General features: G+C 60.4%; 115 protein-coding genes, 2 tRNA genes and 2 pseudogenes (1 of these 119 cut by a window edge). 57 read left to right on the top strand and 62 right to left on the bottom strand.

Annotated elements, in window-relative coordinates; genetic code table 11:
* Positions 1-413: IS110 family transposase (locus A3C3_RS0119760; protein WP_033419736.1), on the bottom strand; the 413-nt coding region annotated here is incomplete at its 3' end.
* Between the two features lie 295 nt (positions 414-708).
* Between A3C3_RS0119760 and A3C3_RS0119765 the strand changes: the two genes are divergently transcribed.
* Positions 709-1,938, top strand: a complete 1,230-nt coding sequence (locus A3C3_RS0119765; protein WP_022716316.1) for an MFS transporter — start codon at positions 709-711, stop codon at positions 1,936-1,938.
* A 150-nt stretch (positions 1,939-2,088) separates the two neighbouring features.
* Here A3C3_RS0119765 and A3C3_RS0119770 read toward each other — a convergent pair whose 3' ends face one another.
* The gene (locus tag A3C3_RS0119770; protein ID WP_022716317.1) at positions 2,089-4,182 is read right to left on the bottom strand and encodes a catalase; all 2,094 of its coding nucleotides are present in this window, start codon (positions 4,180-4,182) and stop codon (positions 2,089-2,091) included.
* Positions 4,183-4,648: 466 nt separating this feature from the next.
* Between A3C3_RS0119770 and A3C3_RS38780 the strand changes: the two genes are divergently transcribed.
* Entirely contained in the window at positions 4,649-5,917 is a 1,269-nt protein-coding gene (locus A3C3_RS38780; protein ID WP_022716318.1) for an adenylate/guanylate cyclase domain-containing protein, read from the top strand.
* A gap of 24 nt (positions 5,918-5,941) precedes the next feature.
* Positions 5,942-6,520 carry a hypothetical protein gene (locus A3C3_RS0119780; protein WP_022716319.1) on the top strand — a complete coding sequence of 193 codons (579 nt, stop codon included), beginning with the start codon at positions 5,942-5,944 and terminating at the stop codon, positions 6,518-6,520.
* Between the two features lie 37 nt (positions 6,521-6,557).
* Here A3C3_RS0119780 and A3C3_RS0119785 read toward each other — a convergent pair whose 3' ends face one another.
* Positions 6,558-7,451, bottom strand: a complete 894-nt coding sequence (locus A3C3_RS0119785) for a branched-chain amino acid aminotransferase (protein ID WP_022716320.1) — start codon at positions 7,449-7,451, stop codon at positions 6,558-6,560.
* Between the two features lie 252 nt (positions 7,452-7,703).
* On the opposite strand from A3C3_RS0119785, the gene A3C3_RS0119795 reads away from it, so the two are divergent.
* Genes A3C3_RS0119795 through A3C3_RS46165 form a run of 3 tightly spaced genes read left to right on the top strand, consistent with a single transcriptional unit; the run spans position 7,704 to position 9,437 of the window.
* A complete protein-coding gene (locus A3C3_RS0119795; protein ID WP_022716322.1) occupies positions 7,704-8,744 on the top strand; it encodes a zinc-dependent alcohol dehydrogenase family protein in 1,041 nt (346 codons plus the stop codon).
* Between the two features lie 13 nt (positions 8,745-8,757).
* Positions 8,758-9,255, top strand: a complete 498-nt coding sequence (locus A3C3_RS48620) for a metallophosphoesterase (protein WP_198019864.1) — start codon at positions 8,758-8,760, stop codon at positions 9,253-9,255.
* Complete coding sequence (locus tag A3C3_RS46165; protein WP_198019865.1) at positions 9,231-9,437, top strand: metallophosphoesterase family protein; 207 nt, start codon at positions 9,231-9,233, stop codon at positions 9,435-9,437. The genes A3C3_RS48620 and A3C3_RS46165 overlap by 25 nt, the downstream gene beginning before the upstream one ends.
* A 141-nt stretch (positions 9,438-9,578) precedes the next feature.
* Here the strand turns inward: A3C3_RS46165 and A3C3_RS0119805 are convergent, their stop codons facing one another.
* The gene (locus A3C3_RS0119805; RefSeq protein WP_022716323.1) at positions 9,579-10,463 is read right to left on the bottom strand and encodes a LysR family transcriptional regulator; all 885 of its coding nucleotides are present in this window, start codon (positions 10,461-10,463) and stop codon (positions 9,579-9,581) included.
* A gap of 79 nt (positions 10,464-10,542) precedes the next feature.
* On the opposite strand from A3C3_RS0119805, the gene A3C3_RS0119810 reads away from it, so the two are divergent.
* Positions 10,543-11,169: an isochorismatase family protein gene (locus A3C3_RS0119810; RefSeq protein ID WP_022716324.1), complete on the top strand. Its 627-nt coding sequence runs from the start codon at positions 10,543-10,545 to the stop codon at positions 11,167-11,169.
* A gap of 24 nt (positions 11,170-11,193) precedes the next feature.
* Here the strand turns inward: A3C3_RS0119810 and A3C3_RS0119815 are convergent, their stop codons facing one another.
* The gene (locus A3C3_RS0119815; protein WP_022716325.1) at positions 11,194-11,856 is read right to left on the bottom strand and encodes an EF-hand domain-containing protein; all 663 of its coding nucleotides are present in this window, start codon (positions 11,854-11,856) and stop codon (positions 11,194-11,196) included.
* Positions 11,857-12,016: 160 nt separating this feature from the next.
* On the opposite strand from A3C3_RS0119815, the gene tam reads away from it, so the two are divergent.
* Positions 12,017-12,787 carry a trans-aconitate 2-methyltransferase gene (tam, locus tag A3C3_RS0119820; RefSeq protein WP_022716326.1) on the top strand — a complete coding sequence of 257 codons (771 nt, stop codon included), beginning with the start codon at positions 12,017-12,019 and terminating at the stop codon, positions 12,785-12,787.
* Between the two features lie 409 nt (positions 12,788-13,196).
* Complete coding sequence (zwf, locus tag A3C3_RS0119825; RefSeq protein ID WP_022716327.1) at positions 13,197-14,705, top strand: glucose-6-phosphate dehydrogenase; 1,509 nt, start codon at positions 13,197-13,199, stop codon at positions 14,703-14,705.
* 54 nt (positions 14,706-14,759) lie between these two features.
* Here zwf and A3C3_RS0119830 read toward each other — a convergent pair whose 3' ends face one another.
* Positions 14,760-15,152: a hypothetical protein gene (locus A3C3_RS0119830; RefSeq protein ID WP_022716328.1), complete on the bottom strand. Its 393-nt coding sequence runs from the start codon at positions 15,150-15,152 to the stop codon at positions 14,760-14,762.
* 232 nt (positions 15,153-15,384) lie between these two features.
* On the opposite strand from A3C3_RS0119830, the gene A3C3_RS0119835 reads away from it, so the two are divergent.
* A complete protein-coding gene (locus tag A3C3_RS0119835) occupies positions 15,385-16,953 on the top strand; it encodes a helicase HerA-like C-terminal domain-containing protein (RefSeq protein WP_028739815.1) in 1,569 nt (522 codons plus the stop codon).
* Positions 16,954-17,064: 111 nt separating this feature from the next.
* Here A3C3_RS0119835 and A3C3_RS41660 read toward each other — a convergent pair.
* A pseudogene (locus A3C3_RS41660) lies at positions 17,065-17,366 on the bottom strand (alkylphosphonate utilization protein).
* A 414-nt stretch (positions 17,367-17,780) separates the two neighbouring features.
* On the opposite strand from A3C3_RS41660, the gene A3C3_RS0119845 reads away from it, so the two are divergent.
* Positions 17,781-19,322 carry an ABC-F family ATP-binding cassette domain-containing protein gene (locus A3C3_RS0119845; RefSeq protein WP_022716330.1) on the top strand — a complete coding sequence of 514 codons (1,542 nt, stop codon included), beginning with the start codon at positions 17,781-17,783 and terminating at the stop codon, positions 19,320-19,322.
* A gap of 267 nt (positions 19,323-19,589) precedes the next feature.
* Here A3C3_RS0119845 and A3C3_RS0119850 read toward each other — a convergent pair whose 3' ends face one another.
* From A3C3_RS0119850 to A3C3_RS0119860, 3 genes are read right to left on the bottom strand one after another with little or no spacing between them, the layout of a single operon-like run.
* Positions 19,590-20,378 carry a VOC family protein gene (locus A3C3_RS0119850; protein WP_022716331.1) on the bottom strand — a complete coding sequence of 263 codons (789 nt, stop codon included), beginning with the start codon at positions 20,376-20,378 and terminating at the stop codon, positions 19,590-19,592.
* 45 nt (positions 20,379-20,423) lie between these two features.
* Positions 20,424-20,888, bottom strand: coding sequence for a DUF1579 domain-containing protein (locus tag A3C3_RS0119855; RefSeq protein WP_022716332.1), 465 nt, complete (start codon positions 20,886-20,888; stop codon positions 20,424-20,426).
* 32 nt (positions 20,889-20,920) lie between these two features.
* Complete coding sequence (locus A3C3_RS0119860) at positions 20,921-21,646, bottom strand: DUF899 domain-containing protein (RefSeq protein ID WP_022716333.1); 726 nt, start codon at positions 21,644-21,646, stop codon at positions 20,921-20,923.
* 89 nt (positions 21,647-21,735) lie between these two features.
* On the opposite strand from A3C3_RS0119860, the gene A3C3_RS0119865 reads away from it, so the two are divergent.
* Complete coding sequence (locus tag A3C3_RS0119865) at positions 21,736-22,182, top strand: MarR family winged helix-turn-helix transcriptional regulator (protein WP_022716334.1); 447 nt, start codon at positions 21,736-21,738, stop codon at positions 22,180-22,182.
* A gap of 316 nt (positions 22,183-22,498) precedes the next feature.
* On the opposite strand, the gene A3C3_RS0119875 is transcribed toward A3C3_RS0119865, so the two are convergent.
* A complete protein-coding gene (locus A3C3_RS0119875) occupies positions 22,499-22,921 on the bottom strand; it encodes an organic hydroperoxide resistance protein (protein ID WP_022716336.1) in 423 nt (140 codons plus the stop codon).
* Positions 22,922-23,045: 124 nt separating this feature from the next.
* On the opposite strand from A3C3_RS0119875, the gene A3C3_RS0119880 reads away from it, so the two are divergent.
* Positions 23,046-23,513: a MarR family winged helix-turn-helix transcriptional regulator gene (locus A3C3_RS0119880; protein ID WP_022716337.1), complete on the top strand. Its 468-nt coding sequence runs from the start codon at positions 23,046-23,048 to the stop codon at positions 23,511-23,513.
* A 38-nt stretch (positions 23,514-23,551) separates the two neighbouring features.
* Here the strand turns inward: A3C3_RS0119880 and A3C3_RS0119885 are convergent, their stop codons facing one another.
* Positions 23,552-24,952, bottom strand: a complete 1,401-nt coding sequence (locus tag A3C3_RS0119885; RefSeq protein ID WP_028739816.1) for an MFS transporter — start codon at positions 24,950-24,952, stop codon at positions 23,552-23,554.
* 116 nt (positions 24,953-25,068) lie between these two features.
* On the opposite strand from A3C3_RS0119885, the gene A3C3_RS0119890 reads away from it, so the two are divergent.
* Positions 25,069-26,034, top strand: a complete 966-nt coding sequence (locus tag A3C3_RS0119890) for a LysR family transcriptional regulator (RefSeq protein ID WP_022716339.1) — start codon at positions 25,069-25,071, stop codon at positions 26,032-26,034.
* Between the two features lie 149 nt (positions 26,035-26,183).
* Positions 26,184-27,056, top strand: coding sequence for a cell wall hydrolase (locus tag A3C3_RS38795; protein WP_022716340.1), 873 nt, complete (start codon positions 26,184-26,186; stop codon positions 27,054-27,056).
* Between the two features lie 51 nt (positions 27,057-27,107).
* On the opposite strand, the gene A3C3_RS0119900 is transcribed toward A3C3_RS38795, so the two are convergent.
* The 6 genes from A3C3_RS0119900 to A3C3_RS0119925 form a co-directional block, all read right to left on the bottom strand.
* On the bottom strand, positions 27,108-27,821 hold the full coding sequence (locus tag A3C3_RS0119900; protein WP_022716341.1) for a L,D-transpeptidase: 714 nt from the start codon (positions 27,819-27,821) through the stop codon (positions 27,108-27,110).
* 176 nt (positions 27,822-27,997) lie between these two features.
* The gene (locus A3C3_RS0119905; RefSeq protein WP_022716342.1) at positions 27,998-28,804 is read right to left on the bottom strand and encodes a L,D-transpeptidase; all 807 of its coding nucleotides are present in this window, start codon (positions 28,802-28,804) and stop codon (positions 27,998-28,000) included.
* 116 nt (positions 28,805-28,920) lie between these two features.
* Positions 28,921-29,142, bottom strand: coding sequence for a hypothetical protein (locus A3C3_RS0119910; RefSeq protein ID WP_028739817.1), 222 nt, complete (start codon positions 29,140-29,142; stop codon positions 28,921-28,923).
* A gap of 41 nt (positions 29,143-29,183) precedes the next feature.
* Complete coding sequence (locus A3C3_RS0119915; RefSeq protein ID WP_022716344.1) at positions 29,184-30,110, bottom strand: alpha/beta fold hydrolase; 927 nt, start codon at positions 30,108-30,110, stop codon at positions 29,184-29,186.
* A gap of 91 nt (positions 30,111-30,201) precedes the next feature.
* Positions 30,202-31,848 carry a cisplatin damage response ATP-dependent DNA ligase gene (locus tag A3C3_RS0119920; protein WP_022716345.1) on the bottom strand — a complete coding sequence of 549 codons (1,647 nt, stop codon included), beginning with the start codon at positions 31,846-31,848 and terminating at the stop codon, positions 30,202-30,204.
* A gap of 223 nt (positions 31,849-32,071) precedes the next feature.
* The gene (locus A3C3_RS0119925) at positions 32,072-33,082 is read right to left on the bottom strand and encodes a ligase-associated DNA damage response exonuclease (protein ID WP_028739818.1); all 1,011 of its coding nucleotides are present in this window, start codon (positions 33,080-33,082) and stop codon (positions 32,072-32,074) included.
* Between the two features lie 134 nt (positions 33,083-33,216).
* Between A3C3_RS0119925 and A3C3_RS0119930 the strand changes: the two genes are divergently transcribed.
* From A3C3_RS0119930 to A3C3_RS0119940, 3 genes are all read left to right on the top strand, one after another.
* Positions 33,217-34,191 (top strand): glycerophosphodiester phosphodiesterase family protein, encoded by a 975-nt coding sequence (locus A3C3_RS0119930; RefSeq protein ID WP_022716347.1) that lies wholly within the window; start codon positions 33,217-33,219, stop codon positions 34,189-34,191.
* An 88-nt stretch (positions 34,192-34,279) separates the two neighbouring features.
* Positions 34,280-35,605 (top strand): TIGR03808 family TAT-translocated repetitive protein, encoded by a 1,326-nt coding sequence (locus A3C3_RS0119935; RefSeq protein WP_022716348.1) that lies wholly within the window; start codon positions 34,280-34,282, stop codon positions 35,603-35,605.
* A gap of 97 nt (positions 35,606-35,702) precedes the next feature.
* On the top strand, positions 35,703-36,362 hold the full coding sequence (locus A3C3_RS0119940) for a glutathione S-transferase family protein (RefSeq protein WP_022716349.1): 660 nt from the start codon (positions 35,703-35,705) through the stop codon (positions 36,360-36,362).
* Between the two features lie 21 nt (positions 36,363-36,383).
* On the opposite strand, the gene nadC is transcribed toward A3C3_RS0119940, so the two are convergent.
* The 5 genes from nadC to A3C3_RS0119965 form a co-directional block, all read right to left on the bottom strand.
* Complete coding sequence (gene nadC, locus A3C3_RS0119945; protein ID WP_022716350.1) at positions 36,384-37,247, bottom strand: carboxylating nicotinate-nucleotide diphosphorylase; 864 nt, start codon at positions 37,245-37,247, stop codon at positions 36,384-36,386.
* A 1-nt stretch (position 37,248) separates the two neighbouring features.
* Complete coding sequence (locus tag A3C3_RS0119950) at positions 37,249-38,787, bottom strand: L-aspartate oxidase (RefSeq protein ID WP_022716351.1); 1,539 nt, start codon at positions 38,785-38,787, stop codon at positions 37,249-37,251.
* Positions 38,784-39,755, bottom strand: coding sequence for a quinolinate synthase NadA (nadA, locus tag A3C3_RS0119955; RefSeq protein WP_022716352.1), 972 nt, complete (start codon positions 39,753-39,755; stop codon positions 38,784-38,786). Before nadA ends, A3C3_RS0119950 begins: the two co-directional genes overlap by 4 nt.
* 68 nt (positions 39,756-39,823) lie before the next feature.
* A complete protein-coding gene (locus A3C3_RS0119960; RefSeq protein ID WP_022716353.1) occupies positions 39,824-40,711 on the bottom strand; it encodes an NUDIX hydrolase in 888 nt (295 codons plus the stop codon).
* Positions 40,712-40,815: 104 nt separating this feature from the next.
* The gene (locus A3C3_RS0119965) at positions 40,816-41,712 is read right to left on the bottom strand and encodes a LysR substrate-binding domain-containing protein (RefSeq protein WP_022716354.1); all 897 of its coding nucleotides are present in this window, start codon (positions 41,710-41,712) and stop codon (positions 40,816-40,818) included.
* 137 nt (positions 41,713-41,849) lie between these two features.
* Here A3C3_RS0119965 and A3C3_RS45365 point away from each other — a divergent pair, with 137 nt between their 5' ends.
* The gene (locus A3C3_RS45365; protein ID WP_145611889.1) at positions 41,850-42,059 is read left to right on the top strand and encodes a hypothetical protein; all 210 of its coding nucleotides are present in this window, start codon (positions 41,850-41,852) and stop codon (positions 42,057-42,059) included.
* A gap of 104 nt (positions 42,060-42,163) precedes the next feature.
* Here the strand turns inward: A3C3_RS45365 and A3C3_RS0119975 are convergent, their stop codons facing one another.
* Complete coding sequence (locus tag A3C3_RS0119975; RefSeq protein WP_022716356.1) at positions 42,164-42,784, bottom strand: glutathione S-transferase family protein; 621 nt, start codon at positions 42,782-42,784, stop codon at positions 42,164-42,166.
* A 90-nt stretch (positions 42,785-42,874) separates the two neighbouring features.
* Entirely contained in the window at positions 42,875-43,240 is a 366-nt protein-coding gene (locus A3C3_RS0119980) for a hypothetical protein (protein ID WP_022716357.1), read from the bottom strand.
* Positions 43,241-43,358: 118 nt separating this feature from the next.
* Between A3C3_RS0119980 and A3C3_RS0119985 the strand changes: the two genes are divergently transcribed.
* On the top strand, positions 43,359-44,114 hold the full coding sequence (locus A3C3_RS0119985; RefSeq protein ID WP_022716358.1) for a DeoR/GlpR family DNA-binding transcription regulator: 756 nt from the start codon (positions 43,359-43,361) through the stop codon (positions 44,112-44,114).
* Here A3C3_RS0119985 and A3C3_RS0119990 read toward each other — a convergent pair.
* From A3C3_RS0119990 to A3C3_RS0120000, 3 genes are all read right to left on the bottom strand, one after another.
* Positions 44,089-44,823 carry a hypothetical protein gene (locus A3C3_RS0119990; protein WP_022716359.1) on the bottom strand — a complete coding sequence of 245 codons (735 nt, stop codon included), beginning with the start codon at positions 44,821-44,823 and terminating at the stop codon, positions 44,089-44,091. The two genes, A3C3_RS0119985 and A3C3_RS0119990, sit on opposite strands and share 26 nt — an antisense overlap.
* A gap of 141 nt (positions 44,824-44,964) precedes the next feature.
* Positions 44,965-45,972 (bottom strand): asparaginase, encoded by a 1,008-nt coding sequence (locus tag A3C3_RS0119995; RefSeq protein ID WP_022716360.1) that lies wholly within the window; start codon positions 45,970-45,972, stop codon positions 44,965-44,967.
* A 115-nt stretch (positions 45,973-46,087) separates the two neighbouring features.
* Positions 46,088-46,708: a helix-turn-helix transcriptional regulator gene (locus A3C3_RS0120000; protein WP_022716361.1), complete on the bottom strand. Its 621-nt coding sequence runs from the start codon at positions 46,706-46,708 to the stop codon at positions 46,088-46,090.
* Positions 46,709-46,811: 103 nt separating this feature from the next.
* On the opposite strand from A3C3_RS0120000, the gene A3C3_RS0120005 reads away from it, so the two are divergent.
* Positions 46,812-48,233, top strand: coding sequence for an MFS transporter (locus A3C3_RS0120005; protein ID WP_028739819.1), 1,422 nt, complete (start codon positions 46,812-46,814; stop codon positions 48,231-48,233).
* 48 nt (positions 48,234-48,281) lie between these two features.
* Here the strand turns inward: A3C3_RS0120005 and A3C3_RS0120010 are convergent, their stop codons facing one another.
* The 5 genes from A3C3_RS0120010 to A3C3_RS0120030 all read right to left on the bottom strand — a co-directional run bounded on the left by A3C3_RS0120010 (position 48,282) and on the right by A3C3_RS0120030 (position 53,219).
* Positions 48,282-49,055, bottom strand: a complete 774-nt coding sequence (locus A3C3_RS0120010; protein ID WP_022716363.1) for a class I SAM-dependent methyltransferase — start codon at positions 49,053-49,055, stop codon at positions 48,282-48,284.
* 160 nt (positions 49,056-49,215) lie between these two features.
* A complete protein-coding gene (locus tag A3C3_RS0120015; protein WP_022716364.1) occupies positions 49,216-50,214 on the bottom strand; it encodes an NAD(P)H-quinone oxidoreductase in 999 nt (332 codons plus the stop codon).
* Between the two features lie 76 nt (positions 50,215-50,290).
* Entirely contained in the window at positions 50,291-52,096 is a 1,806-nt protein-coding gene (locus tag A3C3_RS0120020; protein WP_022716365.1) for a GGDEF domain-containing protein, read from the bottom strand.
* A gap of 145 nt (positions 52,097-52,241) precedes the next feature.
* Entirely contained in the window at positions 52,242-52,484 is a 243-nt protein-coding gene (locus tag A3C3_RS0120025) for a ribbon-helix-helix domain-containing protein (RefSeq protein ID WP_022716366.1), read from the bottom strand.
* A 180-nt stretch (positions 52,485-52,664) separates the two neighbouring features.
* Positions 52,665-53,219 (bottom strand): HdeD family acid-resistance protein, encoded by a 555-nt coding sequence (locus A3C3_RS0120030; RefSeq protein WP_022716367.1) that lies wholly within the window; start codon positions 53,217-53,219, stop codon positions 52,665-52,667.
* A gap of 142 nt (positions 53,220-53,361) precedes the next feature.
* Between A3C3_RS0120030 and betI the strand changes: the two genes are divergently transcribed.
* The 4 genes from betI (at position 53,362) to A3C3_RS48210 (ending at position 57,606) form a co-directional block, all read left to right on the top strand.
* Positions 53,362-53,946: a transcriptional regulator BetI gene (gene betI / locus A3C3_RS0120035; RefSeq protein ID WP_022716368.1), complete on the top strand. Its 585-nt coding sequence runs from the start codon at positions 53,362-53,364 to the stop codon at positions 53,944-53,946.
* Between the two features lie 64 nt (positions 53,947-54,010).
* Positions 54,011-55,474: a betaine-aldehyde dehydrogenase gene (gene betB, locus A3C3_RS0120040; RefSeq protein ID WP_022716369.1), complete on the top strand. Its 1,464-nt coding sequence runs from the start codon at positions 54,011-54,013 to the stop codon at positions 55,472-55,474.
* Between the two features lie 61 nt (positions 55,475-55,535).
* On the top strand, positions 55,536-57,185 hold the full coding sequence (betA, locus tag A3C3_RS0120045; protein WP_028739820.1) for a choline dehydrogenase: 1,650 nt from the start codon (positions 55,536-55,538) through the stop codon (positions 57,183-57,185).
* 121 nt (positions 57,186-57,306) lie between these two features.
* Positions 57,307-57,606: a hypothetical protein gene (locus tag A3C3_RS48210; RefSeq protein WP_312866124.1), complete on the top strand. Its 300-nt coding sequence runs from the start codon at positions 57,307-57,309 to the stop codon at positions 57,604-57,606.
* Positions 57,607-57,705: 99 nt separating this feature from the next.
* On the opposite strand, the gene A3C3_RS0120055 is transcribed toward A3C3_RS48210, so the two are convergent.
* The 6 genes from A3C3_RS0120055 to A3C3_RS0120080 all read right to left on the bottom strand — a co-directional run bounded on the left by A3C3_RS0120055 (position 57,706) and on the right by A3C3_RS0120080 (position 60,121).
* Positions 57,706-57,978 carry a YlcI/YnfO family protein gene (locus A3C3_RS0120055; RefSeq protein ID WP_022716372.1) on the bottom strand — a complete coding sequence of 91 codons (273 nt, stop codon included), beginning with the start codon at positions 57,976-57,978 and terminating at the stop codon, positions 57,706-57,708.
* 58 nt (positions 57,979-58,036) lie between these two features.
* The gene (locus tag A3C3_RS0120060) at positions 58,037-58,402 is read right to left on the bottom strand and encodes a type II toxin-antitoxin system VapC family toxin (protein WP_022716373.1); all 366 of its coding nucleotides are present in this window, start codon (positions 58,400-58,402) and stop codon (positions 58,037-58,039) included.
* Positions 58,396-58,611 carry a ribbon-helix-helix protein, CopG family gene (locus tag A3C3_RS0120065; protein WP_022716374.1) on the bottom strand — a complete coding sequence of 72 codons (216 nt, stop codon included), beginning with the start codon at positions 58,609-58,611 and terminating at the stop codon, positions 58,396-58,398. Before A3C3_RS0120065 ends, A3C3_RS0120060 begins: the two co-directional genes overlap by 7 nt.
* Before the next feature lie 52 nt (positions 58,612-58,663).
* Complete coding sequence (locus A3C3_RS0120070; protein ID WP_022716375.1) at positions 58,664-59,146, bottom strand: DUF6644 family protein; 483 nt, start codon at positions 59,144-59,146, stop codon at positions 58,664-58,666.
* A 4-nt stretch (positions 59,147-59,150) separates the two neighbouring features.
* A complete protein-coding gene (locus A3C3_RS0120075) occupies positions 59,151-59,537 on the bottom strand; it encodes a DUF6152 family protein (RefSeq protein ID WP_028739821.1) in 387 nt (128 codons plus the stop codon).
* 137 nt (positions 59,538-59,674) lie between these two features.
* Entirely contained in the window at positions 59,675-60,121 is a 447-nt protein-coding gene (locus A3C3_RS0120080; protein ID WP_022716377.1) for an RrF2 family transcriptional regulator, read from the bottom strand.
* Positions 60,122-60,543: 422 nt separating this feature from the next.
* Between A3C3_RS0120080 and A3C3_RS0120090 the strand changes: the two genes are divergently transcribed.
* The 6 genes from A3C3_RS0120090 to A3C3_RS0120120 all read left to right on the top strand — a co-directional run bounded on the left by A3C3_RS0120090 (position 60,544) and on the right by A3C3_RS0120120 (position 66,329).
* Positions 60,544-61,284: a phosphoadenylyl-sulfate reductase gene (locus tag A3C3_RS0120090; protein WP_022716379.1), complete on the top strand. Its 741-nt coding sequence runs from the start codon at positions 60,544-60,546 to the stop codon at positions 61,282-61,284.
* 154 nt (positions 61,285-61,438) lie between these two features.
* On the top strand, positions 61,439-62,392 hold the full coding sequence (gene cysD, locus A3C3_RS0120095; RefSeq protein ID WP_022716380.1) for a sulfate adenylyltransferase subunit CysD: 954 nt from the start codon (positions 61,439-61,441) through the stop codon (positions 62,390-62,392).
* Between the two features lies 1 nt (position 62,393).
* Positions 62,394-63,878 carry a sulfate adenylyltransferase subunit CysN gene (gene cysN / locus A3C3_RS0120100; RefSeq protein ID WP_028739822.1) on the top strand — a complete coding sequence of 495 codons (1,485 nt, stop codon included), beginning with the start codon at positions 62,394-62,396 and terminating at the stop codon, positions 63,876-63,878.
* Positions 63,879-64,238: 360 nt separating this feature from the next.
* Positions 64,239-64,562 (top strand): hypothetical protein, encoded by a 324-nt coding sequence (locus tag A3C3_RS45375; RefSeq protein WP_145611891.1) that lies wholly within the window; start codon positions 64,239-64,241, stop codon positions 64,560-64,562.
* 123 nt (positions 64,563-64,685) lie between these two features.
* Complete coding sequence (locus A3C3_RS47160; protein ID WP_233450648.1) at positions 64,686-65,201, top strand: hypothetical protein; 516 nt, start codon at positions 64,686-64,688, stop codon at positions 65,199-65,201.
* 825 nt (positions 65,202-66,026) lie between these two features.
* A complete protein-coding gene (locus A3C3_RS0120120; protein ID WP_280752710.1) occupies positions 66,027-66,329 on the top strand; it encodes a dehydroquinate synthase/iron-containing alcohol dehydrogenase family protein in 303 nt (100 codons plus the stop codon).
* Between the two features lie 164 nt (positions 66,330-66,493).
* Here A3C3_RS0120120 and A3C3_RS0120125 read toward each other — a convergent pair whose 3' ends face one another.
* The 7 genes from A3C3_RS0120125 to A3C3_RS0120155 form a co-directional block, all read right to left on the bottom strand.
* The gene (locus tag A3C3_RS0120125) at positions 66,494-68,485 is read right to left on the bottom strand and encodes an ATP-binding protein (RefSeq protein ID WP_022716386.1); all 1,992 of its coding nucleotides are present in this window, start codon (positions 68,483-68,485) and stop codon (positions 66,494-66,496) included.
* On the bottom strand, positions 68,475-69,779 hold the full coding sequence (locus A3C3_RS0120130) for an SIR2 family protein (protein ID WP_022716387.1): 1,305 nt from the start codon (positions 69,777-69,779) through the stop codon (positions 68,475-68,477). The genes A3C3_RS0120125 and A3C3_RS0120130 overlap by 11 nt, the downstream gene beginning before the upstream one ends.
* A gap of 379 nt (positions 69,780-70,158) precedes the next feature.
* Positions 70,159-72,108, bottom strand: a complete 1,950-nt coding sequence (acs, locus tag A3C3_RS0120135) for an acetate--CoA ligase (RefSeq protein ID WP_425337563.1) — start codon at positions 72,106-72,108, stop codon at positions 70,159-70,161.
* A gap of 44 nt (positions 72,109-72,152) precedes the next feature.
* Positions 72,153-72,719, bottom strand: coding sequence for a glucose-6-phosphate isomerase family protein (locus tag A3C3_RS0120140; RefSeq protein WP_022716389.1), 567 nt, complete (start codon positions 72,717-72,719; stop codon positions 72,153-72,155).
* Positions 72,706-73,530, bottom strand: a complete 825-nt coding sequence (locus A3C3_RS0120145; RefSeq protein ID WP_022716390.1) for an ATP-binding cassette domain-containing protein — start codon at positions 73,528-73,530, stop codon at positions 72,706-72,708. The genes A3C3_RS0120140 and A3C3_RS0120145 overlap by 14 nt, the downstream gene beginning before the upstream one ends.
* Positions 73,527-74,594: an ABC transporter permease gene (locus A3C3_RS0120150; protein WP_022716391.1), complete on the bottom strand. Its 1,068-nt coding sequence runs from the start codon at positions 74,592-74,594 to the stop codon at positions 73,527-73,529. The genes A3C3_RS0120145 and A3C3_RS0120150 overlap by 4 nt, the downstream gene beginning before the upstream one ends.
* A gap of 60 nt (positions 74,595-74,654) precedes the next feature.
* Complete coding sequence (locus tag A3C3_RS0120155) at positions 74,655-75,668, bottom strand: sugar ABC transporter substrate-binding protein (RefSeq protein ID WP_084796990.1); 1,014 nt, start codon at positions 75,666-75,668, stop codon at positions 74,655-74,657.
* A 215-nt stretch (positions 75,669-75,883) separates the two neighbouring features.
* Between A3C3_RS0120155 and A3C3_RS0120160 the strand changes: the two genes are divergently transcribed.
* A complete protein-coding gene (locus A3C3_RS0120160) occupies positions 75,884-77,092 on the top strand; it encodes an ROK family transcriptional regulator (protein ID WP_022716393.1) in 1,209 nt (402 codons plus the stop codon).
* Between the two features lie 26 nt (positions 77,093-77,118).
* Entirely contained in the window at positions 77,119-77,760 is a 642-nt protein-coding gene (locus A3C3_RS38800) for an HAD family hydrolase (protein ID WP_022716394.1), read from the top strand.
* Here A3C3_RS38800 and A3C3_RS0120170 read toward each other — a convergent pair.
* The 6 genes from A3C3_RS0120170 to A3C3_RS38815 form a co-directional block, all read right to left on the bottom strand.
* Complete coding sequence (locus tag A3C3_RS0120170) at positions 77,741-78,811, bottom strand: hypothetical protein (RefSeq protein WP_022716395.1); 1,071 nt, start codon at positions 78,809-78,811, stop codon at positions 77,741-77,743. The genes A3C3_RS38800 and A3C3_RS0120170 overlap by 20 nt on opposite strands.
* An 8-nt stretch (positions 78,812-78,819) precedes the next feature.
* Positions 78,820-79,608, bottom strand: a complete 789-nt coding sequence (locus A3C3_RS0120175; RefSeq protein WP_022716396.1) for a hypothetical protein — start codon at positions 79,606-79,608, stop codon at positions 78,820-78,822.
* A 164-nt stretch (positions 79,609-79,772) separates the two neighbouring features.
* Positions 79,773-80,846, bottom strand: coding sequence for a DUF4432 family protein (locus A3C3_RS38805; RefSeq protein ID WP_022716397.1), 1,074 nt, complete (start codon positions 80,844-80,846; stop codon positions 79,773-79,775).
* A gap of 55 nt (positions 80,847-80,901) precedes the next feature.
* Positions 80,902-81,915, bottom strand: a complete 1,014-nt coding sequence (locus A3C3_RS38810) for an ABC transporter permease (protein WP_022716398.1) — start codon at positions 81,913-81,915, stop codon at positions 80,902-80,904.
* On the bottom strand, positions 81,912-83,456 hold the full coding sequence (locus A3C3_RS0120190) for a sugar ABC transporter ATP-binding protein (protein ID WP_084796993.1): 1,545 nt from the start codon (positions 83,454-83,456) through the stop codon (positions 81,912-81,914). Before A3C3_RS0120190 ends, A3C3_RS38810 begins: the two co-directional genes overlap by 4 nt.
* An 8-nt stretch (positions 83,457-83,464) precedes the next feature.
* Positions 83,465-84,421, bottom strand: a complete 957-nt coding sequence (locus A3C3_RS38815; protein ID WP_022716400.1) for a substrate-binding domain-containing protein — start codon at positions 84,419-84,421, stop codon at positions 83,465-83,467.
* Between the two features lie 273 nt (positions 84,422-84,694).
* Between A3C3_RS38815 and A3C3_RS38820 the strand changes: the two genes are divergently transcribed.
* The 11 genes from A3C3_RS38820 to A3C3_RS0120250 all read left to right on the top strand — a co-directional run bounded on the left by A3C3_RS38820 (position 84,695) and on the right by A3C3_RS0120250 (position 96,948).
* Positions 84,695-87,229 carry an ATP-binding cassette domain-containing protein gene (locus tag A3C3_RS38820; protein WP_022716401.1) on the top strand — a complete coding sequence of 845 codons (2,535 nt, stop codon included), beginning with the start codon at positions 84,695-84,697 and terminating at the stop codon, positions 87,227-87,229.
* Positions 87,230-87,241: 12 nt separating this feature from the next.
* Positions 87,242-88,264: an ABC transporter permease gene (locus A3C3_RS38825; protein WP_022716402.1), complete on the top strand. Its 1,023-nt coding sequence runs from the start codon at positions 87,242-87,244 to the stop codon at positions 88,262-88,264.
* The gene (locus A3C3_RS0120210) at positions 88,261-89,262 is read left to right on the top strand and encodes a rhamnose ABC transporter substrate-binding protein (RefSeq protein WP_022716403.1); all 1,002 of its coding nucleotides are present in this window, start codon (positions 88,261-88,263) and stop codon (positions 89,260-89,262) included. The genes A3C3_RS38825 and A3C3_RS0120210 overlap by 4 nt, the downstream gene beginning before the upstream one ends.
* A 140-nt stretch (positions 89,263-89,402) precedes the next feature.
* Positions 89,403-90,920, top strand: a complete 1,518-nt coding sequence (locus A3C3_RS0120215; RefSeq protein ID WP_022716404.1) for a mannitol dehydrogenase family protein — start codon at positions 89,403-89,405, stop codon at positions 90,918-90,920.
* Between the two features lie 108 nt (positions 90,921-91,028).
* Complete coding sequence (locus tag A3C3_RS0120220; RefSeq protein WP_022716405.1) at positions 91,029-92,102, top strand: Gfo/Idh/MocA family protein; 1,074 nt, start codon at positions 91,029-91,031, stop codon at positions 92,100-92,102.
* Positions 92,102-92,929, top strand: a complete 828-nt coding sequence (locus tag A3C3_RS0120225) for a sugar phosphate isomerase/epimerase family protein (protein ID WP_022716406.1) — start codon at positions 92,102-92,104, stop codon at positions 92,927-92,929. The genes A3C3_RS0120220 and A3C3_RS0120225 overlap by 1 nt, the downstream gene beginning before the upstream one ends.
* Complete coding sequence (locus A3C3_RS0120230; protein ID WP_022716407.1) at positions 92,926-93,729, top strand: alpha/beta fold hydrolase; 804 nt, start codon at positions 92,926-92,928, stop codon at positions 93,727-93,729. Before A3C3_RS0120225 ends, A3C3_RS0120230 begins: the two co-directional genes overlap by 4 nt.
* A 1-nt stretch (position 93,730) precedes the next feature.
* Positions 93,731-94,435 (top strand): ribulose-phosphate 3-epimerase, encoded by a 705-nt coding sequence (locus A3C3_RS0120235; protein ID WP_022716408.1) that lies wholly within the window; start codon positions 93,731-93,733, stop codon positions 94,433-94,435.
* Entirely contained in the window at positions 94,416-95,402 is a 987-nt protein-coding gene (locus A3C3_RS0120240; RefSeq protein ID WP_022716409.1) for an ROK family protein, read from the top strand. Before A3C3_RS0120235 ends, A3C3_RS0120240 begins: the two co-directional genes overlap by 20 nt.
* Before the next feature lie 13 nt (positions 95,403-95,415).
* A complete protein-coding gene (locus tag A3C3_RS0120245) occupies positions 95,416-96,174 on the top strand; it encodes an SDR family NAD(P)-dependent oxidoreductase (RefSeq protein WP_022716410.1) in 759 nt (252 codons plus the stop codon).
* 6 nt (positions 96,175-96,180) lie between these two features.
* Complete coding sequence (locus A3C3_RS0120250) at positions 96,181-96,948, top strand: SDR family oxidoreductase (RefSeq protein ID WP_022716411.1); 768 nt, start codon at positions 96,181-96,183, stop codon at positions 96,946-96,948.
* Positions 96,949-97,009: 61 nt separating this feature from the next.
* Here the strand turns inward: A3C3_RS0120250 and A3C3_RS0120255 are convergent, their stop codons facing one another.
* Positions 97,010-97,408: a hypothetical protein gene (locus A3C3_RS0120255; protein ID WP_022716412.1), complete on the bottom strand. Its 399-nt coding sequence runs from the start codon at positions 97,406-97,408 to the stop codon at positions 97,010-97,012.
* Between the two features lie 454 nt (positions 97,409-97,862).
* On the opposite strand from A3C3_RS0120255, the gene A3C3_RS0120260 reads away from it, so the two are divergent.
* Together A3C3_RS0120260 and A3C3_RS0120265 are read left to right on the top strand one after the other, a co-directional pair.
* Positions 97,863-98,906 (top strand): YaaC family protein, encoded by a 1,044-nt coding sequence (locus A3C3_RS0120260; protein WP_022716413.1) that lies wholly within the window; start codon positions 97,863-97,865, stop codon positions 98,904-98,906.
* Positions 98,903-99,442, top strand: a complete 540-nt coding sequence (locus A3C3_RS0120265) for a nucleoside 2-deoxyribosyltransferase (protein ID WP_022716414.1) — start codon at positions 98,903-98,905, stop codon at positions 99,440-99,442. Before A3C3_RS0120260 ends, A3C3_RS0120265 begins: the two co-directional genes overlap by 4 nt.
* Before the next feature lie 248 nt (positions 99,443-99,690).
* On the opposite strand, the pseudogene A3C3_RS43830 reads toward A3C3_RS0120265, so the two are convergent.
* From A3C3_RS43830 to A3C3_RS0120285, 3 genes and pseudogenes are all read right to left on the bottom strand, one after another.
* Positions 99,691-99,972: pseudogene (locus A3C3_RS43830) on the bottom strand (ATP-binding protein); the annotation flags it as partial.
* 242 nt (positions 99,973-100,214) lie between these two features.
* Positions 100,215-100,898: a DUF6339 family protein gene (locus A3C3_RS38835; protein ID WP_145611899.1), complete on the bottom strand. Its 684-nt coding sequence runs from the start codon at positions 100,896-100,898 to the stop codon at positions 100,215-100,217.
* 398 nt (positions 100,899-101,296) lie between these two features.
* A protein-coding gene (locus tag A3C3_RS0120285) for an IS3 family transposase (RefSeq protein ID WP_145611901.1) occupies positions 101,297-102,444 on the bottom strand; the annotation gives its coding sequence in 2 pieces (ribosomal slippage) (positions 101,297-102,198 and positions 102,198-102,444; 1,149 coding nt in all).
* Between the two features lie 122 nt (positions 102,445-102,566).
* Between A3C3_RS0120285 and A3C3_RS0120295 the strand changes: the two genes are divergently transcribed.
* The 3 genes from A3C3_RS0120295 (at position 102,567) to A3C3_RS0120305 (ending at position 104,079) form a co-directional block, all read left to right on the top strand.
* Positions 102,567-102,920 carry a hypothetical protein gene (locus tag A3C3_RS0120295; protein ID WP_145611903.1) on the top strand — a complete coding sequence of 118 codons (354 nt, stop codon included), beginning with the start codon at positions 102,567-102,569 and terminating at the stop codon, positions 102,918-102,920.
* 185 nt (positions 102,921-103,105) lie between these two features.
* A complete protein-coding gene (locus tag A3C3_RS0120300; protein WP_022716421.1) occupies positions 103,106-103,324 on the top strand; it encodes a hypothetical protein in 219 nt (72 codons plus the stop codon).
* A gap of 191 nt (positions 103,325-103,515) precedes the next feature.
* Positions 103,516-104,079 (top strand): hypothetical protein, encoded by a 564-nt coding sequence (locus A3C3_RS0120305; protein WP_022716422.1) that lies wholly within the window; start codon positions 103,516-103,518, stop codon positions 104,077-104,079.
* Between the two features lie 29 nt (positions 104,080-104,108).
* Here A3C3_RS0120305 and A3C3_RS47945 read toward each other — a convergent pair whose 3' ends face one another.
* The 3 genes from A3C3_RS47945 to A3C3_RS0120320 all read right to left on the bottom strand — a co-directional run bounded on the left by A3C3_RS47945 (position 104,109) and on the right by A3C3_RS0120320 (position 105,306).
* Complete coding sequence (locus A3C3_RS47945) at positions 104,109-104,234, bottom strand: hypothetical protein (RefSeq protein ID WP_022716423.1); 126 nt, start codon at positions 104,232-104,234, stop codon at positions 104,109-104,111.
* Positions 104,231-104,542 carry a hypothetical protein gene (locus A3C3_RS0120315; RefSeq protein WP_022716424.1) on the bottom strand — a complete coding sequence of 104 codons (312 nt, stop codon included), beginning with the start codon at positions 104,540-104,542 and terminating at the stop codon, positions 104,231-104,233. The genes A3C3_RS47945 and A3C3_RS0120315 overlap by 4 nt, the downstream gene beginning before the upstream one ends.
* A gap of 155 nt (positions 104,543-104,697) precedes the next feature.
* Positions 104,698-105,306 (bottom strand): hypothetical protein, encoded by a 609-nt coding sequence (locus A3C3_RS0120320; RefSeq protein ID WP_145611905.1) that lies wholly within the window; start codon positions 105,304-105,306, stop codon positions 104,698-104,700.
* A gap of 185 nt (positions 105,307-105,491) precedes the next feature.
* Between A3C3_RS0120320 and A3C3_RS45380 the strand changes: the two genes are divergently transcribed.
* Positions 105,492-105,632, top strand: coding sequence for a hypothetical protein (locus A3C3_RS45380; protein WP_156890790.1), 141 nt, complete (start codon positions 105,492-105,494; stop codon positions 105,630-105,632).
* 193 nt (positions 105,633-105,825) lie between these two features.
* On the opposite strand, the gene A3C3_RS0120325 is transcribed toward A3C3_RS45380, so the two are convergent.
* Positions 105,826-105,902 (bottom strand) — tRNA-Pro (locus A3C3_RS0120325).
* Between the two features lie 269 nt (positions 105,903-106,171).
* Here A3C3_RS0120325 and A3C3_RS0120330 point away from each other — a divergent pair.
* The gene (locus tag A3C3_RS0120330; protein WP_028739831.1) at positions 106,172-106,582 is read left to right on the top strand and encodes a hypothetical protein; all 411 of its coding nucleotides are present in this window, start codon (positions 106,172-106,174) and stop codon (positions 106,580-106,582) included.
* Between the two features lie 184 nt (positions 106,583-106,766).
* Here A3C3_RS0120330 and A3C3_RS0120335 read toward each other — a convergent pair.
* A tRNA-Gln gene (locus A3C3_RS0120335) sits at positions 106,767-106,841 on the bottom strand.
* A 162-nt stretch (positions 106,842-107,003) separates the two neighbouring features.
* Between A3C3_RS0120335 and A3C3_RS0120340 the strand changes: the two genes are divergently transcribed.
* From A3C3_RS0120340 to A3C3_RS0120355, 4 genes are read left to right on the top strand one after another with little or no spacing between them, the layout of a single operon-like run.
* Positions 107,004-107,300 (top strand): cupin domain-containing protein, encoded by a 297-nt coding sequence (locus A3C3_RS0120340; RefSeq protein ID WP_022716426.1) that lies wholly within the window; start codon positions 107,004-107,006, stop codon positions 107,298-107,300.
* A gap of 3 nt (positions 107,301-107,303) precedes the next feature.
* The gene (locus A3C3_RS0120345) at positions 107,304-108,227 is read left to right on the top strand and encodes an MBL fold metallo-hydrolase (RefSeq protein ID WP_022716427.1); all 924 of its coding nucleotides are present in this window, start codon (positions 107,304-107,306) and stop codon (positions 108,225-108,227) included.
* On the top strand, positions 108,224-108,676 hold the full coding sequence (locus tag A3C3_RS0120350) for a thiol-disulfide oxidoreductase DCC family protein (protein ID WP_022716428.1): 453 nt from the start codon (positions 108,224-108,226) through the stop codon (positions 108,674-108,676). The genes A3C3_RS0120345 and A3C3_RS0120350 overlap by 4 nt, the downstream gene beginning before the upstream one ends.
* A 3-nt stretch (positions 108,677-108,679) precedes the next feature.
* Positions 108,680-108,979: a DUF4166 domain-containing protein gene (locus tag A3C3_RS0120355; RefSeq protein ID WP_233450649.1), complete on the top strand. Its 300-nt coding sequence runs from the start codon at positions 108,680-108,682 to the stop codon at positions 108,977-108,979.
* A gap of 9 nt (positions 108,980-108,988) precedes the next feature.
* Here the strand turns inward: A3C3_RS0120355 and A3C3_RS0120360 are convergent, their stop codons facing one another.
* Entirely contained in the window at positions 108,989-109,894 is a 906-nt protein-coding gene (locus tag A3C3_RS0120360) for a DUF1499 domain-containing protein (RefSeq protein ID WP_022716430.1), read from the bottom strand.
* Positions 109,895-110,115: 221 nt separating this feature from the next.
* Here A3C3_RS0120360 and A3C3_RS0120365 point away from each other — a divergent pair, with 221 nt between their 5' ends.
* Both A3C3_RS0120365 and A3C3_RS38840 read left to right on the top strand, forming a co-directional pair.
* Positions 110,116-110,505, top strand: a complete 390-nt coding sequence (locus A3C3_RS0120365; protein WP_022716431.1) for a hypothetical protein — start codon at positions 110,116-110,118, stop codon at positions 110,503-110,505.
* An 87-nt stretch (positions 110,506-110,592) separates the two neighbouring features.
* A protein-coding gene (locus A3C3_RS38840; RefSeq protein WP_022716432.1) for a hypothetical protein crosses the window boundary here: on the top strand, positions 110,593-110,707 show its 5' portion. The gene runs 155 nt beyond the window's last position; only the first 115 of its 270 coding nucleotides appear in the window; the start codon lies at positions 110,593-110,595; its stop codon lies off the right edge, out of view.

Below are 110,707 nucleotides of genomic sequence, written 5' to 3' on the forward strand. Positions count from 1 at the left end.
AGCCGCACGTAAAACATCCGCTCACGCAGGGCGACGCGCAGCTCGCGGGCTCGCTCTCCAGGCGCCCAGGCCTCCGGCACCAGGTCGGCTCTGAGCAGATGCGCCAGCACCGTCGCATCGATCTTGTCGGTCTTGATCTTGGCGTCGGCAATNGCCTTGACCTTCCAGGGATGGGCGAGAACGACATCATCACAAATGTCGTCGAGCCAATCGTAGATCACCATCCAGTTGCGGGTCGCCTCGACAACCGCATGCGAATTCTCCCGGTAGCGTTCCAGAAACCCACCCAGAGACTGGCGGTCGTTCTTCACCCGGCCGGATCGTAGCGTCTTGCCGCTGCTGTCCTGCACCACCAGGTGGCTGTAGGATTTGTGGTAGTCGACGCCGATATGGTATTCATAAGAGGCAGTCATGCTTCCAACTCCCTTATTGAGATCTTCGAAACCCCAATAGGATAAGCCGAAAGGCTGGAAGTGTGACTGTCCCTCGATCATCACCTGCATCTCAGTGATCCGTTCTCTCAGCGGGCGCGCACTCTTTCATACCACCTCCTTTTGAAGTCCGATTGCAAACTGCAATCAGTTTATAACAAGAAACGGGGCGGAATGCAAATTGCCGGACGGTTGAAGCCCGATCCGTCCTTGGCACCGGAGCCGGCGGGGCGTAGGTTTCCGCTTCCTCCAAACCGGTACCCATAGAGATCCCGACATGACAGAGACGCAGATGGACGCGGCAGATGCGGCGGCCGGGTCAGCCTACTGGAAACGAAACCTCGCGATTTCGCTGACCGGCTCCTTCACCACCATCGTGGCAATGACGCTGCTGCTTCCCTTCCTGCCGCTCTATGTCGCGGAACTCGGCATCAGCGAGCATGCCGCGATCGTGCAGTGGTCGGGCATCGCCTATGGCGCGACCTTCTTTGCCGCCGCGCTCGTCGCGCCGCTCTGGGGCCGGCTCGGCGATATCTACGGGCGAAAGCTGATGCTGGTGCGCGCCAGCCTCGGCATGACGATCGCAATCTCGCTGATGGGCATGGCGGAGAACGTCTGGCAGCTGGTGGCGCTCCGGCTCTTCGTCGGACTTGCAGGCGGCTATGCCTCGGGCTCCATGGTGCTGGTCGCGACGCAGACGCCGAAGGACCGCTCGGCCTGGGCACTCGGCGTACTGTCGTCGGGCATCATGGGGGGCAATCTCGTCGGACCGCTGATCGGCGGAGCGCTGCCGCCCATCATCGGCATCCGCGGCACGTTCCTGGCAGCGGGCGGCGTCATCTTCCTCGCCTTTCTGGCGACCACCTTCCTGATCAAGGAGGAGAAGTCCCCTGCCCGCAGACAAGCGGCGAAGGCAAGCGGAGGCTGGCGCGCGATACCGGACAAGCGCCCGGTGGTCGCGATGCTGGCGACCGGCCTGCTTCTGATGCTCGCCAACATGTCGATCGAACCGATCATAACCGTCTACGTGGCGCAACTGGTCGAAGACCAGGGACGCGTAACAATGACCGCCGGCATCGTCATGTCGGCAACAGCACTCGGCAGCATCCTTTCGGCGTCGCGCCTCGGCAAGCTCGCCGATAGGATCGGGCATTGGCCGGTGATTGCGGGTGCGCTTGCTGTTGCGGCGCTGCTCCTGATCCCGCAGGCCTTCGTCACCAATTCGTGGCAGCTGATTGCGCTGCGCTTCCTGATGGGAATTGCGCTCGGCGGGCTGTTGCCCTGCATCACCGCCGTCATCCGCCACAGCGTGCCGGACAGTGCAGCAGGCAGCATACTCGGCTACTCCATCTCGACGCAATATGTCGGCCAGGTCGCAGGCCCGGTGCTCGGTGGCTTCGTGGGCGGACATATCGGCATGCGGGCGGTCTTTCTCGGCACCTGCGTGCTGCTGTTGGCGGGTGCTGCCTATGCGTGGATGGTGCGGCCGAGGGAGGAAACGAGCTAGCTCTATTGGCTGCTTGTGCGTCGCCTACTGTAAGGCTCGAGGAGCCGCCGCTCATCCGCCCTTTAGGCACCTTCTCCCCGGGGAGAAGGTGATTTGACGTGACATTCCGTGACTTGCCCACGGCAGAAAGCGCTCCGCGGCGCGACACATCTATGCCAGCATGCGCACATTCGGCTCGCGGTACCAGTAGCGCTTGGCGGCGGCCTCGAAGAAAGCGCCGTCCAACGCGACGACGCCTTCGTCGGGTTCGACGCCGGCCCTTTGAAGCAGGGGCAAGGCTTCCGGCGTGTGGCCGATCGCCTTCAGATGCACGAAGGCATTCATCACCCATTGCACGGCGGCACCTTCCTTCAGCAGTATCCCGGTGCCCTCCCCCGACAGAAGAACCGCGACCGCATCGAATATCTGCGACGGGGAACCGGCGAGCTGGCCATCGGCCTTGATCGTGCTGCCGTCCGACAGCCTCGCCTTCCCGACCTTCGGGGCAACGACGAAAGCCGTGGCATTCGCGTCCTCGATCGAGTTCACCAGGGATTGCAGGGCGTGAGCGTCGCTGCCATCGGCGATCAGGATGCCGATCTTGCGGCCCTCGATCGTCTGCTTCATGTTTTTCTGGATCGAAAGCGCCGGCGACGGGGCCATGTCGATCGGCTCGCGGGCGGCCGGGTTCTTCTGCGGCAGATCGATACCGAGGCCCTCGGCGACACGTTTGGCAAGCTCCGGATCGACGTTCAGCAGGTTGCCGACCATGCGTGGTGGCACCTGCTTCAGACCGACCTTGGAAAGCTCGAAGACGAAGGAAGAGGCGATATGGGCCTGTTCCGAATGCGTCTGCGACTTCCAGAACAGCCGCGCCTGGCTGTAGTGGTCGGCAAAGAGCTCGGCGCGGATGCGCAGCTTGTCGCCCTGCTCCTCTTTTCCGGACGCGGCGCTGAATGTCGGGAAGCCGGTGACGGGACATTCGCGCGGCCCGCCTCCCTCACCATGCGCGCCAAGGCTGTTCGGCTCGTAATTGGCTCGACCCGTCGGCACGTTCATCTGCATCTGGCCGTCACGCTGGAAGTTCATGACCGGGCATTTCGGCGCGTTGATCGGCAGCTGGTGGAAGTTAGCGGTGCCGAGGCGCGATTTCTGCGTATCGAGATAGCTGAAGAGGCGTCCCTGCAGTAGCGGGTCATTGGTGAAATCGATGCCGGGCACGATATTGGCGGGGCAGTAGGCGACCTGCTCGGTTTCGGCAAAGAAATTGTCCGGGTTGCGGTCCAGCACCAGGCGGCCGACGATTTTCAGCGGCAGCACTTCTTCCGGAATGATTTTGGTGGCATCGAGCACGTCGTAAGGCTGCTTGCTGGCAAAGTTCTCGTCGAAAAGCTGCAGTCCGAGTTCCCATTCCGGGAAGTTTCCGGCTTCGATCGCTTCGTGAAGATCACGGCGATGGAAATCGTTGTCGGCCGCCTGCAGCTTCAGCGCCTCGTCCCAGACGGTCGATTGGAGGCCGAGCTTAGGCTTCCAGTGAAACTTCACGAAGGTCGATTTGCCCTCAGCGTTCACGAAGCGGAACGTGTGCACGCCGAAGCCCTGCATCATCCGGAAAGAGCGCGGGATGGCGCGGTCGGACATCGCCCACATCAGCATGTGAGTGCTTTCGGGCATCAGGGACGCCCAGTCCCAAAAAGTGTCATGGGCGCTGGCGGCCTGCGGATAGGCGCGGTCAGCCTCCATCTTCACCGCATGGACGAGATCGGGAAACTTTATGGCATCCTGAATGAAGAAGACCGGGATGTTGTTGCCAACCAGATCCCAATTGCCTTCCTTCGTATAGAACTTGACCGCAAAGCCGCGCACGTCGCGCGGGGTGTCGACCGAACCGGCGCCGCCGGCGACCGTCGAGAAGCGCACAAAGACCGGCGTCTTCTCGCCCTTGCGCTGGAAGAGATCGGCCTTGGTGATGCCGGAAAGGCTTTCCGCCAATTCGAAGTAGCCGTGCGCGGCCGAACCACGGGCGTGCACGATCCGCTCCGGAATGCGCTCGTGATCGAAATGAAAGATCTTCTCGCGCAGCACGAAATCCTCGAGAAGCGTCGGGCCGCGTGCACCCGAGCGCAGGCTGTTCTGATTGTCGGAAATGCGGATGCCCTGATTGGTGGTCAGATGGTCGAGGCCCTCGTGCGGGCCTTTTTCCGGAATATGCTGATGCGTCTCGCCGCCATTGCCGCGGCTGGTGTCGAACGGGTTGTCGGACATGATTACGTCCCTCATTTTGGGGTGATAGACGCCAAACGAGGACAGTGGGCTAATGTTCCTGAAATGACGGTCGGAGAAGGCGAAAGGCAGTCTGGCGGCCGGACTCGGCCCATCGGTGGCGCTGGCGCACTGTCCGCCTACGCGCGAAGCGGACACTTGGAACGAATGTGGGTCTCGAGCTCGCCGCGCTTGCAGGAAGCGGCGAGACGCGCAGGGTTGCGCCCGACCTAACTTGATCGCGATCGAAGGCAAGCAGCTTCTCTTGGATAGCGGTCGGCGTCATTGATTAAGTGAGGTAGCGAGAGTAAGTTTTTGGGTGGCAGTAGGTGTCGGACGGGCGGCGTGAGCTGCTTGTCCACGCAAGGCCCGAGAACAACACCGGACCGATGATCGACAAAAGCGGAGCCGCAACCGCCCGATCTGAACGGGCGGGCCATTTTGGCTTCGCACAACGGAGGGCGCCGGCATGGACTTCCCTCTACCTGACAACGAGGCTGAACGCTTGGCCGCGGTACGGGCTTATGATGTTTACGGCACCGATCCGGAAGCCGGATTCGACGATCTCACCGATCTCGCCGCCCTGATTGCCAGTGCCCCGATCGCGATGGTCAACATCGTCGGCGACACCAAGATATGGCTCAAATCCCGTCACGGCGTTCCTCCTGGCATCGAAGAAGTGCCCCGCAGCGGCGTCTGCTGCGCCCATGCGCTCTGCCGTAGCGACATGCTGGTTGTTCCCGACACCCACGCCGACGATCGCTTCAAGGCACTGCCGTTCATCGCGACTGAACCCTTCTTCCGCTTTTATGCAGGCATGCCGCTGATCGATTCAGGCGGCCATGCGCTGGGCACGCTCTGCATCTTGGACCTCGCCCCGCGCGAGCTCGCCTTCGAGGCTGCCGAAGGCATCCGTCGCCTCGCGCGCCAGACCATCGCCCAGCTCGAACTGCGCCTGAGGATGGCCGAGGTGCTGCGCTCGCAGCAGGAACTGGCCGCTGAGAAGCAGCGCGCGGACAGCCTGCTCCTCAACATCCTCCCACTCAAGGTAGCCGCGGAATTGGCAGAGAAGGGCTCGGTCGAGCCCCGCCACCACCCTTCCACGACGATCCTCTTCACGGACTTCGTCGACTTTACCAAATCAGCCGTTGAACTCTCCCCTCGGGAGTTGGTCGATGACCTCGACATGTACTTCTCCGAGTTCGATAACATCGTCGCGCGACATGGGCTGGAGAAGCTCAAGACCATCGGTGACTCCTACATGTGCGCCGGCGGTCTGATGCAGGGCCGCAAGGACCATGCGATCCGCAGCTGCCTTGCCGCTCTCGAGATTCGACGCTTTGTCGTGGCGTCGAACCAGCGCTGGGCCGCGATCGGGCAGCGGCCCTGGCACCTCCGCGTCGGCCTGCATACCGGCAGTGTGATGTCCGGCGTCGTTGGCCGGAAGAAGTTCACCTACGACGTTTGGGGCGACGCAGTGAATATCGCGGCTCGCATGGAGAGCACGGACGAAGCAGACCAGGTGAACATCTCCGAAAGCACCTACCAACACGTAAGATCATATTTCGACTGCACCCCGCGAGGTGCCCTTGACGTGAAAAACAAGGGTAAGATGACGATGTATTTCCTCGACCGGCTGAAACCGGAATATGCGGCGGATGCTGCGGGCGTGGAGGCGAACGAGCATCTGAGGAAAACTCTCGCCGGTACTTCGGTCACCTGGTCGCTGCACGGATAGACTGCGCTCCCAGAGGAACTCACGATGACGCGTCGCTTGCGAATCCTGGCTGCGTTGCTGACACTGTCACTCATCAGTGCCGGACCGGCTGACGACGGACGTTGGTATGCTGGGGATTATTCCTTCTCCGATGAGCTTGGCGGCTTCCGCATCCTGTCAGTTACAGGCTCAGGTACGAAAGCCGATCCGATCGAAATCAGCGAGGAACTTAACTCGGCCAGCCCCGTCACTCTGGTGATTAGGGCCGCAAAGCCAATTCAAAATCACGGGTTTCCCGAGGGCGCCTTCCACCTGCGCGTTGTCACTGTGAACAAGAGCGGATTGGCCTGGATCGAGTTCGAGTTCGAACTTCAAGAGATTCTCGGCAAACCGAGCGACTTTTATGACGGTCTGTCATTTGATCAGACCAACCCCAATCCGGACCTCATTTCGTCCAACCGGTTTGCCCGTTTCGAGAACCACTTCGAGAAATTCGACCGGCTACGTTTCGCCAGCGGCCACGTTGATCCCCTCGACCGACCGGCGTTTGGCTTTTTTATCACCGACGTCACGCCGGTTACCGAGTTCTACTTGGTGCAGGATCCGCGCGTACCTTTTTCGTGAGGCTGCAACCGGCTCGCACTCCCCTGCGCGCGGATCGCTACTCGCCGCTGTGGCTATGGCTGCGCCCGTTGGCCCAATCCATGTAGAGATCGAGCGCCTTGCGAGTGACCGGGCCGTCTTCGAAATCGCGGCCGTCGAGGCGGTTGACGCCGACGATCTTGGAATAGTTGCCGCTGGTGAATATCTCATCGGCATTCATGAAGTCTTCGACCGAGAGCGTCACCTCGCGCACGTCGAACCCTGCCTGGCCCAGCAACCCCATGACGCGGGCGCGCGTGATGCCGGCGAGGAAAGTGCGGTTGGCAACCGGCGTGAAGACGACGCCGTCCTTCACCATGAAGATGTTGGAGGATGCTGTTTCGGCGACGTTGCCGTTCAGGTCGCGCATCAGGGCATTGTCGAAGCCGCGGTTTCGCGCCTCGGCGATAGCGCGGCCGCTGTTCGGGTAGAGCCCGCCCGCCTTGGCATCCGTCGTCGCCGTTTCCGGCGACGGGCGGCGGAAGGGCGAAACGGTCAGCGACGAACCGCTATGGCCGCCCATCGGCGCCTCGAAAAGGCAGAGCGCAAAGCGGGTCGATTCCGCATCGACGGAGACGACGCTGCCCGGCGAACCGTGCTCGCCCCAATACATCGGCTTGATATAGATCGGCGTCTTGCCGTCGAACTTCTTGATGCCTTCCCAGGCGAGCGACTCGATCTCCTCGGCCGTCTTGATGGGCTTCAGCCCCATATTGACGGCCGAGCGGTTGACACGCTGGCAGTGCAGGTCGAGGTCCGGCGCGATGCCATCAAACCAGCGGGCACCGTCGAAGACCATGGACGCGAGCCACATGGCATGCGAGGTCGGGCCGATCAGCGGCGGGTTGCCGGGAAGCCACTCGCCCTCGACATGGGTCCAGGTGGTTGTGCGAGGCGATGTATCGACGGGCATGATCTTCTCCTTCCAAAGCCCAAGAAGCAAAATCCTTCCATGCAGGCAGGGTCAAGCGGAAAATTCGGCCGCTCAAGAGGGACGCAAGAAAAATGCCACAACCGCCCACACCACCGCAACAATCATGCGCGTTCGCCCGCATGAAAGCGATGGGTCCATCAGCGAAAATGATCGAACGGAGTGTTGGAACGACCGGCTCCCGCGTGGCATCATGGCGGCGGAATCTCAAACAAAAGAGCTGGAGGCCGTCCGATGAAAGCCATGTATTACGAAGCCTTCGAGCAGACCCCAGACATCCGCACGGTGCCCGACCCGACGCCGACCGAGGACGGCGTCGTCATCGCCATCGGCGCGACCGGCCTTTGCCGCAGCGACTGGCACGGTTGGATGGGGCATGATCCGGATATCCACCTGCCGCATGTGCCGGGACACGAGCTTGCAGGCAAGATCGTCGCCAGAGGCAAGGGCGTGGTGCGCTTCAAGGCGGGCGACCGGGTGACCGTGCCGTTCGTTTCCGGCTGCGGCCATTGCAGCGAATGCCACTCCGGCAATCAGCAGGTCTGCCCGAACCAGTTCCAGCCCGGCTTCACGCATTGGGGCTCGTTCGCCGAATATGTCGCGATCGACTATGCCGACACCAATCTCGTGCATCTGCCCGACAGCGTCGACGATGCGACGGCGGCGAGCCTCGGCTGCCGCTTCGCCACCTCCTTCCGCGCCGTTGCCGACCAGGCACGCACCGGCCCCGGCGAGTGGATCGCCATCCATGGCGCAGGCGGCGTCGGCCTCTCGGCGATCATGATCGCCAGCGCGCTCGGCGCCAATCCGATCGCGATCGACATTTCGGAGGAGAAGCTTGCCTTTGCGCGCGAATGCGGGGCGGTGGCGACGATTAATGCGGCGGCGGTTGCCGATGTCGCGGAAGCCGTGCGCGAGATCACCAAGGGCGGCGCGCATGTCTCGATCGACGCGCTCGGCCATCCCGTGACCTGCTTCAACTCGATCAAGAACTTGCGCCGCCGCGGCCGCCATGTGCAGATCGGCCTGATGCTCGGCGAACATGCCACGCCGCAAGTCCCGATGGCGCAGGTGATCGGCCATGAGCTGGAAATCTACGGCAGCCACGGCATGCAGGCCTGGCGCTACGACGCAATGCTCTCCATGCTCGCCGCCGGCAAGATCGCGCCGCAGAAACTGATCGGCCGGACAATCAGCCTGGAAGAGGCTGTGCCGGCGCTAATGGCGATGGACAGGGCGGAAGGAACCGGGATCAGCGTGATTACGCGGTTTTGAATGAGTCGGTGCCATGCTCATCGCCCAGATAAGCGATATCCACGCCAGCCCCGGCAATGACGGCCTTGTCCGGCTTATGAGGGCAATTTCCTGGCTCGCCACGATGCAGCCGGCTATCGTCGTGGTGTCCGGGGATCTTGTCAACGGCGGCTGGCGGGAGGGCTACCGGCAGATCATTGCCGCATTGCAAAGCCTCGCGTGCCGCACCTTGATCCTCCCCGGCAACGTGGACGACCGCACCATCATGCGCGAGGCCATCCCCGAGGCCAGCCATTGGGGCGATGACGAGAAAATGCATTTTGCCGAACCCCGTGGAGACGCTTTGATCGTCGGCCTCGACACATGCGTCGACGGACATGCCCATGGTGACGTCACAGACCATCTTGCGTGGTTGCGGCAGACGCTGGCGAGCGGTCCGTCGCGCATACCCTTGCTCTTCACGCATCACCATGTTTTCCTCACCGGAATTCGCCTTTGGATGATGTCATGTGCAGGGGTGCAGATGCCTTGAGCGACTTGCTATCGAGCGGCATAAGGCGCCCCATCGCCATCTGCAGCGGCCACGTCCATCGGCCGATGTCGAGCCTGATCGCGGGCATTCCGGCCTACATATGCGGCTCGATCTGTCCCGCCAATCCTTTGCTGCTCGATCCCACACGTGAACCGCCTGTCACCGATCCTCCCGCCCTGTGATCCATGATCTTCGGAATGGTCGGCTTGTCAGCAGTCACGTTTCCTTCTGATAGAAAGATCTGGTGGATGACCAACCGTGGGCCTGGAGAGTTCGAGGCGTCCGCCAGCGATATCGTCGATGCCATGCGCAATAAGATCGGCTCAGAGCCTGTCCTTCGACACAGCGAATATCTCAGCCAAGCCATCCCATACCGCGCGGACGCGCGGGATATCGACCAGATTGGCCGGGGCAAGCATCCAGAGTTCGCGATCGGGCATTGCCTCGCCGCAATCGATCTCGACCAGAGCTGGATTCTGTTTCGCCACGAAGCGCGGAAGCATGGCGATGCCGACCCCGGCGGCTGCGGCATTTGCCTGCACGACATTGCTGCTCGAGCGGAAGACGAAGGCATCCGGGCCGAATTTCGTTTCCAGCCAGCGCGCTTCGGCCACGCCGTCACTATCCAGGTCAAATCCGATGAGGCGGGCTGGCCCGCTTTTCGCAACAGTCTCGGCGGCCGCTTTCGATGCATAGAAAGCGTATCCAATCGTCGCCACGCGTTTTCCGGTGAGATCACTGTCCTTCGGGTGCCCCAGTCGAAGGGCGATATCGGCCTCGCGCTGGGCAAGGCTCTGCACGCGGATATCGGTGACGATTTCGAGCTCGACGTTCCCAAGCCCGCGCAGGACGCCGCCGAGCCGCGGCGCGATGACGAGATCGGCGATCGAACGGGTCGTCGTCAGCCGCACGCGACCGCTCGGGCCCTTCGAAGAAGCCAACCGGTCGCGGATCGCCGCAGCGGCACTCTCCATGGCACCCGCCTCGGACAGGATCGCGGTTCCGTGGCGGCTGAGCTGGTAGCCGTCGGCGCGCCGCTCGAAGAGCGCGAAGCCGAGAGCACTTTCCAGCGCGCCAACGCGGCGGGCGACGGTCGCATGGTTGACCTTCAGCGCACGCGCCGTCGCCGAAAGGCTGCCGTGCCTTGCCAGTGCCGCGAAAAAACGCAGGTCCTCCCAATCGATATCTGTGCGCTTTTGCTCAGTCATTGTGACTAGATAGCGAATATTCGCTCAGTACGAAAGCGGTTAGCGTCCTTGGCATCGATCCATCCAAGGAGATATGCCAATGGTTCCCCTCACCCTTCTGCAACATGCGGGCGTCATGCCGAAAACCGCCGACTGGTCGAAGTCGGTCGTTGTCGTCATCGACGCCCAGAATGAATATGTGGACGGCGCACTGCCGCTTCATGGCATCGCGGCACCCGTGGGCGAAATTCGCAAGTTGCTCGATGCGGCCCGGCGCGATGGCATTCCGGTTATTCATATCGTTCACCACGCGCCGCCCGGCAGCGGCCTCTTCGCGATCGGCTCGCATGGCGCGAAGATCATTTCCGCGTTGACGCCGGCTGACGGTGAAGCCGTCATCCCGAAGACGCTTCCCAATGCTTTTGCCGGAACCACGCTTGCCGCAGCTCTGGCATCAATTGCCGAGCAGACAGGGCGCTCCGATGTGATCCTCGTTGGCTTCATGACGCATATGTGCGTCAGCGCCACGGCGCGTGCGGCACTCGATCTCGGCATCAAGGCGACCGTCATCGCATCCGCCGCCATGAGCCGCGATCTGCCGGATCCGCTCGGCGGCATGATCCCGGCCGAGATCGTACACCGTACGGCGCTGGCGGAGATCGCCGACCGTTTCGCGACGGTCGTCCCGGATATAGCGGCGATTGTCAAACAGGCCGCGACGGCCTGACGGGCCGCAAGAAGCCGTCTCCCTCTACGGCTTCTCCCGCTTCTCCTGCTCTTCGCGAAATTGCCTGACGGTTGCGGCGCGCTCCGCCTTTTCGGCTTTCGAAAGCGCGCCGTCGCCGTTCTTGTCGTAGAAGGAGAAGGCGGAGAGGAGGAGCGCCTTGAACTCATCCTCCGTCAGTTTGCCGTCCTTGTTGGGGTCGAGTGCCAGCAGGGCGGCGACGCGCTCCGTATCGCTCAGTCCGTAAGCGAGCGGCATGCGAGGCAGCGGCGGTGATTTCAGCGCTTCGTCGAGCGTCACGATACCGTCGCCGTTGCGATCGAAATTCGCAAAGCGCGCTTTCATGCCGAGTTCCGCCTCGTCGCGGCTTTCATAAAGGTTGGCGAGCTTGTACTCGTCGAGCGTCATGCGCCCGTCGGCATCGAGATCGCCGGTGAAGAACGGCATGGCGGCGACGGCCCTTTGGCGTGCGGCATCGACCTGCCGGAACCTGGCGATATCGTCTTCATCGAGGGCACGGTCGGCACCGCTGTAGACGGCAAAGGGCTCCAGATGGCTGGATACATACTGGTCGCGCGCATTGCCCATGTCTTCCACAAGGAAAATCGGCGGAGCGGCCGGCGTCTCGGCCCTTGCGGACATTGCGGCGACCGATAGGAAGACTGCGGCAAAGACGAAACCGGCTCTCATGAATTCCCCAAGCTCAGAAACGACATCAATAATGCAACCCACTCGTGCAGGCAATCGAAGACAGCTGCAACACGCCGCATACAAGCGGCCGAGGATTGCTGCTAGCATGACGCGCTTTGAATCGTCGCCGTATCGCAACACGGGAAAACAGGAGGTGCCTATGGCCTGGTCTGCCAGCCAGTATGTGAAGTTCGAGGATGAGCGGACGCGCCCGGCGCGCGATCTCCTGGCGCAGGTGCCGCTGGATAGGGTCAGCAAGGCGATCGATCTCGGTTGCGGGCCGGGAAATTCGACCGAACTCATCATCGACCGCTACGGCAAGGAGGGCGTGTCCGGCCTCGACAGCGACCTCAACATGCTGGAGGCGGCGCGAAAGCGGCTTCCAGGCACCACCTTCACCGAGGCTGACCTTGCCACCTGGCAGCCGGATGAGCCTGCCGACCTGCTCTTCGCCAATGCCGTATTCCAGTGGCTGCCCAATCACCTCGACATCTTCGACCGGCTGATGGACGGGCTTACCAGGGGCGGCGTGCTCGCCGTGCAGATGCCCGACAATCTCGGCGAGCCGACGCATCTGCTGATGGAGGAAAGCGCCCATGCCGGACAATGGAAGACAGCCTTCGAAAAGAAGAGCGTGCGCCGCAATCCGCTTTCCCCGCCGTCGGCCTATTACAGCGGCCTGATCGGCAAATCCGCGCGCCTGGATATCTGGCACACGATCTACAACCACCCGATGGCGGATGCCGCGGCCATCGTCGAATGGGTGAAGGCAACGGGCCTGATGCCCTACCTTAGGGCTGCCGGCGATGAGCATCGCGAGGCGTTTCTTGCGGATTATCTTGCGCGTGTCGAAAAGGCCTATCCGAAGATGGCGGACGGGCGGGTGCTGCTCCGCTTCCCGCGGATTTTCATGGTGGCGGTGAAGGGTTAAGCGCGACACGTTTCATGGAGTGCCCGCGCAGTCGCCACGCTGTGCCCTGGCGATGCTTTGACAAGGCAGCAACCACATTCTCGCTCATCTCTGTGCTTGTCACAGAGATCCAGCCACGGCGCGTCCGCGCCGTGAAGGACTCATTTGCCTTGAAGGGAGTCTCCTGCGTCCAAAGACTTGAGCGCGCTCGATTCCTGTGACAGGCGCAGGCATGAGGGAAGGATTAAGTGACAGCACCGAGGGCAACCTCTTGTTTGCGCTGCCTTGCCTGAGATCAAGCGCTTGGAGTGTTGCCGCTCAAATGACTTGGTGAGCAGAGGAGAAGCAGACGTGGTGACAACAGGCCACGCTTGCGGTAGCGCCCGGCGGCCTTATATTCCGGCGCTGACAATCACGGAGAGCGATCCCTATGTCAGACGCCAAGCCAACGCCGCCCACCACTCTGGTCATCTTCGGGGCGACCGGCGACCTTACCCGGCGGCTTCTCGTTCCGGCGATCATCAATCTCACCCGCGGCGCCATGGTCGGCGACGATCTTGACATTCTCGGCATCGGCATCGAGCCCGGCGGCGACGAGATGCTGCTCAAACGGCTAGACGATTTCCTGGCCGGCCTCGGCGACGGCGAACCGCTCGTCAAGGATCCGGCCTGGGCGAGGTTGCGGCAGCGGATCAGCTATATTTCCGGCGATTTCACCGGCGACGATATCTATCTGGAGATCGCCAAACGCCTCACTTCGGCGCCGGGCGGCAATGCGGCCTTCTATCTCGCCGTGCCGCCCCGCTTCTTCGGCGGTATCGTGGAGAAACTCGCGGCCCACGGACTTGCCGCCGAGAGCGAAAACGGCTTCCGTCGCATCGCCATCGAAAAGCCCTTTGGAACGGACCTCGCTTCGGCCCGTGCGCTGAACGCGCAGATCCTGAGCAAGGTCGACGAAAGCCAGATCTACCGGCTCGACCATTTCCTCGGCAAGGAGACCGTTCAGAACCTGCTGACGGCGCGCTTTGCGAACACGATGATCGAATCGCTGTGGAACAGCCGCTATATCGACCATGTGCAGATCACCGCCGCCGAAACCGTCGATGTCGGCAGCCGCGGCGCCTTCTACGACGCGACGGGCGCGCTTCGTGACATGGTGCCGAACCATCTGTTCCAGCTGCTCGCCATGATCGCCATGGAGCCGCCGAACAGCTTCGACGCCGAAGCGATCCGCAACGAGAAGAGCAAGGTGCTGAAGGCGCTGCGCGTCTTTACGCCCGAGGAGGCGGCAACACACGGCGTTCGCGGCGTCTATTCCGACGGGACGCTGAACGGGGCGGAAATCCCTGCCTATCACCAGACGCCGCAAGTGGCGCCCGACAGCAGGACCGAGACCTTCGTGGCGCTGAAGCTTTATGCCGATACTTGGCGCTGGGCGGGCGTGCCCTTCTATCTGCGGACCGGCAAGGCGATGACGGCGCGCGACACGGAAATCGTCGTCGAATTCCAGCCCGTGCCGTTCGCGCAGTTCCGCGAGACCGGCGTCACGCGCCGGCTGCCGCCGAACAGGCTGGTCATACAAGTGCAGCCGGACGAAGGCATGAGCCTGGAGATATCCATCAAATCGCCAGGGCTTTCGGTCGATACCGTGCCGGTTTCGCTCGACTTCCGATATGCCGACCAGTTCGACATCGCTAAGATGACCGGCTACGAATCCCTCATCTACGATCTCCTGATCGGCGACCAGACGCTGTTCCAGCGGGCCGACGGCATTGAAGCCGGCTGGGCGGCGGTGCAGCCTTTCCTCGACCTATGGGCGAAGGACGGCGAGCCGGAAGCCTACGCCCCCGGTAGCATGGGGCCTGCCTGCGCCGACGGCCTCATCGGACGCGACGGGCGGCAATGGCATCCTCTGGACGTGCATGCGAAGCACAAATAAAAACCCCGCGTCAACTGGAAGCGGGGCTCCTTCCGTTTCGGCATGAAGGCCGGATCAAACGAACTGGCTCAAGCCCGGGACCGAGGCGACGACCTCGTCGACGACGTCTTCGCCGGCATGTTGCTTGGCAATGGCGATGGTTTCCTTGGCGAGCGAGGTGATTTCGCCCATGCCGAGGCCCTGGCTCATGAGCTGCTGGCCGAGGCCCATGATTCCGCCGCCGCCGAGCGCGCCCATCAAACCGCCGAGCAGACCGCCGCCACCGGCACCTTCGCCGTTATACTGGGCGACGAGATCCGCGCCGCCGGGGATGGCTTCTATCATCTTGGCGACTGCTGCATCATCCCCTTCACGCTGCAGGAAGCCGAGCATCATGCCCAGCGCCTTCTCCGCCAGATCGGGCGCAATGCCCACGCGATCGGCAATCTGGGTCACAACTTCATTCATCGTCAGCCTCCTGTTATTTGACGTTGACGTCAACGTTATTCGAGTTTCGTCCGCAACTCAAGCCGCGCCGCCGAGAGCCGGCATTTTCCCCGGATTTGCTTTCAATGCAAACAGTTGTCGGCATCCCGGTCCCTGCTTATAACAGGTGGACGATAGTAAAATGAATGCGGCTTATTGCGATCTCCGCATTTCAAACGCAAGCGGCGGCATCGGCCGAAGGGAGAACTGCTTCATGCTCGAGGAAGGCAAGATTTTCATCGGCGCCAGCCGCAATCCGGACGACAGCATCAACAAGCCGGAATATCTCGACCTGAAATTCGGCAACCGCCACGGCCTGGTGACGGGCGCGACCGGCACCGGCAAGACCGTCACGCTGCAGGTGCTGGCAGAAGGCTTTTCCAAGGCTGGCGTCCCGGTCTTTGCCGCCGACATCAAGGGCGACCTTTCCGGCATTGCCGCCAAGGGCGAAGCGAAGGATTTCCTCACCAAGCGGGCCGAGCAGATCGGCTTTGCCGATTACGAATTCGACCAGTTCCCGGTGATCTTCTGGGACCTCTTCGGCGAGCAGGGCCACCGGGTCCGCACCACGATCGCCGAAATGGGGCCGCTGCTTCTGGCCCGCCTCATGGATGCCTCCGAGCCACAGGAGGGCGTCATCAATATCGCCTTCAAGATCGCCGACCAGGCGGGCCTGCCGCTGCTCGACCTCAAGGATTTCTCCTCGCTGCTGAACTACATGGGCGAGAATGCGAGCGAGCTTTCCAGTCAGTTCGGCCTGATCTCCAAGGCGTCCATCGGCTCGATCCAGCGTGCGCTGCTCGTTCTCGAACAGCAGGGGGCCGAGCATTTCTTCGGTGAACCGGCGCTGAAGATCACCGATATCATGCGCACCAGCAATAACGGCTATGGCCAGATTTCGGTGCTTGCCGCCGACAAGCTGATGATGAACCCCAGGCTTTACGCCACCTTCCTGCTCTGGCTGCTTTCCGAGCTTTTCGAAGAGTTGCCGGAAGTCGGCGATCCGGACAAGCCGAAGCTCGTCTTCTTTTTCGACGAGGCGCATCTGCTCTTCAACGACGCGCCGCGTGTCTTGACCGAACGCGTCGAGCAGGTCGTGCGCCTGATCCGCTCTAAGGGCGTCGGCGTCTATTTCGTCACGCAAAACCCGCTCGACGTGCCGGAAACGGTCCTCGCCCAGCTCGGCAACCGCGTGCAGCATGCGCTTCGCGCCTATTCGCCACGCGAGCAGAAGGCGGTCAGGACAGCCGCCGATACCTTCCGCCCCAACCCGGCCTTCGATTGCGCCACCGTGATCACCAATCTCGGCACCGGCGAGGCGCTGGTTTCGACGCTGGAGACCAAGGGCGCACCATCGATCGTCGAGCGCACGCTGATCCGCCCGCCATCCGGCCGCGTCGGCCCGGTAACGGAAGCGGAACGCCGTCAGGTCATGGACCGGAGCCCGGTACTTGGAATCTATGACGAGGACGTCGACCGCGACTCCGCCTTCGAAATGCTCGCAGCGCGCGCGAAAAAGGCTGCCGAAGCAGAAGCCGCCAAGCGGGCGCAGGAAGAGGCCGAAGCGCAGCAGACGGGTGCCGGCAGGACCTCTGGCTGGACGCTGCCCGGCTTTGGCGGCAGCGACGGTGAGCAGCCGAACCGCGGCCAATCGCGCGGGCGTTCGTCCGGCTATCAGCGAGAGACGGTCGTCGAGGCGGCGATGAAAAGCGTGGCGCGGACGGTTGCGACGCAGGTCGGCCGGGCGCTGGTGCGCGGCATTCTGGGGAGTTTGAAGCGGTAGGTCGCGGAGGCAGAAGCCTGAAGGGCGAGGCCGTTCTGCAGCTTACCTCCCTCTGCCCTGCCGGGCAGATGGGATGCCATTGGGTATATCATGCCTGGCTCGCCGAGATCCTCAACGCTTGCGGACGAATTCCGTGCGCAGGACAAGGCCCTTGATGGTGTCGTGGCGGCAGTCGATCTCTTCCGGATTGTCCGTCAGCCGGATCGATTTTATGACCGTGCCCTGCTTCAGGTCTGATTGGCACCCTTGACCTTCAGATCCTTGATGAGCGTAACGGAATCGCCGTCCGTGAGGGCATTTCCGGCAGCGTCGTGGACCTCGACGGCCGCCTGCGCGGCGGCAGCCAATTCCGAAGCCGGACGCCATTCGCCCGTGACTTCGTCATAGACGTATTCGTCGTCATTGCCCGCCATGGTCGTCTCTTATATCCAGCCCATCCTGCGCAAGTTCGGTCGCGAAGATCAAAGGGCCTCGTGCTGCGTAGAGGGTTTTTAAGAAGGGCCTGATGCGACCGCCATGGTTGCATTCCTGCATAGGTGATGATATTTCATGCGTGCACTCTAAAGAGAAAGGAGGGTCGCGTGCATTATTACTATTTCCGGTTCAACCGGCAGCGCGGCCCCGTCAACGCCCTGCAAACGCGTTTGCAGGGCTGACCAGAGGCCGTTTCTCGCAAAACCTCTCTTTTGGTCTGCCCTTTGTGGCCCGCGGCGCCGAGCTTTATCGCTTGAGCGTCTGCGAATTCCGATAAGCCGCTGACGCATCGCATCGATGATGGCCCAGGAGCCCACGATGGATGATCGCGCGGTCAAGACCAGAGAACGATCATGACCCTCCTCAATATCCGCAACCTCGGCATCACCTTGTCGAGCCCTCTGTTTTCCAAGCTCAATCTCGTGGTCAATGCCGGCGACCGCATCGGCATCGTGGCCGCCAACGGCCGCGGGAAATCGACGCTTTTCCGCTGCATCGCCGGTACGCTGGAGCCGACCGAAGGCGACATCACCCGGGCGCGCGGGCTGACAGTCGGCTATGTCGAGCAGAATGTGCCGCATGCCCTGTTCGCCAGGACATTCTACGACGCCGTTCTCGATGCGCTCGCTCCGGAGCAGGCGGAAACCGAGAGCTGGCGCGTCGATGTCGTGCTGGGATCTCTGGAGGTGCCGGAGGAGTTGCGCCGGCGTTCGCTCTCGGCGCTCAGCGGCGGATGGCAGCGGCTGGCGATGCTTGCCCGCATCTGGGTGACCGAACCCGACCTCTTAATGCTCGACGAGCCGACCAATCATCTTGATCTCGGCAAGATCGCGCGGCTGGAGGAATGGCTGAATGCGCTCCCCCGCGACGTGCCCGTGATCCTGGCCAGCCATGACCGCGCTTTCCTCGACGCCGTGACCAACCGCACGCTCTTCCTGCGGCCGAAGCAATCCCACATCTTCGCCCTGCCCTATTCCCGGGCGCGGACTTCAATCGACGAGCTCGATACGGCAGATGCGCGCCGCTACGAGCGCGACATGAAGACGGCGGAGCAACTGCGCAAGCACGCGGCGAAGCTCAACAATATCGGCATCAATTCCGGCAGCGACCTGCTGGTCGTCAAGACCAAGCAGCTGGAGCAGCGCGCCGAGAAACTCGAGGATGCGGCAAAACCCGCGCATCTGGAGCGTTCGGCGGGTGCGATCCGGCTTGCCAATCGCGGCACGCATGCCAAGGTGCTGGTGACGCTGGACGATGCGGCGGTTGAGACGCCGGACGGCACGCTGCTCTTCAAGACCGGCAGGCAATTCATTTGCCAGGGAGACCGGATCGTGCTGTTCGGCGAAAACGGCGCCGGCAAGACGCGGCTGATCGCCATGCTGCGCAAGGCGATCGCGAACCCGGAGACGGCCGAGAGCGGCATCAGGGCCACGCCTTCGCTGGTGCTCGGCTACGGCGACCAGACGCTTGCCGATCTGCGCGATGCCGACACGCCGATGGACACGATCATCCGCCGCTTCGACGTCGGTGACCAGCGGGCGCGCGCACTGCTGGCCGGCGCCGGCATGTCGATCGAGATGCAGGGCCGCCCTATCGGCCAGCTTTCCGGCGGGCAGAAAGCAAGGCTCGGCATGCTGGTGCTCCGGCTCTCCAACCCGAACTTCTACCTGCTCGATGAACCCACCAACCATCTCGACATCGACGGGCAGGAAGCGCTGGAAGGCGAGCTGATGGCGCACCAGGCAAGCTGCCTGCTCGTTTCCCACGACCGCAGCTTCGTGCGCGCCGTCGGCAACCGCTTCTGGCTGATCGAGAAGCGGCGCCTGATGGAAGTGGAGAGCCCCGAGGGGTTCTTTGCGTCGGCAGCTGGTGGGGATGATCGACCAAGGGGCTGATCGCCGGAGCCGAAGAGCGGTTGCTGCAACGTTCTGTGGGATGTGGGTAACCACGCAGATATAGCCGATTATGCATCCACCCAAAAATGTTCAGGAAGGGTTAACCTTGCGGAATGCTTTTCGGGCCGGAAGGATAAAATTTGAATAAAATTAAGAGATTAGCGGGACGGATTTTGCCGCTCAAATGGAAGGGGCGGCCCGCCTCCAAGGGCCGCCGCCGATCAATTCCGTATCCCGATTCGCCGTTTCCGGGACGTGGCTGCGAGGTCAGCGGCCCGGCGCGACGAGGCAGAAGAAAGCGCCCTGCGGGTCCGTCGCATTGATGATCCAGCTGCCGCCGGGCACTTCCATCGGACCGACGATTACCTTGCCGCCGCCCGCATTGACGCGTTCGATGGCGCTGTCGATCGCCGGCACATTGAAGTAATAGCCCCAATAGCACATCGCCACATTGGCGGGTTTGGTCATCATGCCGCCGATCTGTTTTCCATGTTCAGCGAAGATGCGATAAGCACCCATCTCGTCCATGTCGAAATCGTGGTCCTTGGTCCAGCCGAAGACCTTCGAGTAGAAGGCGAAGGCTTCCTCCATGTTGCCGGCCATCAGTTCGTGCCAGCCGATATGGCCGGGCGTACCCATTTCCGGCTCCCAGCCGCTATCGCCCTCCATCGGCAGCGGCGTCATGATGCAGAGGACGGCCCCGTGCGGGTCGGCGACGACGGCAAAGCGGCCGATCGTCGGGATGTCTTCGGGGGGACGGCGGATCTGGCCGCCGTTCGCCTCAAAATCCTTCGCGGATTGGTCGACATCGTCGACACAGACATAGCCTGTCCAGTTCGGCGGAATGCCCTGCCCTTCGAGCTCGGCCGGAAAGGTCATCATGCCGGCCACGCCGCGGCCATCCGCCTCGAAGATGGTATAGGGGGAAGGAAGGTCCTCCATCGGCATCTCTTTCGTCGTCCAGCCGACGACAGAGCTGTAGAAGCGGGCGGCAGCCTTGGTATCCGTCGTCATCAGTTCGCACCAGATGAATTTTCCATGCGTGTCGGAAGCCATGATCTTTTTCCTTTTCGTGGGTATGGGATCGGGTTTGGTTCGGGATCACGGCTTGCGCGTGTAATGCGCCTCCATAAACTGCTTCCAGCTGCCGTCCGGCTGCTTGGCCGCCGAGTTGAAGGTGCGGTGATCGTCATCGACGAAGATCATCTGCTCGCGGTAGTCCTGCTCGGCGCCTTGGCTCTGGAAATCGGGGCCACGGGTATAGAGGCTGAGCACCTTGCCGTCCGGCGATACATCACCCTCGTAGACCCACATGTGGTCCATCATCGAGCCGATCCAGCTGCCGACATATTTGCCCTTGGCCGCATTGTAGCCGAGGGTGAGCATGGTGGTGGCAGCCCCGCCGCCCGGCATTTCGCCATTGCCTTCGGCAACGAACCAGATGCCGTGCAGCGAGCGCACGATCTCCGTCCATTGCTGGTCAGCGGTCATTTCGGCCGTGACATCCCATACGCCCACCAGCCTCTCGAGGAAGCGGTGCTCCTCCAACGCTTTTGCAGTTTCCATCATCCTTCTCCCTTGGGTGATGTTCGCAGATTTCAGTGACGGGATTGCGTCTTTCGAGCGCCCTCGTATTCGTCGTGGCGCTTGACGAAATCCATCGTGCCTTCCTCGTTGCGGCCCTTCGGCGCGCGGTCGAGGATCATCAGCGTGCCGATCAGTTCCTCCGGCCCACGGGCATAGCTAGAGTAGGTGTGGAAGATTTCACCCCGCTCGTTCTTGTAGAAGGAACTCAGCCCCGGCAGTTCGTCATGGGCCTCGGCGGGTTCGATCGCGGTGAAATTGTAGAAGACCTTATCCTTGGCGAGATCTTCCGGGCTGAAGGAAACGTGGTAGTCGAAATTGAAATCGCTGCCGAAGGACGAAACCCAGGGGAATTTCCAGCCCATGCGCTTCTTGTAGGCCTCGATCTTGGCGAGCGGCGCGCGCGAAACCGCGACCCAGGTGACGTCGTGATGGTTGAGATGCGGCAGCGCGCCGTCCACGTGATCGGAAAGGAACGAGCAGCCTGGGCAACCGGCCTCCCAATCCGGACCGAGCATGAAATGGTAGATCATCAGCTGGCTGCGGCCGTCGAAGAGATCGGATAGGCCCTTCTTTCCCTGCGGCGTGTCGAAGACATAGTCGTTGTCGACCTTGACCCAGGGCATGGCCAGGCGCTCGGCATTGACCCTATCTCTGAGATGCGTTGCTTCCTTCTCCTTCAGAAGCAGCGCACGGCGGGCCTCGAGCCATTGTTCACGGGAAACGACTTGATTCTGCATCGCGAGCGCCCTCCTCCGGCGCCGCCGGCAAGACCGGCATTCGTTCTCATTCGCTTGACTAAATACATTGATATCAATAGAAATAGGGCATGTCAAACTCGATAGAAATTCCCTTTTCGACGACACTGCTGGTACGGGACACCTGCCTGTGCCTGCATGTTCAGCGCGCCGCGCGAGCACTCGCACGGCTTTTCGACGATGCGCTTCGTCCGGTCGGGCTCACCAACGGGCAGTTCTCGTTGATGATGTCCCTCAACCGGCCGGAGCCGCCGCCGATGGGGCCTGTGGCCAATCTTCTCGCCATGGACCAGACAACGCTGACGGCGGCGCTGAAACCGCTGCAACGCCGTGGCTGGGTAAATGTAACGCAAAACCCGAAAGACAAGCGGGGGCGGCTGCTCAGCCTGACGCCGGAGGGCAAGGCGGTGCTCGCCGCAGCGCTGCCGATCTGGGAAAGGACGCATACAACGCTGGAAGAGACGCTGCCTGGCGGCAGCGGCGAGCGGCTGCGAAGCGAGCTGCAGGCGCTCGCCTGATCATCGGGCGATGCGCGCATCGTTGCCGAAATCGCTCCTGGCAAAGCCGATCCGCATCTTCGGAAATTCGCATTCGCCTGAACGCCTGCCGGCGACAGGCGAATGCGCCATGTCTGGCGCTCGGCCGGTTCGCGGTCAGTAGCGCGATATTCTTGCCGTGATGCAGATCGCGGACGAATTCATAAAGGATCGCGATGAGGGTGAGCGACGCAATGAGCGAGCGTCTGAGCGAAAAGCGAAGACGACATTTGCCGCGCCGCCCCCTCATCCGGCCCTTCGGGCCACCTTCTCCCCGCGGGGAGAAGGTGATTCCGCCTCAAGCCACCGTGACCGGAACTTCGGTCGAGGTACGCATGGCGTGGCTGTAAGGGCAGACGATGTGGGCGGCGGCGGCGAGCTTTTCAGCCTCGGTCCTATCCAGGCCAGGGATGTTGACGGTGAGCGCCACGTCGATCCCGAAGCCCGTGCCGTCTTCGCGCGGGCCGATGCCGACCTTGGCGGAAACCGTGGTGTCTTCCGGAATCTTGACCTTCTGCTGGCCCGCGACAAATTTCAGGGCACCGAGGAAGCACGCGGAATAGCCGGCCGCGAAGAGCTGTTCGGGATTGGTGCCGGTGGCGCCATCGCCGCCGAGCTCCTTCGGAACAGTCAACGTCACGTCGAGAACGCCGTTTTCAGAAACGGCGCGGCCTGCGCGGCCACCGGTGGCGGAAGCTTGGGTCGTATAGAGGATAGGCATGTCAGTCTCCTTTGCGTTGGGGCTGAACTTCGTATATTGCACAATTAAATTGTACGCAAGTGAATTTCGCAAATTGCATTCGGAATCTGAAAAGAGGAGAATTGCACCTCAAAGGAACAGGATCATGAAAGCGCAGATGGCAAAGACGATGGAAATCCCGCAAGAGGAGAGGCGGCTGGAGAAACAGCTCTGTTTCGCGGTCTACGCGACGGCGCATGCCTTCACGCGCGCCTATAAGCCGATCCTCGACAAGGTCGGCCTCACTTATCCGCAGTATCTGGTGATGCTCGTGCTCTGGGAAAAAGCCGAACTTCCGGTAAAGACGATCGGCGAGCAGCTCGACCTCGATTCGGGCACGCTCTCGCCGCTGCTCAAGCGGCTGGAGCAGACCGGGCTGATCAAGCGGACCCGGGACGCACGCGACGAGCGGCAGGTGATCGTTTCACTGACGCCGAAGGGCCGGTCGATGAAGAGCGAGGCGGCAACGATCATGACGGCCATCGGCCAGGCGGCCGGCTGCACGCTCGAGGAAATGGCGGAAATCCGCGGATCTTTACAGAAGCTGCGCGGGAACCTGAATGCAGCCGTGTGAGAAATCGCCCGCGCCTTTATGCGCGGGCGTTCAAAGATTTACTCGGCGGCCTGATAGGCTGCGGCGCGCAACGGCGACGTCCTCGGACCGAGGGCGGCGAGAAGCACGACTGCGACCGCAAGCAGCGCCGTGAAGGCGACGCCTGCCACATAAGGATCCCAGCCGAAGGACGGCGCCGCGCCGAAGACCGCGGAGGCGGCTGCGAGCACGATGCCGCCGCCGATCTGGAAGGCGGCAAAGAGCATGCCGGAGGCCAGGCCCGATTTGTCTTCCTCGACATCAGCGAGTGCCGCGACCTGAACGGAGGGATAGGTCAGCGCGTAACCGAGGCCGAGCGGGACCTGCGACACGACGACGAGCAGGATCGGATTGATGTCGCCGACAGCCGCGACCCAGAAGATGTAGCTCGCTGCCTGCAGCGCCACGCCGAGCGCCATGAGGCCCGTGGTGCCGCGGTTCTGCGCGATCGCGGCAAAGCGTGGCGCCAGGAACATGACGAAGACGCCGCCCAAAGCGAAGCAGAAGCCGGTGCTGAAGGCCGACCAGCCGAGCTCGTTCTGATAGTAGAGCGTCGCGATGAACTGGAAGCCGACATAGACGCCCTGAAAAAGGGCGGCGACGGCATTGGCATGGCTGAGTTTTGCTCGGCGGAACATTGCAAGCGGCACCATCGGATCGGCATGCCGGGCCTCAACCGCAAGGAAGAGCAGGATCAGAACGGCCGCCGCAGTCAGTGCACCCCAGGTGGGAAATGCGCTCCAGCCCTCGGCTGCGGCGTTGGTGATGCCGAAGACGAAGAGCAGCAGGCCGGGGGTGATCGTCAAGGCGCCTGCCCAGTCGAAGCGCGGACGGTCGGCTCCCCGGCGCTCGTCTGCGGGCAGGACGAATGGCGCGATCGCCAGCGTGAGGATCGCCACCGGAGCGCCCATGACGAGCGTCGCCCGCCAGCTGAAAATGGTGGCCGCTCCGCCAAGCACCATGCCAAGCACGAAGCCTGCGGCGCCGGTGGAGGAAAAGACCCCGAGCGCCTTGGCGCGGGCGCTGCCCTCCCCGAAGACGGAAAGCAGAAGCGCCAAAGCGGCCGGTGCAGTGAAGGCCGCGGCGATGCCCTTGATCAGACGGGCGGCAATCAGCGTCGGCCCGCTGTCGACAAAGCCGCCCGCGATGCTCGCAGCTGCGAAGACGGCAAGCGACCAGAGAAAGACGCGGCGGTGGCCGAAAACATCGGCAACGCGGCCGCCGAGCAGCAGGAAGCCGCCGTAGCCGAGAACATAGGCGCTGACGGCCCATTGCAGCGAAGTTGCCTGCATGCCGAGTTCGGCCTGAATGGCGGGAAGCGCGACGCCGATGGTCGAAACGTCCATGGCGTCAAGGAAATTGGCGGCGCAGAGCAACAGCAATGCCAGCCCCGCCCCACTTCGAGATTGTGTGAGAGTCATCGAGATCGTTCCTTTTGCTGCCGCGCGGGTTGGGAGGAAGCGGCAGAGGAACGAGAAAATGATCATCTCCGAAACCTATTGCAAATTGATAGTAACCATGCCAGGTATTACTGATAATGATGAATGACGCGACCCTTCGGAAAATCGACCTGAACCTCCTGCTTGCCTTTTCGGTGCTGATGCAAGAACGCAATGTCAGCCGCGCGGCCGAGCGGCTGCTGCTTGGTCAGCCGGGACTTTCGGCGGCACTGCGGCGGCTGCGCGAAGCACTCGACGACGAATTGTTCGTTCGTGTCGGACGCGGCCTGCAGCCGACGCCGCGCGCGCTCGCCATCGCGCCGGCAATCGAGGATGCGCTTTCCGGCATCGAGCGGGCCATCCGCCCGCCCGCCGCCTTTGACCCAGCCAGCTGGAAGGGCGAATTCCGCATCGGCCTGTGCGACAATCTCGAATCAGCCTTCTTCGGCCCGCTCGCAGCGCGCCTGCGGGAACTGGCGCCGGGCGCCCGGCTGGTCGGTGTGGCTTTCCACAAACGCGACGCCGCACGCCTGCTCGACGAGGGCGCCTATGATTTCAGCGTCTCGATCCACGACGAGCCCGCCTCCTGGCATATCCGCGATCCGCTCTTCGACCAGTGTTCGATCTCGATTTACGATCCGAAACAGCTCAGGCTGAAGACGCCGCTGACCCTTGAGGACTTCACCAGGGCAGACCATGTCGGCGTCTCGTTCGAAGGCAGCAACGGCTCGACCAATGTCGATATCGCGCTTGCCCGCTTGGGGCACAGCAGGCAGGTAGTGGCCACCGTGCCCCGCTTTTCCGCCCTACCGACGGCGCTGCGGGCCATGCCGGCGATCGCGACGATCCCGGAATCGATCGCCCGCTGCATGGCACAATTGCATGGACTAACGGTTTCAGTGCCGCCAATCCCGCTGCCTGCCGAACCGGTCACGATGCTTTACCGCCGCATCGACCGGGCGGACGGACGCTCCGTCTGGTTCCGCCGGCTCTTCATCGACGTTGCCAGCGCCGCACTCGAAGCATCCGGCTGCCGGATGGGCATTTCCAGGGCGGCCGCCTAGCGAATTAGCCGCTAGAGGCCTCCTCTTCCCTTGAAATATAAGGCTTTTCCTGTAAATCACGAAATGTGTTTGGAATATTTACGAACGTGAGGTAAAACGTTTTCGCGACGTGATTTGGGCTGCACTATAACAATAGGAGGCACCGGCCGTTGAGGGCGCGATACGCATTGGGCAAAACCATCTCCGGGATTCTCTTCGCCGGACTGGCTGCAACAGGGTGCACGACGGCCGCCAAGGCGCCACCGCCGACTGCACGTCCTTCTTCCACCGCGAAACCAGCATCAGCCAAAGTGACTTATAATTATACGGCACGGGACCGCGATTGTCTGAAGCGCGCCATGTATTTCGAATCCGAACACTCGGATCGCGATGGCTATATGGCGGTCGGAACCGTCGTAATGAACCGGCTGACATCGCCCGCCTATCCCGACACGATTTGCGAGGTCGTAGCGCAGGAAAAGCAGTTCGCCCCCGGCGTCATGACCAGGGTCGTCGACCCGAAGGCCGGACCGGAACTTGATTCCGCCGTGGACGGAATCTTGCGCGGGGAACGGCATCCCGGCGTGCAGAACGCCATGTTCTTCCACACCGACGGCCTGAAATTCCCCTATCGCAACATGCATTATGTCGTCGAAGCCGGCGGCAACGTCTTTTATGAAAAGCGCGGCAGGGATGGAGCATTGCAAACGCCGGCACCTCTGCCGGCCTATGAAGTCGCGATGAACTACGTTTCCGACCCGCGCCTGTCGGGCCCGGTTCAGTTCGCAGGCGTGCAGCCGTTCGCGACTTCCACACAAATCGACGTGTTGCTCCCGGAGAAGGGACCAATCCCGAGGGCCATGCCCGATGTGGCATCGATACCGGATGCCACCACGACCTCCGCCATTCCGGCCGCTCCGCCGGCATCGACGACTCCAGGCACGGTCATGCCGCCGGAAGGATCGCCAATCGCACTGCCGACGCCCCGCCCCGCCTACAACAGCGCAGGACTGGCCGCCGGCCATCTGCCGGCGGGCGGCTGAGGCCGGTCATAAAGACTTCCTTCCGAAGCGGAAGGAAGTCGAGCTCATTCATCACTGCCAGACGACGATCGGTGTCTTGTTCGGCACGCGGTCGTAGAGATCGATGATATCCTGGTTCAGCAGGCGGACGCAGCCGGACGAAACGGCCTTGCCGATCGACCGCCATTCCGGATTGCCGTGCAGGCGGTAGAGCGTATCCTCGCCATTCGAGAAGATATAGAGCGCGCGGGCGCCGAGCGGGTTCAGGAGGCCAGGCTCCATGCCGCCGCGTTCGATCGAATATTTTGCGAGTTCCGGCTGGCGGGCAACCATCTCATTCGGCGGCTTCCAACGCGGCCACTTCTGCTTCCATTGGATGACGCCGTTGCCGGACCAGGCAAAGCCTTCGCGTCCGATGCCGACGCCGTAGCGCATTGCTGTCCCGCCCGACTGGACGAGATAAAGAAAGCGCGACGGGGTATCGACGACGATCGTGCCTGGACGCTCGCCTGTCGGGTCGATGACCTGCTGGCGATAGTAGCGCGGATCGATCTGCTGATAGGGGACGGCGGGGATCAAAAAGCCGCCGTCCTCGATGGGACCGTATATCACGTCAAGCTCGGCATCCGTGGGAGCGGGCGTCGTCTCGAAAGGGCGTGGGAAACGGAAACCGACGGGCTGGACGCTCGGTGCCGAAGTGGAAGCGCAGCCGGCGAGCGCGGAGGCCGCCGTCAAAGCCGAAAAGGAGAGAAAGTTGCGGCGGGAGAGAGATTTTTCGAGACTCATGCGCGGGACGGATTTCCTTCTGTCGCGGGGGAGAGCCGGCATGCGGCACGCACCCCGGTTTGTTCATTCAACGCCGGTGACGACTCGGAAATCTATCTGCCGCCGCCAAATAAACCATACCCTCACGAAGTCGTGTCCCCGTGCGGGCGGACGATATCGCCCGCCCTGTTGCGCCGCTACATCACAACGATCTCGGCCTTGGCCGGAACGCGGTCGTAAAGGTCGACGACGTCCTGGTTGAGCATGCGCACGCAGCCCGACGAGGTCGCCTTGCCGATCGATTGCCAATCCGGTGTGCCGTGCACGCGATAGAGTGTATCACGTCCATCGTTGAAGATGTACATGGCGCGGGCGCCGAGCGGATTTCCGAGGCCAGGATTCATGCCGCCGTTTTCGGCCGAGAAGGGGCGGATAGCCGGCTGGCGCGAGACCATTTCGGCAGGCGGCGTCCAGCGCGGCCATTTCTGCTTCCACTGGATGACGCCGCGGCCCGACCAGGCGAAGCCTTCGCGGCCGATGCCGACGCCGTAGCGGATCGCCTTACCGTTCGGCTCGACGAGATAGAGATGGCGGGCGCGCGTATCGACGATGACAGTGCCCGGCTTTTCCTGCGTCGGGTAGTCGACTTGCTGACGGAGATACTCGGGGCTGACGCGGCTGACCGGAATGGCCGGCAAAAGGAAGTCGCCATCGCGAAGCTCGCCGTACAAGGCGGTGTTCACCGGATTGGTGACCGGCAGGCCGTAGGTCTGGTTGAATTGCGTCGAGTAGAGATCGCGCACCTGCGGCACCGGCGGATCGGGGATCGCCCTTACCTTGCGCGGATCAACGCCCGGCGGCTCATAGAAGACCGGCGAAGTCTCCTGCACGAAGCGGGCCGGATCGGTCGCGCCCGTATCCGGAATAAGGACGTTGCAGCCGCTGAGGCCAAGGACCGCCACGGCAAGGCCGGCAAAGGGAAACACCCGGCGCGAAAAATCCATAAACCCACCCTTTATCCATTGTCAGCGGAGCGATATCTGGCGGGAGGATGGCATTTGCGGCTGGCGTGAAGCTGGCGTCAGCACCGGAAGACTTGCCGGCTTCACGAGACTGGACATCACACCAGCACAACGCCGTGGCCGTAAACGGTCGCCAGTTCGCGCACAAGCTGCGCTTCATGTTCGGTGAGCTTGCGAACATCGACAAAGCGCCAGTTGCGCTCATAAAGGGCGAAGGCTTCCTTTGCGGAAATGGCGCATAGAGGATCGCGATCCATCAGGAGCGATTTCAGCTCCGGGAAGTCGTTCGGAATGATCTCGTCTGCGATTTGCGCCATCATGCGTCCAATATAGACCCTCGCGGCGAAAATTGAAGACGCGTTCAAGCGGCCACCCCACGGAAAAAACGGATGCTTTGCTCGATCTCGGCTGGCAGCGCGGAGGTGTGGTTGCCGGCCACCCTATCGGTTTCGATGCGGATACCGGCCGCACGGGCGCGGGCAGCGAGCAGGCCCGCACGGTCGTTGAATTGATCCTCTTCCGTGCCGTGAACGACGTGGACGGGGCACTTGAAGCTTTGCGCGTAGCAGAGCGCCGATCGGACCTCGAATTCATGCTTGTTGCCGTCGTCGAAGCGGATGTCCTGCGGGTAGCGATTGAAGAAGCGGAAGGCGTCCGGATTGCCGGAAATCGGGGCGGCGGCGCGGAAACGGTGCGTGCTCATGGCGGCAAGCATGGTCAGCGTGCCGCCGATGCTGTGGCCCGCGACAAACAGCCGGTTCGGGTCGACACCCGGCAGATGCGCCAGCCGGTCGGCGGCGGCAAGAACGTCGTCCACCTCGTCGTAGAAACCGGAAAAATTGCCCATCTGGCCATTTTCTCCGCGCACAGACGGCATCAGCACCACGAAACCCGCCTCGGCATAGGGTTTCAGGAGCTGCCACTGGCCAGCACCCATGGCATTGCCGCCGTGAAGGAAAAGCACGCCGGGCTTTGCGTGGTGCCCGCGCTTGTATTTGCTGACCCAGGCCGCCAGTTCGAGCTCGCCGCCGGCGCCCGAGCGGTAGAATATCTGCTCGCCATCCGGCGGCGCGGCCAATGCCTCGTATCTGTCTGGCGCAGGACCCTTCTGCAGCAGCTTCGTGCGGAAGCGGCGGCGGACCTTGGCATAGTCGTGGGTGATCAGGCGCGGCTGATCCGGAACATTGAAGGCGGAGGCAGCGCGGGGAAGCATGAGGGCACCCGCGATACCGGCGAGCACAGCGCGGCGTTGGCGGAGAAAAGCATTTCGATCGTCGTCAAAGGACATGACACAGCACCCGATAGCCCCCGGGCACTCAAATATCTGCACCAGAACGGCATTTCGGCCAATACACATTGGGTTGAAATCCGGCCCTGCGTCATTGTCGCGCAGGCGGGCCTATTCCACGGCTTTGGTCGATCATCGCGACCAGCGTTTCGAGGCGGTCTGCCTCATAGGAAGGCTTGTCCGGCCGTAGCCGGGAGATGCGCGGAAAGCGCATCGCCACACCGGACTTGTGCCGCGTCGAGCGGTTGATGCCTTCGAAGGCGACCTCGACGACGAAGCCGAACTCGCGATCTGCGCGGATGGCACGAACCGGACCGAAACGTTCGATGGTGTTGTTGCGGACGAATTTATCGAGCAGCTCCAATTCCTGATCGGTGAAGCCGAAATAGGCCTTGCCGACAGGCACCAGCTGTTCGCCGTCCGGCGTCTCGGCCCAGACACCGAAGGTGAAATCGGAATAATAACTCGAGCGCTTGCCATGGCCACGCTGGGCATACATCAAGACGGCGTCGACGTTGTAAGGATTGCGCTTCCACTTGAACCACGGGCCCTTCATGCGGCCCGCCTGATAGATGCTGTCCCGGCGTTTGATCATCACGCCCTCGATCACCGGGTCGGGAGGCGAAGTCCGCAAGTCGTCCAATTCCTCCCATGTCGAAAAGGCGACGAGCGGCGAGAGGTCGAACCGATCGTGCGGCGCCTGCTCGATAATCTCCGAGAGCCGGTCGCGGCGGTCGATGAAGCTATTGCCGCGCACATCCTCTTCGCCGTCGAACAGTAGGTCGTAGGCACGGATGAAGGCCGGGTATTCATCGAGCATCTTCGCCGTCACCGTCTTGCGGTTCAAGCGCTGCTGAAGGTCGGAAAAGGTTCTCGTCGGGCTGTTCGAGCGTGCGGTTCCGCCAACGAGCAGTTCGCCGTCGAGCACGCCGTTGAAGCTGATGGACCCTAAAATATCCGGAAAGGCATTGGAGATGTCGTCGCCGGAGCGCGAATAGATCTTGCGCGTTTCGCCGGAGCGGGAAAGTTGGACCCGGATGCCGTCCCATTTCCATTCCGCCGCATAATCCGCCGGGTCGAGGCTGGTGAGATCATTGTCCTCCACCGGATGGGCGAGCATGACGGAATGGAAGATCGCGGGCGTCGCGAGCACTGGCTTGCCGCCCCTGCCCTCCAGCCATTCGAAGAGCGATTCATAGGGCGGCTCCAGACCGTGCCACAGCGTCTCGATCTCGATCACGTCCTTACCGCCGAGATCGGCCAGCGCCTGCTTGGCAAGCCGCGCCGAGACGCCGATGCGCATGGCGCCGGTGGAAAGCTTGATGAAGGCGAAGCGGCCAGACGCATCCAGCCGGTCCAGCGTATCGCGCACGAAACCGCGAACTTCGGTGCGGCCGAGCGAATTCATACGGCTGATGACCTCGCCGAGGCGCGGCTGGACAAAGGCGGAGCGCTCGATGTCCTTTTCGTTGTCCCAGACGAGCGAGATCGTTTCGGCGAGGTCGCCGACATAGTCGTAGGAGTAGCGAAACAGCACCTCGTCCATCCGCTCAAGCGTCAGATCGCGGAGCATGGCAGGCTTGACGTTGCGCACTTCGAGCGTGCCGGCGATCGCCGCAAGGCCATAGCCGCGGTCCGGGTCGGGTGTGTCGCGGAAATAGTCGGTCAGGAGCTTCAGCTTGCCGTTGCGGCTGGGCGTCAGGACGAGACGGTCGAGCAGATCGGCAAAGGGTTTCATGGGGCCGCTCCAGCCGGTCGAGAAGCCATTTCTTCTGGAGAGCCCTCCCCAACCCCTGCCAACAAGCAGGAGGGGCTTAGACGCCGCGCCCACCGCGTTCCATTCGCAACGATGCAGCAGGAAGCGACGCTGTATTGGGGCGAAAGGGAGCCGCATCGTACCCCCTGCCCCTTGTGAGCAAGGGTTGGGGAGGGGTCGTTGCGAATAGTCCCGCACATCGTCCTCAATCCCCCTCGTCCTCATAACCCACCAGATGCAGCGGCCTCGCCTTGATGTCATGCAGTTCGCACCAGCGGACTAGCGCTTCCTCGCGGCCATGGGTGACCCAGACTTCGGCAGGGCTGAGTTCGGTGATCGTCTCGGTGAGTTCCGGCCAGTCGCAATGGTCGGAAATGACGAGCGGCAGCTCGACGCCCTGCTGCTTGGCGCGCTGGCGCACCATCATCCAGCCGGAGGCGAAGGCGGGGAGCGGTTCGTTGAAGCGGCGCGCCCAGCGATCGGCGAAGGCCGACGACGGACCGACGACGACGGCGCCCTTGAAGGCGGATTTGTCGCGGCTTTCAACGGTGGCCGGCCGCAGGTCGCCGAGGTCGATGCCCTGCCCGGCATAATACTCGCAGAGCCGTTCCATGGCGCCGTGGATATAGATCGGCTCGCCGTAACCGGCATCGCGCAGTAGACGGATGACGCGCTGGGCCTTGCCGAGCGCATAGGCACCGATCAGATGCGTGCGCTCCGGAAACTGCCGGAGCGAAGCAAGCACCTTGCCGATCTCCCCCATCGGATCGGGATGATGGAACACCGGCAGCCCGAAGGTCGCTTCGGTGATGAAGACATCGCAGGGCACCGGCACATAGGCGGCACAGGTCGGGTCCGGACGGCGCTTGTAATCGCCGGAAACGACGATGCGGGTGCCGTTCTTTTCAATCGCGATCTGAGCAGAGCCGAGGACATGGCCTGCCGGATGGAAGCTTACCTTGACGCCGTTCAAATCCAGCTCTTCGCCGAAGCCGACGGCCTGCTCGCTGCCAGAGAACCCGTCGCCGCAGCGCAGGCGCATGATGTCGAGCGTCTGGCGCGTCGCGAGAACATGCCGGTGGCCCGGGCGGGCATGGTCGGAATGGCCATGAGTAACGAGCGCGTGCTCCACCGGCCGCACCGGATCGACATAGAATCCGCCCTGCGGGCAATAAAGCCCTTCGGGAGCGGGAAAAAGAAGAGCATCGGGTCGCATCATCAACGGGAAGATAGCGGGAAATGGGCGGAGAGCCAGTAGCTTCCTGCAAATCCGTCGGCCTGCCGCCGGCTGCCGCAGATCGACCCAAATCTCGCCTTAGCGATTCGCCACATTCGTTGGGAGGGACCGTTTTGAGAAAGAAATTGCGTTATAGCATAGCGGCAATCGCCGTCTTCGCCGCAGCCGTTTATCTGAACAATACCAATCTTTTGGCATCGCACCGGGAAGGCAAGCCAGTGCTGTTGGCACATCGCGGGATCGCGCAGCGTTTCGACGAGCGGGATTTGACGAACGACACCTGCACGGCGGCGCGCATGCTTCCGCCGAAGCACGACTATCTGGAAAATACCATCCTCTCGATGCGCGCGGGCTTCGATTTGGGTGCGGATATCGTCGAGGTCGATGTCCATCCGACGACGGATGGGGAGTTCGCGATCTTCCACGACTGGATGCTCGACTGCCGCACGAACGGGCACGGCGTCACCCGCGAGCACTCGATGGTGGAGATGAAGGCGCTCGATATCGGCTATGGCTATACGGCCGACGGCGGGAAGACCTTTCCTTTCCGGGGTGCCGGCATCGGCCAGATGCCGACGCTTGCCGAGGTGCTTCAGACGTTTCCGGACAGACGGCTGCTGATCAATGTCAAAAGCCGGGATCCGTTGGAAGGCGAGAAACTGGCTGCCGTCCTCAACGCCCTGCCTGGCGAGCACCGGGAACTGATCATGGTCTATGGCGGCGACGAGCCCATCCAAACCATCCGCCGCCTGGCGCCGGACATCAAGACGGCATCGCGCGCGAGCCTCAAAGCCTGCCTGCTCGCCTATATCGGCTACGGCTGGACGGGCATCCTGCCGCAAGCCTGCAAGAACACGATGATGCTGGTGCCGGTCAATATCGCTCCGTGGCTCTGGGGCTGGCCGGACCGTTTCCTCAATCGCATGGAGGCTGGAAACAGCGTGGTCTTTGCGCTCGGCCCCTATCGCGGCGGCGATTTTTCGACGGGGATTGATACGCCCGAACTGCTGGCAAAGCTGCCTGCCGATTATTCCCGTGGCATCTGGACGAACGACATCGAGGCGACCGGCAAGCTCAGGGAAAATTAGGCTCCCTAAGATACTTCGCGGCAAGGATTCTGTGTCACAACAGATATTCGTTTGGCACGAATGATGTCGGACGGAGAAAGGGTCCTTAATGTATCTGCGGCGCGATATGCTCGTCTATGTCGGTGCGGCTTTGGTCCTGCCGATGGCCGGTCGCGCCTTCGCTACGTCAAAACGGCCCGCACTGCGCGGGGCGCTGGATGCATCCGGGGCGGCAAAGAGCGGGCTGCAGGCTCTGATTGACAAGGCGGCACGCACCGACACGCCGCTTTATCTTTCGGCCGGGACCTATGAAGCTTCGAACCTCGTGCTACCGGACAATGCCCGCATTATGGGCGTTCCGGGTGCGTCGCGGATTCTACATCAAGGCAGTGTCAATTCGGCGCAAGGCGCCCGGCGGATCGAGCTTTCCGGCATCGTCATCGAGGGTAGCGGCGGGATGAGCGGCCAGGACAATAGCGGCCTCGTGCAGTTGACCGGCATTGACGACGTGCAGATCGACAACTGCGAAATCCGCGAGGCCGGCAAGCATGGCCTGCGCCTGGAGCGCTGCGGCGGCCGGATCGAACGCAGCCGCATTTCGGGGGCGGCGCAGGCGGGTATCTTCGCAGTCGATTCCACCGGGCTTGCGATCACTGGAAACACGGTTGCCGATTGCGGCAATGGCGGCATTCTCGTGCACCGCTTTGAAAAGGGCGAGGATGGCACCGTCGTTACCGGCAACCGCGTTAGGCGCATCAGGGCGGATGACGGCGGCACGGGGCAGAACGGCAACGGCATCAATGTCTTCCGCGCAGGCGGCGTGATGGTGGCAAATAACCAGATTGCCGATTGCGCCTTTACCGCCGTGCGGGCCAATTCCGGCGACAACGTGCAAATCACCGGCAATCAATGCCTGCGCTCCGGCGAGACGGCGATCTATGCCGAATTCGATTTTCAAGGCGCGGTCTTATCCGGCAACCTCGTCGATGGTGCTGCGAACGGCATCTCGATCGCCAATTTCAACGAAGGCGGAAGGTTAGCCACCATCATCGGCAACATCGTGCGGAACCTGAGGCGCGACGGCCCCTACAAATCCGAGGTCGGCTTCGGCATCGGAATTGCCGCGGAAGCCGACACGACCATCTCGGGCAATGTCATCGAAGACGCGCCGCTCTGGGCGATGCAGCTCGGCTGGGGGCCGTATCTGCGCAATCTCGTTGTCACCGGAAATGTCGTACGCAAGGCGCCTGTCGGCTGTGCGGTCTCGGTGGCGCAGGGTTCGGGCACGGCGGTGATCACCGACAACGTCTTCCAGGAAATGATCGAGGGCGCAGTCTTAGGCTTCGAATGGGAAAAAAAGGTCTCCGGGGATCTCACGCAAGCGGGGAGCGAGCGATACCCGCATCTCATCATCGAGCGGAACCGCACCAGCTAAGACGCATCAAAAGCTTTCATTGATCCATCAGGACCAGCCGCTTTCGCTTCGCCCGGCCGCGCTCTAATTTGCGCGCAACGACAAAGGGGGACAAAGCATGCTGACAATCTACGGCGTTTACCGTTCGCGCGCCGCGCGCGTCTACTGGACGGCTGAGGAACTCGGGATCGCCTTCACCTCCGTTCCGGTGATCCAGGCGAAGCGGCTTGCCAATCCGCTGGCGCCGGACGCACCGATCAATACGCTCTCGCCCGAATTCATCGCCATCAATCCGATGGCGCGGATCCCCTCGATCAAGGACGGCGAGCTGGTGATGCACGAGTCGCTGGCGATCAATCTCTATCTTGTGCGCAAGCACGGCGGTCCGATTTCCGGCAATACCGTCGAAGAGGACGGTTTGCTGACGATGTGGACCATCTGGGCGCTGGCGGAACTCGAGCCGCATACGGTAAGGATCGTCGTGACCTATGACAACGAGCACGAAAACACCGAGGCCGGAAAGGCCACGATCGACGTCGCCTGCCGCTCCATGAAGCGCCCGCTCGCCGTGCTGGAAAAGCACCTCACCAACAAGGAATGGATCGTCGGAGACCGCTTCACCGTTGCCGATCTCAACGTTGCGGAAGTGCTGCGCTATGGCCAAACGGAACAGGCGCTGTTCGACGCTCATCCGAAGGTTAACGCCTGGCTAAAGCGCTGCCAGTCCCGCCCGGCCTATCTCGCCATGCAGGCGGTACGCTCGAAAGAGCCTGTCTGAACCAAAGCCAGTACGATCACCCTATTCCGATTGGTTGGATTTCCAATCGAGCCCGATGTCCAGCGTCGGCGCGCTGTGCGTCAGCCAGCCGACCGAGATCAGATCGACGCCGGACGCGGCAATCGCACCTGCAGTCTCCGGCGTCACCCGCCCGGAAGCTTCGGTGATCGCACGGCCAGCGACGATTTCGACCGCCCGGCGAAGCTGGTCAGGGGTCATATTGTCGAGCAGGACGGCATCCACGCCGGTCTCCATCGCTTCGCGCAACTGATCGAGCGTATCGACCTCGACTTCGATCTTCACCATATGGCCGGCACCGGCCTTGGCCCGGCAAATGGCCTCGGCGACGCCGCCGGCAATGGCGACATGATTGTCCTTGATCAGCACGGCATCGGAAAGCGCAAAGCGATGGTTGACGCCGCCACCGGCGCGCACTGCATATTTCTCCAGCGCGCGCAGTCCCGGCGTCGTCTTGCGGGTGCAGGCGACCGAGGCATTCGTACCGCCGATCGCGGCCACGATCCCGGCCGTCACCGTGGCGATGCCCGAAAGATGGCCGAGAAAATTCAGCGCCGTCCGCTCTCCGGTCAAAATGGCGCGCGAGCGACCTTCGATCGTGGCAATGACGTCCCCGGGTTTCACCGCCGCCCCGTCCTCGACATGAGGGGTCATAATGATTGCGGGATCGACAAGCTCAAACGCCAGCGCGGCGGCGTCGAGCCCAGCGATCACCCCCGGCTGGCGGGCCACTATGATGACCGTGGAGCGGTGATCCTGCGGAATGACGGCAGCCGAGGTGATATCGCCAGCAAGGCCGAGATCTTCCAACAGCGCATTGCGGACGGGTGGCTCGATTAGCAGCCGCGGCAGGGCAACAAGCGTCATGTCAAGCACTCCTGGCAAGGGGGTCGGATGAAACGGCCCGCGCAAAGTTCAAAGCCTGAGGAAAATTCATCTTTTGGCGCTCGGCCTGCACGTGCTTGAGCGGAAAATCGGTTCGGGCATGGGCGCCGCGCGACTCCGTCCGCAGCGCCGCAAAGGCGGCAATCAGCAGCGCGACGGTGGCGGGATCCGTTGCTGGCCCCTCCTTCTCGACGAAGGGCAGGAGCGCGCCGATCGCGCCATGGATCGTACTACCGTTCCGCAGCACGCCGAGATGCGCGGAGACAATCTGCCGGATCGGCGATGCGTCGGGTTGCGGCGGCAGCGGTTCGATCGCTGTTGGCCGCACGGATAGGGGCGTGCCGGCGATATCCCGGGCCGAGCGCATGCCCATGACCGCGGCTTCGAGCAGCGAATTGCTGGCAAGGCGGTTGGCGCCGTGCAGGCCAGTCGATGCCGCTTCGCCGGCGACCCAGAGGCCGGGAACGGAACTGCGGCCGTTCTTGTCCGTGGCGACACCGCCCATGTGGTAATGCACGGCCGGTGCAACCGGGATCAGCTGCCGCGCCGGATCGACCCCGGCTTCGCGGCAGAGAGCATCGATCCCCGGAAAGCGGCTTGAAAAGCGAGCGCCGAGTGCCTTGCGCGCATCGAGATAGACCTTTCCGCCGCGGGCGATCTCGGCGCTGATCGCGCGCGCCACCACGTCACGCGGTGCAAGTTCCTGAGCAGGCTGATCCGCCATGAAGCGCTCGCCGCGCTCGTTGACCAGCATAGCGCCTTCGCCGCGCACCGCTTCGCTGACGAGCGCCAGCGGCCGGCGCTTCGAACGGAGTGCGGTCGGATGGAATTGCACGAATTCCATATCCGCAAGCTCGGCGCCTGCCCTTGCAGCGAGGACGATGCCCTGGCCGAAATTGATGACCGGATTGGTCGTCGCCTCATAGAGGCCGCCGAGGCCGCCGGTTGCCAAGAGGACATTTGGCGTCGGCACGATGAAAGCCTTTCCGCCGGACGCGCAAAGGACGCCGCCGATCGCACCGTCTGCGAGCGCCAGACGCCGGACTTCGAAATTAGCAAGCACGGTGATCGACGGCGTGGCCGAGACGGCTCGTACCAGCGCGCGAATGATGGCGGCACCGGAGCCGTCGCCTTCGGCATGTACAATGCGCGGGCAGGAATGAGCGGCCTCCAGCCCGAGCGCAAGCCGACCTTCGGCATTCCTATCAAAGCGGACGCCTAATTTCTCAAGCGCCGCGATCATCGCTGGCGCTTCGCTTACGATACTGGCGGCGATCTCACGATCACACAGGCCGTCACCGGCAGCAAGCGTATCGGCAAGGTGCATTTCCGCGCTGTCATCCGCGCCGATGCTTGCTGCGATGCCTCCCTGGGCCCAGGCGCTCGAGGTCCCGGCGCCCAAGGCGGCTTGCGTGATCAGGACGACCGGCTGCGGTGCCAGCGTGAGCGCCGCCATCAGCCCGGCAATGCCGCTGCCGACGATGACCGGGCGGCCGGCAAGATGGGTGAGGATTTCGGTCATATCGCCAGCATCCTTTCCACGGCACGCCGCGCGGCCACCGCAATGGCGGGCTCGACGGTGACTTCGTGGCGATTTTCCTGAAGCGCCGTGCGGATGTTCGAAAGCGTGATCCGCTTCATGTGCGGGCAGAGATTGCAGGGCCGGATGAATTCGACGTCCGGATGGTGCACTGCGACGTTGTCGCTCATCGAGCACTCGGTGAGCAGCACGACGCGCGCCGGTCGCGTCTTCCCGACATAATCGGACATGATGGCGGTGGAGCCGGCGAAATCCGCCTCGGCGACGACTTCCGGCGGACATTCGGGATGGGCAAGCACGGTGACGCCCGGATAATTTTCCCGAAGCTGGCGGACATCATCCGCGTTGAAGAGCTCATGCACCTCACAGTGGCCATGCCAGGCGATAATCTCAACATCGGTTTCCTTTGCGACGTTGCGGGCCAGATATTCATCCGGGATCATCAGCACGCGCGGCACACCAAGCGATTCGACCACCTGTTTCGCATTGCCCGAGGTGCAGCAGATATCCGAGGCGGCTTTCACCGCCGCCGAGGTATTGACATAGGTGATCACCGGCACGCCGGGATAGGCCTGGCGCAGCAGCGCGACATCCTTTGGCGTGATCGAATCGGCCAGCGAACAACCGGCGCCCATATCGGGAATGAGCACCGTCTTTCCGGGATTAAGCAGCTTCGCGGTCTCGGCCATGAAGTGAACGCCGGCAAGCACGATAACCTCGGCATCCACCTCAATAGCCTTGCGCGCCAGCGCCAGGCTGTCGCCGACGATATCGGCAACGCCGTGGAAGATCTCCGGCGTCTGGTAGTTGTGGGCGAGGATGACGGCGTTGCGGCGGCGCTTCAGATCGAGGATCGCTTCGACATCGTCTTGGAAGGTCAGCCATTCCGCCTTGGGGATGACGCGGCTGACACGGTCATAGAGAGAGGACGCGGACACGGGAGAATTCACGGCGAGCTCCTTTATACTCGAAACGAGTATTTACGGGAGGAACTAATTATTCTCAGTTTGAGTTTATGTCAAGCGCGGGAGAGCGGGAGTTTCGAACCGGAAAGCGCGCGTTCTTCGAGAACGGCATGCCGGTAGCGAAAGAGCTTCGCCGGGCGGCCGCCGGTTTCGCTAGCCATCTCGCCGGTTTCCTCGACCAGTTGCTGCTGATCGATCAGCCGGCGGAAATTCGGCTTATGAAGCGTAAGTCCCGCCAGCGCTTCGACGCTGCGCTGAAGCTGCAGGAGCGTGAAGCTCTCCGGCATGAGCTCGAAGACGACCGGGCGATACTTGATCTTCGCCCGAAGCCTGGCTATTCCGGTCGCGAGAATCCGCCGGTGATCGGCAAACATCCGGCGGCCCGGATTCTCCGCCACGGTTGCGCCCGCCTCCGCCACCAGACCTGCCTCATACAGCAGTTCGTAGCGTTGCAGGGCGAGATCTTCGTTCCATGCGGCGCCATCCAGGCCGAAGGTAAAGGCGATCCGGCGCTTGCGGTTCTGCTGGCGAGCGGCATCCGTCGTTTCCCAGCGCCGCAGCCGGTCGACAAGCGCGTCAAAGACCGGCGGCTTGCCTTTGCGGTGATCCTCCCACGGAAAATATTCGTACCAGCTATGCCAACCCGGCGCCGGGTGCTCCCGCACCAGCCCCAGATAGCTGATCGAGATCGTCCGTCCGCCGAGGATCTCGTTCTGCCGGTCGCGGTCGGCGAAGGTATAAAGCTGTTCAAGATAGCCAACCGGATGCGCCGTCTGTTCCTGAATCCACTCCCGCAGCCCGCTCTGAAGCGTGCGGTGCCCCATCTCGAAGGATCCGGAAGGCAGCGCCTCGCCAGTCCTGACCGTCATGACGCGCGGGTCTTCGTCGGTTACGGCGGCGAGGACCGCGATCAGTTCTGCGTGTGCGACGCCGATGGGCACTGTGAAGGATCGTCCTTTGCGAATGCGGTTCTAGCGAACAGCTTTGCCACACGAGCCATGCAAAGCCAATGCCAGCGAAGCGCCGCCCGCTGTCAGTCACACCCTCAAGAAAAGAGCTTCACCGTTCCGGCCATCTCCTCGCGGATCCAGGCCTTGAAGTCCCGCACCTTCTTCGGCTCGCGCGCGCCTTCGGCTGTCACGAAATAATGGCCGAAACCGGTTTTCGCGCGGATGCCGAAGGGGACGGCGAGCTGGCCGGCCTGCAGCGAATAGTCTGCCAGCGTCTGCCAGGCGAGCATGACGCCCTGCCCGGCGATGGCCGCATCGAGACAGAGCGATGCGTCGTTGAAGACGTGGCGCGTCGCCGGCGCCGAACCTGAGAGGCCCGCCTCCTTCATCCAGACCTCCCAGCCGAACATGGCGCGGCCATCGATGACGGCCGGCAGCTTCCGGATATCCGCGGGTTCCTTCAGATCGCGCGCCATTTGCGGTGCGCAGACCGGGAATACTTCCTGCTCCACAAGCAGTTCGGCCTTCACGCCCGGCCACTGCCCAGCACCGACGCGGATGCCAATATCGACGTCGGATGTCGACAGATTGACGAGGCATGTCGTCGCATCGATGCGCAGCTTGATATCCGGAAAACGCGCGGCGAATCGATCGAGCCGCCACACCAACCAGCGGGCGGCAAAGACGGGTGCCACGGAGATCGTCAGCGTCGCGTCGTCCCGGCGCTGCGCGATCGAGACGGCCTGCGACATACGGTTGAAGCCCTCCGTCAGAGCGGCAAGCACCGGCGCGCCCGCTTGCGTCACCACCATGCCCTTCGACGTGCGCTCGAAAATCAGCTGATCGAGCTGCGCTTCGGTCTTGATGACCTGCTGGCTGACGGCACCGATCGAGACCCCGAGTTCCTCCGCGGCAAGCTGCAGCGACCCGAGACGCCCAACGGCCTCCAGCGCGCGTAGCCCGTTCAAATGCACCGAGTTGAGATTCCGCATATATATTTTCTATAGCGCGTCGCTGATAATCTCGAAAAGGTTCCTCGTGGCTCCGATATTGAAGCGGAGCACCTGCAACGGCGAGGGATTCTCGCCGCGCACTTGCATTTCCGAACCAGAGAAAGGGAGGCATGGCCATGTCATTGCTGAAGTTTTTCTTGAGTAAGACATACGACGCGAAGTCTCCTGAGGCCGACGATCCGCTGTCGCATCCGGACATCGCCGCCATGTCGCCGCGACAAATGGCCGATCTGCCTTTAAACTATCCGGCGCCGAAGCCAACGCCCTATGAGACGCGGCCGCTTAATAGACGCACGAGGGTGGCGCCTTCTCCTCGACTGACTTGATGAGGCAGCGGGGGCGAACGCCAGTACAATCGAGGGCTGCCCGCATGAACCACCCCCATCTCCCCTCGCCGACCGACATGATGAGGAGGGAGTAAGGGGCGCCCTCACCCCTTTTCAATCGTCAGCGCCCGCTGCACCGCGGGGCGATCCATCATGCGGGCGTAGTGGGCGGTCGCCTTGGCGAAGCGCATCGGGTCGACGCCGTCGCCGCGCAGCCAGCCGGTCATCGTGAAGAGGTATGGATCGGCGACGGAATACTGCTCGCCCATGACCCAGGGGCCGGCGAGCATCGTCTCCTCGATGAGTTCGAAGCTTTCCGTCATGGTCTGAGGCACCTTGGCCTGCATGGCTTCGTGCGCGGCGGGATCGTCGGCCCAGCGGGAACCGCGGCGCTTGTGTGCATGGTTTACATGCACGGTCGAGCAGAGGTAGCTGTTAAAGGCTTGCAGGCGGGCGAACTCGAAGGGGTCGTCGAGCGGCGCGAGCCTGGCAGCCGGGGCGGTCTGCGCGATATAGGCGAGGATCGCCGGCGTTTCGGTGACAATGCCGCGATCCGTGACGAGCGCGGGGACGCGGCCCTTCGGGTTGATCTTCAGATATTCCGGCGAGCGCTGCTCATTGTCCTTGAAGCTGATCATCCTTGCTTCATAGGCAAGGCCGGATTCCTCCAGCGCAATGAGACTTGCCAGCGCACAGGTGCTTGGCGCGAAATAAAATGTCAGCATGGTCGAGACTCTCCTTTGGGAGGTTTATATAGCGCAGCTGTCACGCCCTGCCCATGGCGGAAATCGGGGCCGTTGCCGGCCCCGGCGCGTTCACGCGGCTCTCGCGCAGCCCGGCACAGCTTCCAGCGTGTACCAGACCGGAATGCCGCGCTCGCGCGCGATGCGGACGTCGTTGTCGGCACCCTTGGAGTCCCCCGGCAGCCGCAGCACGCCTTCGCAAAGCTCCAAAAGCCGGTGGGCGACAGGGTGGAAGATTTCCTCGTAGAGATCATCGCCGATCGACTTGCCGCCGGCTGCATTCCAGACCGGCAAGGCCACCCATTCGCCGATCATCGGCACATGGCCCGCCTTGAAGAGCGCATAAGCCGGTTCCTCCAGCCGCTTCAGGTTGGCCGCCATTTTTCCCGGATCATCGCCGGTTCCGGACCTGTATGGCCCTGCAATCAGGATCAACATCGTCAAACTCCATCACTCCCGGCCTCATGCACGGGGTTTCACGATAATGCGGGAATTGCTTGCATGTCGAGTCGTTTCAGGCATTATCGTGATAATTTGTTGATTTTCGTGCAGAGCAATGCTGACAACACAACGCAAATCCCTGATCCTCGACATCCTGCGCCGTGACGGCCAGGTCATCGCCAAACGCGTCGCCGAAGATCTAGCGCTGTCGGAAGACACGATCCGGCGCGACCTGCGGGAGATGGCGGCGGAAGGGCTCTTGAAACGGGTGCATGGCGGCGCCATGCCGATTGCCCCCGACCTGCCAAATTTATCGGCGCGGCGGAGCGTTTCGTCCGATGCCAAGCAGCGGCTCGGCGCCAGGGCGGTGCAAATGGTGAAACCGGGGCAGATGATCTTTCTCGACGGTGGGACGACGACGGCGGAGATCGCCCGGTGTCTGCCACGCGACATCGGCTTTACCGTCGCAACGCATAGCCCGACGATCGCGGCGGAACTGGAGCATCACCCCACTGCCGACATCATTCTCACAGGCGGGCGGCTCTACAAGCACTCGATGGTGGCAACCGGCGCTGCGGCCATGGCGGCAATCTCGCAGCTTAGACCCGATATCTTCTTCCTCGGCGTTACCGCCGCCCATCCCGTGCACGGGCTCTCGACGGGCGATTTCGAGGAGGCGGCGATCAAGCGCCATATCGCCCGTTGCGCGGCCGAAACATATGTCCTGCTGACCGAGGAGAAATTCGATCTCGTTTCGCCCTGCCGTGTCCTTGGCATTGCCGATGTTGCGGGACTGATCGTATCGGCGGGAGTGCCGGAAGAGCGGCTTGCGCCCTACCGGGCGCTCAATGCCGCGATCCTCGAAGCATGAAGGGCGCGGCGAGCCGGGCGATGTCCTGCGGCAATAGGCTTGCGGAGAGAGCCGCCACGAAGACCCCCAGCATAGCATAGGCCGTTATGCTGCCGGTTCCGAGATCGAAGATTGCCGCCAAACGCAGCTGGAATGCCGCGATCGTTGCGGCAATCCACGGCATGCCGAGCATGCGCGCCGGGAGGGCGCCGAAGCCTGGCGTTTCGGCGATTGCCGCAAGCACGCCGTAGCCCGCGGCAATCCAGATGATGGCCCGCAGCCAGGCCCGTTGGCCAAAGGGAACCATCCTCCCCTCTTCAAAGGCGATGAAGAGATAACCGCAGAACACCGTGACGAAGAGGAAGGCCACCGGCAGGCTTTCGACGACCATTTCCGGCCGCAACTGGCCCGTCCAGCCGCCCGCGAGAATCCCCGGGAAGTCCGCCGACGCCGAAAACCAGACAAGCGCGACAGGCGCCCAGAGCCAGTTGACCGACAGGTAGCGCAAACGGGCGAATGTGCAGATCACCATGATTGCCCCCGCAAGCCCAATACCCGAAGGCTTCATCGCGCCGGACATGGCAAGCACGATCGGCCCGCAGGAACCGGCGATCTCGGCGCAGCCGGACATGGCGACGATCGCCCAGGTCACGTAATCGAAACACATGGAAAAGAACAGGAAGATCGCGACGGCGATCAGCATCCACCAGAGATAGCGGCCTGCAAACATATCCTGCCCTCGTCGCACGGGTTGAACGCCGCACCATAGTAGGACAATTGCGCCGCCGCGCATCTCCTGTCGCAGGATTTGGTTTAATGCATATTAGGAACTGCTGATTATCTGAAACAGCCTGTGCCGTAACGGCACGGCCTATGCAAGGAGCGCAGCCGTGACGCGAATGTCGCCGACATGGATGCCGTTCCAATTGTGCATCGGCTTGACGCCCATCGAAATCAGCTTCGCGTGAACCTCGCTGCCCCTTTCGAAGAACCGGGCGAGCGTTGCCGCCACCATGGCCTCGGCGGCGCGGGTCGTCCCGTCCTCGCACTTCACGGCGATCGAGATCCCTTCTTCGGGAATTGCGGCGCAGAAGACGCCTTCGGCGCCGGTCTTGGCAAAAATCCTGCCCGGCGCGATCTGCATCAGCTCCGTGCAGGCGCGGCCCGTACCCGCGACATAGAAAGGCTCCGCCATGCAGGCGTCGAATAGGCGGCGCGAGGCCTTGGCGCGCAGCGGTTCAAGGCCGATGCCGGTCGCCATCTTGGCAAAGCCATGTGCGAGGCCGCGGAGCGGCACGGCATAGGTCGGGATCGAGCAGCCATCGGTGCCGCAATTGTCGCGGCCGAGCACGGCGCCGCTGAGGCTCTCCATCGTAGTGCGAATCTCTTGCTGCAGCGGGTGGTCGTAGCCGGCATAGCCCTTCGGATCGATATCCCGATGGCAGCAGGCGCAGACGAAGCCTGCATGCTTGCCGGAACAATTGTTGTGCAGCGAAGTCGGCGCTGTGATCGTGCGCGCCTGGTGGATCAGGGTCTTGCGGTCTGATGACCAGTGGGCACCGCATTCCAGCGTTTCGACGCTCCCTCCAGCGCGCGCCAGCATGGAGGCGGCAAGTGCCACATGCTCGTCCTCGCCGTTATGTGAAGAACAGGCAAGCGCCAGTTCCTTGTTGCCGAAGCCATAGGCATCGGCTGCACCACTTTCGACCAGCGGCAGCGCCTGCATAGCCTTGCAGGAGGACCGCGGGAAAACGCCGGCATCGATATCGCCAAGCCCGAAGACGACCTTGCCATCGCCGTCTACGGCAACGACCGTGCCGCGATGGCAGCTTTCGACGAGCGAGCCGCGAGTGACTTCGACAGTGACGGGATTGGACATGGGCAGGAATCCGGATCGGTTTTTGGGGAGAGCAAAGCCATAGCGCGTTGCGCCGATAAATCAACGCCTTTCGGCCGCGCTGCGGCGCAATTGCATTCCCGTTTCGTCGCGAAGCCTAAAGCGGGCTGATCCGGTAGGCGCAGCGGCGGGCGCCGAGGAGAATGTGCTCGGACCGCTCGACATTGGCGCCGAGCACATTGCGGAAGGTCTCGAGCTCGGAACGGCAGAAGCCGGCACAGGCCCGGGCCGCCGCACAGATGGGGCAGTGGTTTTCGACAAGCATAAACGAGCCGTCCTCTTCCATCCAGCTATCGGCCATGTAACCTTCGCGCGTCCGGATCGCTGTCAGCTGGCGGACGCGCAGAGCGAGATCGGAAGCCGAGACCTCCTCGCGGTAGCGCTTCACGGTTTCTGCCTCGCGTGCCGAGATGACGGTATCCAGCGCATCCCTGCCGAGCGTCTTGACCATGGTGCCCAGAAGGGTCGCAGTCAATTCCGCGTGGCCGTCTGGAAAGGTCTGGTTGCCGGCGGGGGTCAGATGCCAGAGCTGGCCTGGTCGTCCCCTGCCCGAACCCGGCTCGGCAAGCGGCTCGACAAGACCGTCCTCGGCAAGCTTCGTCAGCTGCTGGCGCGCCGCTTCAGAAGTGACGCCCAGCACATCGCCGATCGACGCTGCGCGTTGCGGCCCTTCGGTCTTTAGCAGAAGCAGAATGCGGTTGGCAGGCGATTGACGCATTTATTTTTCCAAGTCGTTGCTTGCTTTAACGAGGCAGGCATGCAATTTTCCAAATTATAACTTGGAAATAATGATCGCTAGGGAAAACATCAAGGTAATTATCATGACCAGTATCGATCAGGCCGCTGCGCCGCAGTCATCCGTCTTCCAGCTTTTCACGCCGGCCTTGCTGCCCGCCACGCTGATGCTCGGCGGCGGCGTGACGCTCTATGCAATCGAGAGCTATATCACCGCCACAGTCGCCCCCTCGATCGTCCGCGATATTGGCGGCTTACCGCTACTTGCCTGGGTGACGACGCTCTTCGTTGCCGCCGCCGTGCTCGGCTCGATCTTCGTCGCCATGCGGCCGCGCGGTATAGGCTTGCGCGGCGCCTATGTCTGCGGCGCCCTGATTTTCGCAACAGGCAGCCTCATCTGCGCCGTCGCCCCTGTCATGGAAGTGGTGCTCGCCGGACGCGCCGTTCAGGGTTTCGGCGCCGGCATCCTTGCAGCGCTTGCCTATGCTTTCGTCCGCTTCGCCTATCCGGAGCCGCTCTGGCCAAAAGCCTCCACGCTCTATGCCGCGATCTGGGGTGTTGCGACCCTGCTCGGGCCGAGTGCAGGCGGCCTGTTTTCGCAAGGGAGTGCGTGGCGATACGCCTTCATCATCATCGTGCCGCTCGGTCTGCTGATGGCCGTTCTTGCGCCATGGCTGCTACCGAAAGCGACGGACGACCGCGCGCACGGCAAGACGCCGGTCTGGCAGATCTGCCTGCTGCTTGTCGCCGTGCTGTTCGTCAGCATCGCGGGCACCGTCGAGCATATGGTCACGAAGGCTGCGCTGATTGCCGTTTCCGTCATCGCGATCTCACTGATGCTGGTGACGGAACGTCGAGGCAACAACCGGCTTCTGCCGACCGGCGCAGTCATGCTCGCAAAGCCGGTTGCGCGCGTCTACCTCATCATGTTCGTGCTGCTGTTCATCCTCGTCAGCGACATCTATATTCCCTATTTCCTGCAGACCCTGCATGGCGTGACGCCGCTGATTTCCGGCTATCTGACTGCCCTTGTCGCGCTCGGATGGACGATCGCCGCCTTCTTCAGCGGCTCTCTGACCGGCAGGCGTGCGAGCAACGCGATCGTCGCCGGCTGTATCATCGAAGCGCTGGCAACCGTTTTCCTGGCGATCTTTCTCGCCCGGGACAACCAAATGGCGAACCTTGCAATTCTCGGACCGGCGGCTGTCGCAATGCTGATGATGGGTTTCGGCGTCGGCCTCGGATGGGCGCATCTGGTGACAAAGGTGCTGCGCCTTGTCAGCAGTGCCGAGCAGGACAAGGCATCGGCAGCGATCTCGACCGTGCAGTCGCTCGGCGGCGCTTTCGGCGCGGCGGTCGCGGGCGTCATTGCCAACAGCACAGGGCTCCTCACACCGGGCGGCATTGCCGGCAGCATCTCGGCGGCCCACTGGCTCTACGCCGCCATGGCACTCCCCGGCATCGTCACGATCGCGGCGGCACTGACGCTGAGAGAAAGCCGAAATTGAAAAGAGGAGCCTCGGGGCGCCTCTTCGATGACTGAGAGCTTGCCAATCTCAGGCGACGCTGCGCTCCGGCTCTTGCTGGACAGCCTGCTGCTTCACGCCGAGATAAAGAACGGAGCGGAGGCCGATGCCGTAGGTGTCGCAGACTTCGGGCGTCAGGAACTCGCTGACCGGAACCTCCTGCACCGCAAGGCCTGACCGCCGGATCACATCGACGAATCCCGGCTTCGAGAAGATGCGCACATGGTCATCCTGGCCGAAATGCTGCCAGCGCCCTTCGGGCGTCGTCACTTCGGGATTTTCATAGTTGTCCTGGATCGACAGGCAGATCGGCGCCATCAGGATGGCAATGCTGTTCTGCTTGAGAACACGCCGTATTTCTGAGGTGGCGCGCACCGGATCGTCGACGTGTTCGAGCACGTGCGAGCACAGAACAAAATCGAAAGTCTCGTCCGCATAAGGCAGATTGTGAATGTCTGCCTTGTCGTCCGCCTCCGGCATATACATGTCGCAGCTGCGATAGAAGATGTGCGGGTGGCTTTTCAGCCAGAAGCTCAAAGAGCGGCCTGGGGCGATATCCAGAAACCGGAACGGCTGCGCCTGGTTGAGGCGCTGAAACACAGGCGTCAGGAACAGGGCATAGAGCCTGTCGCGGTCGCTCGAGTGACAGTTGGGGCAGCTATAGGCCTCATGATTGATCGTTTCGAATTCATCGACCCGATAAGGAAAGCCATGTTCGGTCGCCTTGTCGATATAATACCGCGGAAGCGGCACGAAATGCGGAATCCTGCTGCGGCAGACGGGGCAAGAGTGGAATAGAGCCATTGCATTCCTCGTGAGGACCGTACGACGCGCAATCAACGCCACATCAAGATGCGCAGTTCGGGCCGGGTTTCGCTTCAGACGACAGTTCAGCGACCCCGGAGACTCACATACGGCCAGGATCAGTTTTACCTTGTGCACCGATGCTGGTCCGAAGCTGACCTCAAACGGTCAGCGTGATCTTGCCGATATGGCTGCTCGTTTCCATCAGCCTGTGCGCTTCGACGACATCCTCGAAGGCAAAGGTTCTGTGGATGACGGGGGCGGCCTTGCCGGCTTCGAGGAGCGGCCAGACCTGGGAGAGAAGGTCGTCGCGGATGGCGCGCTTTTCTTCTGCAGTGCGCGGGCGCATCGTCGAGCCGGTGACGGTGAGGCGCTTGGCCATGATCGGCGCGAGGTTGACCTTTTCAGCGACCGCGCCGCCCAGCAAGGCGATGATCGACAGGCAGCCGTCCCTGGCGAGCGATGCGATATTCCTTTCGAAATAGGCAGCGCCGATCATGTCAAGTACGACATCGACGCCATGGCCATCGGTCTCGGCCTTGATGACTTCGGCGAAATCCTCACTCTTGTAGTTGATCGCCCGCTTCGCGCCGAGCCTTTCGCAGGCCTCGCATTTCTCCGCCGAGCCTGCGGTCGCATAGACCTCGGCGCCGAAGGCGCGGGCGAGCTGGATCGCCGTGGTGCCGATGCCGCTGGAGCCGCCGTGGATGAGAACGCTTTCACCCTCCGTCAAGCCGGCCATCTGGAAGAGGTTCGCCCAGACCGTGAAGAAGGTCTCCGGCAGGGCTGCGGCTCTCACCGCATCGTAGCCCCTCGGAAACGGCAAAACCTGGCCAACGGGCAGCAAGCAATATTCGGCATAGGCACCGCCATTGGCAAGGCCGCAGACCTTGTCGCCAACTGAGAATCCGGCAACGCCCGGACCGATCGCGGCCACGTCGCCAGAAAGCTCGAGCCCGAGAATGGGGCTCGCATCCTTCGGCGGCGGGTATGTTCCCTGGCGCTGCGCCACATCCGGACGGTTGATGCCGATCGCCTGCATGCGAACGAGGATCTGCCCCTCGCCGGGCACCGGAACAGGTCCGATCGCAATTCTCATGACTTCCGGCGCGCCGAAGCACGGCAGGTCGACGAAACGCATGTTCGCTGGCAAGGGCATGACGGCCTCCTCTTTCCGAAAGCCCAGGAGATAATTCAGCGCCCGGTGCTTGGGAAGAAGAGAAGTGGCAAAGGCGTCAATTCGCCTCGCCCAGCGGATGGAAGATCAACCCGTCTGCGCTTTCCTTCGCTTCGGCCTTGATGTGCGCGATTTCGGCGCTGACACGATTGATGTCGTCGATCACCAAGCCTTCCGGCAGTTCAAGGACACCGATCGAGCAGCGCATCAGCGGGAAGAGCGCTTCCGCACCGGCACGGTCATGACCGCGAATGCGCCCGGCAGCGCGGTCCTCGTCGGAATAGAGATCGCGGACGTCTTCGTGGAAATCGCTGATGAGCCGGTCAAGAATCTCGGTCAGTTCCTCCTTCGTCCATCCGATGACGCCGATGAAGAAGTCGTCGCCCCCGACATGGCCGAGGAAATGACGCTCGGCGAAGAAGTAACGGCGCATCAGCGCGGCGAAGAGCGAAATCGCGTGGTCGCCGAGATGAAAACCATAAGCATCGTTGAAAGGCTTGAAGTTGTCGAAGTCGCAATAGCAGAAATGCCGTACCTCGTCGCCGTCGCGACCGGCCTGGCGCATGAAATCGCGGATGGCGCGGTTGCCCGGCAGGCCGGTCAGCGGGTTCTGGTCCTGCGCGGTCTTCAACTGCTTTTCGTTGATGACCTTGATGAGTGAGGCAGCGGAGACGACGCCGGCATAGCGCATGTTGTCCGTGAGGATCAGGCAGTTGCTGCCTTCCATATTGGCGAAGATCGTCATCAACCGCTCGGCATCGGAATCGAGACCGACGATCGGTGCCATTTCGACGAAGTGCGAAATCGTACGGCCATAGACCTTGTTCTTCAGGAGATCGCGGCCGAAGGGCTGGTAGATATATTCCTTGAGATGGTGCTCATGGATGATGCCGCGCGGCTCGCCATTGGCATTCAACACCGGGAAGAAGGCCTGGCGCGGATTGCGGCGAAAGAGCTCGAAGACCGTGTCGATGCTGTCGTTCTCATAGACCGTCGGGAGCACTTCAATCTGTTTGCGGATAAGGATTTCATCGAGGGATTGCGTGTTGTGCTTGCTCTTGCCGAGATCCTGCAGATGCGGAAACGAGGACACGAGCTCGGACGTATGCGGCGTCGGCCGGGCAATGAACCAGCCTTGGACGAGATCGACGCCATATTCGCGGCAAGCCAGGAATTCCGCTTCGGTTTCGATGCCTTCGGCGATCACCCGGGTGCCGAGCACATGGGCGATGTTGACGATATTCTTCAACAGGTGGCGCTTGCGCGGCTTGCGGTCGATGTCGGCGACGAAGTGACGGTCGATCTTGAGGTAATCGACGGCATAGTCGCAAAGGAGCTTCATTTCACCGTGACCGACGCCGAAGTCGTCGATTGCCAGCTTGAAGCCGGTCTTGCGGAGCTTGGATACCAGCGCCTCGAATTCCGGCACGCTGGTGTTGTCGAAACGCTCGGAGAATTCGAAGCAGACCGAGGACGGCGGGATGTTGGCGGCCTTCAGGTGCTGGAGGAGGGTTTCAATCAGGCGGTCGCCGTGCGGGATCAGCCGGACGTCGAGATTGAGGAAAAGCGTCGAGGTCGAATAATTCCCGAGCGTGGCGAACTTGGCAAGCGCGCGGCTGGCGACCATCTGCTCCAGCTGCAGCAGCTGGCCGGCGCGATCCGCCTCATCGAGGATTTCAACAGGGCAATCGAAGCCGATGCGTTCCTGCCCGCGCATCAGGGACTCGTAGCCGAAGACCGTGCCCGTCCCCGCTTCGACAATCGGCTGGAAAGCATTTTCGATGACGAGTTTTGCAAGCGTCACGATCTGATCGCTGGCATAACGGCGCAATACGCCCGGTTCGACGGCGGCAGCCAAAGACATGCCAAATTCTCCACTGTGAAGCCTTCTTTTTCGCAGCGAAGATGGTGAAAAAGCATCAACGAACCCTTTCGCCAACGTGAAACTTTTGTGAAAGTTGCGAACCGGAATGTTTCAGCATTCCGATCAAGGGCTTAGGTCCGACTTATCAGGCGGATCGGCGGCGCTCCGCTTCGTGATCGGCAAACATGTCTGCAACGCAGCGGCCTCCACTCGCGCGGTCTTCGTCATTTAGAACGTCATTGCGATATTCTGCGAGCTTGCGGGCGGCATCCCAGAGGCGCAGCGCCTCACGGACAACCTCGCTGCTCGATGCATAGCCGCCATGATCGACGGCATCGCGAATGCCTGCTGCCTGGACCGGTGATATGGAAACTGTAACCATCGGCATAAACTTCCTCCCTTCGTTTTTCTATGGGGCAGAACCTGCCCTACGCGGGATGCATGACCACTCATGACATCTGTTCCGGCAATGTCGTCTGCCGGCGCCTTGGTATCCTTTGAATTTTAGTCTCGCCTCACATGCTTGTCAAAAAAAGAAACATTCCGTGAGCACAGCCTGTGGACAGCCTCATTGCACGCTTCGAAGGCCGATGCCGAACGCAATCATCGTCCATCCCTGCAAAATGAGATCGACCGCGAGGAAAAGACCGAGGACCCAGAGACTGTTCACCGGCCAGCCGAGCGCGATGATAAAGCCTGCGAGCGCGGTAACCACGCCGCTTGCGACAATCCAGCCCCAGCCCTTGAGCGGCTTCATGCGGCGGCCGATAAAGACGCGGAAGACGCCGGCGACAAGCAGAGCGACAGCGAGAAAGAGCGTCAGAGCAGCGGAGGTAAGGATCGGATTGATGAAGGCGAATATGCCTGCGAGCACGTAAAGTACACCGCTCAGCGCCCAGAAGAGAATGTGCTCCCAGCCGCGCACCTGAAAGGCGTGGATGAGATAGACGATCCCGCCGAAGACCATCAGCATTCCCACGGAATAGACCGACACCACGGTGGCGAGAAGCAGATTTCCGACCGCGATCAGGCCGCAGATCAACAGCAGCATGCCGAGACCCACGAACCATATCCATTTCGACTGTAGGGCCGAGGACGGCGCCCCATCGAAGACGTTAGCCATGACACACCTCCTGATAGCTGTTGATATGCTGCAGAATCGCGTGTCGGAAAGGGTTAAGGCTTCTCAAACTCCGCCAAAAGATTTTTGTTGATTGATCAGTCAATCAAAATTAATATGCGCTGAATTGCCGGAGCTGACCCTCATGCCGAAAATCGGAATGGAACCTCTACGCCGAAAGGCGCTCGTCGACGCTGCGCTGCGCGCAATCGCGGATCACGGCTCGCTGAGCGTGACCATGTCCGATATCGCCCGCCAGGCCGGCGTCTCTCCTGCCCTTGCCCACCACTATTTCGGCAGCAAGGAGCAACTGCTGGTCGAGACGGTCCGTTCGCTGCTTAGGCAGTTGCGTGACGACACCGTGACAGCGCTGAAGGCCGCCAGGACACCGCGCGAAAAGCTCTCTGTCGTCATCCGCGTCAGCTTCCAGGCCGATCAGTTCGCGCCGGAAACGATCGCCGCATGGCTCGCCTTCTATGCCGAGGCGCAGCGCTCGGAAGAGACGCGCCGTTTCCTCGTCATCTATGCCCGCCGGCTGCGTTCGAACCTGCTGGCCAACCTCAAGAGACTTTGCCCGCCGGATGCCGCAGGACGCATCGCCGAAGGCGCTGCTGCGATGATCGACGGGCTCTATATCCGCCAAAGTCTGAAATCGGCGCCGATCAACATCGAGGCTTCGATCGGGCTGACGGAGGATTATGTGACGATGCAATTAAGGGGGATCGAATGAGGCTAACCGCACAGGAATGAGGAGCTTTATTTTTGCCCTGTCGGACAAAGCAAAGGATTGAATTATGAAAGCCCAGCCGAAAGCGTCGCACTTCATCGACGGCGAATATGTCGAGGACGAAGCGGGCAGCGTCATCGAAAGCGTCTATCCCGCAACCGGCGAAGTGATCGCGCGGCTGCATGCGGCAACGCCTGCCATCGTCGAGAAAGCGATCGCGGCTGCCAAGCGCGCGCAGCCGGAATGGGCGGCGATGAGCCCGACGGCCCGCGGCCGCATCCTGAAGCGCGCCGCCGAGATCATGCGCGAGCGCAATCGCGAGCTTTCAGAGCTCGAAACGCTCGATACGGGCAAGCCGATCCAGGAAACGATCGTCGCCGATCCGACGTCCGGCGCCGACAGCTTCGAGTTCTTCGGCGGCGTCGCGGCAGCCGGCCTCAACGGCTCCTATATCCCGCTCGGCGGCGATTTCGCTTATACGAAGCGCGTGCCGCTCGGCGTCTGCGTCGGCATCGGCGCCTGGAACTATCCGCAGCAGATCGCCTGCTGGAAAGGGGCGCCGGCGCTGATCGCCGGCAATGCGATGGTTTTCAAGCCTTCGGAAAACACGCCGCTCGGCGCGCTGAAGATTGCCGAAATCCTGCACGAAGCAGGCCTGCCGAAGGGCCTTTACAATGTGATCCAGGGAGACCGCGACACCGGCCCGCTGCTCGTCAACCATAAGGACGTGGCAAAGGTGTCGCTCACCGGCTCGGTGCCGACCGGCCGCAAGGTCGCCGCCTCCGCGGCAGGCCAGCTCAAACATGTGACGATGGAGCTCGGCGGCAAGTCGCCGCTGATCGTTTTCGACGATGCCGATGTCGACAGCGCAATCGGCGGCGCCATGCTCGGCAACTTCTATTCGACGGGCCAGGTCTGCTCGAACGGCACCCGCGTCTTTGTGCATCGGAAGATCAAGGGCGAGTTCCTGAAGCGGCTGAAGGCCCGCACCGAGGCGATCCTGATCGGCGACCCGATGGACGAGGCGACGCAGCTCGGCCCGATGGTTTCCTTCGACCAGCGACAGAAGGTCTTGAGCTACATCGACAAGGGCAAGGCCGAGGGTGCGACACTCGTCACCGGCGGCGGCATTCCGAACAATGTTTCCGGCGAAGGCTATTACGTCCAGCCGACCGTGTTTGCCGACGTGACCGACGGCATGACCATTGCCCGCGAGGAGATCTTCGGGCCGGTGATGTGCGTGCTTGATTTCGACGACGAAGCCGAGGTCATCGAACGTGCGAACGCCACCGAATTCGGCCTTTCGGGTGGCGTCTTCACCACCGATCTGACGCGCGCCCACCGCGTCGCCGACCAGCTCGAGGCGGGCACGCTCTGGATCAACACCTACAATCTCTGCCCGGTCGAAATTCCCTTCGGCGGCTCGAAGCAATCCGGTTTCGGGCGCGAGAACTCGCTTGCGGCGCTGGAGCATTATTCGGAGTTGAAAACGGTTTACGTGGGCATGGGGCCGGTGGCGGCGCCTTATTGAGAAAAGGCCAAGCCCTCCCGCTTGTGGGGAGGGGAAGGCCAACACATACTGAGTGTACATCATGCAAGCAGACTTCGTCATCATAGGCTCCGGCTCGGCAGGGTCGGCCCTCGCCTATCGTCTCTCGGAAGACGGCAGAAACAGTGTGATCGTCATCGAGGCGGGCGGCAGCGACTTCGGGCCGTTCATCCAGATGCCGGCAGCCCTTGCGTGGCCGATGAGCATGAGGCGCTACAACTGGGGCTACCTCTCCGAACCCGAACCGAACCTCAACGGCCGGCGCATCACCGCGCCGCGCGGCAAGGTGATCGGCGGATCCTCCTCGATCAACGGCATGGTCTATGTGCGCGGCCATGCCGAGGACTACAACCGTTGGGAAGAGCTCGGCGCCAGCGGCTGGTCCTATGCGGACGTGCTGCCCTACTTCAAGCGCATGGAGCATTCGCACGGCGGCGAGGAAGGCTGGCGCGGCACCGACGGCCCGCTGCATGTGCAACGCGGCGACTTTCGCAACCCGCTGTTCCATGCATTCATCGAAGCCGGCAAGCAGGCGGGTTTCGAGGCGACGGACGACTACAACGGCTCGAAGCAGGAAGGATTCGGGCTGATGGAGCAGACCATCTTCCGCGGCCGTCGCTGGTCTGCGGCGAGCGCCTATCTGAAGCCGGCGCTGAGGCGGCCGAATGTCGACATCGCCTACGGCCTGGCGCGCAGGATCGTTATCGAGAACGGCCGCGCGACCGGCGTCGAGATCGAGCGCCGCGGCAAGGTCGAAATCATCAAGGCGAACCGCGAGGTGATCGTTTCCGCCTCATCCTTCAACTCGCCGAAGCTCTTGATGCTTTCCGGTATCGGCCCTGGCGCTCATTTGCAGGAGCACGGCATCGAGGTGAAGGCCGACCGGCCAGGCGTCGGCGCCAACCTGCAGGACCATATGGAATTCTATTTCCAGCAGGTCAGCACCAAGCCGGTTTCGCTCTATTCCTGGCTGCCATGGTTCTGGCAGGGCGTGGCGGGCGCGCAATGGATGTTCACGAGATCCGGCCTCGGCACCTCCAACCAGTTCGAAGCCTGCGCCTTCCTGCGCTCGGCAGCCGGCATCAAGCAGCCGGACATCCAGTATCACTTCCTGCCGGTAGCGATCAGCTATGACGGCAAGGCAGCGGCGAAGAGCCACGGCTTTCAGGTGCACGTCGGCTACAATCTCTCGAAGTCGCGCGGGTCCGTCACCCTGCGCTCGCCCGATCCGAAGGCCGACCCCGTCATCCGCTTCAACTATATGAGTCATCCGGATGACTGGGAGAAATTCCGCCACTGTGTGCGCCTCACCCGCGAGATCTTCGGCCAGCAGGCTTTCGACCCCTATCGCGGGCCGGAAATCCAGCCGGGCGAGAAGGTGCAGACGGACGACGAGATCGACGGCTTCTTGCGCGAGCATCTGGAAAGCGCCTACCACCCCTGCGGCACCTGTAAGCTGGGCGCTAAGAACGACCCGATGGCGGTGATCGACCCGGAGACGCGCGTCATCGGGGTCGACGGCCTGCGCGTTGCCGACTCGTCGATCTTCCCACACATCACCTACGGCAACCTCAACGGCCCCTCGATCATGACCGGCGAGAAGGCGGCGGACCATATCCTCGGCAAGCAGCCGCTGCCGCGCTCGAACCAGGAGCCCTGGGTCAATCCGCGCTGGGCACTGAGCGACCGGTAATCAGAGCTGGTAGGGCAGACGAATGCCCAGCAGTGTCCTGGGGGGTTGTTCGCGCCTATTGCCGATATCAAGCGACTGGATATCCGCAGTTGCCCGATGGTGCACCTGGCAGGTTCATGTGATGGAGCTGCCAGATGCACCGCGCTCGGCTATTTTCATGATCGAACGCAATAACTTCAAAAGCAGAAACAGCTTGGGTATCCGCAACCTCGGCCTTCGCACAAGTTCAGTGATCGTCTTCCTTGCGTTGGTGGCGCACGGCGAGCACCGTCACGACTTGATCGCCCTCTATCTCGAACAGGACGAGGTAGTAGCGGCAGAGCGGATGGAACGACCAGTTCCCTCAGAAATGAATTACCACCGACCGCTTTGCGGCAGCAGAAGGGAAATTCCTCGAGCAGTTTTATTGGCCGTTGGATAGCCAAAAAGGATCTCTGCAGCATCGATATCCCGAGCAACGAGATAGTCGTAGTGCTGGTCGATACCTTCCAAAGCGTCGTCCGTATAACGGACCTCGTATTCATCTTTCTCTTGCAGCTTTGGCTGCATCGAGTTTCGCTCTAATCATTCCGAGCACCTCCTCGGAAGAATGATCGGGTGCGGTCCATCCAGCTTCGTCTCGTGAAGCGAGACCGCGAGCGATAACTTCCATCTTCGTCTTGCGAAGGTCGATCTGGCGCCGCACGGCTCTTTCGAGGAAGGCGGAAAGCGTTTCCTCTACCTCCAGCACGCTTTCGGCGGCAGCGCGCAGCTCGGGATCGAAGCGAAGCGACGGAAGGGACGCGGTTTTCATGGGACGGCATGCGTTGCAATTGCGATGCAATTTGTCCGTCTTTTTTGACGTTCTCAAATCAACGCAGATATGGGACGCGGATTCCAGGATTATCCCCCGGAAAGTCCTTGGTGTTGCGCGTCACCAGGAGCAACGCATGCGTATCGGCGGTCGACCAGATTATCGCGTCCGGCAATTTGATCCGGTGGCGCTGTCTTAAGCGAACAGCGCCTTCCGCTATCGCATTATCAACCGCGATGATCCGGAAGTTATTCAAGAAGCTTCGCGTCGCTGCTTCGACGTCGGGATTAGCGCCAATCAACACCTCCATCCAAGTGATGATGCTGATGGCACGGCGTCCATAGCGGTCAAGCTCGTCGCGGGCTTCCGGTATGGCGTTGAGATAGTCGATAAGGATGTTCGTATCGAAGAGTGCTGTTACCATTCGCTTCGAACTTTATCCTGGTATTCGAGCCCATCGATCTTTCTATTACCCCAGAGCCCGAAAGCTTCTGCCTCTTTTGTCCGATCATGACGGTCCAGAAAATCGTTGACTGCTTTGCGGATGAGCGAGGCGCGGGAAACCTTCTCGCTCTTCGCAATCTTATCCAGCGCCTTCAATTCGGATTCGACGATATCGACCAGGATACGCATAACGCTCCTTTATATATGATATATATACATATATATCACCTTATGCACGCAATCAAGACTGTATGAAACCGATCCACCGCCCGGCGATGAGAGCAGTAATCCATACCGCCGCCGAAACCATGGCTGCAATGCGCAAGCTCGCTGTAACGACCACTCCGGCAATCGCCTTTCGCCAGCTGTCCCTGGCATGCACGATGGCGGCATTGGCAACGCCCACGGCCAGCAATCCGATCTTTGCCAAAAATGCTGGGTTTCCGGCATATTCCATCGGCCGGACGCTGAAGAGGCAGAAGCCTGTGACGATCGCCGCCGTCAAACCGATTGCCGCTGCGCGCGACAGGAATGGTCCGACCACCGAAAGCGGGACCAACGGAAAGAAGCCCATCAACCTGAGATCGAGCGGCAGGATGGCACCGAGCAGCAAACCGATGGACAGGATATGCGAAGCGTTAACGAACATGTAAAGCAGCGCTGAACGCCGCAACCCGGCGGCGAGCGGCGTTGCGGCAAGCCATTCCAGAAGTTCGATCGCCATGCGGTCAATTCGTCTGGATTCGATCGGGATAGATATCGTAGCGCTTCTCGCCGACCGTAATTCGCACGGCCTTCATGCGCTTTTCATTCCGATCCAGCGAACGGTTTCCGATCGCAACGATCGGATCGCCGTTCTTCGCCGAGCCCTCGACGAAGCCGGAGCGCTCCGTCTGGCGCGGATTGCCGAGTTCGACGCGCCACACGCCGTCATCGGCGGTCGCAACGTCAAGCGCGGGATGCGGGCCGCCCATGGAAATCTTCTGGATCGTCCCCCTCAACTCCATCTGCTCGGCCTCAGCCCATGACCAGCCGTGATGCGCCGCAGCGCCGGTCGCGAAAGCTGCTGCGAGGGCCGCGCTCAAGACGATCTGCTTTGTGGATAAGACACGCATTTCAGTTCTCCCTGCCCTTTTCCGAACAGGTCCGAATTGGCGCATGCCGGCGGCTTTGAAAGGCTTTTCACCAAATCTTGAAGCAGGGAGATGATTTCGCGAACTACGACAGCCCATGGAAAGGCATGAAGCCGCCGTCAGGCGAGAAGGCGGGTGACCTCTGCGCCTTTTGCCGGCGCGACCGCGTCGGCGATCGTCGTCGAGAACAGCACCTTGCGCGTTGCATCCGCTACTTTGGCGAAGACGCTGCGGATTTTGCAGGTCTGCTCGCCGTCGCAATCGTCGCACTTGCGATAAGCGGTGATCGAAAGGCATGGAAGCGGCGCGATCGGGCCGTCGACGATGCGCAAAATTTCGCCGAAGGTGATCATGTCGGCGGGCTTCAACAGCAGATAGCCGCCCGCCTTGCCGCGTCGGCTCGCGACGATGCCCTGATGCTTAAGATCGAGCAGGATCTGCTCGAGGAATTTCTTCGGAATTTTCTGCTGCGCTGCGATGTCCGAAATCATGACGGGCTCGCCGGCATCGGCTTCCGCCAGTACCGTCAGCGCCCGGAGCGCGTATTTTGCTTTCTGCGTAATCATTTTGGACCGTCACACACACGAGCGATGCGACTTGCCGCACCACCTCAGAAGCTTACCTATCTCCTATTGCACAGCCAGCATGAACGGAATTTGAACGCGCCTGCGAAAGCCTTGGAAGATAAGCATTTTGGCCTTGTTTTTCTTGCTCGGCCAACGGACAGAATTCTACGCTGGAATTGCGCTTCCTGCATCTTTTTCGACATCACTTCAGATTTCGAATTGACAGGCAGCGTGTAACTCTACTAAATTTATAGAGATTAAACCGTCCTCGACGGATTGCAGCCTGACGCGGCTGCTTTTCTGCATTGCAGCGGCTTCGGAGAGATATTTGCTCCCGTATGCGCCGCTTTCGAAATCCGTTTTTCTGTGCGATCTGCCCTCAAGCTGCGATACTCCGGCCAACATCGAGGACAGGGTTTCCCATGACTGTTGTCAATATCATCGAAGAAGCGGAAACGCTGAATGCGAAACTTGCGCCCTTGAGCCTGGCCGAACGTCTGTCGTTTGTCGCCGGCCTAGACGTAAGAGTCGTCTTCACGACATCGCTTGGTATCGAAGACCAGGTGATCACCGCCGAAATCGGCAATCATCGCCTGCCGATCGACGTCGTAACACTGCAGACCGGCCGCCTCTTCCCCGAGACGCTGGCGCTGATCGACGAAACCGAAAGCCAGTACGACATCCACATCACCCGCTACGAGCCAGAGCAGGCCGATATCGCCGCCTATGCGGCGAAATACGGCATGAACGGCTTTTACGAGAGCGTCGAAGCCAGGCATGCCTGTTGTGGCGTGCGCAAGCTGAAGCCGCTTGCGCGGGCGCTGGCAGGTGCAACGATCTGGATCACCGGGCTGCGGCGCGGTCAGTCCGCCAACCGCGCGGAAACGCCTTTTGCGGAATATGACGCCGAACGGCACCTCCTGAAGATCAATCCACTTGCCGACTGGGATATCGAGACAATCAAGTCCTACGTCGCCGACAATAGCGTGCCGGTTAATCCGCTGCATGCCCGCGGCTACCCTTCTATCGGCTGCGAGCCGTGCACGCGCGCCATCAAGCCCGGCGAGCCGGAGCGCGCCGGCCGCTGGTGGTGGGAACAGGATGAAAAGCGCGAATGCGGCCTGCATGTCGGCGAAGAGGCGACAGCGGTTGCCGCACGATAGTCAGGAAGGGTGAGTTTGACGGCCGACTGCATGGCCCCTCACCCCTGGGACGGAAAACGAGCCGCCGAGCGCGGCATTTAACCCCCTCTCCCTGAGAGGGTTGAGGTGAGGGGCGAATGCCTCCTTGCCAAGGATCGAAAGTCTGGAGTAGGAAATGCCCGATAGCCGTCCGGATACGGAACTCAACAATCCACAGAGCGCCAAGCCGCCGCTCGATCCGCACCTGAAGGCTCTGGAAAACGAGTCCATCCATATCTTCCGCGAGGTTGCAGCCGAATTCGAGCGTCCGGTGATGCTCTATTCGATCGGAAAGGACTCGTCGGTGCTGCTGCATCTGGCACGCAAGGCTTTTTATCCGGGCCGCGTGCCCTTCCCGCTGCTGCATGTGAACACCGGCTGGAAATTCCAGGAGATGATCGCCTTTCGCGACGAGACCGCGAAGAAGTACGACCTGGACCTGGTCGAGCACATCAATCCGCGCGGCGCCGCCGAAGGAATCACACCCTTCAGCCACGGCTCCGCGACCTTCACCGACATCATGAAGACCGAGGGGCTGCGCCAGGCGCTCGACGCAGGACAGTTCGACGCAGCCTTTGGCGGCGCGCGCCGCGACGAGGAGGCAAGCCGCGCCAAGGAACGCATCTATTCCTTCCGCACGCCGGACCACCGCTGGGATCCGCGCAACCAGCGGCCCGAGCTCTGGAACATCTACAACGGCCAGATCCGCAAGGGCGAGAGCGTGCGCGCCTTCCCGCTGTCGAACTGGACCGAAGTCGATATCTGGCGCTACATCCAGGCCGAAGACATTCCGCTGGTGCCGCTCTACTATGCGAAGAAGCGCCCCTATGTTGAGCGCGACGGCATGATGATCCTTGCGGAAGACCCGCGGCTGGAACTCCTTCCCGGCGAAGTCCGCCAAGAAGGCATGATCCGTTTCCGCACCCTCGGCGATTTCCCGCTGACGGGTGCCATCCGCTCCACCGCCACCACCCTTGAAGACGTCATAGCGGAGCTGGAAATCGCAACCGTTTCCGAGCGCCAGGGCCGCGCCATCGACCGCGATCAGTCCGGCTCCATGGAAAAGAAGAAGCGTGAAGGATATTTCTGAGATGACTGCAGCAGCACCTGCAACCGCCATCGCCCTGCCTGCCGCCGAGCCGCTGAAGGCCACGCGCGACACGCGGCCGTTGCGCCTCATCACCTGTGGCAGCGTCGACGACGGCAAATCCACGCTGATCGGCCGGTTGCTCTGGGACACCAAGGCCGTCAAGGAAGACCAGGCGGCGACGCTCCAGCGCGATTCCACCGGCAAGCAAAATGATCTCGGCCTGCCCGACTTCGCACTGCTTCTGGACGGCCTGCAGGCGGAGCGCGAACAGGGCATCACCATCGACGTCGCCTATCGCTATTTCCAGACCGACAGGCGCGCCTTCATCGTCGCCGACACGCCCGGCCACGAACAGTACACGCGCAACATGGCAACCGGCGCTTCGACCGCCGATCTTGCCGTGCTGCTGGTCGATGCCCGCGCCGGCATCCTCGAGCAGACGCGCCGCCACGCGACAATCGCCTCGCTGCTCGGCATCAAGCAGTTCGTGCTCGCCGTCAACAAGATCGACCTGACCGGCTACGACCGCGCCGGATTCGAGAAGATTACGCACGAGTTCAAGGAATTTGCCCTATCGCTCGGCGTCAAGCAGATCACCGCGATCCCGATGTCGGCGCTGAAGGGTGAAAACGTCGTCTATTCCGGCCAGGCCGCCATGCCCTGGTACACAGGTCCGACGCTGGTCGAGACGCTGGAGCTTGCCACGGTGCGCTCTTCGCAGACCGTCGGCTTCCGTCTCTCGGTGCAGCGCGTGTCGCGTCCCGGCGAAAGCTTTCGTGGCTATCAAGGCACCGTTGCCGGCGGCTCGGTGAAGCCGGGCGACAGCGTCATGATCCTGCCATCGGGCATGGTCGCCAATGTTTCCAAGATCGTCACCTTCGACCTCGTGCGCAACGCGGCCGTCGCGGGCGATGCGATCACGCTCGTGCTCGACCGACAGGTGGACGTCGCGCGCGGCGACATGATCGTCTCGATCGACAGCCAGCCGCAGGTCGGCCTTGCCTTCGACGCGCAGATCGTGGCGCTACAGCCGGAAGGCATCGAGGCCGGCAAGCGCTACTGGCTGAAGAGCGGCAGCCGCCGCCAGCGCGTCCAGGTGCAGCCCATCAGCCAGTTGGAGCTGAAGACCGGCGCCTGGAACGTGGCCGAGCGGCTTTACATGAATGCCATCGGCAAAGTGCGCCTCGCCTTCGATGAAGCGGCGATCTTCGATCCTTATGAGCAGAACCGCTCCTCCGGCTCCTTCATCCTCATCGACCCGGACACCAACAATACGGTCGCCGGCGGCATGGTGACCGGCAAGCGCTCGGAGCTCGGCGGACTTCACGCCGGTGACGCGCGCGTCATCCTCTCGCTTCCAGCCGACCTCGCCGAGCAGATTATGGCGAGCGAGATCTTCGCAACCCGCCGCGACGAGGCGCATGTGCACCGGATGACCGCGGCGGAAGCGGCGGAACTCTGGAAAAACGCCGCAAGCGATATCTGAGACTGAAGATGGGGCCGGACGGCCCCTTTTTCTTGCTGTTCGAGGCGTGCGTTACGCATCCTGGCGCAAATGGATCGCTGCACGCAGTGTGCGGCGCAAATACTCGCCGGGGACCAGGGAAATTCGGGGAAATCGGCTGGTCGGAGTGGAGTGATTCGAACACTCGACCCCCACGTCCCGAACGTGACAGCCGAGAACATCAAAGCCTCGCATATCCGGCCCTCGCCATTGATCTAATTGAGTTTTTTTGATTCTCAGGCAATTCCAGATCAAACCAAGCAATTCCGTTTCTGTCAGTTTCTGTCAGTTTCTGTCCGATGTTTTGCGCGCCTCTCGCCGTCGTCTGGCCTGCGTCCAGGAATGAGTCAGCGACCTTTTCAAGGTCCTCTTCAGCGCGTCACGACCAACATTCTCGACGGACGTACCCTCGTGCTCGATGATGACGGCTACCTTCTCATGCCCCACCCTGTCCGCGAGCCCGGTCCATTTGCCGTGTCGGTCGAGTTTCCCGATGGGGTTGAAATCAGCGCTGTCTTCGATCTGCTGGGCTCCCCGTTCGGCGATCCTCGCCTCGAAGAGGCGGTACTGCTTGTTGCACGGGCAAAAGAGGATTTCGGATTGGCTCGTGCCAAGGCGAAGGGCCTCATCCAAGATTTCGTCGCCGAGTTCGACCAGGCGGCATAACCCACTTCCCTCCTCGGCCCCGTCGTCAGACGGGGCCTCCAACCAACACCAATCACTTTCAGCATACGATTCTCCTGGCCGCGGGGCTGAAAGACCGTGGCCAGATGCCTAAAGGAGGCAAGAATGCCCGTAACGCATTCGATCAAAACCCAGGACTACCTCAACCCGGCAGAGGTCGAACCTCACATCCAGGTCAAGGCTGTAACAGAGCCACGCGCAACGTGGTCGGTACGCCGCGCCTATCGCTTCGAACTTCAGTCTGAGGGCCGTCGCGAGCAGAACCCGGTGGTCCGTGCATACGAGGTGTGGGGTAAGTCGGAGTGGCACAACGGCGTGATCGCCCGTGAGTTCGAGCTCCATGACGTCTTCGTCGTGCAGCTTCGTGTGGCGGATGAGATGCTGACGGCCGAGGCAAAAGTGCTGCTTAACATGCGCGCACGCAAATCGTTGCGCCTCGGCGACGAGAGCGAGATCGTACTCCCTCTTTCGTCAGGGTCGGACGACCACATGATGCGTCGTCTCGCTGCGGTGCCAACACGGCTCGGCTCGTGGGCTGCTCTTTCGGCCAACCCGCCACTTCGTCACCGAAACCGCGATTGGCGGCCACAACGTCCGCGCGCCACTCCATCGATATCTTGAGCCCATCGATACCCGTATAAGCCTGCGCTTGGGCAATCCGAACGAGATCAACGAACTGATTGTCCTTCATTGGAATCTGGGAACGTTTGAACACACGCGTGTGAGCCGATGCATGGAAGAATGCCGCGCGTCCCAGCCAGGCGCGGTGGACGTCAAACACGCTCTTGATAGACTCGGTCGTCGCGAATACGAAACTCGGAATTTTCAATGTGGGCATGGCGCATACGAACTCGAAGCGCTGATTAATCTTCGGGAGCGCCTCCATCTCCGCGATCACCTTCGTCATGACCGCTAGGAATGTTTTCTCTCTGAAGCTGGGAATCGGATAGCCGACTGCCTTTGCGAGGTCGACGGGCGAAACGATCCAGTGACGCCTGTTCGACCCTATCTCACCTGCCTTGTTCCGCTTCGCCAGTAACAGAGCGGCATGCCGGGATGCCATGATCGATAGAATGGTGTAAAGCCTCGCGCTGTAACGGCTCCGGAACTTCGTCAGCGCGTTGAGGTCAACTGTCACGTAGCGACGGGACATCAGCATCGAAATTCTGACCTCTGGATCGATCTCGAATTTTATCACGTCGCGGCTTCGCAGCTTCTTCGGCAATGGATGTATGGCGAGGTCTCGCACGGGCCGTGTCAGCCGAGTACGACGGTAACGTATGTCGTAGCGCACAAGCGTCTCGCCGATGCGATCGAGGCTTTCGCGCAGCCGCGCTGGGTTACTGATCCCCAAATAGGCTAGCATCTCGCCAGACCTGACTTCGTGTACGAGCGACTTGTTGCTGTAGGCTGCCTTGTCCCTCAAACCTGCATCGCTTCCCTCCAGTGCCAACCGACGCAAATGCAAGACGCGACATGATGTGTGCATCCATGCAAGGAGCGCTGGCATTCCAAAAGGGTCTAGGTGCCGTCCATAGCTTGAGCCATGCGATTGGCGGCTTGAGACCAGACCTGCACCACGGGGAGTTGAACGCCGCCCTCTTGCCGCACATCATTGGGTTCAATCAGGCCGCACCAAGTGTCGTGGACGAGAAGAAAATCGACCGCTTGGCTGAAATGATCGGTAGCGAGCACACATCCGAGGCCGTGGCTAACGCCGTTGCGGACCTCACTGCCCGCCCTTCTTGATCACTGCCACATGACCGACCCCAGGACTGCGACCGCCGAGGAATACATGGAAATCCTCGAGACCGCCTACTAGAAATCGATCGACCTTACTCTGCACTTCGTTTTGATGTAGCAGCGGCTAGCCCCATCAGCCACCGTCCGAACCTCGGACGGTGGCTGTTCCATTAGTCCTCTACGTCAGTCCTTGACCCGAGCGCCAACAGCACTTTCCGTCCATATTCTTGGAACCATAGATCAACGATTTGAGCGTCAGTGCTTGCAGGCAGAGGGTCAGCGCGGCGCACCTTGAAGGTGGTGGGAAGATTGACCGAATTCCCGAAGACTAGCGCGTGCTGCTTTGGAAGCGATGGCAACCGTTTCAGAACGCTATCAGATATGAAAGGCGTCATCTGTCGAATCTGGGATAGGTCGTCGGGGTTTTGAATCCGGTGAACGACAAAATTGGAGCATTGGGAAAGCACTGTCTTGGACAACTCGTTCGGTCGCTGTGACGCGACAAGAAGAAATAGACCATATTTCCGACCTTCCTTCGCAATGCGCTCGAAAATACGCCCCGCATCCATGGCGTATCGCGATGGTGTCGAAGCCACGTAGCGATGAGCCTCCTCGAGCAAAAGATGCACGGGAAAGCGATTACGTGGTTCAGCATGCCGAAGGAGCCTGAACACCATCCGCGCCAGCACGGCGCTTACGAGCTCGACCACCTCGTCCTCAACAGCGTTCATGTCGAGGATCACGATCTGCGAGGATTTAATATGTCCGCCGTCTTGAGCGGCCATCAGTCCAAGCAATCCGGCAAGGAAGTCGGACTGCGACAGTTGGTCGGTGGATGTGTGCCTGAGGAACTCGTAGTCGGCCCGTTTCTCTAACGCCTTGAAGCGAGTAACCATCTGCGAGCAGTAATCTCGGATTTGGCGATTTCCGTGCGCTTCCTCGTAAAGCAGAGCCAGATCAATTGCGTCTCCGAGCTCGACGAAATCAAAAGGTATGTTTTCGTAGTCAGGAAATTTGATCCCTGGATCGATGAAACCGCCAGAACCGTTTGAACCTGCGAGATATGTGTACGCGTCCTGCAAGCCCGGCATATTGCCGAAGTTGACCTTGATGTTTTGGTTGAGGACGCTCGCGTTTATCTCGGATGTGCGAAACCGCTGCAGAATGCCGCGAATTCGCGTTTCCTTCGCGCCAGGCGGCGTTTCGTCCCCTAAAATCTGAGTGATGCAGGTCGCCAGGATGTGGTTTCTGATCTTCGCAAGTTGAGCACCCGAGGCTTGGCCGAAGAGTGAAACCAAGCCTAAGGCCATCCGTAGGATCGGAAGCTGCGTTCGTTCGCTGGCCTGCAGCAGGAGCTCCCATTCGGAAAGGTCGAGGAACCAATGAGGGAGCCGGAAAGACCCAGCCGCAGCGGTGCCGTCAATGATAAGGCGCTTGACCCCGATTTGGGCCCGGGCCCCCAACTCCCTAAAGGCTTCATGGTACTCGCCGTTCACATCGAGCACGACAAATGTCGCACCTCGTGCGCGATGCTCATTCGCCTTTTCAAATAGCGACTGCAGGACCGAAGCGACAGTGCACGACTTGCCGCTTCCGGTGTTCCCAAGAACTGCGACGTGGCCGCCGAAAAAGTCGTCAATCCTGACTTTCACTTGGTAATCTTCGAATATCACAGACTTGCCGATGGCCAGATTGCAGAATCGGGTCGCATCGGACGGCGTTGGCGGCCCACCATCCCTATTCGTTGAAGGCTGTGTGTCTTTTTCAGTGTCGAATATGCGGTCCAGTTCATCATCCAGGGAATACAAGGCGTCAGCGAAAAGCGATGGAAAAACCGAGACGCCGAACCTGAATTTTCCGTCACTGGCCATGGGAAGCATTCCGACGGGAACAAGATCGAGGAACTTGGCCGCGCCTGCCTTTTCCATTTCTCCACCGTCACGAGACTGGCCATCTCTTTCCCGCAGGCCCACCACCTCAGCCACCACATACTCGGGAGGTGTAGGAATCATCAGGAACGACCCGAGGCGCGCGACGTAGTGAACCCCATCGAAGCCGACGACAGTGAAATTGTCAGTTCCAGCATGAAGCTCGACCACAAAACGATCTCCGGATACAGATATCACCTTCCCGATGGCGCGCCGGCGGTCGTCATTGCCCATCTGCAGCGTCCTTTTTCTTTCCAAAGGTCTCCATCACTAGGCGAACCGCGTCATCTATCCTGTCGCTCTGGCGCTGCGGCATGAAGTGCTCGACGATCATGTTGAAGTAGTGGGCAGGATTTTTCTCGTCGGGGCCGTCGCCACCAATGATCCAGATGCGTTCGTCACGCAATGCTCGCAGTTTTGCGATCTCTCCCTTGGAATCGGGGTTTGCGAACACGATCAGCCTGAAAGTCGGGATCGTCAGTGCCTGATAGATAATGTTGTTGAGATGCTCGTCTCCAAACGCGAACCCGGCAGTGATCAGTACACTCTGCTCCCTTACGACCCGGCTTTGGAACTCACGGAAAAGGTCAGAATACGGCGAGCCGAGACTTGAATTCTGCTTCGCTGGCGTCGGGTAAATCATGACCTTCGAGTCGGCGTTCTGCGGCCAGAGCTCGCGGATCGGAAACAGACCGTGGTCATCTTCTGTCCAGCTCAACGACCCATGCAGCTTGCAGAGATATACAAAGCCATCGACGGCGGACCACTTTCGGCTCGTGACGTCGAGCTGTTCGGCAAGGGCGTAACGGAAGGTGGCAGGGTTGAATCGACGCTCTACAACTCCCGAAAAGCCGTTGGCGTATGGCAACCCGAGGCGGTCCATGGCGCGCTCGTTGAAGAGGTCGTAATTCGTCGTGAAAATCCACGGCCGTGGCAACGACCTGTCCCGCAAGACGAGGCGGCGATAGAAGCTCTCGTACACATCAAGGACGGAGCTGTCTCCAGCGGCGAACTCTCCGTTTGTGCATCTCTCCCAGAGAAAACTCTTCACCTTTTTGATGATGCTTTCAACGGTCACAAGGGAGCTGGCATGCTTAGGATTATCGCTTCGCCTGTAGATGAACTCCAGGCTAAACAGAAGTTCCATAAGCCGTTCAAGATTCCACGTATACTCGGTTTCGACGAGGGACGCGCCTCTCGCTTTTAGGAACTGCACGTCTTCGGAGGTGAGCGCCCAATCGCGAGGCTCGATAAAGTTGAAATCGTCGTCGAGTTCCGGCGGCAAAGGATGCTTGCAGAACTCGGAAGCCAAAGGGGCCATCGTTGGGATGCCCCGCTGTCTATCGTTGATTTCCAGCGAGGAGCAGCCCGCGCCGAGTAAGAAAGCGACGTTGCGCGCATTTAGAGCTTCAGTCAAAGACTTCCGAACGACGCTCGGTCCAGTTTCCCAATCCAAAGCCGTATTTGATTGATCTCCATGACGAACGAAATGAAATTGCCGCGGCTTTGCCGTGTCCTGATCCGACACCAAATCCTCCCAACCTGAATGTAATCGGAGCGCGCAGCGCTGTGAATCACAGGCTCCAATTGCGAAAGACTATCGAAATTCGCGGTGATATCCAGTGGGTTAAATGACAGACAACGTCCCGTCGCCAGGGCCGTTGGATCAGTATTTGTCCAAGTCGCCCGGCCTCGTCAGATTTGAACTGCCAGCCAACTGACGCCGTTTTTGCAAGTTGTGACAAGCAACCAGGCCTCGCTTGGGATTGTCTACGCCGAGCGGGACTGAACGATAGGCCGGCATGTCGCGGAAGGCTGTTCTCGGAATTCTAACTTTCATGATCGCGTCGCTGGGGAAGAACCGATTGCGGCGGCGGCCCGACTGAAGACCGCCGCAGCAAGGTCGATTAGGCACGTGCGGCGATATTCTGACGATTGGCGATCAGGTCGTCGACCACCGCGGGATCGGCCAAGGTCGAGGTATCGCCGAGGGAGCCGAAGTCATCCTCGGCAATCTTGCGCAGGATACGGCGCATGATCTTGCCGGAGCGGGTCTTCGGCAGGCCGGGAGCAAACTGCACCTTATCCGGAGAAGCGATCGGACCGATCTCGGTGCGCACATGCTTGACCAATTCCCGGCGGAGTTCGTCCGAGCCCTCATGGCCCGCCATCAACGTGACATAGCAATAGATGCCCTGTCCCTTGATTGCATGCGGATAGCCGACGACCGCCGCTTCCGACACGAGATTGTGTGAAACCAGTGCCGATTCAACTTCCGCCGTACCGAGACGATGGCCTGAGACGTTCAGCACGTCGTCGACGCGGCCGGTGATCCAGTAATATCCGTCCTCGTCGCGGCGGCAGCCGTCACCGGTGAAATACTTGCCCTTGTAGGTGGAGAAGTATGTCTGGATGAAGCGCTCGTGGTCCCCATAGACGGTACGCATCTGGCCCGGCCAGCTGTCGGTGATGCAGAGATTACCGTCGGCAGCGCCCTCGAGCACCTTGCCCTCGTTGTCAACAAGCTGCGGCGTGACCCCGAAGAACGGCACCGTTGCCGAGCCCGGCTTCAGATCGGTCGCGCCCGGCAGCGGTGTGATCATGTGGCCGCCGGTTTCCGTCTGCCACCAGGTATCTATCACCGGGCAGCGCTTGTCGCCGACGACATTATAGTACCACTCCCAGGCTTCCGGATTGATCGGCTCGCCGACCGTCCCGAGCAGGCGCAAGGACGAGCGGGACGAGCGGGTGACAAAATGGTCGCCGGCGCCCATCAACGAACGGATCGCTGTCGGAGCGGTATAAAAGATGTTGACCTTGTGCTTGTCGATGATCTCCCAGAAACGGCCCTGATCCGGGAAGTTCGGCACTCCCTCGAACATCAGCGTCGTCGCACAGTTCGCCAGCGGACCGTAGACGATGTAGGAGTGACCGGTGACCCAGCCGACATCGGCGGTACACCAGTAGATATCGCCGGGATGATAGTCGAAGACATATTCATGCGTCATCGACGCATAGACCAAATAACCACCAGTCGTATGAACGACGCCCTTTGGCTTTCCGGTCGAGCCAGACGTATAGAGAATGAAAAGCGGGTCTTCCGCCTTCATTTTGACCGGCGGGCATTCGTCCTTCACGGTCGCGACTTCCTGATGGTACCAGAGGTCACGGCCTGGTGCCCAGCCGATCTTGCCGCCCGTGCGGCGCACGACCAGCACTTTGTCGACGATGACGTGCTGCTTGGCGGCAATATGAATCGCTGTATCTGTGTTGGCTTTGAGAGGAACCGGCTTGCCGCCGCGCACACCTTCGTCGCAAGTTATGACGAAGGTCGATTCACAGTCTACGATACGGCCGGCCAGCGCTTCCGGCGAGAAGCCTCCGAAGACCACCGAATGCACCGCGCCGATGCGGGAACAGGCGAGCATCGTATAGGCGGCCTCAGGGATCATCGGCATATAGATGGTGACGCGGTCACCTTTCTTGACGCCGTGTCTCTTCAGCACATTCGCCAACCGACAGACCTGATCGTAAAGCTCGTTATATGTGACCTTCTTGTCGACATAGGGGTTGTCGCCTTCGAAGATGATGGCCGTCTGGTTACCGTGCGTCTTCAGATGCCTGTCGATGCAGTTATAGGAGACGTTGGTTTGGCCGTCTTCGAACCACTTGATCGAGACCTTGCCGGTGAAGGAAGTGTTCTTGACCTTGGTGTACGGCTTGAACCAATCGATCCGCTTGCCATGCTTGCCCCAGAATTTGTCCGGGTTCTCGACGCTTTCATCGTACCATTGCTCGTACTTGGCCTTGTCGATCAGGGCATGGCTCTTCACCGGCTTGGTGACCGCGTACTTCATAATCTCAGACATTTCGCACCACTGGTATCAGAAATCAAAATGGATCACGCCGCATAGCGTGGATTGTCCACGATCACGTCCGCGCCGTCCCGGTCGACGACAACCTTTCGCATTCCGCGCTTGAGAATGTCGCCGTAGTCGTGGCCGGCCTCGACATTGCACACCCAAACGAAAACCAGCTTTTCGGTGCCGACATTGATGGATCGGTGAGCCCAATCGGGAGGGATGAAGGCGCAAACACCAGGCTCCATCCTCACCACTCTCGTTTCGCCGTCGCGGGACTCGAGCAGCAACACACCGTGGCCGCTCTGCGTGTAATAAACCTCACCCATGTCTCGCCGCTGGTGGAAATGGCCGCGAGTCATGAAGTACTCGCCGCCGACATTGCCTGCCTCCATTGTGGTGGTCCCGAAGAAGAGGTCGCTGCCCTCTTTCTTGTATTCGATGACCTCATACACCACCGGGTCACCCTCCGTGGCCACCATCCTGTCGAGTTCGGCTCGGTCTTGAAAGACCTCCCGAAGCTCGCTGAGACGTTTCGTGTACTTCCCGGTGTCTGGCGAGACCTCTCCGGTCAGGCCGTTGATGAGCACACCTTCAGGCAACAACATGGCTCGATCCTTTCAATTGCGCCGGCGACATTGCCCCGGTCATCACCGCGACCGCGTCCGACATCGTGCATTCCTTGGGATTTAGGACAGCCACCCGTTTTCCAAGCCGATGGACGTGAATACGATCGGCAATCTCGAACACATGCGGCATATTGTGACTGATCAGGACAATCGGGATGCCCTTGCTTTTGACGTCCAGAATAAGGTCGAGTACACGACGGCTCTCTTTGACGCCCAGCGCCGCCGTCGGTTCGTCCATGAAAATGACCCGGCTGCCGAACGCGGCCGCGCGCGCGATCGCGACGCCCTGGCGTTGTCCGCCCGACAGCGTTTCCACTGGCTGGTCTATATTTTGAATCGTCAGGAGACCGAGTTCCGACAATTTGGTTCTCGCTATAGTGCGCATTGCCGGCTGATCCAGTCGTCGCAGTAGCCTGCCCGATAGACCGGAGCGGCGCACCTCCCGCCCAAGGAACATGTTATCGGCGATCGACAGCGCCGGAGACAGCGCGAGGTTCTGGTACACGGTCTCGATGCCGGCGTTTCGGGCATCCTCGGGTGAACGGAACGCAACTGGCGATCCTCCAAGCTTGATCTCCCCCTCGTCCGGCGTTACCGCGCCACAAAGGGCCTTGATCAGGGTGCTCTTGCCTGCGCCGTTGTCGCCGATCACAGCGAGGATTTCGCCAGGCATGAGATCGAAATCACTGCCATCGATGGCCACGACATGGCCGTATCTCTTGGCTAGCCCCCGCGCGGTCAAAGCGGGGACAGTCGCCGAAGGGATGCTGTCCTTGACGTTGGTTGTCATGCCGAAATCCTCCGAATCCACTGATCGATTGTCACAGCAAGGATGATGAGTCCGCCCACAGCGAACTCCTGCCAAAGGACCTCGACGCCCCACAGAGCCAATCCATTGCGGAACGTGCCGACGATGAGGGCACCAATCAGCGAGCCGACGATCGAACCTCGGCCACCAAAGAGCGAGGTTCCACCGATAACCACAGCGGTTATCGCATCGAGATTGGCATTCGCACCCGCCAATGGAGATACAGCGCCGATACGGCCTATTACGACCCATCCTGCGATCGCACAGATGAAGCCGGCGATGGAATAGACCGCGATCAAGGTCTTCTTGGAATTGATGCCCGCGAGGCGAACGGCTTCGGGATCGTCACCGGTAGCGTAGATATGGCGGCCGAAGGCTGTTTGCGTGAGGACGAACCAAACGAAAGCGGCGATCGCGATCATCAGTACCGAGCCTGCTGTCAGGACAGCGCCACCACCAATCGGAAATCGCGTCCCTAGCCATTGCAACATCGGTGCGGCTGCGGCGACGTCCTGTGATCGGATCGTTTCCGAGCGCGATACGTACAAGACCATCGCACCGAACATCGACCAGGTACCCAACGTGACGATGAAGGGCGGGAGGCGTAGCATCGCAACGAACATGCCGTTGATGAAGCCACAGAGCGTGCCGCAGAGAAGGCCCGCCAGGAAACTAAGCTCGGGCGGGAGCCCCAGAACAACGGAAAGACGCCCCATTACCACTGCCGACAATACCATCATAGCTCCGACAGACAGATCGATGCCCGCAGTCAGGATGATGAGCGTTTGTGCAATGGCGAGAACGCCGATGATGGTGACTTGTTGGAGAATGAGGGAAAGATTGAATGGCGCGAAGAACTTGCCTCCCACGCCGAAAGCGAACACCGTGATGCCGAGCAGGAGGACGATGAGCGGAACCGAGGTCGGATGCTTGTGAAGGAAACCCTGGACCTTCTTCACCATTCCGCTCGATGCGGCGAAGCTTGCGACATCGGTAGATGCGCCCTTCAAACCGTCTTCCGCGTTGGTGGAAATGTTGTCAGTCATGGCGATGGCTCCGATTAAACAGCGGGCCGCCAGAGGCAGCCCGCGCAACTCTTCGAGAGGTTAGCCCCAGCACAACTGGAGGCCTTTCTTGGTGTCGATGGACTCAACACCGTTGACGGGCTTGTCGGTGATCAGCTTGACGCCCGTGTCGAAGAACTTCAGCCCCGGAGTGGGCTGGGGCTTTTCACCAGTCTTGATGTACTTGTCGAGCGCCTCGACGCCGATCGAGCCCATGTTCTTGAGGAACTGCATCGAAGTCGCGCCGATGACACCCGCCTCGACGTTCTTGACACCCGGGCAACCGCCATCGATCGATACGACGAGCACGGAGCCGTCGTCCTTGCCGACAGCCTTGAGCGCCTCCCAAGCACCAGCCGCGGACGGTTCATTGATGGTGTAGACGACGTTGATGTCGCTGCACTTCTGCAGAAGTTTCTCCATGGCGGTGCGTCCACCGTCTTCAGCTCCGCCGGTCATCTCGTGGCCGCAGATGCGATTGTCGGTCTCGTCGCCGTAGCGATTGGGGTCCTTGATATCGATCCCGAAGCCCTTCATGAATCCTTGGTCGCGAAGGAAGTCGACAGATGGCTGACTGACGGCGAGATCGAGGAAGGCGATCTTCGCGTTTGCTGACTTGTCGCCGAGCGTCTTGGACGCCCACTCGCCGATCAATTGACCGGCCTTGAAGTTATCCGTTCCGAACGTCGCATCTGCCGCGTCAATGGGCTCGAGCGGTGTGTCGAGCGCGATCACCAAAACCCCTGCATCACGCGCGGCCTTTACGGCAGGCACGATAGCCTTCGTGTCACTCGGTGTGATCAGGATGCCCTTCGCTCCAGAAGAGACGAGATTTTCAATCGCCTCCACCTGACCGTCATTGTCGCCATCGAACTTGCCGGCGAACGACCGAAGCTCGAGACCAAGCTCCTTGGCCTTCTCCTCGGCCCCTTCCCGCATCTTGACGAAGCCGGGGTTGGTATTCGTCTTCGTGATAATTCCGACGATCTCGGCCGCCATTGCGTGACCGCCAAACAGCATAGACGCCGCGACCAACGCAGCCATACGAACTTTCATGATTGCCTCCCGTTGAGATCGCTCCTCCTTGAGCGATCGGCAAAAATTCCATGCTGACGCCGGAAGAGTCAATAGTTTTTTTTGTATAAAAATTAACTTAGACTATTGTACGCCCTCGTATTCCCGAGGTATTTTGGGCCAATGGGTTTGTTTCAAAAGAAAAATAATGCGATAGACATCCGCTAAGACCCGTGAATTTTCGGACGTTATGCAGAATGGTCGACCAGACAGTTGCCAAATACCTGAACGAGCTACGCATCCTCACGATGCTGCGAACACAAGGGCCCGCGAGCCGCGCCGACATCGCCAGATGGCTTGGTGTCACGCCGGCCACTATCACGCGCCTGATCAACAGTCTGATTGACCGCGATCTCGCGGAAGAATCGAAGACGGCTGGCAAAACCCCAGACGGTCAAAGAGAACCCGGCAGGCCGGGCGGGCGTGTTTCGCTTAACCCAAGCGGAGCTTTCTTCCTCGGCGTCGAGATTGGCGTAGGCATCATTCGTTTCGCGGTAATCGATCTGATGGCGAACGTCGTGGACTCGACGGAAATCACTGTCAGCCGGACCCTATCACCCTCCGAGGCGGTCGCTGCTATCGCCGATCACCTGAACGCCCTAAAAAAACAGAAGCTGTTCAAGTCGAAAATCATGAGTGTCGGAGTAACCGTTCCAGGTATCGTGACCTCCGATGGCTTCGTGATCAATCTTCCGATCCTTGGATGGAAGTCCGTGGACCTGCGCGCCGAACTGTCGAGCGCAATCACACTGCCTTGCTTCGTCGAGAACAACGCCAATGCTGCGGCATTCGGTGCCGTCTACACCCAGCCCTCCCTGCCCAGCATCTGCACCATTTTCCTCAAGCTTGGCACTGGCTGCGGCGGGGCTGCAGTGGTGAACGGCCGACCTCTTCGGGGAGCCAACGGAACCGCCGGTGAATTCGGACACATCCGGCTGTCGGATCAGGGCGCGCTTTGCAGTTGTGGCCAGCGGGGCTGCCTGGAAAGCTGGGTCAATCTCGGGGCGCTTGCACGAAACTACATGGACACCGACAAGCTGACCGAAAGCCAGTTTGCCGCCCTCCCCGCCGAAGTCGTCCACGAAGCGGACGCCGGAAACGCCAAGGCGATCGTCGCGCTGGAGAGTTTCAGCCATTGGATGGGGTTGGGAATCGTATCCCTCATCAACATGTTCAATCCCTCCACGGTCATCCTCGGCGGTGTCATGCGCCCCGTCCTGGAACACACGATCGATCAAATACGAAGCGCTGTTGAGGCTGGCATCATTTCAGGTATTCCGGTCCCCGACGTTCGCCTTTCGGAACTTGGAAAGTTCGAATGCGCGATCGGCGCAGCGACCATCGCGCACCACCATGCTTTCGACATTTCGCGCGTCGAAATGCATGAACACGAGCTTCAGCTTTAGTAGGCTGACGGAATAAGAGCCTTACCGTGACCACGCTACCCGATCTGTCCCAGTACCAGTTTTCCGCTATCGTGTTCGACTGCGATGGAACGCTCGTCGATTCCGCCGCGCTTCACTATGAGGCTTTCCGAAGTGGATTGCTGGATCAGGGTCTCGACATGAACCGGACTTGGTACATGGAGAGAACGGGGTTATCGCGTCATGCGCTGATAGCCGCCCATGCCGAAGAGTTTGGAAGTCAAATCGATGTTCCCGCTGTCGTGGCGAGGAGCGAAGATTGGTTTGCCGAAAACGTCCATCGAATGACCGAGGTCGCAGAAATAGCCGGGCTCGCGCGCAAATATGCGGGGAAAGTTCCGATCGCTGTCGCTTCGGGCGGTCAAAGGGTTCACGTCGAGGGCTCCCTCACGGCAACAGGCCTGATTGGCCTCTTCGATGCCATCGTCACGTTGGAAGACGTCGGCGTTGGAAAGCCTGACCCGGCAGTCTTTCTCAAGGCTGCCGAATTGCTAGGCGTGCCGCCAAGAGAGTGCCTCGCCTTCGACGATACTGATGAGGGTGTCGAAGCAGCAACCCGGGCTGGAATGACAACAATCGACGTAAGACAACTCGCCGACTGGTCAAGCGCCGCCCCGACCGGAGGGGCGACTATGCGCTCCTCCGATTAGTGAGAAATGATTTCAGCAGTCGGTCAAACATGGGCTTAAACTTGGGATAGGCTCTGACCAGATGTTCAAACTCGCGTTGATAATATTTCAACGTATCCGCGAGCTCCTTGCGCGCGTAATCGCTCGCCGGGCCATGCCGCCGTCTGCTGAGAACCTGCATCATTCCAAGTATGCGCCGCGCTATGTATTCCGGTGCGTCAACTGTCGTGGGCCTTAGCTGAGAGGTGTACACCCCAGTTACGATGTAGGGCTTTCGAATAGAGGATTGGTATGTCTCCCGCTGTGCTGACCAAAGCGCATGCGCAAGGTTCTTGTCGTAGTGCTTTGTAATCGCACGAACAATCACCTCTTCCGCCTCCCAAGGCAGAACTTCAACGAGAGTCCCGATGTACGTCGAGGCCCCAGCGTACATGAAACGGCCGGCAAGCTCGTGCCACGACACACAGGCATTGTTCACGATGACGGGATTGCCGTACCCAGCGATCGTCTGCACCATCGCTATGTAATTGAAATCGGACATCGCAAGTGCTGCCGAACCATATACACGGTCAATCTGCTCGCTCTTGACCGGCTTCAGCTCTTTCTTCTCGCTGGTTAAGGTGACCCAATCCTTGATCGCGGTACCCACTTCGACCTTGGCGTCCTTTTCTGGATCAGTCCACGACACTCCGTCGATGCTGTGGAATACGCTCATCACTGTGACTTTGAGCATTTCGGGGTCGTCGGTTGTGGCAATTCCCGGCGCGCTATCGGCGACGAGTTCCCTTTCCTTGCCAGAACTGTCGGTGAATCTGTAGGTTTCCCGGACACCGCTAACGTCCCCACAGTGGGTTGCAATCAAGAGAAAATCGTAGGGGTACCAGTCAACCATCGTGCTGATTGCACGCACAGACGCACCACCGCCTTCGTACGTCCGCACAAAGCTGCCTCGATTGAACAGGGCCTGGCGCACTTTCGCTATTTCAGGAGCATCGGTTTGGGCGGGGTCCACCAAAGCGGCGACAACCGTGCCTACCGAACTGTCAAACTGGCGCGCGAAGCCATTGACCACCTGAACGCCTAATCGGGGATAAATGAATAGGTGCGTGGACGGTATTTCGGGAAATGCAAATCCAAATGGAACTTGGAAGTGATAAAGGTTACGGACGCGCCCGACCCAGCTTTGGGGATTTGCGCATCCCCGACCAAGAGACGTATGGTGTTTGCTAGATCATGCAAAATCTGTTGTTGCGCGACTGTTTGCGAGGCATCAGACGACGAATAGAAACGTGAAAGAATGTCGTCTGCCTCGTGCTTATCGACCTCTGGAATCACGCAGAGACCTGCGCCGAGGGACCAAGCGTAGTTCGCCGCAACGACCTGAGCCAATTGATCCCCATCTTCGATTACGACCAGATGCGAGTTGAGACCTCGCTCGTATTTTTGGGTCTGACCGGAGTCTGAGAATACAAGGTGCTTCTTTTCCCGCATCGCCTTTAGCAGACCAACGCCGATATTTTGTCTGCCCCAGACGAGGTCGCCATTGTTCAACGGGAGGTGGATTTTGTTTATCACATGTTCGCTTGAAACCTCAGTCACCTCAGCGCCGTTGAAGTATGGCAGCAATGCTCTTTTGGCATCAGCTCCTATGCCGGAGAAAAAATACCGGTCCGCTGCGACCCGGGCGATGGTGTTGTTGCATGTGACAACCTCCGCAGCTGCGTCGGGGCGAGACATCCGCGGGGCCTCTATGACCGTGAGATAGGCACCTCGCTTCGCCAGTCTGGAGCAAAGCATTGCTGTGAGGAAAGCATCGTCTCCGACAATTACGGCATCGCTAAAGATGGGAGATGTAAGCGCAGTCGTCATGGTTTCTCGGAGTGTCCAATGATTCTCCCGATAGTAGGACACCAGCAAAACAAGAAGTCATGCGGCATTTGTGTCTTGCCGCACGTAAATGCGCTCCAGGCGGGTTTTGCCCCGGTAAACGCATCAGTTGCATGGGGCAACCATCGAGATTTTGGGCGTCCACGCTACCGATCTGCAATATGCGCAATTTTCGTAAGCAGCGCGTGGGAGCGCTCGGGTGGAAGACGTCCCACCCGCATCGATGCACGCCAACTCGACTGGCCATCGAGGCTTGGCACCGAGCCGATCGCCTTCTCATTCTTATATCCCGACAAGCCACAGGTAGCTGGCTCGGTGATCGCCAACGCGTCTTGGTCACCCGTCCTCGAAATCCAGCGGAAGGCATGCGGAAACTCCGCGGGTCGATGTGCGACCCAGTCCGAACTGCCATCCCCATGCACTTGAAGGCCATGTGCCCAACCGTCTTCATCGTGGAGGTAGCCGACCTTGAACACCATCTCCGGATCATACTCTTGGGTATCCGCTATCGTGTGGTGCGCCTCGGGATGCCTGGCCAGATCGGACAGAAGTTCCAGGTATCGAGCCGACGGTTTCAGGTGGGCGGGAACGGAGCTCCTGACCACCACTGCCTCGTTGGTGTAAGGCGCAGAGTATTCGAGCCGCGAACCATCTACTGGGCGGAAATTGATGTGACCGAGGTAGCAAACGTCCATTGATGTCCGCTTCAAGTTCTGCACCTCAACGCGGATGTCAAACCATGGCTCCGCCGCCGCGAAATGAACCGAAGGTCGAAAAGCATAGTGGGCCGTGAATGCCTTGGCATATTCGAACGAACCGCCGACAGAAAGGCCACCGGCATCCTGATCGACATCGATCCACGCCTCATCAAACTCTGCACTCGGCAACTCGCCATGCAACGGGTGATCATCGCCTTCACCCGGCGCTGCGATCGCGGTCAACCCGCAATGGAAGAAGAGGCCGCCCAGATTTTCCAGCAGCGGAACACCCCTTTTGGGGAGCCGCACCATACTTTTCATCCCGATCTCATGGCCGTCTATCGTCGCGGACCAGATTTGCTGGCCGACGTAAGGGAGGATGACGGCATCGATACGGGATGTCTTCACACGAAGCGCTTCTACCCCGGTGTGGTAACGGAAGGCACTGACCGTGAAGCCATCTGACGTCGCTAGTATAGTCTCGGTGTCTTGAAACTGAGCTCTCTGAAGATGAATGCGCATTATTTCCTCCCAATTAATGCAGAACCCCGCGAAACGGGTCTCGCGGGGTTGATAGTCATTTAACTCGTTCGAGGATTTGGTTCAGCAGCACAGCGCCAAGGATGATCGCGCCTCGCACGACATACTGCCAGTACTCGTTGACATTCAGGAGCGTCATGCCGTTCGTCACGCAGCCGAGGAAGAGGACGCCAAGCAAAGTTCCCCATACACGGCCCTTGCCGCCAAACAGGCTCGTCCCCCCGATTATCACAGCTGCAATGACATCCAGCTCCATCCCTGTCGCGGTCGTCCCGGTACCCGACCCGATCTGCGAAGCGATCAGCACCCCGCTTACCGCCGTAAGGCCACCAGTGATCGCAAGCGCGATGGTCTTCACGCCGTATACGTTGATGCCGGACAGGCGCGCGGCCTCGGCATTGCCGCCAACGGCGTAAACGGAGCGTCCGTAGCTCGTGTACTTCATCAGGAACTGCATTCCGACGAAGACGACCAGCAAGACATAGACGGGGAATGGAATGCCATAGAGATCGCCCGCGCCAAGGAAAGAGAACCATCCAGGCAGGTCCGTCAGCGGAAAGCCGCCACTGATTAGGTTGGCGGCCCCGCGGAGAGCCGTAAAGAGCGCCAGGGTCGTGATAAACGTTGGCACATTAAACAGACGGCGGATTGTACCCGTGAACGTGCCACAGGCCACGCCGACTCCGACCGCGGCGACAACACCGATGACAATCGCCAGAGGATAGTCGAGGGACGGAGCGAGCTGCTCCGAGCAGTAGGCGACGATGCAGCCGGCCAGGGCGACGCCGGCCCCGACCGAAAGATCGATCTCCCCGGATACGATGACCGCCGTCATCCCAAAGGCAATGATCCCCAGCATCGCGCCCGTCCGCAAGACGTTCAACGCGTTACCGAGGGTGGCAAAACCCGGGGCGACGGCGATCAACACGATGACAAGCAACAGGAGAATTGCTTCCATCGCATAGATTTTAAGGGCTGTAGTGCTCCGTCGTTTCGACGTGGCCTGCTCGATAGGAGCGGCGGCTGCACCAACGTTTGGATTGCTGCTCATTGGTCAGCTCCTTCCATGCACATGCGGTAGAGTTCAGTGAGGTCGGTGGCGACCGGATCGGCTGTAGCGACCTGGCGTCCGCCTTTGAGGACAATAATGCGATCGGCGACCTCGAGCAGTTCCTCGAGCTCGCTGGAGACGAACACGCAGGCGAGCCCCTGGGCAGCCTGCCGCCAAATGATCTCGAAGATTTGCTGCCGCGCCTGGACGTCGACGCCGCGACTTGGCTCGTCGAAGAATATCACCTTCGGCGACGTGTTCAGCCAATTGCCGATCACGATCTTCTGCTGGTTTCCACCCGAGAGGGACGATACCGGCAGCATCGCGTCTGGGACCTTGATCGCTAGGTCGCTAATCTGCTGGCGGACGAAAGGCTCCTCGACCGACCGTGTTATCACTCCGCCTGATGATATGCGGGAGAGACTGGCCAGGCAGAGGTTGTCATGGCTCGAAAGCATCTGGACGAGCCCGGCTTCCTTACGATTCTCTGGCGTGTATCCGAGACCAAGCTTCTTCATGGTTCGGGGTTTCGGCGCGGAAATCGCGCGGCCATCGAACTCGATAGTGCCACGGTCGTAAGGGTCAGCGCCGAAGATGGACTTGAGGATTTCAGTGCGACCTGAACCGAGCAGCCCTGCGAAACCAAGAATTTCCCCGGGGTAGAGGTCAAAGCTGATGTCTTCGAACGCGCCTTCGCGGCTCAGGTTTCGAACTGAAAGGATGGATTTGTGTCGAGTGATGGACTTTCGAGTCGGACGTTTGGCCTTCGCGATGTCGCCGAACATCATTTCGATGATCTGGGCCGGCGTTGTCTCGGCCATCTCGACGCCGCCGATATAGTGTCCATCCCGGATTACTGTGCACGTATCGGCTATCTCGAACAGCTCATTCATGCGGTGGGTGATGTAGACCATGGTGACCCCACGGTCGCGCAACCGGCGGATCAGATTGAACAGCTGCTCCACTTCACGGCTCGCAAGCGCAGAGGTCGGTTCGTCGAGCAACAGAATCCTCGGCTCGAAGGACATCGCCTTGGCGATCTCAATGATCTGTTGCTGACCGACGCTCAACTCCGAAACAAGCTTCCGGGGATCGATGTCCAGGCCCATCTCGCGCAGCAGCGCCGCTGCGAGGGCGTTGACTGCAGCCCAGTCGACGACAGAGGCACCGAAAACCGATTTTTTCGGCATTCTGCCGAGGTAGATGTTCTCCGCAACAGAGAGCGACGGTACAAGCGAGAGCTCTTGATGGACGGTAATGATGCCGGCCGCGAAGGCATCACGCGGGGTGGCAAGTTGCCTTCTCTCGCCGTTGATCTTCACATAGCCGAGGGTGGGCTCTACCGCTCCGGACAGAATTTTGACGAGGGTAGACTTGCCTGAGCCATTCTTCCCCATAAGGGCGTGGACGCGGCCACGGTCGAACGCGTGATCTATGCGCGCAACGGCGATCTTTCCATCGTAAACCTTGCTGACTTCGACGAACTCGATGGCCGGCGCTGACGCGCCGGCTTGAGTCTTCAAATTGGAACCTGCGGTCATCGCGCCGGTCACTTATACTTTTTGAGTTCGTCGCCGAACGCCTTAACGCTCGCCGGATCGTTGCGGTTGAGAGCCTTTCCGGGAACGATCACTTCCTTTTCGTCCTGTTTCCCGTCGATCGCCGCGACGGCGGCTTCGACGGCCGAGAAGCCGATCTCGTACGGCTGCTGGGCGGTGATAGCCTGCAGGATATCGTCATCGGACTGGAGGAAGTTGACGAGCTGCTGCGAGCCGTCGATGCCGAACACAAACACCTTACCCTGCTTGCCGGAATTTCGAACAGCCTGAACTGCGCCGACCGTTCCGCCTTCATTGGCAGCGTAGATGACATTCACTTCCGGGTGCGCCGTGAGGATGTCGTTGGTAACCGATACCGCCTTCTCGGCGAGCCATGCGTCCTGGTCGGCGACGACCTTGACGTCACCGCCCTCGGCCACGGCCTTCGTGAAGCCACCGACGCGGGCAGCGCTCTGCTCAGGGACCTGCGACTTGAACTGCAAGATCGCAACGTTAGCCTTGCCACCCAACTTTTCCTTGATGAACGCCGCGGCGGCCTTGCCGGTCGAGGCACCCAGGTCCTCCTGGCTGGAGTTGATAAATGCTGCCGGCGTATTGCCTTCGATCGTGGAATTATAGGTTACGACCTTGATACCGGCGTCATTCGCGCGGTTCAGAGCCGATGCCGAAGCCGTCTTGCTGAGCGGCGAGATGACGATCGCGTTCACCTTGCGTGACACATAGGTGTTGACGAGGCTTTGCTCTTTTTCCGGCTTGTTGTCGCTGTTCGACTGGAGGAGTTCGACTCCCTCCTTTTTCGCAGCCGCTTCCATGCCAATCTGAATCGTGCGGAAGAACTGGTCCTGCTGGAAGACCATCCCTGCGATGACCTTATCTGCCGCATGCGCCGACATCGCGACGGAAACGGAGAGCAGTGCGGCACCGCATAACAGCTTGGTAAAATTCATGAATTCCTCCCATTTGGAAAATGTGTCCGGCTCAGAGCGCCTGCCTGGCTGACCTCCCGGCTCAGACTGGACGGCGCAAACCTGCGCTTCATCACAGGCCGAGTCAATATTTTTTTTACAAACGATATTAATTATGGACAGACTGAAAACCGTCCGTTAGGTTCCTCTCAAATGCCGCCGAGGACGGCTGGAGGAGCATACGATGACCACGAATATTTGGACGGATTGCACGTGCAATCCGAACGCTGACGCATGCCTCAATGGAGGCCGCCGATGATTGCAGAGCGCGAATTGGCGGCGTCCACGGAAGGCGTCATCGGTCTTTTGAACGCATCGAAGTCGTTCGGCGTGGTGACGGCGCTCAAGAGCGCAACCTTCTCCCTGCGCGGCGGCGAGGTTCTCGCCCTGCTGGGGGAAAATGGAGCTGGTAAAAGCACCTGCGTGAAGATGCTCGCCGGCGTATATGAACCGACGACGGGAACAGTGGTCCTCAATGGAAAGCCTGTTTCCCTGCGAAGCCCATCAGAGGCTCGCGATGCGGGCATCGCTGTCATGCATCAGCATCCTGGCCTCTTCCCGGACCTTTCCATCGCCGAGAACATCTTCCTCGGCCACATGGCAACGGGACCTCTCGGCTCGATCGCGCCTGAGAAGATGGAGCGCGACGCCGTCGAATGGATAGAAGCTGTCGGCCTCCGCCACTCGCCTTCGGAGAAAGTCAGAAACCTCCGAATCTCCGAACAGCAGCTCGTCGAGGTCGCGAAGGCGTTGTCGCAAGATGCCCGCGTCCTCATCATGGACGAGCCGACGGCCGCCCTCTCCCAGCGGGAAGTGGAAACGCTCTTCAAGGTCGTCGAAACACTTCGGCGGCGTGGCGTCGCCATGATGTTCGTCGGCCATCGGATGGACGAAATCTTCAGGATTGCCGATCGTATCGCGGTCCTGCGGGACGGCCAATTGATCGCGGTAGAGAGCGCGGCCTCCCTTGGACGCGATCGCGCGATCAGCATGATGGTCGGCCGAGAGCTTAGCACCCTCTATCCCGAACACGGCGCAGCAGTTGGTGAAGTCGTACTCACCACCAAAGGGCTTACCAGGCCAGGTGAATTCGAGGGCATCGACCTCGAGGTCAGAGCTGGCGAGGTCGTCGGTATCGGTGGATTGGTCGGAAGCGGCCGCACTGAACTCGCACGTGTCCTGTTCGGGGTAACGCAGCCGACCAGAGGGACCATCGAGCTCAAAGGGGCCAAAGTCGCCTTCAAATCCCCCGCGGATGCTGTCCGCGCGGGCGTGGCTTACGTTTCCGAAGATCGACTGGGGCAGAGCCTCGTCATGGATTTCTCGATCCTGGAGAACGCATCCCTTTCTATTCTCGACAAAACAACCAGGTCCGGTCTGAACAGTCGCTCGAAGGCCATGGAGCTAACCCATGGCGAACTGCAGCGCATGCGTCTCAAACACAGAGACGTCGATCAGCCGGTCAAGGAGCTCTCCGGGGGAAATCAGCAGAAGGTAGTCCTCGCGAAGTGGCTAGCGACCAAACCCGATCTGCTTATCCTCGACGAACCAACGCAGGGCATCGACGTGCAGGCGAAGGCCGAAGTCCATGCGATGATCGCCGAACTTGCGCGCAACGGACTTGCCATTATCGTCATCTCCTCGGAATTGCCTGAACTGCTGGGAGTGTCCGACCGGATCGTCGTACTGCGCGAAGGTCAGAAGACCGGGGAGTTCCCCGCGAAGGAAGCGACCCAGGAGAAGGTCTTGCACGCGGCGACCCAAGGCCCGTCGCCGGTCGCGTCTGCCCTCACGACCGAGGACGCCCTCGCGGCACCTACGTCCGGCTGGCTCCGGCGGATGACGGCACAGAGAGAGTTCGGACTGGTCATCGCAATCGCCGCTATCCTGCTGCCGGTTTCGATTATCAATCCGAGGGTCTTCGGCGTAGACAACATCACAGCAGTCGCGATGGATGTTGCGCTTCTCGCCATTGTCGCCCTCGCCCAGATGTTCGTCCTCGTCACCCGTAACATCGACCTTTCGGTAGCCTCGATCATTGGCCTTAGTGCGTACGCCGCGGCAAGGACGCTTGAACTCTATCCGGACGTCGGAATTCTCGGTGGCGTCGCCGTCGCCTGCCTCGTGGGGGCTGCGGCCGGCCTAGTGAACGGTCTGCTTGTCGCCTACGGACGGCTCCCCGCCATCGTCGCGACCCTCGGTACGCTGTTCATCTATCGCGGCATGAATGCGATCTCGGCCGGTGGCCACCAGATCAGCGCCGACGTCGTTCCAGAAGGATGGCTCAGGATGACGACGACGCGCATCGTCGGGGTTCCCCTGATTGTGGTCATCGCAGCAGTCGTGCTGGCGATCGGTGCTTTCGTCCTGAACAGGACGTCGTTTGGCAGAGAGCTTTTTGCGAGTGGATCGAACCCGGATGGGGCCAGACTAATCGGTATCGCTGTCGATCGGCGCGTTGTGAGCGCCTTCACCATCGCCGGCATTCTGACCGGACTCTGCGGTGCCTTGTGGGCTTCCCGCTACGCCACGGTTGATGCACGCGTGGCCTCGGGCTTCGAGCTGACGGTCATTGCCGCGGTCGTCGTCGGCGGTGTCGCGATCCGAGGCGGAGCCGGCACGATCAAGGGCATCGTCCTCGGAAGCATCACGCTCTTAATCATTCGCAACGGCCTGACGCTTGTCCGTGTCGACCCACTCTGGCTCCAAGGCATCTACGGGCTGGTGATCATCGCTGCAATCGGTGTCGACGCCGCGGTCAACCGCCGCGGTGCGGCAGCCAACCACTGAGGATCGACGACCATGCGTTTCAATCTCACTTGGGAATTCTTCCTCGCTGTGACGACGGTCGCCTTGGTGCTTTTCGGAGCGCTGACGACGCCGGGCTTCCTCACCGTATTTAATCTGTCGCAGCTGGCGGCAGGGGTATCGGAGAAGGCACTCATCGTGCTGCCGATGGTTCTTCTGATCATCGCCCGCGAGATCGACCTGTCAGTCGCCTCTATCCTCGCTCTGGCCAGCGTCATCTTTGGCACGCTACTCGCAGCAGGGTGCCCGCTCTGGGCAAGCGTCGTCGTAACGATCCTCCTCGGCGCGTTTTTGGGGGCCTTCAACGGCTTCTTCATCGTCCGCCTGGCGCTGCCGTCGCTCGTCGTCACGCTTGGCACCATGGCTCTCTTTCGCGGCGCAGCCTACGTTGTGCTCGGCAGCGGTTCGATCAACATCTTCCCCGATAGCTTCCTGGACTTCGGCGTGGACAACGTCGGCACCACGGCTATCCCGCAGACGTTCGTACCTTTCCTGCTCCTTGCGCCGGTGTTCGCCGTGGCCCTGCAGTACACGCCGGTCGGCAGACGTATTTACGCGCTGGGAGCGAGCCCAGATGCGGCGCTGTACTCCGGCATCTCCGTCAACCGCATCCGGTTTTGGTTGTTCGTGACCACGGGCGCGATTTGCGCCTTGGCTGGCATCGTCTACACCGCCCGGCTTGCCAACGCCCGCGCCAACAACGCGGTCGGCATGGAACTCGACGTCATCACCATCGCGCTACTTGGCGGGGTAAGCGTCTTCGGCGGCAAGGGAAAGCTGACCGCCGTGCTCTGGGCGCTCGTCCTCATTGCGACGGTGAGAAACCTGCTCGGCCTCAATCAGATCAGCGGAGACGCGCAGGGAACCGTCATTGGGCTGCTGCTGGTTGGCTCGCTGCTTATCAACAATCTCACAGGTTCCTTCGCCGGCATCCTGCAGCGCACGCTGGGGCCCGGCAAGGCAGGGGCTGGGGCGGCCCCATCCACGCCCCGTTACTTCTGGAGGAGAAAACCATGAAATGCTTTAAGACAATCGCGCTGGCGGCAACCACCGTCGCCCTGCTTGCTTCGGCATCATACGCCCAGGAATGCGCCACCGAAGCCGTGAAGATCGGCTGGCTCCCCAAGCTCGATACTGACCCATATTTCCAGGTGGCCGGGGCTGGCGCACAGGATGCAGCAAAGGAAATCGGCGGCGAGATCATCAAGCTCGCCCCTTCGCAGGCGACTGCCGAAGCGCAGGTCGAAATTGTCAACAACCTCGTCTCCCAAGGCGTGAAGGTGATCGCGTTGTCGTCGAACGATGCCAACGCGATCGCCCCTGCACTCAAGCGTGCGGCGAAGCAGGGGGTACGAACGTTCACGTTCGACTCCGACGCAGCAGCAGACGCGCGCACCGTATTCGTCAATCAGGCGAAAGGTGACAGCCTGGCGGAAATGATGCTCCAGAGCATGCATGATCTGATCGGCGGCGAAGGCGAATTCGCGATTCTCTCGTCGACGGCGACGGCGGCCAACCAGAATGCCTGGATCGATTTCATGAAGCAGAAGCTCGCCAGTGATGCGAACTTCTCCAAAATGAAGCTCGTCCAGGTCGCCTACGGCGAGGAAAGCGAGCAGATCAACCAGCAGCAAGCTCTCGCACTGGTCCAAGCCTATCCGAACCTCAAGGGCATCATCGTCCCGGCCGGTATCGGCCTGCCTGCCGCTGCCCGAGCGTTGGATGAAGCCGGCCTCACCGGCAAGGTCAAGCTGACCGGTCTGGCCCCAGCGTCACTCATGAAAAAATATGTGACGAACGGCTCTGCTCAGGTGATCTGGTGGAATGTCACCGATCTCGGCTACCTGACATACTATGCGGCGCAGGCAGCAGCGCAGTGCAGGCTGACCGGAAAATCCGGCGAGTCGCTCACGGCGGGTCGCCTTGGTGAATACAAAGTCGGTGACAAGGGCGAGATCATCCTCGGACCGGCAAAGATCGTAACGCCAGCCAATCTGGCTGAATTCAAGTTCTGATCCAAATACGTCGTCTGGCCCGCCTCCCTCAGAGGTGGGCCAGAGCGCTCGAAAGACCGAAAAACAGCTTGAAGATAATTTGTTTCTTTTGTAAAAGAATTAATCAGAAAACCTAGATTGATATCTCGGGAGGATATGCAATGTCAGCCAATCCAGCGTCCGCGAACGCGGCCTCCGTCACGCTTTCCGAAGGCACGCTTTCTAGCATCAGCGGCCGCGTGAAGACCCCTCAGTACGACCGTGCGAAGGTACAGCCGGGCATCGTTCACATCGGCGTGGGCAATTTCTTCCGGGCGCACGAAGCACTGTATGTCGAGAAGTGCCTCGAGATGGAGGGGCAGGAAGCCTGGGGCATCGTCGGCGTGGGACTGGGCGACGGCCCGGACAAGCGCGCCAAGGCCGATGCAGTCAACAGCCAGAACGGGCTTTACACACTGACGGAGTTTTCGCCGGACGGGTCCACCTCAATCCGCGTTATCGGCGCATTGCTTGAGTTTCTCCATGCGCCGGCGTCTCCTGAGCTTGTCCTGGCCCAGCTGGCCAATGCCACGACGAAGATCGTATCTCTGACCATCACCGAAGGCGGATACAATCTCGACGAGGCCACCAAGGAGTTCGTGCTTTCCGAGCCGGGCGTCCAGCATGATCTCGCCAATCCCAAGAACCCCAAGACTGCGTTCGGCTACATTGTCGAGTCACTCGCAATGCGTCGCGGGTCCGGTATGGGCGGCTTTACGGTTCTCTCCTGCGACAACCTCAGGAGCAACGGCAAGGTGGCGCGAACGGCGGTCGTTTCGTTCGCTCGTGCTCGTGATCCGGAACTCGCACAGTGGATCGAAGCAAACGTATCCTTCCCCAACAGCATGGTCGATCGCATCGCCCCGTCAGTGGGTTCGGCGGAGGTGGCCAAGGTCAACGCGCTTAGCGGTATCGATGACCGCACCCCAGTCATTGGCGAGGAATTCAGCCAGTGGGTTGTCGAAGACGACTTTGTCGCTGGACGTCCCGCTTTCGAGAAGGTCGGCGTCGAACTTCGAGACGACGTAGAAAGCTTCGAGGCAATGAAGGGGCGGTTGCTCAATGCATCGCATATGATGCTCTCCTACCCTGCCCTTATGTGCGGGTTCAGGATCGTCGACGAAGCTCTCCGCGAGCGAGCCATCGTGGACTACCTGCTCGCTTTCCTCGAGAAAGACGCGATTCCGATTGTCGAAGGACCCGTCGGCGTCTCGCTTGACGAATACAAGAAGAACATCATCGCTCGTTTCGAGAACCCGGCTATCGGCGACCAACTGCTGCGTATTGCAAACAACGGAGCTGCAAAGCTCCCGATCTTCCTTTCGAAAACACTTGGCGAGCTTTTGAACAGGGGCGGATCGTTCGAACGCGTCGCGCTTTGCCTGGCGAGCTTCAACCATTACCTTCGAGGAGCCGACCTCAATGGCGCTCCGCTCTCTGTAGACGAGCCGTACCTCACGGAAGGCGACCGAACGCTGATCGGCTCAAATGATCCCCACGCCGTACTGAAGCTTTCCCCTTTCGAAAGCTTGCGTCTCTGGGAAAACGACACGTTCGTAGCTGTGTTCGACCGAACCGCAGCCCGGCTCAAGAACGAGGGAGCGGTCTCCTCGCTGAAACAGGCAGCTGAGGCCGCATAACTCTTTCGAGCTTGCGCCACCACACAAATCAACCACCCAGCTCCGAGCTGCGGGATTTTAGGTCGAACGGGAACATCCCGGTTCGGCTTCGACAGGAAAGGCATTGAAATGGAAGACCAAAAGCGCGTCCTCAACGTTGGTATTCTCGGATGCGGACCGATCTCCCAGGCGGCACATTTCGAAAGTGCCACGAAAGCCAAAAACGCCGACCTTTATGCCATCTGTGACGTGGCCGACGACCTCCGTGAACGAATGGCCGCGACGCATGCCCCCAAGAAGGCTTTCCGGGACTACGCCGAGATGTTGGCGGACCCTGAGCTCGACGCCGTGGTCATCGCGACATCGGATGCATTTCATGTTCCAGCTGCCATTCAGGCCCTCGAAGCCGGTAAGCACGTACTCAGCGAAAAGCCTATCGGCATCTCCGTCGAGGAAGTCGAAGACCTGAAGAAAGCCGTAGAGAAGAGCGGAAAGGTCCTCCAGGTCGGCCACATGAAGCGGTTCGACGCCGGGCTGCAAAGCGCAAAGGAATTCATCGACGGCGATATGGGCGAGATGCTTGCGTTGAAGGCATGGTACTGCGACTCCACGCACCGTTACGCGGTAACGGACGCCGTCCAGCCATTGATGGTCAAGAGCGCAAACGCGAAGAAGCCTTCCGGCAACCCCAAGGCAGACCTCCAGCGCTACTACATGCTGGCACACGGTAGCCACCTTCTCGACACCGCCCGCTACTTCGCCGGGGAGATCGTAGAGGTCGATGCACGTCTGCGCGAGCGTTTTGGCGCGTACTGCTGGTTCGTGGACGTTGCCTTCGCCAATGGCGTCATCGGTCATCTCGACCTGACAATCTCCGTCCGCATGGATTGGCACGAAGGCTTCCAGATTTACGGCGAGAACGGAAGCATCCTCGGCAAGACCTATAACCCGTGGCTTTTCAAGACCAGCGACGTCGACATCTTCAGCGAGAAGACAGGCGCGACGAGCCGCATACTCGGTGCCGATGGCCACTTCTACCGTCGCCAGCTGGAAGCGTTCGCGGACACCCTCCTCAACGGCAGCCCGATGACTGGCGCAAACATCGACGACGGTCTGGCGTCCGTCCGCGGAATGGTCGCCATCGCTCAGTCCTCGAAGTCGGGCCTGCCCGTGAAGCTTGCAGACGTGTCGGGAGCGGTCTGATGCAGATCGGAATCTTCGCCAAGACATTCCCGGGCTCCAACCCGCTTGATGTCCTCCAGGCTGCGCGCGATGCAGGATATAGGTCGGTGCAGTACAACATGGCCTGCTCCGGTCTCAGCTCGTTGCCGACGGAAGTCAGCGATGACGTTGCCGGTGCTGTCGCGGAAGCGTCACGGCAAACCGGCGTCACGATTTCGGCGATCTCCGCCACCTACAACATGATCCATCCTGACCTTTCCGTTCGAGAGGCAGGCCGCCGTAGCTTCGAGGCGATCGCAGCACAGGCGAAGCGGATTGGTTCCCAGCTGCTGACCGTGTGCACCGGCAGCTGTGACGCTGAAGACCAATGGCGGCATCACCCCGACAACGAGACCGGCGCTGCCTGGTCTGAAATGATCAAAGAGTTTCGTCTCCTCGTTCAGATCGCTGACCGCTACGATATCCGCATTGGCGTCGAACCGGAACTGGCGAACGTCATCAACTCCGCTCACAAGGCCAGAACTCTTCTCGACACGATGGCAAGCGATCGTATCGTGATCGTATTCGACCCTGCCAACCTGTTCGAGCAGGAGGAGCCGGACGCCCGTAGATCGATTATCGAGACGGCAGTTCATCTTCTCGAGCATCGCATCGAAATCGCCCATGCCAAGGATCGAAACGCGGATGGTACTTTTGCCACCGCTGGGAAAGGCGTGATCGACTATCCCCATTACGTTGCGGCCCTTCGTGGTGCCGGGTTCAGGGGGGACATCATCACCCACGGTCTCGCGGCAAACGAAGCAGCCGGGGTGTCTACCTTCCTCAATTCAGTATTGGACCGACCATGAACCGCACGTCCTTTGCCAGGGCAGACGTCACTTTGTCCGTTGCCGAAACTGGCGATGGAGAGGCGTTCGTCTTCCAGCATGGTCTGTGTGGAGATGCTGGCCAACCGGCACAGGTCTTCCCTGAGGGAACGGCCTACCGCTGCATCACAATGGAATGCCGCGGCCACGGACAATCCGAGGCCGGGCCGACTGACAGGTTCTCGATCGAGACCTTCGCCGATGATCTGGTTGACCTCATCCAGTCATCAAGTCTCCACAAACCCGTAATCGGTGGGATTTCGATGGGGGCGGCAATTGCATTGCGCGTCGCCGTTAAACATCCGGAACTTGTCGGCGCGCTCGTTCTCGCTCGCCCCGCGTGGCTTGATCAATACAATCCTGCGAACATGCATCCGAACGCGTTCGCCGGCGAACTGCTGCAGTCGCTCGATCCTTCGGTCGCGCGGGAACGTTTCGAAGTGTCCGAAACAGTCGAGAAATTGGAACGGCTCGGACCAGACAATCTTGCGTCCATTCGGGGCTTTTTTGGCCGCGAGCCAATTGACGTAACGGCAGCGCTCCTACGCCGGATTTCTGCCGATGGACCCGGCGTCGACGAGGATCAGATACGCAGGATCACTGTGCCGACCTTGGTCATCGGCCATGAGCAGGACTTCGTCCACCCCATCGACTATGCGCGGAGCCTCGCCAGCTGGATTCCAGGTGCCCGTTTCGTCGAAATCACACCAAAAGCCGAGAGCCCGGAAGCCTATCGCACGGATTTCCAGGAAGCCCTCGCCACATTCCTCAAGGAGCTTTGAAATGAGACCTGCCGCCAACTGGATCGAAACCCTTCCTACTGATCGACTGATGGCCGAGATGTCTCTGTGGTCGGCCGACCTTGGGCGACTGGAAGACGAGATCAAGCGTGTGGATGCCCTGACCGACATTTACCACATCGATGTGGCGGATGGGCATTTCTCCCCTGCCCTCCTGTTCTTCCCGGACCTCGTCGCTCTATGCCGAAAGCACACTGCCAAGCCATTGCATGTCCACCTGATGGCGACCGACGACATCCTGACGGACCAAATCCGCCAGTTCGCCGACGCCGGTGCCGACCTCATCAGCATCCACGCGGAGAACGCCGATATCGCTGGCGGGCTCAAGCTGATCGAAGACCTGGGACTGGTGTCGGGCATTGTCCTGCAACTGCAAACGGGCGTTGCCGACGTTGAGCGCTACCTCGATCGTATCGGAATGCTCACTCTGCTCGGTACGCGCATCGGCGTGAAGGGTCAGGGACTTGATGAACAAGCAGAGCCCCGCCTTCGTCAGGCTGCTGACCTAATCGCAAACAAGAAGTCCTCGAACAGAGTCGTCCTCGCCGCCGACGGGGGAATCCGCGAACACACCGTTCCGGGTCTTCGACGCGCCGGCGCAGAGACGATCGTCATGGGCTCGCTTGCTTTCAATGCCGAGGACTTCGGCAAGCGGATGGATTGGGTGCATGCTCAACCGACTGAATAATCCGATGACCGGCCGCGACCTCTCTATCGGCTTTGATCTTGGCGGTACGCAGGTGCGCGCCGCCCTCGTCGATGCCGGCCACGTCGTCAAGCGGGCCGCAGCACGCACGGATGTTGCCGGCGGCGCGGAGGGCGTGATGCGCCAGTTCCGTGCACTTGCGTCCGAGGTTTGCGCACAGAACCAGTTCGAAGACGTAAAAGCGGTCGGGGTCTCAGCGCCTGGTCCCCTGGACACCGAGACCGGGATCGTCGACCACATTCCAACTTTGCCCGGCTGGGAAGAGTTCCCGCTGCGCAGCCGGCTGGCCGAGATATTCGAGCGGCCGGCGGTTGTGGAGAATGACGGCATTGCGGCTGCCTTCGGCGAGTGGAAGCACGGTGCTGGGAAGGGCCTGAACCATCTCGTCTATGTCACTGTGAGCACTGGTATCGGCGGAGGCGTCGTCGTCGACGGCCGGCTTATGCACGGCCGCCGCGGAATGGGCGCGCATGTCGGTCACTTCCGAATAGCTCCCGAAGGCCCTGTCTGCTCATGTGGAGCGATCGGTTGCTTCGAGGCTTTTGCGGCAGGCACCGCCTTAGGGAAGCGCGCCAAGAAGTTGGCGTCCGACAATCCATCGGGATACCTCGGTCGCGTGGCGGCCGGTGGAAAGGTAGAGACGCGCCATGCCGTCGAAGGGGCACGTGCAGGAGATGCAGAGTGCATAGCCTTGGTAGAGGAAGAGGCTGATCTCCTCGGGGTCGGCTTCACCGGTCTCGCACATCTCTTCAGCCCCGAGCGGATCATCATGGGTGGCGGAGTGTCACAAGCATTCGATCTTCTCACTGACGGCATTCATCGGCGGATCAAGCGAGACGCTATGGCACCGTTCAAAAGCGTGGAAGTCGTGCCGGCCGAACTCGGAGACAACTGCGGTCTCGTCGGCGCGGCGTCTCTCGCGCTGAGCGTTGCAAATTCACCTGCATAATGGAGGAAACACAGTGGATTATCTGAACAAGTTCAAACTCGACGGTCAGCGCGCAGTCGTCACCGGTGGCGCGGGCGGCATCGGTGCTTCCTGCGTGGACGCCCTCCTCGGCGCGGGCGCTGAAGTCGTCATCGTCGATTTCAGCCAGGCGAACCTCGACGCGGCGAAGGAACGCCTTCAGGGAGCCAAGGTCTCGTTCGAGAAACTCGACGTGACTGACCCGGCGGCAGTAAAGGCCTTGGCCGAGAAGCTGCAGCCTATCGATATTCTCGTAAACAACGCCGGCATCGGCCGTCAGACCGCTGGCGAGGACATCACCCAGGCGGAATGGAACGAGGTGATGGATGTCAACCTCAATGCCGTTTTCTGGTGTGCACAGGCATTTGGACGAGGAATGATCGAGCGCGGCCGCGGATCGATCGTCAACGTGGGATCGATGGCCGGCGAAATTGTCGTCCGCCCGCAGAAAAACGTCCACTACAATGCGTCCAAGGCCGGCGTCCACCACATCACGAAGTCCCTCGCCGCCGAGTGGGCTCCCCGTGGAGTGCGGGTCAACGCCGTTGCTCCCGGCTTCATTGAAACGCCCATGAACGCGTTCGCGCTCAAGAACGACGTGGAGACGACAAATATCTGGCTCGGCAATATCCCAATGGGACGCGTCGGGCAGACGCACGAAATCGCATCCATCGTCCTGTTTCTCGCCTCCAGTGCCTCGAGCCTGATGACCGGCTCGATCGTGCTCGCGGATGGCGGTTACACCGTCTGGTAATCGGCCATGGAACTCGAGAATAAGGTTGTCATCGTAGCGGGCGGAGCAAGCGGTATCGGCACGGCTATTGCTGAACTGGCTGCGAAGGAAGGCGCTACGGTAATCGTGGCAGACAGAAACGAGGACGCAGCGAGAAAAGTCGCTGCGTCTCTGCCACGAGCGGCCGCTTGGGCACTGGATGTGGTCGATGAATTGTCGATAGACGCTCTGGTCTCCTACGTGGAGAGCACCTACGGACCACCGGACGTGTTGTTCAACTCGGCGGCCATTTGGGAAATGGCCGACATTCTCGAGACCACCCGCGCGTCCTTTTCCAATCTATTTTCGGTGAACGTCACAGGCCTCTTTTTCCTCCAGCAGGCGGTAGCCAAAAGCATGGTGGCCGCCGGCAAGCGTGGGGCGATCGTGAACATCGCGTCCCAGGCCGGCCGCCGTGGCGAGGCTGACTCCGCGATTTATGCCGCGACGAAAGCCTGCGTCATAAGCATCACGCAGTCAGCCGCCCTTGCCCTGATTTCCAAGGGCATTCGAGTGAATGCGGTGGCTCCCGGCAACATCGACACCCCAATGTGGAAACACATCGACAAAGTCTTTGCCGAACAAGAAGGCCTAGAGATCGGTCAAAAGATGGCTGAGGTGGCTGCGGCCATCCCCTACGGGCGTTTTGCTCACCCGGAGGAAGTCGCACAGGTGGCGGTTTTCCTGGCTTCGGAACGTGCAGAGTATGTGGTCGGCCAGACATTTAATGTCGATGGTGGCAACGTGCTCAGTTAGGCACGTTGCCACTCTAAGGTTGGACTTTGAACCGGCGTTTTCCGCGCTTCCGAGCAGATGTTCAGGGAGACGGATATGCCTCGACTTCATTGAGGCCAACACAGGCACTTTCAGATGTCGCGGCGTCGCGGCCGTTCACAACAACTCGCCGGTACGTCTCTGGAAACTCGAAGAACGAGTTACATTCGATCTCGGGGACGTTGGAAAGAACTATCTTGAAACCAACCATCTCCTCATCTTCCACGCGTTCCACTCGTGGGTTGTAGCCCTTCAGAGAGGGGTCGGCGGCCAAATACTCGCTCATAGCAACGTCAACACCGTGATACTGATGGCCTTCAGTACGAACTTTTGCCTCAATGATCGCGGGACCCAGCAACGCAGCTAGCGGGGCTAGCTGCAGCGCGAAAGCGCTCGTGAAAGAACCGAAAAGAACCGAGATAACCAACGTCACTTTTTTCATTAATTCACTCCTATTTCGAGCTAGGTCTAGCGGCAAAGCTGGAAAAATTGGCAAATGAAACCGGTCGTGTTCTATTCAGTTTGTGGTTTTGACAATTGGTGGTCACCTCGTCGCGCTGGAGCAGCGTGGCCGGATGAGGACCATGTCCAAGGGCTGGGTTGACGGGGCTGCAGATGGTCGGAAAGCGGTTTGGCTGAGATTGTTTTATCGATATTATCTACGGGTATTCGAAACCCACTCTCAAAAAACAAATGCTAGTGTCGGTCGCGGGCGGAAGGCTTCAATGTCCACTTGCCTCGCGCTCCGGCCTCCACAAAGAAGTGCACTCCCATTCCAGTGGCTGCACTGATCTCAGAACTCAATGACAACAGTGGCCCGGTCGCTCGTCGACCAGGGAACTGCAAGACGATTAAAGGTAGTGCTAGCACGGCATTCATTGGTCAAGGGCGCATCAATGGCTAAACAAGAAGTTCGATTGAAGGGGAAGGTCTGCCGTCCACATAAGGCAGCAATTGCCCCAATTCTGGATTCCCGCACAGTGCTGACTGATAGTCACTGGCAGTTTGTCGAGCTATGGCTCACGCGGGAGAAACAGGCAGACGCTCTGTTGTACTGGCGTCAAGCGCGCGAATTCCATGCGGCCGCAAAAGGCCTTTCCTCCCAAGCCTCTCCACTGCCACTTTACTATTGCTATCTTAACGCAGCGAAATGCCTTCTGACCGCCAAGGGTGTGCAATATGATCCTCACCATGGGGTCAGGGAAAAGAAGCGCACAGCGAATGCACGGATCGATCTTTCAAATGAGGGCGTCAAGCTCCTGAATCGTGGCGTCGCACCGGCGTTGAGCGTCTATTTTGGAGAGACGGAACCGAACAACGAGCACTACCTGAAGGATATCTTCCTCAATTTGCCCTTCATCCATCGAACCTACATTCTTTCGTTTCCGGCTGAGACAGAAGTTTACATTCCTTTGGTCGATTGCAGGTTCATCCATGACTCGGTGACGCGCCGAGCATATTTTGCTGCGAATCTGTCCAAAGACTTCAAGGCTGGCATTATTTTCAAGCGCGCGCCTTCTTCCCTCATTGCGGACCCGGATTACGCCGGCGGGGGCATCCGTTCGTCTGCGTCGGCGGCTTGCGACCATGCGGGCAGGCCTACGCTCCGAGACATATCGAACATCAAGGGTCTCAACCGACTGCTGCGAGGCGACATCGAGTACATCAATGGTTCGCAAACACTCTGGTACATGCGGACGCAACCAAGTGGAGCCACATTAATAAAAAGAAGGGTTCCGACTTTGACATTGATGGCGATGCATCGGTTGAGCGAACTGGCCCGATACAAGCCGCTTGAACTTAACAAGCATCTTTCCAGTAAAAAGAATTGGCTAATTGACGAGTTTCTGCGGATGTCGCCATCGCAGTTCATCGACGAAATTGCATCCGAAATAACCGGCTTCCAGTTCCAAATTCCGAACGTCAGGGCACCAGTATGACCAGAATCTACGTAGCTTGCGGCCTTACTCATGTTCCGACCCAAGACTTCGACGAGTACGTCAAAACAATCCACGAGATCGCAGCAAGCGCCTCAAACTCAATTCCCGGCGCAGATGTGAAGTACGCCTTGGTGAACAGCGATCCCCAGTTGGCCGAACGCGCCGCAGAGGAGAAAGCGAGACTTTGTTACATCTGGGACCGTCGAATGGTCGAAGAGGCTGATGTGGTGATAGCCGAAGCCAGTTTTCCATCCACAGGGCTCGGTATCGAGCTCCAGATAGCGGAAACGAGTGGCACCCCTGTCGTTCTTCTCTATCGCGACTTTGGCCATAACTGGGCTCCTAGAAAGTCTTATGTAAACCCCAATGACGAAGGGCATCATGAGCTGCAGGTCGGCGACGGCTTCATCACTCTGATGGCTCTAGGTCTTCCTAACGTTTTCAAAGCCGCGCAGTATGATTCCATTGAGGGCGCGGTGTCGATCGTTCGGGAGAATCTTTCGCTTCTGGCCAACCGCCAAGCTTTCGACGATTGACGGCCGCCAGCTGTACTGGCAGGCCACGACCCGCTGATCCGGCTCATGTAGCGCGCGCCCCGGATTAGTTTTGGTGAGTTCGCCGCCTTCTTTGAAAGCGCGTCACGATATCGCAATCGGCAGCATGCGGTGGCAGGCCGGGCGGACGTGGAAAGAAACTCGGCGAACGCCTGAGCTGTTGGTTTCCACGCGGAACTGAGCCGGTTTTTCCACCGAGAAGTGAGCCACCTTTAAGTATCGTTTTCTGATCAGGCTTTGGTCAATGGATTGGCTTTTTCTCCTCTCTTCTGTGCTGCTGCGGCCGAGCTGGCCTTGAAGCGGAAGCTGTCGTTACCGGTTTCCAGGATGTGGCAACGGTGGGTGAGACGGTCGAGGAGCGCTGTCGTCATCTTGGCGTCACCGAAGACGGTGGCCTATTCGCTGAAGCTGACATTGGTGGTGATGACGACGCTGGTGCGCTTATAAAGCTTGCTCAACAGATGGAAGAGCAGCGCTCCACCTGAGGCACTGAACGGAAGGTACCCGAGATCGTAGCTCGGCTGCTTTGCCCGCCAACCCAGACCACCGGACTCGGTCCGAAACGCTCAAAGCCGCAATCTGAGATTGTCGCCTCCGAACCTGCCCTACAAGTCAAGCCGTTGGATGCCGCATCCGCAAAACGGCTGCTCGAAATCGTCAAGCGGCTGCCTTCTCCGTTATTCCACTCGAAACATCGTTTCGTCGCGTACCAAGCAGCATGTGGGGTAGCCCCTATTCAGATGTAAAGTTAGAGTTATGCGGCTTGGGTTCGACGCGCAAACGAAACACATTCCGCTACGAAGGCGTCGGTTTCGGGGGGAGTTAGGACTTCGAACACAATCCCGCCACCCAGACGATTGACTGCTTTCATGAAGTGCCTGAAGTTGCTTTCGGCTCCAGCGACCCACGGGTCAGATTTCATGGCGCGAAGAACGGCGCTCGCGATGTTCTGACGACTCGTCATCCAGATGCGCTCAACGAAATTGCTACGAATATCGGCCGATTTCAGGATCAGCGCCAGCGCCCCGGGAATGTCATCAGGCATGCATATCCTGGAAATTTGATAGTTCCACCAAAGTCGTGAGAGAGCGTGATCGTCGCGGATGCCTGTCTGCGTAGGAGCGAAGAAGTGGTCGCGAATGCTCGATACTAGCTTGTTGTCGTCTTGCCCTGTGAGCCAGCGCGCTCGGCAGTAGTCGATAGCTTCGATGTGCGAAAGGCGCGCCCACACACGCTCCTCGTTCGCCATCGCTGGACTTAATCCTGCGATAGCCTCGCCGACTACCAAAGAGTTTGGCATATCAACACTTACGATATTCGTTGGAGTCGACAGGTCGAGTGTTGCAAGCTTGTCGGCGTCGAACTCTATTCCGAGTGGAATGTCCCAGCCGGGGTCTCCGGCGACCTCTGAAAAACCTGTATGGCGATAGCGTTCCACGTTCCGCTCGATCTCGCCTCGAAGACTTCCCAATACTTTATCTGAGAGATACCTGAGCGGGGCCATTATTGAACGCTTTCCATGAGCGAGATCGTTTTTCTCAAGGGGCCGCGCAGCAGTTGCTGTGCCAGCTCGAGTGGTGAGATGCTGGGGTCGGAAGGGTCCTTGCCCAAGTCAACGCACCTGGCTTTGAAGACACGATACCATTTACGGCCCTCTACATTTATCCCGCCCGCTTGAAGACGCGAGATAACCTCAATGACTGCGGGAAGGTAGATTGTGTTCAGGATCATATCCTTCCCGCGATTAATATCGCGGATCGCCGCGATGGCTTTATAGGTCTCGTCTCGTGCGAGGATCGTGATACGTGGCCTGCTGCCGGTTTTTCGGACACCGAGTTAGGCTAATCCGACCTTGTTTTCAAATTCCATCGGGCTGAGATAGCCCAGTGTCGAATGCCGACGCTTCGGATTGTAGAAGCGCTCGATGTAATCGAACACGTCCGCCTTTGCATCGTTTCTGGTTCTGTAGACCTTGCGAGCTGTCCTTTCGGTTTTGAGTGACGAGAAGAAGCTTTCCATCGCGGCATTGTCCCAGACATTGCCGGACCTGCTCATAGAACAGGTGATGCCGTGATCAGCCATGAGACGCTGGAACTGCTCGCTCGTGTGTTGGCTACCCTGGTCCGAATGGTGGAGAAGCGCATCCGGCTTGCCTCTGCGCCAGATGGCCATGATCAGCGCATCTGTGACGAGCTGGGCCGTCATGTTGGCATTCATCGACCAGCCAACGACACGGCGCGAGAACAGGTCGATGACGGCAGCCACATAGAGCCAGCCCTCAGCCGTCCATAGATAGGTAAAATCGGCCACCCACTTCTGGTTCGGTCTTGCTGCCCCGAACTGCCGGTCCAGCACACTCGGCATGATGACCGGGCGCTCACCGTTGTCTTTCGGCAAGCCCCGCCTTCTCGGTCTTGCTCTCAATGCATTGTCGCGCATGAGACGCTCGACGCGATGCAGACCACAGGAAAAGCCCTCCGCGAGAAGATCATGCCAGACACGCCGCGCGCCGTAGGTGCGGTCGCTGTCCTTAAAGCTGATCTTGATTTTGTCTAGCAGAGCCTCGTCATACCGGGCATGCTGGCTCGGAGACCGATGTAACCAGGCATGAAAGCCGGAACGCGATACACCCAGCGCTTCGCAGAGCCATGCCACCGGCCAGATCGAACGGTGCTTTGCAACGAACGCGAACTTCATATCACGTCCTTCGCAAAGTAGGCGGCGGCCTTTTTTAAGATGTCGCGCTCCGCCTTCAGCTTGGCGACCTCTTTCCGAAGCCTCTCGATCTCAAGCTGCTCGGGCTTCATCTGCCCGTGACCAGGAAACGCCTGCGCCGGGTCCGAACCGTGTTCCCTGACCCACTTGCGCAGGACATTCTCATGAACATCCAGGTCGCGGGCTGCCTGCGCAACACTGACCCCGCGCTCTCGCACCAACTTCACCGCCTCAAGCTTGTACTCGCGGCTGAACTTCCTTCGTTGCATTCATGCGCTCCAGTTTCATTGGAAACACCTTAACTCGGTGTCCACGAAACCGGCAGCAGGCCAAGGCTCACATCCTCGCTGCAAACGAGACATTTCGAGCTATCTTCGACGGTCTTCGCAAAATGATTGCCGAGGAAGTCGGCGCTAAAGTCGGAGCGATCGAGGTCATGCCGCGCTACCTGCGTCCGTTGACCACTTGGGAAATGACGCTGAAGATGCCATTTCGAAAGATGAAGGGACCGCGGACCCGCGTCGTCTTGCCCACACCATTGTCCGCTGCAGAGGTGCTTGCGGTCATCTATGACGACGTCCTTGGCATCCACCTGTTCGCATCCGTGCACAAGTATATTTGTGATGCGGACGAGATGACGAAAGGACATGAGCGCCTTTTGGCCATGGTAAAGCTCGCGCAGGATACTGACGCGCTCACGGAACTCTTCCGTCGGCAGGCTCATCACTCGGGTACGCAGGCGTAAACTAAAAGACGGCCGCCTCGGCCCAGTCTAGCGCGCCGGGTCCGTCGAGGACCAAACGGCCGATAGCAGAAATCGCAAGCGACTACTTAGTCCCCCGCAAGAAATCAGCGGGGGACCGAAAGACCGTCGCTAAACCCCACTAATATCCGAATGAAAGAAAGAAAATGGATCGACCAGTATCTCAAATGTCTGAACTGAGGGACCGCATCAGCATCGTCAACGCAAGGATCAATGCTGAGATCGATTTGCCGTCGCATGTCGCCTTCGACGTCGCTGTTGACGGAGAAACCATCGGCAGTTCTTTGGAGTGGCTCGACGAGGACCATGGCCTAGTACGTAAGGACTGCCATCTTAACGTCAACCCCGACGTCCTGGAGACGGTGTCGGACCGTCTCCAGGCGTAGTTCGGCGACGTCTACGCTCTAGTTCACCAGTTGCTTGATGACGCAGTGGAAGACCTGAAGACAGCTGAGGACGAGATCGCTCCATAGACTGTCTGCACAACCGCCATGACTACTGGCCGTCGCATCGACGATTTTGTCGGTTGCGGCCGGCTGTCAGACACTGCGTCGTCAACGGACACGGAGGACGATTCATGTTGAGGGCAATTGCAAACGTCATAGCGAGAATGTTTAAGGCCGGCGCAGGTGCGCTTAGGTGGACTGAAAATTTCGTACTCTCGCCGTTCCGCGCGATTTTTGGAGGCGGTGGGGCGTTGCCGAACCCTGAGTTCAGTCCGACAATGACCAGCACTGATCTTCTTGAAGAGTACGAGGCTAACCGCCAAGCTCAGGCGTGGCTCCAGCGAACTGACCGCGATGGCACCGAGACCGTAATGAAGAACGCTGCCAGCAGCGCAGCGGCTCGCGCCACGATTGACCTATCACCCGTCCGATCGGACGCGCGACTGACGCTTCTGACGATGGACGACGTTGAGCTGAAAGCTCTCGCCGCTGCCAGTCCTAGTAAGGTTCGAAAATGGCTCGAAGGAAAGGAGCACGGTATCTTCGGTGTCCCAGTTGTGACCACACTGTCGAACAAGCCGGTTTCCGCTCCGGTACAGCCGGTCGTCGGCATGACACCGCAAGCGCGGATGATCTGGAGAATCCAATCTCGCCTCGGCAAGCCCGATCATTCGAAAGAATTCCGTATTGCCTAACAGAAAGCCCGCCGTTTGGCGGGCTTTCGTCATCTGTCGGCCTCGATATACCGCAGCAACACCGGGATAAGTTCTTCGTGTTCGTGGAGGAGCTCAGGGCCGAACTGTTCGACGAGGCGCTGCCACTGAGCGTCCGTAATCTCTGTTCTGTTCATAAGCGGCGTCCCTTCAGAGTGTCGATGACCTGCTGCCGCTGGCTGCATGCTGCACGCAGGCGACTGTTTTCACCCTCAAGCTCGGCGAGCATAGTCATAGCCAGGCGCGCCAGCTCTTCCATGCTGTCGGCATGAGCTGTCGCAGACGTCAGGGCGTCGTCATAGCGACGCTCATAACGCGCGCGAGCGGCGGCACCGATAGCGTCGCCGATGGCGTTGGCAAATCCGACGCCTGCTGCGGCAAGGACCATCATACCGGCCGCGTTGCCCATAGCTGCGGTATGAGCCGGAGCACCAAAGTTTGCCATGTCACGCCTCCGTTTCTCTTCGGAGAGCATAGATGCCGGGCTCGATTCACTCCGGCAAGCCCTGCCACGAAATATAACGATCGACACGTTAATGGAGCCCATGTAGAGCGCGCGCGTTTTCTGGGTGAAGCGCTACGACGGGTGGATGACGAAGATTAGTTCTGCCCAGACTGGTAGCCAGCCTTGAACTCGTCGACAGCATCGGTCACGGGCTTCGTCAACTCCGACCACCACTTGCCGATTTCGGACGAAGCCTTGCCCACCTTCTCGCCGACGTCGCGCATCGTTACCGTCTTGCCTTTTTCGAGCTTCTTCTCATAACGGGCTTGCATGAACTGAAAACGGTAGGCGCAGGACCGCCAGGCGCGGTCATAGTCGGCGAGGTAGGGCCGCCACGCTTCCAGATCGTTGCGCGCATTGTGGTAGGCGGTCAGATTTTCGTCAACAAACGATGGGCTGCCCTCGGAGACTTGCTTCACCCGAATGATGCACGTCGCTTCAGCGGCCTTATCGAAAACACCGGGAGAGAGCGGATCGGAGGCTTGGTAGCCCGACTGTACGTGTTCACCGACGCGATCGAGCGTCAGGTGGCCCGGATACTTGGCATCGGCCGCCTCGGCGACGTCCCAGTCTGAATATGCGATCTCGATGATCTTACGGCTCTTGAGGCCGGGAGCGTCGTTGGACGCCTCTATCTGGTCGATCTCCGTAAGACGCTGCGCTGTCTCTCCGCTCCGAGCGCGCTTGTCGAGGAAGGCCCTCACGCTGACGACGCGATCAGCACCACCAATGCGGCAATGATCGTCAACGCGACCGCCGCTGATGCCTTCTGAACTTTTCCGATGTTCGCCATGTGTATCCCCGAGACACAACGTAGATTTGCATCAAGGGCGACAAACTTGCAATCCGCCCGAAGGTCGATCGGCACCGGTTTCAAAGAGGCCGCGACATGGAAGCTTCGAAAGGAGTTCGACAAGCTCCTGGCGAAGAAGCCGGCAGCGGAGCGGTCGTCGAAAGAACGCCGATTGGGTACGCCCTCGCCTATTCGCCGAAGTGGAACACAGAACGTGCGCGCACGACGGCAAGCTGAGGCATGTTAGCTGATGTCGCGGACGTCTATGAGATCGAGCGATCCGGAGGCTGGCGACGCATGCATTCCGATCAGGCCGGAAACGACAGAAACCGAGTTTCTGTCAGTGTTTCTGTCAGAGGACCCATCCATGATGCCGACAAATAATAATTAGATAAACCTAAAAAGCTTTTCGGGACAAAGCATTACAGGCTGGTCGGAGTGGAGTGATTCGAACACTCGACCCCCACGTCCCGAACGTGGTGCGCTACCAGACTGCGCTACACTCCGTGACCAGCGGCGCCTCTATAGACCGGCCCATCTTATTGCGCAAGCACCAAATTTCAAAACCCGGCGCATTTTTGACAGAGGGCTGACCGGACCCGGCGCAGCCTAAAACTGCAACAAAAAGCCACACTCGCGGCAAATTTCGCAATCGCGAAGACAGGGCAATTTCCTTTTGCCGGGTTCCGCGCTAAAGCGCTCCACGGGACAAGCGGAAGCCGTTGGCAGACAGCGATTCCCGCCGTCGAATGCGCGACAAATTCAGGGACGATTAGATGAAACTCCGCACCACTGCCGCGGTCGGGCTTGCCATTGCGCTTGCCGGCTGCACGACCATTCCTTCTGCAGGCGATCCGATTTCCGCACGCTGGACCGGCCAGTCGGCCGGCAAGTTCTTCGCCGCCTACGGCCCGCCGATCGCCGATACCGAAAACGGCTCTGCCACCCTCTACACGTGGAAGGGCGGCTACAAGAGGATCCGTGTCCCGGCGAAATATGCCGAAGGCGAGAACGGCAAGCGCGGCAAGCAGATCGCTGCCGCCCGCACGCTCTATCTCCGCTGCCAGGTCGAAGTCACCGCCGATTCCAGCTACACCATCCGCTCCATCCGCACCGTCGGCGACATCCCGGGCGAAAACAGCAAGTCCTATTGTGCGGAGTTTCTGGCACCGGAAACGGCTCAGTAGCTGAGTTTCGCGGCCAGTATCAGTCCGGGAAGGCAGCCTGCAGGGCTGCCTTTTCTTTTATTGGCTATTTCGCCGACGAGACATGGAGAGTGGAACCACTTCCCAACTCTTGAAGACCGAACGTGATACCCGTTGTCTTCGGAATAAACCGTAACCTACGTGGCCGGCATGGACACGAACAGCGTGGCTGGGGCGCCAGGATTCGAACCTGGGAATGCCGGTACCAAAAACCGGTGCCTTACCGCTTGGCGACGCCCCACCAGAGCTTGAGAGCGGAAACCCGCTTTGCCGGAAGCGAGGCCTGATTAGCAAAGGTCCGGCTGCCTCACAATCACTAACTTGCGCTTCCGGCATATTTCTGTGCGCTTCTTCCTGCGCCATGCTACGTCTTGGTTCGCCCGATCAAGTCTCAGGAGAGATGATGAGCCAGTACCGTGCCCGCCCGCCTGCCCTTGCGACGCTTCTTCTCGACGATGCCGTGGTGCGCATCACGCGCTGGGATTTCGAGCCGGGTGCGGATACCGGCGTGCATACCCACGGGTTCGGCTATGTCGTCGTGCCGATGACTGATTGCAAATTCCTGCTCGAGGATCGGGATGGCAGCCGGCGCGTCGATGTGGCCAAGGGTGCTGCCTACCGGCGCGAGGCGGGCGCGGAGCACAATGTCGTCAATGCCGGAAGCGAGCCGATGTCCTTTATCGAGATAGAATACAAGTAAACCATGCCCAGCCCGACATTCGATCTTGCCTTCGAGCCTCGCTATGGCCGCGCGGTGGACGTTGCGCTGGGGGTCCAGCGCATCACCGCCAACAATCCGAGCCCTTTCACCTTCCACGGCACCAACAGCTACATCGTCGGCACCTCATCCGTCGCCGTCATCGATCCGGGGCCTGAGAACGAGGCGCATTTTGAGGCCCTGATCAAGGCGCTCAAGGGCCGGACGGTCACACATATAGTCATCACCCATACGCATCGCGACCACTCGCCGCTTGCCGCGAAGTTGCAGAAAGAGACGGGCGCCATCACCGTCGGCGAAGGTATGCACCGGGCAGCAAGGCCGCTCTATGACGGCGAGGTCAATCCCTTTGCCGAAAGCTCCGATACGCGTTTCGTACCGGATATCGCAGTTGGCGACGGCGAGACCATCAAAGGTGACGGCTGGGCGCTGACGGCGGTGCTGACACCGGGACACGCCGCAAACCACGCGGCTTTCGCGCTCGAAGGCACCGGCATCCTCTTTTCCGGCGACCATGTCATGGCCTGGGCGACCTCCATCGTTGCGCCGCCGGATGGCTCGATGGCCGATTACATGGCCTCGCTCGACAAGCTTATCGCACGCCGCGACCACCTGCTTTTCCCCGGCCATGGCGGGCCGGTGAAACGTCCCGTATCCTTCATGCGGGCGCTGAAGACCCACCGACGCATGCGCGAGCGCGCCGTCGTGGAGCGGATTAAGGCGGGCGACCGGCTGATCCCCGACATGGTGAAGGTGATCTACCGCGACACAGACCCCAGGCTGCACGGCGCCGCGGCACTCTCCGTCCTCGCGCATATCGAGGATTTGGTGGAACGCGGCATCGTGCAGGCGGACGGACCGCCTTCGCTCTTCGGGGCGTATCAACTGTCTGCTGGAGCGGGACGATGAGACGGAATGACTATAGCTATCGGAGCGATGCCGCTGTTCCAACCTTTCCGGACGACAAGCCGCTCATCATCTTCGACGGCGAATGCGTCTTCTGCTCCGGCTGGGTGAAATTTGCGCTGAAGCACGACAAGGCCGGGCGTTACCGCTTCCTTTCCGCGCAATCGCCGCTCGGCACGGCACTTTACCGGCACTACGGCCTGGATGAGCGGGACTACGAGACGAATATCCTGATCGAAGACGGCCGCGCGCATTTCAAATCCGAGGGTTCGATCCGCATGATTGCCCGGCTCGGCTTTCCCTGGTCGCTCGTCATTATCCTTTACATCCTGCCGCGCCCGTTTGCCGACCGGCTCTATGAGTTCGTCGCCAGGAACCGCCTGAAGATCGCCGGGCGCCGGACAACATGCTATGTGCCCACGCCCGAGGAACGGAGCCGCTTCCTGGCATGAGCGGTGCAGACCTTCGCATTCTCATCATCGGCGGCTATGGCACGTTCGGCGCCAGGCTGGCGCAGCTTCTTTGCGACGACGAGCGCTTTCGCCATGGCTGTGGTGCCGGATGGCGCCAAGCTGCGTTTCGTCATTCGCGGCTGGCGATTTTTCGGCATTCCACTGCCTTTGGTACTGGCGCCCGGCGGCGATATCTACGAGGAGGAGCGCGAAAGCCGGTTCCATTTTCATGTGGAGGTCGGCGGGCCGCTGACCGGGCTGATCGTGAGATATGCCGGATGGCTGGAAGAAGAAGGCGGTTGAGCCTTCGTCTTACCCCGCAATGCCCAGCAATTCCATATCGAGGGCTTCGAGATAATGGTCGGCGATTTCGGCGCTGAGGCCGAGGTCGTGCTGGCCGTAGCGGGAGGCGACGCGGATGTCGACGAAAGTGGTTTCGGCTTCTTCGCGCAGCCGGATGACGACGTCGAAGTGCAGGCCGGTGATGAGCGTGCGGGTTTCGCCCTGAAGCGTCACGCCGTTTGCGTCGCGAATAAGCTTTGCGACATCGTCCTCATAGGGCCTCGGCGTGGGAACGGGAACCTGATCGGGCGCTTCGGCGACGGCATCGCCATCGGGCTGGGGCCTTGCCGGCACATCCTCGAGATCGCGGACCGGTTCGCCTTCGCCGGCACTTCCGGTGATCGTGATGCCATCCAGCTTCGCCACTTTCCTGACCGCTTCGAGCACGCGGTCGATCGCGCCTTCATAACGCCGGCCAGTCAGTTCCGGATAAGCAAGGAGCTGCTGTTCGCGCTCCTGGGGCGACACGTCGGGATTGCGTTTCATCCAGATCTGATCGGCATGTGGCGACGAAAGCCAGTCTGGCGCTGAAACGACATCCGTCGACACGTCATAGATGGCCGGCAGCGTGAAATAGCGCTCCGCGATAAAACCGCCGAAACCCAAGGGAAGGATCGCAAAGATCAGCGCTTTCAACGCATCGAGACCGCCTTCGGCTCCGGTCGCCCAGAGGCTTCTGAGGCCGACGGCCGCAAGCATGGCGGCAAGCAGCGCAAAGCCGATGGAGACAAGCAGCAGGAGCACGAGATAGGGCGTGGCAAGCCCGCCGAACCGGTGCGCGACCAGCACCGCGACCCAGAGGACCAATGCAAACGCTCCGAAGCGCCGCGCAAAGCGGGCCGAACTGGAAACGGGGCGGTCAAAGCGGATGGCCATCAAACTTACCGGTTATTCGCGGGCGCAAACCGCCTGCGAGGGCGCAAGAAGCACCCACACTTGTTTATGGCAAGATTCGCCTAAATTGAAACTGTTGTCTCCGCGCAAGGGCCGCAATCCACCAAAAGGCGGCGGTGGCTTTAATAAGTAACATCTGATATGTCACTAAAAAGACGGCTCCGGCGGATTTGCCGATAACGGGAAGGATCAGGAGAAGAGTGATGCTTTCATCGGAAACAACCGAAAGACCACAGGCATCATCGCTTGGCGCAAGCGATCCATCCGAGTCCTTCCTGCCGATGGAGCTTCTCGAGCTCGAGCTTTCGCTCGAAGGCTACGACGGCGGTGAAGAGGGCTTCTGTGAGGCCGTGCGCGCGGCTGCCGCCAATGCAAACGGCGAATTCCTGTTCGATCTTCCGGCAGCCGGGCTGATCGAGGATTGCCGGCGTATCGCCGTTTTGCGCATCCCGTCGGCGAGCACCAAAATGCGTGTCGTGCTTGCCGTTCTCGATACCAATGGCTCGGAAATCCGCGTGCAGGCGTCGGATCAGGAGACCGCACATCTCGTGCAGTTCGCCGATGCCTTCATCGAGGTGCTGGAACGAATCTGATCTCAGCCGCGTTTTCCGATGTTTGTTGACGTGAGCCGGCAAATCGCCTCTTGTCTGGCGACAGGTTCATGCATCGGAGAATGTGCTATGCGTCTTTCCGCTCTTTCCCTGTCCCTCGCCGCCATCGCGATCAGCCTTTCGGCCTGCCAGACCCTCACGCCGGAAGAACGGCGGGCTGCCGACGAGCGGCGATGCCTCAGCT

This window comes from Rhizobium mongolense USDA 1844 (assembly GCF_000419765.1).
Taxonomy (GTDB): Bacteria; Pseudomonadota; Alphaproteobacteria; order Rhizobiales; family Rhizobiaceae; genus Rhizobium; species Rhizobium mongolense.

Excerpts from the sequence above, each read along its gene's own strand:
- A3C3_RS0119765 (WP_022716316.1), top strand. The coding sequence starts at position 709 with ATGACAGAGACGCAGATGGACGCGGCAGATGCGGCGGCCGGGTCAGCC.
- A3C3_RS0119770 (WP_022716317.1), bottom strand. The coding sequence starts at position 4,182 with ATGTCCGACAACCCGTTCGACACCAGCCGCGGCAATGGCGGCGAGACG.
- A3C3_RS38780 (WP_022716318.1), top strand. The coding sequence starts at position 4,649 with ATGGACTTCCCTCTACCTGACAACGAGGCTGAACGCTTGGCCGCGGTA.
- A3C3_RS0119780 (WP_022716319.1), top strand. The coding sequence starts at position 5,942 with ATGACGCGTCGCTTGCGAATCCTGGCTGCGTTGCTGACACTGTCACTC.
- A3C3_RS0119785 (WP_022716320.1), bottom strand. The coding sequence starts at position 7,451 with ATGCCCGTCGATACATCGCCTCGCACAACCACCTGGACCCATGTCGAG.
- A3C3_RS0119795 (WP_022716322.1), top strand. The coding sequence starts at position 7,704 with ATGAAAGCCATGTATTACGAAGCCTTCGAGCAGACCCCAGACATCCGC.
- A3C3_RS48620 (WP_198019864.1), top strand. The coding sequence starts at position 8,758 with ATGCTCATCGCCCAGATAAGCGATATCCACGCCAGCCCCGGCAATGAC.
- A3C3_RS46165 (WP_198019865.1), top strand. The coding sequence starts at position 9,231 with ATGTGCAGGGGTGCAGATGCCTTGAGCGACTTGCTATCGAGCGGCATA.
- A3C3_RS0119805 (WP_022716323.1), bottom strand. The coding sequence starts at position 10,463 with ATGACTGAGCAAAAGCGCACAGATATCGATTGGGAGGACCTGCGTTTT.
- A3C3_RS0119810 (WP_022716324.1), top strand. The coding sequence starts at position 10,543 with ATGGTTCCCCTCACCCTTCTGCAACATGCGGGCGTCATGCCGAAAACC.
- A3C3_RS0119815 (WP_022716325.1), bottom strand. The coding sequence starts at position 11,856 with ATGAGAGCCGGTTTCGTCTTTGCCGCAGTCTTCCTATCGGTCGCCGCA.
- tam (WP_022716326.1), top strand. The coding sequence starts at position 12,017 with ATGGCCTGGTCTGCCAGCCAGTATGTGAAGTTCGAGGATGAGCGGACG.
- zwf (WP_022716327.1), top strand. The coding sequence starts at position 13,197 with ATGTCAGACGCCAAGCCAACGCCGCCCACCACTCTGGTCATCTTCGGG.
- A3C3_RS0119830 (WP_022716328.1), bottom strand. The coding sequence starts at position 15,152 with ATGAATGAAGTTGTGACCCAGATTGCCGATCGCGTGGGCATTGCGCCC.
- A3C3_RS0119835 (WP_028739815.1), top strand. The coding sequence starts at position 15,385 with ATGCTCGAGGAAGGCAAGATTTTCATCGGCGCCAGCCGCAATCCGGAC.
- A3C3_RS0119845 (WP_022716330.1), top strand. The coding sequence starts at position 17,781 with ATGACCCTCCTCAATATCCGCAACCTCGGCATCACCTTGTCGAGCCCT.
- A3C3_RS0119850 (WP_022716331.1), bottom strand. The coding sequence starts at position 20,378 with ATGGCTTCCGACACGCATGGAAAATTCATCTGGTGCGAACTGATGACG.
- A3C3_RS0119855 (WP_022716332.1), bottom strand. The coding sequence starts at position 20,888 with ATGGAAACTGCAAAAGCGTTGGAGGAGCACCGCTTCCTCGAGAGGCTG.
- A3C3_RS0119860 (WP_022716333.1), bottom strand. The coding sequence starts at position 21,646 with ATGCAGAATCAAGTCGTTTCCCGTGAACAATGGCTCGAGGCCCGCCGT.
- A3C3_RS0119865 (WP_022716334.1), top strand. The coding sequence starts at position 21,736 with ATGTCAAACTCGATAGAAATTCCCTTTTCGACGACACTGCTGGTACGG.
- A3C3_RS0119875 (WP_022716336.1), bottom strand. The coding sequence starts at position 22,921 with ATGCCTATCCTCTATACGACCCAAGCTTCCGCCACCGGTGGCCGCGCA.
- A3C3_RS0119880 (WP_022716337.1), top strand. The coding sequence starts at position 23,046 with ATGAAAGCGCAGATGGCAAAGACGATGGAAATCCCGCAAGAGGAGAGG.
- A3C3_RS0119885 (WP_028739816.1), bottom strand. The coding sequence starts at position 24,952 with ATGACTCTCACACAATCTCGAAGTGGGGCGGGGCTGGCATTGCTGTTG.
- A3C3_RS0119890 (WP_022716339.1), top strand. The coding sequence starts at position 25,069 with ATGATGAATGACGCGACCCTTCGGAAAATCGACCTGAACCTCCTGCTT.
- A3C3_RS0119900 (WP_022716341.1), bottom strand. The coding sequence starts at position 27,821 with ATGAGTCTCGAAAAATCTCTCTCCCGCCGCAACTTTCTCTCCTTTTCG.
- A3C3_RS0119905 (WP_022716342.1), bottom strand. The coding sequence starts at position 28,804 with ATGGATTTTTCGCGCCGGGTGTTTCCCTTTGCCGGCCTTGCCGTGGCG.
- A3C3_RS0119910 (WP_028739817.1), bottom strand. The coding sequence starts at position 29,142 with ATGATGGCGCAAATCGCAGACGAGATCATTCCGAACGACTTCCCGGAG.
- A3C3_RS0119915 (WP_022716344.1), bottom strand. The coding sequence starts at position 30,110 with ATGTCCTTTGACGACGATCGAAATGCTTTTCTCCGCCAACGCCGCGCT.
- A3C3_RS0119920 (WP_022716345.1), bottom strand. The coding sequence starts at position 31,848 with ATGAAACCCTTTGCCGATCTGCTCGACCGTCTCGTCCTGACGCCCAGC.
- A3C3_RS0119925 (WP_028739818.1), bottom strand. The coding sequence starts at position 33,082 with ATGCGACCCGATGCTCTTCTTTTTCCCGCTCCCGAAGGGCTTTATTGC.
- A3C3_RS0119935 (WP_022716348.1), top strand. The coding sequence starts at position 34,280 with ATGTATCTGCGGCGCGATATGCTCGTCTATGTCGGTGCGGCTTTGGTC.
- A3C3_RS0119940 (WP_022716349.1), top strand. The coding sequence starts at position 35,703 with ATGCTGACAATCTACGGCGTTTACCGTTCGCGCGCCGCGCGCGTCTAC.
- nadC (WP_022716350.1), bottom strand. The coding sequence starts at position 37,247 with ATGACGCTTGTTGCCCTGCCGCGGCTGCTAATCGAGCCACCCGTCCGC.
- A3C3_RS0119950 (WP_022716351.1), bottom strand. The coding sequence starts at position 38,787 with ATGACCGAAATCCTCACCCATCTTGCCGGCCGCCCGGTCATCGTCGGC.
- A3C3_RS0119965 (WP_022716354.1), bottom strand. The coding sequence starts at position 41,712 with ATGCGGAATCTCAACTCGGTGCATTTGAACGGGCTACGCGCGCTGGAG.
- A3C3_RS45365 (WP_145611889.1), top strand. The coding sequence starts at position 41,850 with ATGTCATTGCTGAAGTTTTTCTTGAGTAAGACATACGACGCGAAGTCT.
- A3C3_RS0119975 (WP_022716356.1), bottom strand. The coding sequence starts at position 42,784 with ATGCTGACATTTTATTTCGCGCCAAGCACCTGTGCGCTGGCAAGTCTC.
- A3C3_RS0119980 (WP_022716357.1), bottom strand. The coding sequence starts at position 43,240 with ATGTTGATCCTGATTGCAGGGCCATACAGGTCCGGAACCGGCGATGAT.
- A3C3_RS0119985 (WP_022716358.1), top strand. The coding sequence starts at position 43,359 with ATGCTGACAACACAACGCAAATCCCTGATCCTCGACATCCTGCGCCGT.
- A3C3_RS0119990 (WP_022716359.1), bottom strand. The coding sequence starts at position 44,823 with ATGTTTGCAGGCCGCTATCTCTGGTGGATGCTGATCGCCGTCGCGATC.
- A3C3_RS0119995 (WP_022716360.1), bottom strand. The coding sequence starts at position 45,972 with ATGTCCAATCCCGTCACTGTCGAAGTCACTCGCGGCTCGCTCGTCGAA.
- A3C3_RS0120000 (WP_022716361.1), bottom strand. The coding sequence starts at position 46,708 with ATGCGTCAATCGCCTGCCAACCGCATTCTGCTTCTGCTAAAGACCGAA.
- A3C3_RS0120005 (WP_028739819.1), top strand. The coding sequence starts at position 46,812 with ATGACCAGTATCGATCAGGCCGCTGCGCCGCAGTCATCCGTCTTCCAG.
- A3C3_RS0120010 (WP_022716363.1), bottom strand. The coding sequence starts at position 49,055 with ATGGCTCTATTCCACTCTTGCCCCGTCTGCCGCAGCAGGATTCCGCAT.
- A3C3_RS0120015 (WP_022716364.1), bottom strand. The coding sequence starts at position 50,214 with ATGCCCTTGCCAGCGAACATGCGTTTCGTCGACCTGCCGTGCTTCGGC.
- A3C3_RS0120020 (WP_022716365.1), bottom strand. The coding sequence starts at position 52,096 with ATGTCTTTGGCTGCCGCCGTCGAACCGGGCGTATTGCGCCGTTATGCC.
- A3C3_RS0120025 (WP_022716366.1), bottom strand. The coding sequence starts at position 52,484 with ATGCCGATGGTTACAGTTTCCATATCACCGGTCCAGGCAGCAGGCATT.
- A3C3_RS0120030 (WP_022716367.1), bottom strand. The coding sequence starts at position 53,219 with ATGGCTAACGTCTTCGATGGGGCGCCGTCCTCGGCCCTACAGTCGAAA.
- betI (WP_022716368.1), top strand. The coding sequence starts at position 53,362 with ATGCCGAAAATCGGAATGGAACCTCTACGCCGAAAGGCGCTCGTCGAC.
- betB (WP_022716369.1), top strand. The coding sequence starts at position 54,011 with ATGAAAGCCCAGCCGAAAGCGTCGCACTTCATCGACGGCGAATATGTC.
- betA (WP_028739820.1), top strand. The coding sequence starts at position 55,536 with ATGCAAGCAGACTTCGTCATCATAGGCTCCGGCTCGGCAGGGTCGGCC.
- A3C3_RS48210 (WP_312866124.1), top strand. The coding sequence starts at position 57,307 with ATGGAGCTGCCAGATGCACCGCGCTCGGCTATTTTCATGATCGAACGC.
- A3C3_RS0120055 (WP_022716372.1), bottom strand. The coding sequence starts at position 57,978 with ATGAAAACCGCGTCCCTTCCGTCGCTTCGCTTCGATCCCGAGCTGCGC.
- A3C3_RS0120060 (WP_022716373.1), bottom strand. The coding sequence starts at position 58,402 with ATGGTAACAGCACTCTTCGATACGAACATCCTTATCGACTATCTCAAC.
- A3C3_RS0120065 (WP_022716374.1), bottom strand. The coding sequence starts at position 58,611 with ATGCGTATCCTGGTCGATATCGTCGAATCCGAATTGAAGGCGCTGGAT.
- A3C3_RS0120070 (WP_022716375.1), bottom strand. The coding sequence starts at position 59,146 with ATGGCGATCGAACTTCTGGAATGGCTTGCCGCAACGCCGCTCGCCGCC.
- A3C3_RS0120075 (WP_028739821.1), bottom strand. The coding sequence starts at position 59,537 with ATGCGTGTCTTATCCACAAAGCAGATCGTCTTGAGCGCGGCCCTCGCA.
- A3C3_RS0120080 (WP_022716377.1), bottom strand. The coding sequence starts at position 60,121 with ATGATTACGCAGAAAGCAAAATACGCGCTCCGGGCGCTGACGGTACTG.
- A3C3_RS0120090 (WP_022716379.1), top strand. The coding sequence starts at position 60,544 with ATGACTGTTGTCAATATCATCGAAGAAGCGGAAACGCTGAATGCGAAA.
- cysD (WP_022716380.1), top strand. The coding sequence starts at position 61,439 with ATGCCCGATAGCCGTCCGGATACGGAACTCAACAATCCACAGAGCGCC.
- cysN (WP_028739822.1), top strand. The coding sequence starts at position 62,394 with ATGACTGCAGCAGCACCTGCAACCGCCATCGCCCTGCCTGCCGCCGAG.
- A3C3_RS45375 (WP_145611891.1), top strand. The coding sequence starts at position 64,239 with ATGAGTCAGCGACCTTTTCAAGGTCCTCTTCAGCGCGTCACGACCAAC.
- A3C3_RS47160 (WP_233450648.1), top strand. The coding sequence starts at position 64,686 with ATGCCCGTAACGCATTCGATCAAAACCCAGGACTACCTCAACCCGGCA.
- A3C3_RS0120125 (WP_022716386.1), bottom strand. The coding sequence starts at position 68,485 with ATGGGCAATGACGACCGCCGGCGCGCCATCGGGAAGGTGATATCTGTA.
- acs (WP_425337563.1), bottom strand. The coding sequence starts at position 72,108 with ATGAAGTACGCGGTCACCAAGCCGGTGAAGAGCCATGCCCTGATCGAC.
- A3C3_RS0120140 (WP_022716389.1), bottom strand. The coding sequence starts at position 72,719 with ATGTTGTTGCCTGAAGGTGTGCTCATCAACGGCCTGACCGGAGAGGTC.
- A3C3_RS0120145 (WP_022716390.1), bottom strand. The coding sequence starts at position 73,530 with ATGACAACCAACGTCAAGGACAGCATCCCTTCGGCGACTGTCCCCGCT.
- A3C3_RS0120150 (WP_022716391.1), bottom strand. The coding sequence starts at position 74,594 with ATGACTGACAACATTTCCACCAACGCGGAAGACGGTTTGAAGGGCGCA.
- A3C3_RS0120155 (WP_084796990.1), bottom strand. The coding sequence starts at position 75,668 with ATGAAAGTTCGTATGGCTGCGTTGGTCGCGGCGTCTATGCTGTTTGGC.
- A3C3_RS0120160 (WP_022716393.1), top strand. The coding sequence starts at position 75,884 with ATGGTCGACCAGACAGTTGCCAAATACCTGAACGAGCTACGCATCCTC.
- A3C3_RS0120175 (WP_022716396.1), bottom strand. The coding sequence starts at position 79,608 with ATGACGACTGCGCTTACATCTCCCATCTTTAGCGATGCCGTAATTGTC.
- A3C3_RS38805 (WP_022716397.1), bottom strand. The coding sequence starts at position 80,846 with ATGCGCATTCATCTTCAGAGAGCTCAGTTTCAAGACACCGAGACTATA.
- A3C3_RS38810 (WP_022716398.1), bottom strand. The coding sequence starts at position 81,915 with ATGAGCAGCAATCCAAACGTTGGTGCAGCCGCCGCTCCTATCGAGCAG.
- A3C3_RS0120190 (WP_084796993.1), bottom strand. The coding sequence starts at position 83,456 with ATGACCGCAGGTTCCAATTTGAAGACTCAAGCCGGCGCGTCAGCGCCG.
- A3C3_RS38815 (WP_022716400.1), bottom strand. The coding sequence starts at position 84,421 with ATGAATTTTACCAAGCTGTTATGCGGTGCCGCACTGCTCTCCGTTTCC.
- A3C3_RS38820 (WP_022716401.1), top strand. The coding sequence starts at position 84,695 with ATGATTGCAGAGCGCGAATTGGCGGCGTCCACGGAAGGCGTCATCGGT.
- A3C3_RS38825 (WP_022716402.1), top strand. The coding sequence starts at position 87,242 with ATGCGTTTCAATCTCACTTGGGAATTCTTCCTCGCTGTGACGACGGTC.
- A3C3_RS0120210 (WP_022716403.1), top strand. The coding sequence starts at position 88,261 with ATGAAATGCTTTAAGACAATCGCGCTGGCGGCAACCACCGTCGCCCTG.
- A3C3_RS0120215 (WP_022716404.1), top strand. The coding sequence starts at position 89,403 with ATGTCAGCCAATCCAGCGTCCGCGAACGCGGCCTCCGTCACGCTTTCC.
- A3C3_RS0120220 (WP_022716405.1), top strand. The coding sequence starts at position 91,029 with ATGGAAGACCAAAAGCGCGTCCTCAACGTTGGTATTCTCGGATGCGGA.
- A3C3_RS0120225 (WP_022716406.1), top strand. The coding sequence starts at position 92,102 with ATGCAGATCGGAATCTTCGCCAAGACATTCCCGGGCTCCAACCCGCTT.
- A3C3_RS0120230 (WP_022716407.1), top strand. The coding sequence starts at position 92,926 with ATGAACCGCACGTCCTTTGCCAGGGCAGACGTCACTTTGTCCGTTGCC.
- A3C3_RS0120235 (WP_022716408.1), top strand. The coding sequence starts at position 93,731 with ATGAGACCTGCCGCCAACTGGATCGAAACCCTTCCTACTGATCGACTG.
- A3C3_RS0120240 (WP_022716409.1), top strand. The coding sequence starts at position 94,416 with ATGCTCAACCGACTGAATAATCCGATGACCGGCCGCGACCTCTCTATC.
- A3C3_RS0120250 (WP_022716411.1), top strand. The coding sequence starts at position 96,181 with ATGGAACTCGAGAATAAGGTTGTCATCGTAGCGGGCGGAGCAAGCGGT.
- A3C3_RS0120255 (WP_022716412.1), bottom strand. The coding sequence starts at position 97,408 with ATGAAAAAAGTGACGTTGGTTATCTCGGTTCTTTTCGGTTCTTTCACG.
- A3C3_RS0120260 (WP_022716413.1), top strand. The coding sequence starts at position 97,863 with ATGGCTAAACAAGAAGTTCGATTGAAGGGGAAGGTCTGCCGTCCACAT.
- A3C3_RS0120265 (WP_022716414.1), top strand. The coding sequence starts at position 98,903 with ATGACCAGAATCTACGTAGCTTGCGGCCTTACTCATGTTCCGACCCAA.
- A3C3_RS0120295 (WP_145611903.1), top strand. The coding sequence starts at position 102,567 with ATGATTGCCGAGGAAGTCGGCGCTAAAGTCGGAGCGATCGAGGTCATG.
- A3C3_RS0120300 (WP_022716421.1), top strand. The coding sequence starts at position 103,106 with ATGTCTGAACTGAGGGACCGCATCAGCATCGTCAACGCAAGGATCAAT.
- A3C3_RS0120305 (WP_022716422.1), top strand. The coding sequence starts at position 103,516 with ATGTTGAGGGCAATTGCAAACGTCATAGCGAGAATGTTTAAGGCCGGC.
- A3C3_RS47945 (WP_022716423.1), bottom strand. The coding sequence starts at position 104,234 with ATGAACAGAACAGAGATTACGGACGCTCAGTGGCAGCGCCTCGTCGAA.
- A3C3_RS0120315 (WP_022716424.1), bottom strand. The coding sequence starts at position 104,542 with ATGGCAAACTTTGGTGCTCCGGCTCATACCGCAGCTATGGGCAACGCG.
- A3C3_RS45380 (WP_156890790.1), top strand. The coding sequence starts at position 105,492 with ATGGAAGCTTCGAAAGGAGTTCGACAAGCTCCTGGCGAAGAAGCCGGC.
- A3C3_RS0120330 (WP_028739831.1), top strand. The coding sequence starts at position 106,172 with ATGAAACTCCGCACCACTGCCGCGGTCGGGCTTGCCATTGCGCTTGCC.
- A3C3_RS0120340 (WP_022716426.1), top strand. The coding sequence starts at position 107,004 with ATGAGCCAGTACCGTGCCCGCCCGCCTGCCCTTGCGACGCTTCTTCTC.
- A3C3_RS0120345 (WP_022716427.1), top strand. The coding sequence starts at position 107,304 with ATGCCCAGCCCGACATTCGATCTTGCCTTCGAGCCTCGCTATGGCCGC.
- A3C3_RS0120350 (WP_022716428.1), top strand. The coding sequence starts at position 108,224 with ATGAGACGGAATGACTATAGCTATCGGAGCGATGCCGCTGTTCCAACC.
- A3C3_RS0120360 (WP_022716430.1), bottom strand. The coding sequence starts at position 109,894 with ATGGCCATCCGCTTTGACCGCCCCGTTTCCAGTTCGGCCCGCTTTGCG.
- A3C3_RS0120365 (WP_022716431.1), top strand. The coding sequence starts at position 110,116 with ATGCTTTCATCGGAAACAACCGAAAGACCACAGGCATCATCGCTTGGC.